Annotated in this window: 69 protein-coding genes and 1 pseudogene; 38 read left to right on the top strand and 32 right to left on the bottom strand. The window is 69.4% G+C overall.

Annotated features, from left to right (window positions below):
- Positions 1–15 precede the first annotated feature (15 nt).
- On the bottom strand, positions 16–912 hold the full coding sequence (bla, locus tag ACFVM3_RS14955; protein ID WP_378438991.1) for a class A beta-lactamase: 897 nt from the start codon (positions 910–912) through the stop codon (positions 16–18).
- A gap of 101 nt (positions 913–1013) precedes the next feature.
- Here bla and ACFVM3_RS14950 point away from each other — a divergent pair, with 101 nt between their 5' ends.
- The 9 genes from ACFVM3_RS14950 to ACFVM3_RS14910 all read left to right on the top strand — a co-directional run bounded on the left by ACFVM3_RS14950 (position 1014) and on the right by ACFVM3_RS14910 (position 18112).
- Entirely contained in the window at positions 1014–1895 is an 882-nt protein-coding gene (locus ACFVM3_RS14950; RefSeq protein WP_378438989.1) for a LysR family transcriptional regulator, read from the top strand.
- A complete protein-coding gene (locus ACFVM3_RS14945; protein WP_378438987.1) occupies positions 1892–2794 on the top strand; it encodes a serine hydrolase in 903 nt (300 codons plus the stop codon). The genes ACFVM3_RS14950 and ACFVM3_RS14945 overlap by 4 nt, the downstream gene beginning before the upstream one ends.
- Before the next feature lie 17 nt (positions 2795–2811).
- The gene (ppk2, locus tag ACFVM3_RS14940) at positions 2812–3819 is read left to right on the top strand and encodes a polyphosphate kinase 2 (RefSeq protein ID WP_378438985.1); all 1008 of its coding nucleotides are present in this window, start codon (positions 2812–2814) and stop codon (positions 3817–3819) included.
- A gap of 197 nt (positions 3820–4016) precedes the next feature.
- Positions 4017–5786 (top strand): alpha/beta hydrolase, encoded by a 1770-nt coding sequence (locus ACFVM3_RS14935; RefSeq protein ID WP_378438983.1) that lies wholly within the window; start codon positions 4017–4019, stop codon positions 5784–5786.
- 463 nt (positions 5787–6249) lie between these two features.
- Positions 6250–7167 carry a helix-turn-helix domain-containing protein gene (locus tag ACFVM3_RS14930; protein ID WP_378438981.1) on the top strand — a complete coding sequence of 306 codons (918 nt, stop codon included), beginning with the start codon at positions 6250–6252 and terminating at the stop codon, positions 7165–7167.
- 230 nt (positions 7168–7397) lie between these two features.
- Entirely contained in the window at positions 7398–9158 is a 1761-nt protein-coding gene (locus tag ACFVM3_RS14925; protein ID WP_378438979.1) for a fatty acyl-AMP ligase, read from the top strand.
- Complete coding sequence (locus tag ACFVM3_RS14920) at positions 9155–15559, top strand: SDR family NAD(P)-dependent oxidoreductase (RefSeq protein ID WP_378438977.1); 6405 nt, start codon at positions 9155–9157, stop codon at positions 15557–15559. Before ACFVM3_RS14925 ends, ACFVM3_RS14920 begins: the two co-directional genes overlap by 4 nt.
- Positions 15556–17121: an acyl-CoA carboxylase subunit beta gene (locus ACFVM3_RS14915; RefSeq protein WP_378438975.1), complete on the top strand. Its 1566-nt coding sequence runs from the start codon at positions 15556–15558 to the stop codon at positions 17119–17121. The genes ACFVM3_RS14920 and ACFVM3_RS14915 overlap by 4 nt, the downstream gene beginning before the upstream one ends.
- A gap of 13 nt (positions 17122–17134) precedes the next feature.
- Positions 17135–18112 (top strand): alpha/beta hydrolase, encoded by a 978-nt coding sequence (locus tag ACFVM3_RS14910; RefSeq protein ID WP_378438973.1) that lies wholly within the window; start codon positions 17135–17137, stop codon positions 18110–18112.
- 195 nt (positions 18113–18307) lie between these two features.
- On the opposite strand, the gene ACFVM3_RS14905 is transcribed toward ACFVM3_RS14910, so the two are convergent.
- The 5 genes from ACFVM3_RS14905 to ACFVM3_RS14885 are packed head-to-tail and all read right to left on the bottom strand — an operon-like array spanning position 18308 to position 22286.
- Positions 18308–19267, bottom strand: coding sequence for a pyridoxal-phosphate dependent enzyme (locus tag ACFVM3_RS14905; protein WP_378438971.1), 960 nt, complete (start codon positions 19265–19267; stop codon positions 18308–18310).
- Entirely contained in the window at positions 19264–19908 is a 645-nt protein-coding gene (locus ACFVM3_RS14900) for a transcriptional regulator (protein ID WP_378438969.1), read from the bottom strand. Before ACFVM3_RS14900 ends, ACFVM3_RS14905 begins: the two co-directional genes overlap by 4 nt.
- On the bottom strand, positions 19901–20254 hold the full coding sequence (locus ACFVM3_RS14895; protein WP_378438967.1) for a RidA family protein: 354 nt from the start codon (positions 20252–20254) through the stop codon (positions 19901–19903). The genes ACFVM3_RS14900 and ACFVM3_RS14895 overlap by 8 nt, the downstream gene beginning before the upstream one ends.
- 59 nt (positions 20255–20313) lie before the next feature.
- Complete coding sequence (locus tag ACFVM3_RS14890) at positions 20314–21882, bottom strand: multicopper oxidase family protein (protein WP_378438966.1); 1569 nt, start codon at positions 21880–21882, stop codon at positions 20314–20316.
- Positions 21879–22286 (bottom strand): hypothetical protein, encoded by a 408-nt coding sequence (locus tag ACFVM3_RS14885; protein ID WP_378438964.1) that lies wholly within the window; start codon positions 22284–22286, stop codon positions 21879–21881. The genes ACFVM3_RS14890 and ACFVM3_RS14885 overlap by 4 nt, the downstream gene beginning before the upstream one ends.
- An 80-nt stretch (positions 22287–22366) precedes the next feature.
- Here ACFVM3_RS14885 and ACFVM3_RS14880 point away from each other — a divergent pair, with 80 nt between their 5' ends.
- On the top strand, positions 22367–23263 hold the full coding sequence (locus ACFVM3_RS14880; protein WP_378438962.1) for a LysR family transcriptional regulator: 897 nt from the start codon (positions 22367–22369) through the stop codon (positions 23261–23263).
- A 21-nt stretch (positions 23264–23284) separates the two neighbouring features.
- Here ACFVM3_RS14880 and ACFVM3_RS14875 read toward each other — a convergent pair whose 3' ends face one another.
- The 3 genes from ACFVM3_RS14875 to ACFVM3_RS14865 all read right to left on the bottom strand — a co-directional run bounded on the left by ACFVM3_RS14875 (position 23285) and on the right by ACFVM3_RS14865 (position 26328).
- Positions 23285–24379, bottom strand: coding sequence for a S1 family peptidase (locus ACFVM3_RS14875; RefSeq protein ID WP_378438960.1), 1095 nt, complete (start codon positions 24377–24379; stop codon positions 23285–23287).
- 219 nt (positions 24380–24598) lie between these two features.
- Complete coding sequence (locus tag ACFVM3_RS14870) at positions 24599–25747, bottom strand: GDSL-type esterase/lipase family protein (RefSeq protein ID WP_378438958.1); 1149 nt, start codon at positions 25745–25747, stop codon at positions 24599–24601.
- An 8-nt stretch (positions 25748–25755) separates the two neighbouring features.
- Positions 25756–26328, bottom strand: a complete 573-nt coding sequence (locus ACFVM3_RS14865; RefSeq protein ID WP_378438956.1) for a TetR/AcrR family transcriptional regulator — start codon at positions 26326–26328, stop codon at positions 25756–25758.
- 120 nt (positions 26329–26448) lie between these two features.
- Here ACFVM3_RS14865 and ACFVM3_RS14860 point away from each other — a divergent pair, with 120 nt between their 5' ends.
- Complete coding sequence (locus ACFVM3_RS14860) at positions 26449–27534, top strand: hypothetical protein (protein ID WP_378438954.1); 1086 nt, start codon at positions 26449–26451, stop codon at positions 27532–27534.
- Here the strand turns inward: ACFVM3_RS14860 and ACFVM3_RS14855 are convergent.
- Together ACFVM3_RS14855 and ACFVM3_RS14850 are read right to left on the bottom strand one after the other, a co-directional pair.
- Entirely contained in the window at positions 27514–27951 is a 438-nt protein-coding gene (locus tag ACFVM3_RS14855) for a Dabb family protein (protein ID WP_378438952.1), read from the bottom strand. The genes ACFVM3_RS14860 and ACFVM3_RS14855 overlap by 21 nt on opposite strands.
- Positions 27948–29120 carry an MFS transporter gene (locus tag ACFVM3_RS14850; protein WP_378438950.1) on the bottom strand — a complete coding sequence of 391 codons (1173 nt, stop codon included), beginning with the start codon at positions 29118–29120 and terminating at the stop codon, positions 27948–27950. Before ACFVM3_RS14850 ends, ACFVM3_RS14855 begins: the two co-directional genes overlap by 4 nt.
- Positions 29121–29201: 81 nt before the next feature.
- On the opposite strand from ACFVM3_RS14850, the gene ACFVM3_RS14845 reads away from it, so the two are divergent.
- The 3 genes from ACFVM3_RS14845 (at position 29202) to ACFVM3_RS14835 (ending at position 33200) form a co-directional block, all read left to right on the top strand.
- The gene (locus ACFVM3_RS14845; protein ID WP_378438948.1) at positions 29202–30545 is read left to right on the top strand and encodes an FAD-binding protein; all 1344 of its coding nucleotides are present in this window, start codon (positions 29202–29204) and stop codon (positions 30543–30545) included.
- Between the two features lie 28 nt (positions 30546–30573).
- Positions 30574–31320, top strand: coding sequence for an EI24 domain-containing protein (locus ACFVM3_RS14840; protein ID WP_378438946.1), 747 nt, complete (start codon positions 30574–30576; stop codon positions 31318–31320).
- Positions 31321–31406: 86 nt separating this feature from the next.
- A complete protein-coding gene (locus ACFVM3_RS14835) occupies positions 31407–33200 on the top strand; it encodes a collagen binding domain-containing protein (RefSeq protein WP_378438944.1) in 1794 nt (597 codons plus the stop codon).
- A 321-nt stretch (positions 33201–33521) separates the two neighbouring features.
- Here ACFVM3_RS14835 and ACFVM3_RS14830 read toward each other — a convergent pair whose 3' ends face one another.
- Positions 33522–36506 carry a family 16 glycoside hydrolase gene (locus tag ACFVM3_RS14830; protein ID WP_378438942.1) on the bottom strand — a complete coding sequence of 995 codons (2985 nt, stop codon included), beginning with the start codon at positions 36504–36506 and terminating at the stop codon, positions 33522–33524.
- 153 nt (positions 36507–36659) lie between these two features.
- Between ACFVM3_RS14830 and ACFVM3_RS14825 the strand changes: the two genes are divergently transcribed.
- Genes ACFVM3_RS14825 through ACFVM3_RS14800 form a run of 6 tightly spaced genes read left to right on the top strand, consistent with a single transcriptional unit; the run spans position 36660 to position 44816 of the window.
- Positions 36660–37973 (top strand): hypothetical protein, encoded by a 1314-nt coding sequence (locus ACFVM3_RS14825; RefSeq protein WP_378438940.1) that lies wholly within the window; start codon positions 36660–36662, stop codon positions 37971–37973.
- Positions 37970–39022, top strand: coding sequence for a hypothetical protein (locus ACFVM3_RS14820; RefSeq protein WP_378438938.1), 1053 nt, complete (start codon positions 37970–37972; stop codon positions 39020–39022). Before ACFVM3_RS14825 ends, ACFVM3_RS14820 begins: the two co-directional genes overlap by 4 nt.
- The gene (locus ACFVM3_RS14815; RefSeq protein WP_378438936.1) at positions 39009–42041 is read left to right on the top strand and encodes a hypothetical protein; all 3033 of its coding nucleotides are present in this window, start codon (positions 39009–39011) and stop codon (positions 42039–42041) included. The genes ACFVM3_RS14820 and ACFVM3_RS14815 overlap by 14 nt, the downstream gene beginning before the upstream one ends.
- A 58-nt stretch (positions 42042–42099) precedes the next feature.
- Complete coding sequence (locus ACFVM3_RS14810; protein ID WP_378438934.1) at positions 42100–42627, top strand: hypothetical protein; 528 nt, start codon at positions 42100–42102, stop codon at positions 42625–42627.
- 8 nt (positions 42628–42635) lie between these two features.
- Positions 42636–43481, top strand: coding sequence for a DUF3592 domain-containing protein (locus ACFVM3_RS14805; RefSeq protein ID WP_378438932.1), 846 nt, complete (start codon positions 42636–42638; stop codon positions 43479–43481).
- A gap of 21 nt (positions 43482–43502) precedes the next feature.
- Entirely contained in the window at positions 43503–44816 is a 1314-nt protein-coding gene (locus ACFVM3_RS14800) for an MFS transporter (protein ID WP_378438930.1), read from the top strand.
- Here ACFVM3_RS14800 and ACFVM3_RS14795 read toward each other — a convergent pair.
- Positions 44809–45624, bottom strand: a complete 816-nt coding sequence (locus ACFVM3_RS14795) for a hydrolase (protein ID WP_378438928.1) — start codon at positions 45622–45624, stop codon at positions 44809–44811. The two genes, ACFVM3_RS14800 and ACFVM3_RS14795, sit on opposite strands and share 8 nt — an antisense overlap.
- Before the next feature lie 83 nt (positions 45625–45707).
- On the bottom strand, positions 45708–46304 hold the full coding sequence (locus ACFVM3_RS14790; protein WP_378438927.1) for a DUF6801 domain-containing protein: 597 nt from the start codon (positions 46302–46304) through the stop codon (positions 45708–45710).
- 376 nt (positions 46305–46680) lie between these two features.
- Here ACFVM3_RS14790 and ACFVM3_RS14785 point away from each other — a divergent pair, with 376 nt between their 5' ends.
- Positions 46681–47466, top strand: coding sequence for an adenylate/guanylate cyclase domain-containing protein (locus ACFVM3_RS14785; protein ID WP_378438926.1), 786 nt, complete (start codon positions 46681–46683; stop codon positions 47464–47466).
- Here ACFVM3_RS14785 and ACFVM3_RS14780 read toward each other — a convergent pair.
- Both ACFVM3_RS14780 and ACFVM3_RS14775 read right to left on the bottom strand, forming a co-directional pair.
- Complete coding sequence (locus tag ACFVM3_RS14780; RefSeq protein ID WP_378438924.1) at positions 47463–48851, bottom strand: Gfo/Idh/MocA family protein; 1389 nt, start codon at positions 48849–48851, stop codon at positions 47463–47465. The two genes, ACFVM3_RS14785 and ACFVM3_RS14780, sit on opposite strands and share 4 nt — an antisense overlap.
- 174 nt (positions 48852–49025) lie before the next feature.
- Complete coding sequence (locus tag ACFVM3_RS14775) at positions 49026–49721, bottom strand: nitroreductase family protein (protein WP_378438922.1); 696 nt, start codon at positions 49719–49721, stop codon at positions 49026–49028.
- A gap of 280 nt (positions 49722–50001) precedes the next feature.
- On the opposite strand from ACFVM3_RS14775, the gene ACFVM3_RS14770 reads away from it, so the two are divergent.
- Entirely contained in the window at positions 50002–50721 is a 720-nt protein-coding gene (locus ACFVM3_RS14770; RefSeq protein ID WP_378438920.1) for a S1 family peptidase, read from the top strand.
- Between the two features lie 365 nt (positions 50722–51086).
- On the opposite strand, the gene ACFVM3_RS14765 is transcribed toward ACFVM3_RS14770, so the two are convergent.
- On the bottom strand, positions 51087–51854 hold the full coding sequence (locus ACFVM3_RS14765; RefSeq protein ID WP_378438918.1) for a twin-arginine translocation pathway signal protein: 768 nt from the start codon (positions 51852–51854) through the stop codon (positions 51087–51089).
- A gap of 194 nt (positions 51855–52048) precedes the next feature.
- On the bottom strand, positions 52049–52612 hold the full coding sequence (locus ACFVM3_RS14760; RefSeq protein WP_378438916.1) for a CGNR zinc finger domain-containing protein: 564 nt from the start codon (positions 52610–52612) through the stop codon (positions 52049–52051).
- Between the two features lie 64 nt (positions 52613–52676).
- On the opposite strand from ACFVM3_RS14760, the gene ACFVM3_RS14755 reads away from it, so the two are divergent.
- The 6 genes from ACFVM3_RS14755 to ACFVM3_RS14730 all read left to right on the top strand — a co-directional run bounded on the left by ACFVM3_RS14755 (position 52677) and on the right by ACFVM3_RS14730 (position 60525).
- Positions 52677–53315, top strand: a complete 639-nt coding sequence (locus ACFVM3_RS14755) for a haloacid dehalogenase type II (RefSeq protein WP_378438914.1) — start codon at positions 52677–52679, stop codon at positions 53313–53315.
- Between the two features lie 72 nt (positions 53316–53387).
- Complete coding sequence (locus tag ACFVM3_RS14750; protein WP_378438913.1) at positions 53388–53885, top strand: hypothetical protein; 498 nt, start codon at positions 53388–53390, stop codon at positions 53883–53885.
- On the top strand, positions 53885–55264 hold the full coding sequence (locus tag ACFVM3_RS14745) for a hypothetical protein (protein ID WP_378438911.1): 1380 nt from the start codon (positions 53885–53887) through the stop codon (positions 55262–55264). The genes ACFVM3_RS14750 and ACFVM3_RS14745 overlap by 1 nt, the downstream gene beginning before the upstream one ends.
- Complete coding sequence (locus tag ACFVM3_RS14740) at positions 55261–56631, top strand: VWA domain-containing protein (RefSeq protein WP_378438909.1); 1371 nt, start codon at positions 55261–55263, stop codon at positions 56629–56631. The genes ACFVM3_RS14745 and ACFVM3_RS14740 overlap by 4 nt, the downstream gene beginning before the upstream one ends.
- Positions 56632–56650: 19 nt before the next feature.
- Complete coding sequence (locus ACFVM3_RS14735; RefSeq protein WP_378438907.1) at positions 56651–57763, top strand: AAA family ATPase; 1113 nt, start codon at positions 56651–56653, stop codon at positions 57761–57763.
- Positions 57760–60525, top strand: a complete 2766-nt coding sequence (locus ACFVM3_RS14730) for a DUF5682 family protein (RefSeq protein ID WP_378438905.1) — start codon at positions 57760–57762, stop codon at positions 60523–60525. Before ACFVM3_RS14735 ends, ACFVM3_RS14730 begins: the two co-directional genes overlap by 4 nt.
- A 43-nt stretch (positions 60526–60568) precedes the next feature.
- On the opposite strand, the gene ACFVM3_RS14725 is transcribed toward ACFVM3_RS14730, so the two are convergent.
- Positions 60569–61687 (bottom strand): hypothetical protein, encoded by a 1119-nt coding sequence (locus ACFVM3_RS14725; RefSeq protein WP_378438903.1) that lies wholly within the window; start codon positions 61685–61687, stop codon positions 60569–60571.
- A 179-nt stretch (positions 61688–61866) separates the two neighbouring features.
- Positions 61867–62475, bottom strand: a complete 609-nt coding sequence (locus tag ACFVM3_RS14720; RefSeq protein ID WP_378438901.1) for a TIGR03086 family metal-binding protein — start codon at positions 62473–62475, stop codon at positions 61867–61869.
- Between the two features lie 70 nt (positions 62476–62545).
- Here ACFVM3_RS14720 and ACFVM3_RS14715 point away from each other — a divergent pair, with 70 nt between their 5' ends.
- Positions 62546–62974, top strand: coding sequence for a MarR family winged helix-turn-helix transcriptional regulator (locus ACFVM3_RS14715; protein ID WP_378438899.1), 429 nt, complete (start codon positions 62546–62548; stop codon positions 62972–62974).
- A gap of 6 nt (positions 62975–62980) precedes the next feature.
- On the opposite strand, the gene ACFVM3_RS14710 is transcribed toward ACFVM3_RS14715, so the two are convergent.
- Positions 62981–63598 carry a hypothetical protein gene (locus tag ACFVM3_RS14710; protein ID WP_378438897.1) on the bottom strand — a complete coding sequence of 206 codons (618 nt, stop codon included), beginning with the start codon at positions 63596–63598 and terminating at the stop codon, positions 62981–62983.
- Between the two features lie 82 nt (positions 63599–63680).
- Here ACFVM3_RS14710 and ACFVM3_RS14705 point away from each other — a divergent pair, with 82 nt between their 5' ends.
- Positions 63681–66677 (top strand): DEAD/DEAH box helicase, encoded by a 2997-nt coding sequence (locus ACFVM3_RS14705; protein ID WP_378438895.1) that lies wholly within the window; start codon positions 63681–63683, stop codon positions 66675–66677.
- A complete protein-coding gene (locus ACFVM3_RS14700; RefSeq protein WP_378438893.1) occupies positions 66670–67374 on the top strand; it encodes a hypothetical protein in 705 nt (234 codons plus the stop codon). The genes ACFVM3_RS14705 and ACFVM3_RS14700 overlap by 8 nt, the downstream gene beginning before the upstream one ends.
- Here the strand turns inward: ACFVM3_RS14700 and ACFVM3_RS14695 are convergent.
- On the bottom strand, positions 67362–68360 hold the full coding sequence (locus tag ACFVM3_RS14695) for an enoyl-CoA hydratase/isomerase family protein (protein ID WP_378438891.1): 999 nt from the start codon (positions 68358–68360) through the stop codon (positions 67362–67364). The two genes, ACFVM3_RS14700 and ACFVM3_RS14695, sit on opposite strands and share 13 nt — an antisense overlap.
- An 85-nt stretch (positions 68361–68445) precedes the next feature.
- Here ACFVM3_RS14695 and ACFVM3_RS14690 point away from each other — a divergent pair, with 85 nt between their 5' ends.
- Positions 68446–70101: a DUF885 domain-containing protein gene (locus tag ACFVM3_RS14690; protein ID WP_378438889.1), complete on the top strand. Its 1656-nt coding sequence runs from the start codon at positions 68446–68448 to the stop codon at positions 70099–70101.
- A gap of 22 nt (positions 70102–70123) precedes the next feature.
- Here ACFVM3_RS14690 and ACFVM3_RS14685 read toward each other — a convergent pair whose 3' ends face one another.
- Both ACFVM3_RS14685 and ACFVM3_RS14680 read right to left on the bottom strand, forming a co-directional pair.
- The gene (locus ACFVM3_RS14685) at positions 70124–72646 is read right to left on the bottom strand and encodes a LamG-like jellyroll fold domain-containing protein (RefSeq protein WP_378438888.1); all 2523 of its coding nucleotides are present in this window, start codon (positions 72644–72646) and stop codon (positions 70124–70126) included.
- A 212-nt stretch (positions 72647–72858) separates the two neighbouring features.
- Entirely contained in the window at positions 72859–73368 is a 510-nt protein-coding gene (locus tag ACFVM3_RS14680) for an HAD domain-containing protein (RefSeq protein ID WP_378438886.1), read from the bottom strand.
- Positions 73369–73452: 84 nt separating this feature from the next.
- On the opposite strand from ACFVM3_RS14680, the gene ACFVM3_RS14675 reads away from it, so the two are divergent.
- Positions 73453–75036, top strand: a complete 1584-nt coding sequence (locus ACFVM3_RS14675) for an FAD-binding oxidoreductase (protein WP_378438884.1) — start codon at positions 73453–73455, stop codon at positions 75034–75036.
- Here the strand turns inward: ACFVM3_RS14675 and ACFVM3_RS14670 are convergent.
- Entirely contained in the window at positions 75011–75934 is a 924-nt protein-coding gene (locus tag ACFVM3_RS14670; protein ID WP_378438882.1) for a LysR family transcriptional regulator, read from the bottom strand. The genes ACFVM3_RS14675 and ACFVM3_RS14670 overlap by 26 nt on opposite strands.
- Before the next feature lie 120 nt (positions 75935–76054).
- Between ACFVM3_RS14670 and ACFVM3_RS14665 the strand changes: the two genes are divergently transcribed.
- Complete coding sequence (locus ACFVM3_RS14665) at positions 76055–77437, top strand: M20 family metallopeptidase (RefSeq protein ID WP_378438880.1); 1383 nt, start codon at positions 76055–76057, stop codon at positions 77435–77437.
- Entirely contained in the window at positions 77434–78711 is a 1278-nt protein-coding gene (locus ACFVM3_RS14660; protein ID WP_378438878.1) for an MFS transporter, read from the top strand. Before ACFVM3_RS14665 ends, ACFVM3_RS14660 begins: the two co-directional genes overlap by 4 nt.
- 226 nt (positions 78712–78937) lie before the next feature.
- Here ACFVM3_RS14660 and ACFVM3_RS14655 read toward each other — a convergent pair.
- The 3 genes and pseudogenes from ACFVM3_RS14655 to ACFVM3_RS14645 form a co-directional block, all read right to left on the bottom strand.
- Positions 78938–80173 (bottom strand): annotated as a pseudogene (locus ACFVM3_RS14655) (DUF222 domain-containing protein); the annotation flags it as partial.
- A gap of 248 nt (positions 80174–80421) precedes the next feature.
- Positions 80422–82005 (bottom strand): AMP-binding protein, encoded by a 1584-nt coding sequence (locus ACFVM3_RS14650; RefSeq protein ID WP_378438876.1) that lies wholly within the window; start codon positions 82003–82005, stop codon positions 80422–80424.
- 80 nt (positions 82006–82085) lie between these two features.
- Positions 82086–82646, bottom strand: coding sequence for a TetR/AcrR family transcriptional regulator (locus tag ACFVM3_RS14645; RefSeq protein ID WP_378438874.1), 561 nt, complete (start codon positions 82644–82646; stop codon positions 82086–82088).
- A 126-nt stretch (positions 82647–82772) separates the two neighbouring features.
- Between ACFVM3_RS14645 and ACFVM3_RS14640 the strand changes: the two genes are divergently transcribed.
- From ACFVM3_RS14640 to ACFVM3_RS14630, 3 genes are all read left to right on the top strand, one after another.
- Entirely contained in the window at positions 82773–83477 is a 705-nt protein-coding gene (locus ACFVM3_RS14640) for an alpha/beta fold hydrolase (RefSeq protein WP_378438872.1), read from the top strand.
- Between the two features lie 63 nt (positions 83478–83540).
- Positions 83541–84185: a flavodoxin family protein gene (locus tag ACFVM3_RS14635; protein ID WP_378438870.1), complete on the top strand. Its 645-nt coding sequence runs from the start codon at positions 83541–83543 to the stop codon at positions 84183–84185.
- Positions 84186–85205 (top strand): LacI family DNA-binding transcriptional regulator, encoded by a 1020-nt coding sequence (locus ACFVM3_RS14630; RefSeq protein WP_378438868.1) that lies wholly within the window; start codon positions 84186–84188, stop codon positions 85203–85205. It abuts the gene before it with no gap.
- On the opposite strand, the gene ACFVM3_RS14625 is transcribed toward ACFVM3_RS14630, so the two are convergent.
- From ACFVM3_RS14625 to ACFVM3_RS14610, 4 genes are read right to left on the bottom strand one after another with little or no spacing between them, the layout of a single operon-like run.
- Positions 85202–86503, bottom strand: coding sequence for a serine/threonine-protein kinase (locus tag ACFVM3_RS14625; protein ID WP_378438866.1), 1302 nt, complete (start codon positions 86501–86503; stop codon positions 85202–85204). The genes ACFVM3_RS14630 and ACFVM3_RS14625 overlap by 4 nt on opposite strands.
- 16 nt (positions 86504–86519) lie before the next feature.
- On the bottom strand, positions 86520–87152 hold the full coding sequence (locus ACFVM3_RS14620; protein ID WP_378438864.1) for an SGNH/GDSL hydrolase family protein: 633 nt from the start codon (positions 87150–87152) through the stop codon (positions 86520–86522).
- Complete coding sequence (locus tag ACFVM3_RS14615) at positions 87149–87910, bottom strand: sugar phosphate isomerase/epimerase family protein (protein WP_378438862.1); 762 nt, start codon at positions 87908–87910, stop codon at positions 87149–87151. Before ACFVM3_RS14615 ends, ACFVM3_RS14620 begins: the two co-directional genes overlap by 4 nt.
- Positions 87907–88944 (bottom strand): LacI family DNA-binding transcriptional regulator, encoded by a 1038-nt coding sequence (locus ACFVM3_RS14610; protein ID WP_378438860.1) that lies wholly within the window; start codon positions 88942–88944, stop codon positions 87907–87909. Before ACFVM3_RS14610 ends, ACFVM3_RS14615 begins: the two co-directional genes overlap by 4 nt.
- Positions 88945–89065: the final 121 nt, after the last annotated feature.

Below are 89065 nucleotides of genomic sequence, written 5' to 3'. Positions count from 1 at the left end.
GTCCCGGCGGGCCGCTCAGGGAAGGGCTTTCACGGCGGCCGCGGTGGCGTCGGCCAGGAGTTTGTTGTCGATCTTGGCGTCCTTCTCGGACCGGTCGGTCAGAACCGAGATGACGATCGGCGCGCGGCCCGGCGGCCACACGACCCCGATGTCGTTGCGGGTGCCGTAGGACGCTGTTCCGGTCTTGTCGGCGACCGGCCAGCCGGGCACCCCGGCGCGGATGTTCTGGTCGCCGGTGGTGCTGGCCCGCATCATGTCGACCAGGATCTTGCGTTTGTCCTCGGGGAGCGCGTCGCCGAGGGCGAAGGCGCGCAGGCTCACGGCGAGCGCGCGCGGGGTGCTGGTGTCCCGGGTGTCGCCGGGCGCGGTGTCGTTGAGTTCCGGTTCGATCCGGTCGGCGTGGCTCGTCGTGTCGCCGATCCCGCGCAGGACCGCGTTGAGCCCTTCGGGGCCGCCGAGTTCGCGGAAGAGCAGGTTCCCGCCGGTGTTGTCGCTGTACCGGAGGGTCGCGTCCATGACGGCGCGCAGCGGCATGCCCGTCGCCACGTGTTTCTCCGTGACCGGCGAGTTCACGACCAGGTCCTTGCGTTCGTAGGTCACCGTGCGGTCCAGGTCGGCGACCGGCGTCCGCTGCAGGACGCCGCCGGCGCTGAACACCTTGTGCGTCGAGGCGTAGGCGAAGCGTTCGTCGGCGCGGAAGGCGACTTCGCGGCCGGTCGCGGTGTCTACCGCGTACACCCCGAGCCGGGCGCGGTAGGTGCGTTCGAGCTGTTCGAAGTCGGTTCGCCCGGTCGCCGCGGCAGGCGAGGAGGTGGCGGCCGGCGGCTGCGCGGGCGTGGGTGTGGAACACGCGGCGAGTGACGCGACCGAGAGCGCCAGCAGGGCGGCCCAGCGGCGAGAAGTGACGGACACGGTGGTTCCTTTCAAGATCGTTCGATGTCCGCAGTCTGTCCACCGCCGGTCATGCTGTCCAAGACACGAACGCCCTCTTTCATGCGTGATCGGCATAGTATGTGGTCGTGGACCTGATCGGGAGCTGCCGGGCGTTCGTGAGCGTGAGCGAGGCCGGGACCTTCACCGCGGGGGCCGCGATCGCGCGCATCCCTCAGCCGGTGGCGAGCCGCCGGATCGCGGCGCTGGAACGGCATTTCGGCGAGCGGCTGTTCGACCGCTCCACCCGCCGCGCCGTGCTCACCCCGTTCGGCCGGGACATGCTGCCGTCGGCGAAACGGCTGGTGGCGCTGGCCGACGCCATGGAGCACGACGCGCAGCGCGCCAAACTGCGGCCGATGCGGCTGGCGATGCCGGACACCTGCACCGTCCGCGAGCTCGCCGAACTCGACGCGGCGGCGCGAGCGCTGGACGTCTTCCTGGAGTTCCGGCAGGCGCCGCCGGGGGAGCGGGCGGAACTCGTGCGCACACAGGAGGTCCGCGCGGCGCTCACCGCCGTTCCCGCCGAAGAGGGCACGTGGACGGTGCCGCTCGGGCTGGCGGGCGGGGGAAGGTCGCGGGCGGGCGCACTCCATCTGGAAACGCTGCGGGTCGGCCGGTCCGGCAGACCGCCCCGCCGGGTCTGGATCCAGCCCGAGGACGACGTGCCCCATATCCGGGACCGGCTCTTCCGGATCCGTGACTCGGTGGGCTTGCGGCCCGCGCAGGTGTCCGTCGCCGACGCGCTCACCGCGGCCGCCGCGGCGGTGTTCGGTTCGGACGATCTCCTGCTGTGCTCGACGGCCCAGGCCACCGAATTCGGCCTGAACTGGCGGCCGATCGGGGAGGCTCGGCTCTCGCGCGGGTTCGAGATCACGGCGGGGCCCGGCGAGGACGCGCAGCGGCTCCGGGCACGATTGTGGCCGGACATCGCCCGGTGTCTCGGCGCGGAGGAGACGACATGAACACCGAAACGCTGCTCCTCGGGCTGCGCGCCGAACTGGACGACGGCGGCCTGCGCGGGTCGTTCCTCGTGCGCGATCTGCGGACCGGATACGAGATCGGCATCGACCCGGATCTGGAGTTCCCGAGCGCCTCGCTGGTGAAGATCCCGCTCGCCGCGGCGACCCTGGAGCGGATCCGCCGGGGCGAACTGGACGGGGCCACGCCGGTCGAGGTCGAGCCGGGGCGGGCCACCGCGCCCGGGCCGACCGGGCTGACACGGTTCCGGCATCCGGCCAGGGTGGCGATCGACGACCTGCTCTACCTGGCGATGGCCATCAGCGACGAGACCGCCGCCGACGCGCTCTTCGCGCTGACACCGCCCGCCGTGGTCACCAGGATGACGCGCGAATGGGGCGTTTCCGGGATCACCGCGCGGCATCCGGCCGCGGACCTCAGCGACACGCCCGCCGAACGTTTCGCCCCGGCCGACGTCCACCTCGCGCACGCGCTCGCGATCAACGCGGGCACCGCCGGGCAAGGTCATCCTGTTCCGCAGCTCGACGTCACGCGCGCGAGTTCCGGCTCGGCCAGGGCGTTCGTCAATCTGCTCGAAGCGCTGTGGAAACCGTCCAAAGTGGACGAAAAGGTGGCGGCGCGGGTCCGTGAACTCATGGGGCTGAACCTGTTGCGTCAGCGGCTGAGCCCCGATTTCGTCTCCGACGCCACGAAATGGTCGTCGAAGACCGGCACGGTGCTGAACCTGCGGCACGAGGTCGGGGTGGTGGAACACGCCGACGGCGGGATTTACGCGATCGCCGTGCTGACCGGGTCCCGGGTGCCCGCCGCGATCCAGCCGGAGGCCGAAGTGCTGATGGCCCGCGTGGCGAGGGCGCTGCGGGACCACCTGCGCGAAGGGTGACGTCACGTTCTCCGCGTTTGCGTGCCATCCGGTCTGGGTATCAGCGGGCCGTGCTCGACCACTCGTATTTCCCCGAACTGACGGACCAGCGACTCGTCGTCGACTACGACGATGCCGACGACCCGGTCCTGCTCCGCGCCGACGGATCGCCGATCGACACCTGGCGGGAGAACTATCCCTACACGACGCGAATGTCGCGTGAGGAATACGACGTCGTGAAACGGTCGCTGCAGATCGAACTGCTGAAACTGCAGTACTGGATCAAGGACACCGGCGGCCGCATGGTGATCCTGTTCGAAGGGCGCGACGCGGCAGGCAAGGGTGGCACCATCAAACGGTTCACCGAACACCTCAACCCCCGGGGCGCGAGAGTGGTGGCGCTGAACAAGCCCACCGAGCGCGAGCAGGGTGAGTGGTACTTCCAGCGCTACGTGAACCATCTGCCCACCGAGGGCGAGATCGTGCTGTTCGACCGATCCTGGTACAACCGCGCCGGCGTCGAACGGGTGATGGGCTACTGCACGGACGAACAGTACGAGCGGTTCATGCGGCAGGCACCGACGTTCGAGCAGATGCTCGTCGACGACGGGATCATCCTCGTCAAGCTCTGGTTCTCGGTGTCGAAGTCCGAGCAGCGCACCCGGTTCCTCATCCGGCAGGTCGACCCGGTGCGGCAATGGAAACTGAGCCCCAACGACATCAAGTCGCTCGACCGCTGGGACGCCTATACCGAAGCGAAGGTCGCGATGTTCCGGTCCACCGACACGGAGATCGCGCCGTGGACGGTGGTCAAGAGCAACGACAAGAAACGCGCGCGGGTCGAGGCGATGCGCAGCGTCCTCGCTCGCGTGGACTACGCGGACAAGGACGAGGACGCCGTCGGCGAGCCGGATCTGAAAGTGGTCGGTGCCGCGGCGACCCTGCTGGAAGAGGGCGAGGACGAGGCATCGCTCAGCCCGACTCCGATCGCGCCGTCGCCCGACCCAGACCATGGCCCTGGGCTGCACCCGGAAGAGAACTCGTGACTCGCGAGATACGGCTCTGAACACGTGAGTTACGCCGGAGCCGCGCGATGTCGAGATCCTGCCATGTCGGGTATCCGCCATCTTCCGGCCGTGTGGGAAAGCTGATCACCCGTCTTTACTTCACGTACGGACGTCGGGGGCTCCTGTCGAAAGGGATCATGGTGATCAGTAGGACGAGAAAGACGCGGAGGGGCACGGTGGCGGTGGTCGCCGGTGCGTTCCTGGCCTCCGGCCTGGTGCCGGCTCCGGCGGCGGGTGCGGCTCCCGCGGTCAAGGCCGAGCCGGACACCGCGGTGCTCGCCGGCGCGCTGACCAAGCAGGCCGTGGCCTGGGGCGAGTGCTCGTTCCCGTCGGTCGCGCCGGCGACGGAAGCGGAACTGAAGAAGGTCAAGGGCCTTGCCTGCGCCACCGTCCAGGTGCCGCGTGACTGGCACAACCCGCAAGACGGCAACACCATCGGCGTCCGCGTCTCCAAGACGGCGACCGCCTACCCCGGCACCGGCAGGCAGGGCATCGCACTGGTCAACCCCGGCGGGCCCGGCGGCGAAGGTCTCCCGTGGGGCGCCGCGATGGCGATGCGCAGCCCCGTGCTGGCCTCGCAGTACGACTTCGTCGGCTTCGACCCCCGCGGTGTCGGCCAGAGCACCCCGCTGACCTGTAGCTACACCGTCCCGGACAGCACGGATCAGAACGTGATCAGCCGGGCGAAGGTCGAGGGCTGCCTGAAGAACCCGCTGACGAAGTTCATCACCACCGAGCAGACCGCGTACGACATGGACTTCATCCGGGTGCTGCTCGGGGAGAAGAAGACCAGTTACATCGGTTACTCGTACGGCACGTGGCTCGGCACCTGGTACGCCACCACGTTCCCGTCCAAGGCGCATCGGTTCCTGCTCGACTCGTCGACCGACGCGAGCCGCTCGACGCTGGAGAAGACCTGGGACCTCCAGCCGCGCAGCCGTGACCGCCAGTTCCAGGAGGCGCTGCTGCCCTACGTCGCGCGCAACGACGCCAAGTACAAGGCGGGCACCGACCCGCTCGAGATCCGCCGCAACTGGGAGAAGGCGGGCGGCACCCGGGAATTCGCGGGCATGCTCTACGCCGCGTGGTTCATCATCCCGGCGATGTACGACACCAGTCAGTACCCGTCCGCGGCCTCGATGGTGGCCGCGCTGGCGAAGGGACCGGCGCCTGCCGGGACCGACGCGGAGAAGTTGGAGCAGGTCGTCGCGAAGGCGCTCGCCACTCCAGGGCTGACCGACGCGAACAAGGCGTTCCTGAACAAGGCCAAGGGCAACGCGCTGGAGGCCATCGCGAAGAAGGACTCGGTCGAGCGCAAGGCCTCCTACCAGGGCGGCGCCGAGGTCGAGACCTGGGACGCCGCGTTCGAGGCGATCCGCTGCCAGGACGGCCAGTGGAACCAGAACCTGCACTACTGGAATTACTGGCAGGCCGACCTGACCGTGAACGCGCCGTTCATCGCGCCGATCATGGCCCTCTCCGGCGCGCCGCTGTGCGCGTTCTGGCCGACCACCAACGCCAAGCCCGCGCCGGACGCCAAGACGTTCCCGAAGCTGCTGATCGCGCAGACCGAACTCGACGCGGCCACGCCCTACGAGGGCGCACTCGCCACCGCGAACGCACTGCCGGGCGCCAAGATGATCAGCGTCGACAACGAAGGCAGCCACGGGATCTTCCCGTACAACACCGACTGCGTCGACGACCCGATCGTCGCCTACTTCCAGACCGGGTTCACGCCCAAGAAGAAGTTCACCGGCTGCCAGGGCCTGCCGCTGCCGGGTGAGGACAAGACGGCGGAGGTCGGCGGCCACCTCGGGCACGACGGGAAGATCAAGATCAAGATGATCACGCCCCAGGTGCGCAAGGCGAACGAGATCGTCCGTGAGCTGCTGGAAGGCACCGCGACGCCGGAAGCGGACGAGAAGGGCATGCCCGCCAACGCGTAGGCGCTGTCCCGTAAGTGGGGTCGTGAGTGATAGGGATGGTTCTAGCCGTCTTATCACTCACGACCCCCGTCATGAGATCGCTCAAACCGCGCTAATCGGGCGCCATCGTCGCGGAGAGGTCTCTTGTGGGCAGAGGGCTCGGCGGTGGTGTCCCGCGGGTGGTCGTGCGGCCGGCGCGTGTCGCGAAAGCCACTTTCGCGACGTCTAGTGTCCCGAAAGTGGCTTTCGGGACACCTGGGTGCGGAGACCGTCAACAGGACTTATAGGACACCGCCTGGTCCCAGACGAGAGGATCCCGCGGTCCGCGGGAGCCTTTGGCATGATCCGTGACGCTTTCGTTATCGGTTCAGGCGCACGATCAGACGCCTTTCCCCCTCAAGACCTGTGAGCGGAAACAGCCGGTCCGCCAGGCGTGACATCGATGTCACGTCGATCGATCCCGGGGTGGGGGAGGAGAAGCGTCATGCTCGCCGAGTCGCGAGGCCTGTCGATGGAGGCCGAGCAGCTGTACCGGGCCCTGCTGGACGGGCGCCCGATCACGCCCGGCGCCGAGCTGGCGGAGCTGGAGCGGTTCGGCCTGGTCCGGGCGGGCGCGTCCGGGGTCGAGGTGTGCCCACCGCGGGCGGCGCTGTCGGCGTTCGCGGCGCAGCACGAGGCCGCGGCGATCCGCGCGCGGGAAGCGGCCGAAGTGCTCGGCGCCGCCTACTCGCTGCGGACGGGCCGGGACGCGGACTTCGTCGAGGTCCTGCGCAGCCGGGACGAGGTGATCGCCACCTTCGAAGCCATGCAGACCCAAGCGGGTGTCGACATCGTCGCGCTGGACCCGGGGTCGTACATGAGCCCGAAGGCCGAAGTGAGCACGGTGCAGCCTGGTTCGATGGCGCGCGGCATCGCGTACCGCGTCGTCTACGACTCGTCCGTGCTGCAGCACGACGACGGATTCGCCCAGGTGCAGTCGAGTATCGCCCTCGGGGAGCAGGCGAGGGTGTTCCCAGGGCTGCCGTTGAAACTGGTGATCGCCGACAGCAACCGGGCGCTGATCGCCGTCCCGAATTCCGACGCGGGTGACGTCCTCGCCCTGCTGATCCATCCGTCGATGCTGCTGAGCGCGCTGATCGAGTTGTTCGCGTCGTTCTGGCGGATGGCCGTGCCGGTGCGGGCGGGTGGTCCGGACGACGCGGCGGCGGCGCAGGAACCGACCGTCGCCACGCGCCGCCTGCTCGCGTTGCTGAGCGGAGGCCTGACCGACGAGGCGATCGCGCGCGAGCTCGGCATCAGTGAGCGGACGGTGCTCCGCCGGATCAGCCGGTTGCAGGAACTGCTCGGCGCGCGGACCCGGTTCCAGCTGGGAGCGCAGGCGTCCCGGCAGGGCTGGCTCTGAAGCGCGGACATTTCGTCCCCAAGTGACAAGCGGAGGGCACCCTTTCTCACGCCCCCGTGAGCACGTCCGCGCTTTCGACCGCGTTCCATCATCCTTTCATTGACACTCTTCCCGCGACGTCCATACAGTTCCGGGCAGATAAAGAACGGTCTCCGGAATGGAATCCGCTTTCGGCAACGGCGCCGTTCCGAATTCACCCGCTCCTGTACGAGTCGTCACAACGAGGGGCCATGGAAACCATTTCGGAATCGGTCGTCGCCGCCCACGCGCCGGACGACGCACGCGGCGGGGAGTCGTTCGCGACGCTGTTGAGGTACTGGGCGTGGCGGCTCGGCGACGACGTCGCGGTGACCTACCTCGACCATCGTGCCGGGGCGGAGGGCCGGGCGATCACCCTGTCCTGGCGCGAACTCGACGACCGGGTCGACGCCCTCGCCACCCGGCTGACCGGGTTCACCGGCCAGGGGGACCGGGCCGCGATCCTGGCCCGGCAGTCCGTCGACTACGTCGTCGCCTTCCTCGGCGCGATCCGCGCCGGGCTGGTGGCGGTCCCGTTGTTCTCCCCGGACCTTCCAGGGCACGCGGGCAGGCTGGCCGCCGTGCTCGCCGACTGCGCGCCGAGGGTCGTGCTCACGACCACCGACGGACTCGACGCCGCCGCCGGTTTCCTCGCCTCGACGGATTTCGAGCGGCCCGCCGTGCTCGCCGTCGACACCACAGCTCCGGTCGCGGCCGGTGATCGCTCCTGGCCGCGACCGGAACCGGACGGAGTGGCCTATCTGCAGTACACGTCCGGTTCCACGCGGACGCCGGCGGGCGTGATGCTGACCCACCGCAACGCGCTCACCAACGCCCGTCAGGCTTGCGACGCCTACGCGATCGAAACCGGGACGACGTCCACCGTCAGCTGGCTGCCGCTCTTCCACGACATGGGCCTGATCCTCGGGATCGGCGCGCCGCTGGCGGCGGGCGCGGCGTCGGTGCTGATGGATCCGCACGCCTTCCTGGAACGTCCGTCACGGTGGCTGCGCGCGCTCTCGGCCAGCCCCGGTGCGATCAGCGCGGCACCGAATTTCGCTTATGCCTACGCCGCTTCCCGGGTCACCGAGGCCGAGAAGAGCTACCTCGAACTGAGCCGGGTCGTCTCGCTGATCAACGGCAGCGAGCCGGTTCTTCCTTCGACCATCGCGAAATTCCACGGGGCCTTCGAGGAATGCGGGCTGCGCCCGGAGGTGCACCGGTCCTCCTACGGGCTGGCCGAGGCCACGGTGCTCGTCTCCGTCACCGAGGCGGGCAAGGCGCCGCGGCAGGTCGCCTTCGACCGCGACAGCCTCGCCGCCGGGCTGGCCGCGCCGGCGCTCCCCGGCGCGGCGTCCACCACCCTCGTCTCGTGCGGATTCCCAGTGGGACAACGGGTCCGCATCGCCGATCCGGTCACCGGCGCGCTGGTCGAACCGGGCAGGGTGGGGGAGATCCAGGTCAACGGGCCGAACGTCGGCGTGGGTTACTGGGGACGGCCCACCGCTTCCGATGGCGTCTTCGGCCTTCCCCCGATCGACCCGGACTCCGGCGCGGGCTGGCTCGCGACCGGGGACCTCGGCGTGCGGTACGAGGGCGAGCTGTTCATGACGGGCAGGCTCAAGGACCTCGTCATCGTCGACGGCCGCAACCACTACCCGCAGGACATCGAACAGACCGTGGAGTCGCATCCCGCGGTCCGGCCGCATTCCGCCGCTGCATTCGCGATAGAGCACGAAGACGGCGAAGCGGCGGTCGTGCTGGTTGAGCGTGCCAAGGAGAGCGAGGCCGACCTCGCCGTGGCGGCCACGGAGATCCGGAGGGTGGTCTCGGCCGTGCACGGGCTGCGGCCGCACGACGTCGTCTTCCTCGCGCCGGGCGAAGTGCCGCGCACCTCCAGCGGCAAGATCAGCCGCGCCCGGTGCCGGAAGTCCTATCTGGACGGTTCGCTGACCGCGCGGCGGCTCGGGTGACCGCGGAGATCCGGGCCTGGCTCATCGCGCGGGTGGCGGAGCGGACCGGGGCACCCGCGGACCACGTCGATCCGGACCGGCCGCTGCACGAGAGCGGGCTTTCCTCGCGGGAGTCGATGGAACTCGCGGCGGAGCTGGGCCGGTACCTCGGCCGCCCGTTGCCGCCGACCCTGGTGTGGCAGTACCCGACGATCGCCACCCTCGCCGATCGTCTGTCCACAGTGGAAGATTCGGCGATCGTGAGCGGTGAAGGACGTGAAGAGGAACCGATCGCGATCGTCGGTGTCGGCTGTCGCCTGCCCGGCGGCGCGGATTCCCCGGAGCGCTACTGGCGGCTCCTGGACGCCGGACGCGACGGCATCCGCGAGGTTCCCGAGGATCGCTGGGATGTCCCCGCGCGTGGCGGGTTCCTCGGCGACATCGCCGGTTTCGACGCCGAGTTCTTCGGTATCACGCCGGGCGAGGCCGAAGCGATGGATCCCCAGCAGCGCATGCTGCTCGAAGTGACGTGGGCGGCCCTGGAGCACGCCGGGATCCCGCCGTCCACGCTGCGGGGGAGCCGGACCGGGGTGTTCGTCGGGCTTTCGGCGGGTGAGTACGGCCACCTGACGATGGCCGATCCCGCCACCGTCGACATCTGGTCCGCCACCGGCGCCGCGACGAGTATCGCCGCCAACCGGCTGTCGTACTTCTTCGACCTGCGCGGGCCGAGTCTCACCGTCGACACCGCGTGCTCGTCGTCGCTGGTCGCGGTGCACCAAGCGGCGCAGAGCCTGCGCCGCGGCGAATGCGGGACGGCACTCGCCGCCGGGGTGAACCTGCTGCTCTCACCGGCGGTCACCGCGTCCTTCCAGCGGGCCGGGGTGCTGGCTCCGGACGGGTACTGCAAACCGTTCGACGCCGCCGCCGACGGCATCGCCCGCGGCGAGGGCTGTGGCGTGATCGTGCTCCGGCCGCTGAAGGCCGCCCGCCGCGCGGGCGACCGGGTGCTCGCGGTGATCCGCGGCAGCGCGGTCAACTCCGACGGCCGGTCCAACGGTCTCGTCGCGCCCAGTCCCGGCGCGCAGGCGGACCTGTTGCGGGACGCGTACGCGGCGGCCGGGGTTGATCCGTCCACTGTGGACTATGTGGAGGCGCACGGGACCGGGACCGAGGTGGGGGACCCGATCGAGGCGGGTGCGCTCGGAGAAGTGCTCGGAGCCGGACGCGAACCCGTCCGCCCGCTCCTGATCGGCTCGGTGAAGGGAAATCTGGGCCATCTGGAGGGCGCGGCCGGAATGGCCGGGCTGATCAAGGTCGTTCTCGCGATGGTCCACCGGCGGCTGCCGCCGACCCCGCATCATCACGAACCCGGCCCTCATGTCGATCTCGCCGGTCTCGGCCTCCGGGTGGTGGACGCCGGGACGACCTGGCCGCGCTACTCCGACGTCGTGCGTGCCGGGGTTTCCGCGTTCGGTTTCGGTGGCACCAACGCCCACGTCGTTCTCGAAGAATGGCCTGCCGCGTCGTTCGCCGCCCGCGGGACGGAGACCGGGCGGCCGCGGATCTTCGCGCTGTCCGCGCGATCGGCGGAGGTGCTCCGGGCGCGGGCCGCCGATCTGGCGGACTGGCTCGAAGACCCCGCCCACCGGTCGATCGCGCTGGACACGGTCGCCGCGACACTGGCCCGGAGTCGTGATCACCTGCCCATCCGCGGCGCGGTCATCGCGGAGGGACGCGACCGGGCGGCTGCCGCCTTGAGGGAGATGGCCGCCGGACGCGCGAGCGCCGACGTCGTCCTCGGCGAGGCCGGGCCTGTGCCGGGGGTCGTGTTCGTGTTCTCCGGCTACGGCTCCCAGTGGCCGGGGATGGGCCGTGCCCTGCTGCGCACCGAGCCCGCGTTCCGGGCCGAGGTGGAGGCACTCGATCCGGTGTTCCTGGCCGAAGCGGGGTTCACCCTGAGCGGCGTGTTCTCCGGCGCGCGCGACCTGCCGGATCTCGCGGCGACGCAACTCGCGTTGTTCGGGATGCAGCTGGCCCTCGCCGCGCTCTGGCGCGCGCACGGCGTCGTGCCTGCCGCGGTGCTCGGGCATTCGATGGGTGAGGTCGCGGCCGCCGTCGTCGCGGGGGCGCTGGACGTCGCCGACGGCCTGCGCGTGATGGCCACCCGCGCCCGGTTGCTCGCCGAGGTCGACGCGTCCGGCGACGGCGCGATGGCGGTGGTCGAACTGTCCCCGGCCGAACTCGCCGACCTGGAAGCGGATTTCCCAGGGATCACCGTCGCGGTGTACGCCTCGCCGGTCCAGTGCACCGTCAGCGGCGCCGCCGGACAGGTCGAGGCGCTGGTCTCGCACGTCGAGAGCCTCGGCAGGCTGGCGAAGCGGTTGCCGGTCGGGGGCGCGGGCCATTCGCAAGCCGTCGACGCCGTTCTCGGCCGGTTTCGCGCCGAACTCGGCGACCTTTCTCCGCGACCGGTGGAGATTCCCTGCTACAGCAGCGTTCTCGACGATCCACAAAGGTCAGTGGTGTTCGACGTCGAGTACTGGGCGGCGAATCTGCGCCGTCCTGTCCGCTTCAGCCAGGCACTGGCGGCGGCGACCGCCGACGGCTACGGCGTGTTCGTCGAGATCTCGCCGCATCCGGTGGCACTGGCCGCGATCGAGCAGAGCACCGGCGCGCTCGCGTTTCCGACGGCGAGCCGCAAGGGCGACGAGCGAGTGGCGTTCCTGACCACGCTCGCCCGACTCCACACCCTCGGGCTGCCCGTCGTGCTGGACGACGGCGGCCCCCGGCCGCTTCCCGTCGAACTGCCGGGTCCGCGCTGGCGGCACCGGCGGTTCTGGCCACGACGCCCGGCGACCAGGACCCCTGGCGCACATCCGTTGCTGGGTGTCCACATCGAACAGCCGACCGGCGGTGGGCACCTGTGGCACGCGGACATCGGGACCGAGGCGCTGCCGTGGCTGGCCGACCACGCGGCGATGGGTGTCCCGCTGTTCCCCGCCGCCGGATTCCTGGAACTCGCGCTCGCGGCGGCGAAAACGGTCCAGCGGCCCGGTGGGCGGCTGCGCATCGGCGGTCTCGAACTGCACCGGGTGCTCCCGCTCGCCGCGCACACCGAGGTGACGACCAGCCTGAACACCGGAAGCGTGGACGTCTACGCGCGGTCCGCGGACGGCGGCTGGGTGCGGCACGCCACCGCCCGCGTCCGCGAGGGGAACACCGCGGTGGTGCCGTTCGGCGCGGTCGGCGCCGACGCCCGGCCGATCGACCTCTATCAGGTGCTGGCTGGGGCGGGGCAGAGCTACGGTCCCGCTTTCCGTGGGCTGCGCGACGTTCTGGCCGCGCCGGGCCGGGCTTCGGCGTCGATCACCCTGCCCGCCGACGATGCGGCGTACGTCCTGCACCCGGTGATCGCCGATGCCTGCCTGCACGCGCTGGCCGCCGCGGCCGGGGACACGCTGCGCGAGGCCGACGGCGTGTTCCTGCCGCTGACCTTGGGCGAGGTCGTCCTCGCCGGTGATCCGCGCCGCGGTGTCCGGGTCGACGCGGTCCTCGATTCGCTCGATCCGGCGGGCGACGGCCTGGTCGGCGGAGTCCAGCTGGTCGACGCCGACGACGTCGTCCTGGTCGAGTTCCGCGAGGTCTACTGCCGCCGGTTCCAGCGTTCGGCGCTCCCGGTGCCCATGGCGGACCTGCTGTTCGAAACGGTCTGGCGGGAGGCCGGCCTGCCGGTGGCCGCGCAGGGCCCGCGTCGCTGGGTAGTGCTGCACGATGACGCGACGTGGATGACGGAGTTGCGCGAGCGGCTCACCGAAGCCGGGGACGAACTGGTGACGGTCCGGCCAGGGGACCGGAAGGCGCTCGCGGAAGTCCTGAGATCCCGCGAGGTGGCGGGAGTCCTCGTATGGTCCGTTACTTCGGGGCCGGATCCGATGAGCGCGGCGCGGAGGGTCACCGAGTTGTCCGGTGTCCTCGCCGAACTGGTCGAGACCGCGCCGCGGTTGTGGCTCGTCAGCGTGGATGCCTGGGCCGCCGAACCCGGTGAGCGCGGTGATCCAGGCCAGGCCTGGCTGCGTGGGCTGGTCCGCGTCCTCGCTTTCGAACACCCGGAACTGCGGGCGAGCCAGGTGGACTTCGACGCGGAACCGGACCCCGTCAGGCTGGTGGCGGAGATCCGCGCGGACGCGCCGGACGACGAGATCGCCTGGCGCGAGGGCGTCCGGTACACCAGGCTGCTGGCCCGGCCGAAGCTCGGCGAACCTCGCCACGAAACCGTGGTGCGCGACGGCGCTTACGTGATCACCGGTGGTCTCGGCGGGCTCGGCCTGGTCGCGGCGGACTGGCTGGCGGCGCGCGGCGCGACCAGGCTCGTCCTCTCCGGCCGGGGTGGTGCGAGCCCCGCGGTCGAACCGCTTCTGGCGGACCTGCGCGAGCAGGGCGTCGACGTCCGCGTGGTGACCGGTGACATCGCGGAGCCGGGAACGGCCGAATCGCTGGTGGCGACCGCGACCGAAGGCGGTATGCCGTTGCGCGGAGTACTGCACGCGGCCGGTGTGCTGTCCGACGGGGCCGCCGTCACCCTCGACCACGACGCCGTCGAGGCTGTCTGGCGCGCGAAAGCGCTGGGGGCATGGCGAATGCACGAGGCGACGGCCGGACACGAACTCGACTGGTGGCTGACGTATTCGTCGGCCGCGGCGTTGTTCGGATCGCCGGGACAGACCGCTTACGCCACCGCGAACGCGTGGGTGGACGCGCTTGTCGCGTGGCGCCGCGCCGCGGGATTGCCGGCGGCGACCATCGGCTGGGGAGCCTGGGGCGAGGCCGGAGCGGCCGTCGGCAACCGCAACCCCGTGCTCGAACCGCTCGGCACGGAGGAGGCGCTGGCGGCGATGGAGGCCGTGCTGCGCCGTGACCGCGCGTCGACCGGGATCGCCAGGGTCGACGCCGGGACCGTGCTCGCCCTGTTCCCCCGGCTGGCCGGACGGCCGTTCTTCGAGATCCTGGTACCGGGGGAGGAACCGGCGGCCGGATCGTCCACTTGGGACGGACTGGACGCGCTGCGGGCGGTCCTCCCGGAAGCCGCCCGCGAGATGCTCGCCGAGTACCTCGCGGGGCTCGTCGCCGGGATGCTCGGCCTCGCCGCGGACGAGATCGACCGGCGGACGCCGCTCACCCGGCTCGGCCTGGATTCGCTCTCCGCCCTGCGCGCCAAGGGAGTCGTGGAACGCGACTTCGGCCTGACACTGCCGATCCCGCTGCTGCTACGGGGTGCGGGCCTCGCCGAAGTCGCCGACCATCTCGCCGATCAGGCGGGGTTCGGTGAGACAGGCGCTCGGCCAGCCGCGTCGGTCACGGCCGTCGGCCCGCGGGATCCGGCCGAACGCTGGATCGCCCGGCACTGGCAGGCGGAACTCGGCGGCGCGGTGCCCGGCGTCCACGAAGACTTCTTCGCCGCCGGTGGCGATGCCGAAGCGGCCGACCGGCTGCGGACCGTGTTCGCCGGGCAGTTGGGAGCCGTCCCCGAACGGCTCTTCGCCACACCGACCATCGCCGCGATGGCCGACCTGCTGCGCGACGAGATCGAAGGACGCGGAGGCTGTCCTGTCCGGCCGCTGCGCGAAGGCGGTGCGGATCCGGTGTTCCTGTTCCATCCGGCGGGCGGCCCGACGAGCGTCTACGAGGGGCTCGTCCGGCTGCTGCCCGAGGGAAGAGCCGTCTACGGGCTCGAACGGATCGACGAAGAGGACACCGTCGAAGACAAGGCCGAGTGCTATGTCGAGCTGATCCGGGAGATCCAGCCCCGGGGTCCGTACCGGCTGGGCGGATGGTCGTTCGGCGGCTGCCTCGCCTACGAGACCGCGCGGCGGCTGACCGCGGCCGGGGAGCGGATCGATCTCGTGTTCCTGATCGACAGCATCCTGCCGCTGCCCGCGCCGGGGAAGCAGGCCGACGAGATCCTGCTGGACCGGTTCGACCGGTTCGCCGAGCATATCGAGCGGACCTACGGCGTCCCGCTGGACATCCCGCGTGAAGACCTCGCCCGGCTCGGCGACGACGAACAGATCCGGCTGGTGATCGGGAGGCTGGCCGCTCAAGTGCCCGAGCTGGGGCACGGCGTGCTGCGGCACCAGTACGAGTCCTATGTGGACGCACGGGTCGCCGAACGCTACGAGCCGGAACCCTATGCCGGGCGGGTACTGTTGCTGCGCGCGCAGGAGCCGCATCCGCTGACCACCACCCTCGATCCGCGCTACCTGCGCACCGACGACGCTCTGGGCTGGGACGTCTTCTGCCCGGATCTGGAGGTCGTGCGGGTGCCGGGCGATCACCTGTCGATGATCGACCCGCCGCACGTCGAAGTGGTCGCCTCGGCACTCTCGGCCCGGCTCGGGGCCCCGAGGACGGCGAGATCATGACCGACACGACGGCGTTCCGGATCGCCGATCTCGCCGCCCGCCGGGAAGAGCTCCGGACCGCCGAGAAGCGGGCCGTCGACCGGCAGCACGCCAAGGGGAAGCTGACCGCGCGCGAACGGGTCGAGGAGCTGCTGGACCCGGGTTCCTTCGTCGAACTCGACCAGTTCGCCCGGCACCGGTGCACCGAATTCGGGATGGACGCCCACCGGCCCTACGGCGACGGAGTGGTGACCGGGCACGGCACCGTCGACGGCAGGCAGATCTGCGTGTTCTCACAGGATTTCACCGTGTTCGGCGGCAGCATGGGCGAGGTCTTCGGCGAGAAGGTCCTCAAGGTGATGGACCTGGCGATGACGCTGGGCTGTCCCGTGGTCGGGATCAACGACTCCGGCGGCGCGCGGATCCAGGAAGGTGTCGTCTCGCTCGCCTACTACGCCGAACTCGGCAGGCGCAACACACTGGCGTCCGGCGTCATCCCGCAGATCTCGCTGATCATGGGCCCGTGCGCGGGCGGGGCGGTCTACTCGCCGGCGATCACCGACTTCACCGTGATGGTCGACGAGACCGCGCAGATGTTCGTCACCGGGCCGGACGTCGTGCACGCCGTCAGCGGTGAACGGGTCACCGCCCAGCGGCTCGGCGGCGCCGCGGTGAACAGCGAGGTGTCCGGGAACGCCCACCACCGGGCCACCGACGAACACGATGCCATCGACTGGGTGCGGACCCTGCTCGGCTACCTGCCCTCCAACAACCTCGACACCGCCCCGGAATACGTCGACGAGACCGCGCCCGAACCCACCACCACCGACCTCGAACTCGACCGGCTGGTGCCCGATTCGCTGAACCGGGCGTACGACATGGCCGAGGTGATCACCCGGCTCGTCGACGACGGCGACTTCCTGGAGGTGCACAGCGGCTTCGCGCCGAACATGATCTGCGCGTTCGGCCGGATCCGGGGCCGCACGGTCGGTGTCGTGGCGAACCAGCCGCGCCATCGTGCGGGCGTGATCGACATCGACGCCTCGGAGAAGGCCGCGCGGTTCGTCCGGTTCTGCGACGCCTTCTCCGTCCCGATCCTCACCCTCGCCGACGTTCCCGGCTATCTCCCCGGCGAGGCGCAGGAACGGCACGGGATCATCCGGCGCGGCGCCAAGCTGATCTACGCCTACGCCGAGGCGACCGTGCCGAAGGTGACCGTGGTGATCCGCAAGGCCTACGGCGGCGGTTACGCGGTGATGGGGTCGAAACATCTCGGCGCCGACGTCAACCTGGCCTGGCCCACCGCGGAGATCGCGGTGATGGGAGCCGAAGGCGCGGTGCGGGTGCTGCACCGGCACGAGCTGGCCGCGCTGCCCCCGGAACAGCGGACGGCCGAACAGCGACGGCTCACCGAGGCGTACCGCGAACGGCATTCGAATCCGTACCTGGCGGCCGAACGCGGCTACGTCGATCAGGTCATCACGCCGTCGCAGACCCGCCTTCAGGTGGCGAGGGCACTGCACGCGCTGCGGACCAAACGGCAGACGCTCCCGGCCAAGAAGCACGGAAACATCCCGTTGTGAGCAAGGAGAAACGATGAAGCGATCCCGGCGGTGGGGCCTGCTGGCGCTGGCCATGGTCGCCCTGCTCGGAAGCCCGGTCCCCGCGAGCGCGGCGCCCGCGCCGGTCACCGCCGACAACGGCGCGAAGGTCGTCGAGGAGACCTGGCTGGACGCGCGCACCGTCGACCTCAAGATCAGTTCGCCCTCGCTCGGCACCACCGGCATGGTCCGCCTGCTGGTCCCGACGGGCTGGGCAGCACAACCTACGCGGACCTGGCCGACGCTGTTCCTGCTGCACGGCTGCTGCGAACCGGTCGACTACCGCTCTTGGGACCAGTTCACCGACGTCAAGGCGTTCACCGCGGACAAGGACGCCCTCGTCGTCATGCCGACCGGCGGGCCGGCCGGCATGTACACGAAATGGTGGAACTTCGGGCTGAAGAGCACTCCGGACTGGGACACCTTCCACACGCTGGAGGTGCGGCAGATCGTCGAACGCGGCTACCGGGCGGGTACGCGCCGGGCGATCGCCGGGCTGTCGATCGGTGGCTACGGCGCGCTCGCGTACTCGTACAAGCACAAGGGCATGTTCGCCGCGGCGGCGTCCTACAGTGGTGTGCCGAACACCCTCAACCAGGGAGCTCCGCTGTTCATCCAGGGGATCCTGGCCCGTGCGGGGATCTTCAACTACCTCGAACTCTGGGGCGACAGCTGGGGGATGCGGCCGCTCTGGACGGCGAACAACCCGTACGACAACGTCGACGGCCTGCGGGGTACGGCGCTGTACATCTCCTGCGGGAACGGGAAGACCGGCCCGCTCGACCCGCCGGGGCAGTCCGACATCTTCGAACCGCAGGCGCTGGCCTCCTCGGTGAGTTTCACGGATCGGTTGAAGGCCAAGGGGATTCCGGCGACCGTCGACTACTACGGCGACGGCACGCACAGCTGGCCGTACTGGCAACGGGCGCTGCGGAACTCCTGGCCGGTGCTGGCGGGCGGGCTCGGCCTGTGATGTGACCGAACGCGGAACACGCGTGATCAGACCCGTATCTCGCGTGTTTGAAGGCGTAACTCGCGTGCTCAGAGGCCGCACATCGAGTCGCGCCTCCAAACACGCGTGATACGCCTTCAAGCACGCGAGTTCCGCGCCAGCACACCCGCAGGTCGTTCACGGGGCACCGCATCGAGAGGACCAAATGCGGTGAGGTTAGCCGGCGATAAGTTCGGCGAAGCGTTCGGGGCTCACGTTCCCGCCGCTGACGATCACCCCGACCCGTCCCGAAGCGGGCACCTGGCCGCTGAGCAGCGCCGCGAGCCCGGTCGCCCCGCTCGGCTCGATGACGAGTTTCAGCCGTTCGAACGCGAAGCGCATCGCTTCCCGGACCTGGTCGTCGGTGACCAGCGCGATATCGTCGACGAGCCGCCGGTTGATCGAGAAGGTCAGTTCGCCGGGGATCTCGGCGGCCTGGCCGTCGGCGATGGTCCGCGGCACCGGGATCGACACGCGTTCCCCGGCCTCCAGCGAGCGTTTGGTGTCGTCGCCCGCGGCGGGTTCGACGCCGACGACCCGGATCCCGGGACGCACGGCCTTCGCGGCGGTCGAGCTGCCCGCGATCAGGCCACCGCCGCCGACCGGGACGACGAGTGTGTCCAGCGATTCGGTGTCCTCCAGCAGTTCCAGCGCCGCGGTGCCCTGGCCGGCGATCACGTGCGGGTGCTCGTACGGCGGGATGAGCGCGAGACCGCGGTCGGCCGCCAGTGCCTCGCCGATCGCGACGCGGTCGCCGGTGTACCGGTCGTAGGTGACGATTTCGGCGCCGTAGCCCGCGGTGGCGTCCTTTTTGGACTGCGGGGTGTCCTCCGGGATCAGGATGACCGCGCTGCTCCCGAGTTCCCGCGCGGCGAGCGCGACGGCCTGGGCGTGGTTCCCCGAGGAATAGGCTGCGATGCCCTTGGCCAGCTGTTCCGGCGACAGTCGTGAAGCGGCGTTGTACGCGCCACGGAACTTGAAAGCCCCGACGCGCTGAAGGTTTTCGCACTTGATGAACACCTCGGCGCCGACGAGGTCGTCGAGGGTCCGGGAACGCACGACCGGGGTCCGGTGCGCGACGCCCGCCAGGCGGGCGGCGGCGTCACGGATGTCGTCGATGGTCACGGGGGCGGTCATGATGCTCCTTGATCACGGATTTCGGCGAGATAGTTGTAAGCGGAGGCGCGGGAGATCCCGATGCGGGCCGCGACCTGGGGCACGGCCCGCCGTACGGCGAAGACACCGCGCGCGTGCAGGCTGCGGAACAGGTCGAGGCGTTCTTCACGGCTGAGCGCGGTCCAGGGCTTGTTCAGCCGGAGTTGATGCTCGTCGACGATCGCGTCCACCACCGCGTCGACGTCGTCGCCGAAGGTGGTGGTCGGCGTTTCGGCGGTGGTGCCGACGTCGGCGAGTTCGCCGACCAGGGTCTTGAGCTGCCCCAGCGCGGTGACGTCCAGGTTCACGCACAAGGCGCCGAACACCGAGCCACCGCTGTCGCGCAGCAACATGGTCGACGACTTCACGAGCTTCCCGGACGCCGTCCTGGTGACGTAGTTCAGCTGGTCTTCGGCGTCGTCGCCGCGGGCGAGCAGGCCCATGCCGATCTCGCTCATCGATCCGCCCACGGTGCGGTCGGTGACCGAACCGGCGATCGCGACCACCGACTTCTCCGGACGGCGGAAGTCGTGCACCACGACCTCGCAGAACGAGCCGAGCGTCGCCGCGATGCCGTCGGCGACCGGGGCGAGCGCGTCGAGGATCGCGTCCTGGTCAGACATCGCGTACTCGGGCCAAGGCTTCGACCTCGACGACGCCGCCGTAGGGCAGCGACGCGACTCCGACGCAGGTCCGGGCGGGCCGGGGCTCGGCGAAGAACTCTTCGTAGACCCGGTTGAGGCCGTCGCGGTCGGCGATGTCGGTCAGGTAGACGACGACCTTCACCACGTCGGCCCTCGTCGCGCCCACCGAACGCAGCGCGGCGTCGAGATTGGCGAAGGCCCGCGGGCATTCGGCGTCGAATCCGCCGGGCACCAGTGCGCCGGTCTCGGTCACGCCGAGCCGTCCGGACACGGAGACCAGGTCGCCGCTGCGGAAGGCCGGAGGGTACGGATGCTCGTTGGTCACGAGACTGACTGTATAAGGGCTGGACGGAAAGTCCAACAGAATAAGAAGTGACCTTCCGCTCAGACCACCTCGAAGTTCGCCATCATCGCCATGTCCTCGTGTTCGGCGTTGTGGCAATGGAAGACGTAGCGGCCGCGATAGCCGTCGAACCGCGCGATGACCTCGACCGATTCGCCGGGGGCCAGGTCCACGGTGTCCTTGACGCCCCCGTCGAACGGCCCCGGCGGACGCCCGCCGCGCGAAAGGATCCGGAAGCCCACCAGGTGCAGGTGCACCGGATGGTGGATATCGGCGACGAACCGCCAGATCTCCGTGTCGCCGAGGCGCGGGCTCGCCGACATCACGTCCGGTGAGAACGGTTCCCCGCCGATCACCCAGCCCGCGCGGCCGTGGACGGCGCCCGCACGGAACGAGAAGTCCCGTGTGGTGGTCGCCTGTTCGCGGGTGAGCGGCGGGATTTCGCCGAGTTTCGCCGGAACGCGGCTGTCGTCCGCCGCGCGGCGCGCGACGACGAACCGCATGATCCGGGCGGTCGAGCCGATGCCGAGCCGGTTCACGAGGGTGACCTCGGTGCCGATCGGATACCGGCCGAAGTCGACGACGAGGTCGTACCGTTCCGCCGGCGCGATGGGGAGATGGTCGTGTTCGCGCGGCGCGTCCAAGAGGCCTTGGTCGGCGCCGATCTGCACGAAACCGCCTCCGCCGGGCGGCGGCGGGTCCAGCGCCAGGTCGTAGCGCCGGGCGTTGGAGCCGTTGAGGACACGCAGGCGGTACTTGACGGCCGCCACCTCGTGCACCGGCCAAGGCGCGCCGTTGACCAGGATGACGTCACCGAAAACGCCTTCCACGTAAGCACTTTCGACGCCCGGCGTGGTCCGCAGCGTCCGGTCGAGTGAGGGGTAGGCGAAGGCGCCGTGCTCGTCGAAGGACCGGTCGGCGATCATCAGCGGCAGCTCACGGTCCCCGGACGGAAGCCCCAGCGAGTCTTCCTCGTCGTCGCGGATCAGGTGGAACCCGGCCAGGCCCCGGTACACGGCCGGACCGGTGAAATCCATGCGATGGTCGTGGTACCAGAGGGTCGCGGCCCGTTGCCGCAGCGGGAAGACGTAGTCGCGTTCCCCGTTCGAGATCCGGGCGCGGGTGTCGACCATGCCGTGCCCGGTGTGCGCGGTGCTCCAGCCGGACCGCGGCAGGACGAGATCGGTCGGATAGCCGTCGGAATCGGCAGGGGTGTGCCCGCCGTGCAGATGGACCACGGTCGGCACGGGAAGTTCGTTGCGGTGGCGCGCCACCACCGTCCGGTCCCGCCGCGACTCGATCGTCGGACCGGGGAAGATCCCGTCGTAGCCCCAGATCGGCGTCCGGACGCCGGGCAGGATCTCGGCCGTCGCCGCCCGCTGGGTGATCGTGTAGTGGTCGGCGTCGGCGGTCCTTTGTGGACGCAGGACCGGCGGGATCGGCAGCGGTACCCGGAAAGGCTCCGGCAACGGGAGTCCGCTGCGCAGCAACTCGCCGGTCCCCGGAGCGCCCTGGGCGAGCAGGCGGGGAGCCGCGATCCCCGCCGCGACGAGCACGCCGGCCCCGCCGGCGAGCCCGAGGAAGGTCCTGCGGGGCAGCCGCCTGCTCATCGGTCGACCCGCCAGGTCTGCGGCCGCCAGACGGCGATGGTCGTCAGCACCGTCGCGGTGACGAGGGCGACGCCGAGCGGGACGTGCAGATCGAGCGCGCCCTTCATCCCGGCGAGGTACTGCCCGGTCTCGCCCAGCGCGAGCAGCAGGCTGATCCAGAACAGCCAGCGCGGTCCGCGGACCAGCCACAGGACCAGTGCCGCCAGGATCTGCGCGTACGCCAGGTACGACACGGCGTCGGCGCCCCAGCGGTGCAGCCAGAGCATGTCGTAGTCGCCGCCGAGGTAGCCGCCGGCGAACACCGGCTGGCCGATGATCGCGACGGCGTGGGCGCTCACCAGCACCCGGTTCACCACCAGTGTCCCGTTCGCCTTCCGGCTCGGGCCGGTCAGGGTTTCACTCACGTGACCGAACGTAAAAGGCAACGCCTTATGCTGTCCAAGACAAGATTGGTTATCTGCTCATAACAGGCGAGGTATCAGCAGTGGATCTTCTGGCGCTCCGGTACTTCCAGACGGTCGCCCGGCTCGAACACGTCGGCCGCGCCGCCGAAAAGCTGCGTGTCGCACAACCCTCGCTCAGCCGGACCTTGGCCAGGCTGGAGAGCGACCTCGGCGTACCACTGTTCGACCGGCACGGCCGCCGGATCCGGCTCAACCGGTTCGGTACCGCGTTCCTCCGCCGCGTCGACCGGGCGCTGGCCGAACTCGACGACGCCCGGCAGGAACTCGACGACGCCGCCGGGCTGGAACGCGGCACCGTCGCCGTCGCGGCCGAAAGCCTGCTCGTCCTCACCGAACCGCTTCGCACGTTCGTCCCCGGCCATCCCCTGGTGGATGTGCGTCTTTCCCAGGCGCCGGCGGAGGGGATGGCGGAGAAGCTGAAAGCCGGCGACGTCGACCTGTGCGTCACGTCGCAACCGTTGACGGGCAACGACATCCGCAGCCGTGTGCTGCTCGACGAAGCGGTGATGCTCTGCGTGCCCGCCGGGCACAGGCTCGCCGAACGCGGCAGTGTCAGCCTGGCGGATCTCGAGGGCGAGCCGTTCCTCACCACTCGACCCGGCTACTGGCAACGCGCGCTCGTCGATCGTCTTTTCGCGAAGGCCGGGCTCGAACTGCACGTCGTTTGCGAGGGAGACGAGGCCGCGGTGCTCTTTCAGCTGATCGACGCGGGTCTGGGCATCGCGTTGGTGCCCTCTCTGGGGCTGCGCGCCGTCACCGGTTCGGCCGTGGTCTGGCTCGACGTCGACGATCCCGAATGCCGCCGCGTGCTCAGCGTCGCGTGGCGCGAGGACACATACCTTTCCGTTGCCGCCCAACGGTTTCGCGACCACCTGGTCGACCACTTCCCCGCACAGGCCGGGCCCCGGCCGCGGTGACCGGGGCCCGGCGCGGCGTGGTTACGGGTTGAGCGTGACGCTGTACGCGCTCATCGCCTCGCCGATGGGCTGGAAGTACGAGCTTCCGCCGCCCTTGCCCGAAGTGATGCCGAGGCCGACGCTGCCGGAGAAGAGGCAGCCGCCCGAGTCGCCGGGGTTGACCAGCGCGTTGGTCTGGATCAGCTGGTGCACCGAGCCTTCGGCGTAGTTGACCGTGACGTTCAGCCGCTGCACCGAACCCGAGGTGAGCCGCGTGGTGCTGCCGCTCTTGCTGATCCGCTGCCCGACGGTGGCCGTCCCGGCGGAGGCGATCCGCTGGGTGGAGCCGTTCCACAGGGTGACCGCGCCGGGCGCGCTGCCGGTGGTGTTGCGGATCAGGCCGTAGTCGTTGGTCGGGAAGCTGGCGCCCTGCGACGGTCCGACGTTCCACTGCGAGACCGCGCGGGTGCAGTGACCGGCGTCGAGGATGTAGTTCTGGCCGCCGCGGTTGGTGTTGAACCCGGCCGAGCACCGGGTGCCGCCGCCGGTGATGGCCTCACCGTTGTAGATCGCGGTGTGCATCTCGCCGGTGGTCCGCTCCACGCGGACACGGTCGCCGAGCGCTTCGGCGGCCTTCACGAGGGCTTCGGTGCCCTTCGCCGCGTCGGAGATGGTCAAGACCACCTGGTTGGCTTTCGGATCGAGGCCGATCGACGTGTGCGTGACCGACGGCAACGCCTGCAGGGCGTTCTGCGCCCCCGCCAGCGCGGCGCTGGAGTGCTTGACCACCCTGGCCTGCGCCCCGGTCGCGGTCACCTGCTCCGCGGCGGCCTGGTCGAGCACGTTCACCACCGGCCTGGCGGCGTCGTCGAGGTACCCGTCGGCCGCGCGGGAGCCGAGCGACGCGGTGACCTTCTGCAGCTTCTCGACGCTCGCCGTCTGCGTCCGGAGGAACTCGACGGCGGCGGCCTGGCTGATCCCGGCTTCGGCGGCGAGGGACGTCACCGCCTCGTGCTGCACCGTGGGGGAGTAGCCCGCGATGGTGGTGGCGGTGGCCGTGGACGGGGCGAGGAAGCCGATGACCGCGGCCGCGGCCACCAGTGTCGTGGCGGTACGGGCTAAGGGGTTTGTGCGCATACCGGTGACTCACTTTCGCGAGGGGACATCCAGCGCGAGGGGTGGTGCACTGGACACAGTGGGTAGCCGGGTGCGGCCAAGGCGACCCGGCGCCGGTGATCCGGTGCCGATCATGGTGATCCGCCGCACCGGTGGCGGATACCGACTTTCGTTGGACAGGAAGAAAAATAGGTACCCGCCGTTCGGTCTACCGACGGATACGCGCACAGCAAACGGTGATCACGCGAGTGCGGCGTCGAGGGCCAGCCGGGCGAAACGCTCCCCGATGAGCCGGTGCGTGGCCGCGTCCGGGTGGAGGGCGTCGGGCAGCGGCCGCTCGGCATGGTCCGCCTCGCCGTACAGTTCGAGGCCGTCGACGTAGCGCAGGTTCGGATCGGCCGCGCTCCGTTCCTTGACGATGCGGGCGAGTTCGTCGCGGATCACGGTGAGCGTCAGCTTCCCCGAGGCGGTCTCCGCGGGATCGCCGGTGGCCCTGAACCGCACTTTCCCTTCGCGCAGGGCGTCCGGGTCGAACTCGCCCGGCCCGGGTGTGTGTTCGTGGATGGGGCAGTGGATCGGCGAGACGACCAGCAAGGGCGCGGTGGGATGGCCTTCCCTGATCGTGTCGAGGAAACCGTGCACCGCCGGGCCGAACGCGCGCAGCCGCATCAGGTCGGCGTTGACGACGTTGATCCCGATCTTGACGCTGACGATGTCGGCGACCGTGTCCCGCATCGCGCGGGCGGTGAACGGGTCGAGCAGCGCGCTGCCGCTGAAGCCCAGATTGACCAGCTCCACCCCGGCGAGGGCCGCGGCCGTGGCGGGCCACGTCCCGGTCGGGGTCGTCGCGTTGGAACCGTGACTGATGGAGCTGCCGTGGTGCAACCAGGTCGGGCGGCCGCTCGACTGTGCACTGTGGACCGAAGCGTCGGTGCGCAGGCCGACCAGCAGGGTTGTTTCGTTGTGCGGCAGCCAGATTTCGACGGTCTTCTCATGGCCGGGCAGGCCGTCGAACCGCAGGGTGCGCACAGGGCCTGGCTCGTGCCTTGCGGTACCGGTGGCCAGGTCGACGCTGATCGTGTCGCCGTCGGCCACGCTCGCCCGCGCCGAGAACTCGCCGTCGACGAACAGTTCGTAGACGCCGTCGGGACGGGGCGGTGTGCCGACGAAGACCCGTTTGGTGGCCACGACGTCGAGTTCGACGAGGGACGCCGCGGTGCGGAAGACCAGCCGCACGCCGGACGGCTGCGACTCGGCCATGGTCAGCTGACCGTCGGGGATCTGCTGCCTGGCCCGCGCGGGCAGCCGGTGGGGGAGCACGCCGCGTTCGGTGGATTCGAGGTCGAGCGCGCCGCGGACGAGGTCGGCGGTGATCGGGGTCGTGAGCATTCTTCCGTTCATTTCGTTCGGGGCCAGGCGCGCAGCAGGACGTCGAGCGCGTCGAGGATTTCGGTCCAGCTCTCCTGTGAGCCGGGGGTGCTGTGGCTGAAACCGCCGGCGGCCTCCAGGCCGACGAAACCGCTGAACACACTGCCCAGCAGCCGGACCGCGTGTGTCTGATGCGGTTCGGCGAGGTCGTAGCCGTGCAGGATCGCCCGCGTCATGGCGGCGTGGCGGACGCCGGCGCTGGTGGCCGCCGTGTCCGGCGCGAGCCGGAACCTCGCGGCGGTGAACCGGCCCGGGTGTTCGAGGGCGTAGTCGCGGTGGACGTTCGCCAACGCGACCAGCGCCTCCTTGCCCGCCAGCCCCGCCACCGCGGTGGCGGCGAGATCGGCGAGTTCGGTCAAGGCCAGCAGGGCGATCTCGGTCTTCAGTTCGTGGGCGTTCCGCACGTGCGAATACAGGCTCGCCGTCTTGACGCCGCACCGTTTCGCGAGCTCGGTCGGGGTCACGTGCTCGAAACCGATCTCGTCGGCCAGCTCCGCGCCCGCCCGGATCACCCGTTCCGTCGTCAGTCCCGCTCTCGCCATGACGGTCACTCTACCATAGTCCATTTGGGATTTGCCTAATGAGATTAGGCAACCGAAACCTGGGTTCGGTAGCGCCGGGCTCGATGAAGGCTGGGCTCAGGACGAACGGAGGTGGACGTGATGAACACGGTGGACCCCGCCAAGGCCCGGCACGACCGGATCGAGCGGTGGCGGGGAGATCGCCGGCCGCTCGTGGGCGCGACCCTGGCTTCGCTGGTCACGCTGGTCCGCGGATTCCTGACCGGGATCATCAGCGGGACGACCTTGTGCGCGGTCATCGTCGGCGTCGTCATCGAGTACGTCCCGCTGATCATCACGGGCCTCGGGCTTCCCGTCGTCTACGGGATCCTGCTCTACCTCGCCGGGGCACCGCGACGCGCCCGTGAGGCGAAGATCGTCCCGGTGATCGCGCTCGCCAAAATCGAAAGCCTCCGTGCCGGGGGCACCGAGACGGGGGACATCCCGGTCGACTTCGACCTCACCGTCGCCCCCGACGGTCTGGCCACGTTCCGGCTGAAGATCACCCATGGCGTCAACCTGGTCGACATCCCGGACTACCGGCCGGGTGACGTCCTCGTGGTCCGGTACCCGCCGGACCGGCAGTGGAAGGCGGAGGTCGTGGACCGGCCGCCGCCGTCTTGGGAACTCCGTGCCGCGGAAGTCACGATCGAATCCGCTCCGGAGTCCAGCCTGGTGCGGGAACCGCCGGAGGGCTGCGGGTTCGCGGCGCTCGCCGTCCTCGGCTTCCTGCTCGGCGCGGCGCTCGTGCTGTTCCTGTTCCGGGCGGAGCTGTTCGCGCCGGAAACGCCTGCCCGGCCGGAAGAAACCCAGTCCAGCGTGACCACGTCCTCCTCGGGATCCGCGACCGTCGACGTCGACAGATCCCTGCTGGGCGAAGGGGAGTTGCGCCGGGCGATCGACTCACTGGCGCAGACCGCGGACGTCTCGCGGGTGATCACCGTGGTCGTCGAGGACCGGCGGCTGACCGTGGTCTTCGCGCCGACGGGCGCCCAGGTGCCGCGGTTCGACCTCCGAGCGCTGGAGGCCGACCGCGTCCCTGCGCTGGTGCGGCGGGCCAAGGAGACCATCGACGTCGGGGAACCGCGGACGTGGCAGGTCACGACCGTCCCGTTCGGCACCGCCATGAGCACCCGGGTGATCGTGACCGGCCCCGACGGCAGTGGCTCACTCGCGGACGGTGGCTGAAGCCGTTCCGTGCTTGCCGGGCGCTGCGCTACCGGAGTATTCGCCGAGGTCGGTGATCAGCGCGGTCAGCTCGGCGTCGTTGTCGTAGCGGCGCTGGTGCAGTTCGGCGATCTTCGCGCCCATCTCCGGATCCGGGTCGTCGGTGATGTCGAAGGACGCGAACCGGTCGACCAGCGGCAGCCCGACCCGATCGGTGTTCCGGTGCGCCGGGTGCATGAGGTACTCCCAGTACCCGTCGAGATCTTCGATCGCGAAGACGGCGCCCCATTCGTAGTCACCGCCGAAATCGCGGCCGACGACGAAGGACTTCACCGCCGGGATGACCCGGCCCTGGTTGCGGAGGCTTTCCAACGCTTCCTCGACCTGCTCCGGGGAGGCGTCGGGGCGCAGGGTGAAACGGTTGCCGTGGTAGATCATCGTGTTTCCTTTCCGTTGTCGCGATTCGAGAGGAGAGCGGCGAGGGCCGCTCCGGCGCCCAGGGCGACACCGGTCCAGGTGAACGCGCCGGCGATGCCGACGCCCTGGACGAGTGGCTGGACGACGAGCGGGGACAGGAACTGGCCAAGGAAGATCCCGGCGACCAGACCGCTGAGCACGCGTCCGCGCTGTGCGGGATGGGCGAACTCCGCCAGGCGCAGGTTGAGGTTCGGGACGACGAAGCCGACGCCGAATCCGCCGACGAGCAGTCCGGCCAAGACCTGGGCGACGGTGCCCGCCGTGCCGATCACCAGCCAGCCCGCGCCCATGAGCGCGACGCTCGCCGTGGTGATCGCCGTGGGGCTCAGGCGTTCACGCAGACGGGGGAAGGCCAGTGCACCGGCGACGCTGGTCAAGGTGCTTCCGGCGACCACGGCCCCGACGACCGCGGGACCGCTGCCGAACCCCTCAAGCAGGAAGGGCAACTGCGTCGGTGCCATGTAGAAGACCAGCGTCACCACCAACGCGAGGACGTAGACGCCGATCACGCGCGCGGGCAATCGGGTCCGCTCGCTCCCGCTGACCGCGGGATTGCTCCGGACCGGTTCGCGCAGGGACGTGATCGCGAAGATCGCCACGACCGCCGAGACCGAATAGATCCAGAACGGCGCCCGCCAGTTCACGGTGGCCAGCACTCCCGCCAGGGGGAGGAAGACGACACCGCCGAGACTCGCGAAAGCCTGCTGTAACCCGAGGAACGAGGCACGGCGCTCGCCGGAGAACCAGTCGGTGATCAGGGTGCTGACCGCGGTCATGATCCCGCCGACGGCGAAGCCGAGCCCCACCCGGGTGATCAGCAGCAGAACGAGGTCGTCGACGAAGAATCCGGCCGTCCCGGAGAGCGCGTAGAGCCCGAGGCCCGCCAAGAGCAGCGGGCGGCGTCCGGCGCGGTCGGCGACGATCCCGGACAGGGGCGCGCTGATCGCGATCGCGAGGGAGGTCACGGTCAGCGTCAGCCGCACGAGAAGATCGGAGCCGGGTGTACCGGAGAAGGCCTCCCGCATCGCGGGCAGGCTGGGCGCGATGATCGCCGCGGCCATGATGGTCAGCGGCGCCGCGGCCAGTACCGTGCCGCGGGCTCGCCGCGTCGGCGCCAACGTGTTCGTCACGCCACCAACCTCCCAGCGGGACCGCCGGGTTCGCGTCGGTGAAAATCGCCTATGTCCGCCCGTTCTCGGTAGCGTGCGGACATGACCGACGAGATCCTGCCCGCCATCGCCGGAGAGATCCTCACCGGGGAAGCCGCCCTGTCCGTGGCGGGGAAGGACTGGGGGAATCTGATCCACACCAGGCCGGGGCTGGTCGTGAGGCCGGCCTCGGTGACCGACGTGGCGGTCGTGCTCAGGTTCGCCGCCGCGCGCGGCCTGCCGGTCGCCGCCCGGGGAGCGGGGCATTCGCCGTACGGGCAGGGGCAGGTCGAGGGCGGGATCGTGCTGGACATGACTTCGCTGCCGCCGCGCAGGGTCGTCACCGGCGATCTGGTGTCGGTGGACGCGGGCGCCCGCTGGCGGGAGGTGCTGGAGACGACCTTGCCGCACGGGCTGGCACCTCCGGTACTCACCGACTATCTCGAGCTGACCGTCGCAGGCACCCTGGTGGTCGGCGGGATCGGCGGTGCCACCCACCACCACGGCACGCAAACCGACGGCGTGGTGGAACTGGAGGTCGTCACCGGCGCCGGAGAGGTGATCACCTGCTCACGCGAGCGCGGCGAGGACCTGTTCGACGCGGTCCTCGGCGGGCTGGGGCAATGCGGGGTGATCACCCGCGCGACCTTGCGGCTGACCCCGGCCCCGGCGCGCGCCCGGCGGTGGAAGCTCTACTACGACTCGCTCCCGGCGTTCTTGGCGGACCAGCGCGCTGTCGTCCGTGACGGTCGTTTCGACTACGTGGAGGGCCAGCTGATCCCCGTCGGCGACGGCTGGCGGTACATGCTGGAGGCGGTGGCCTACTACTCGCCGCCCGCCGAGCCGGACGAGGCCGCGTTGCTGGGCTCGCTCGCCTTCGTCGAGTCCGAAGACGAGGACACGGTGTACTTCGACTTCCTGAACAGGATGGCCGACGGGGAGGCGGCCCTGCGGGCGGAAGGAAGCTGGTTCCATCCGCATCCGTGGCTGAACGTGTTCCTCACGGACGACACGGTCGAGCGGTTCGTCGCCGAAACCCTCGCCGCCACCGGCGAACCCGAACTGGGTGCGACGGGACTGGTCCTGCTGTACCCAGTGCGGAACGACCGGTTGAAGACTCCGCTGTTCGCCGCGCCGCCGGGGGAGATCTCGTGGCTGTTCTCGCCGCTGCGCGTCGGCTCGCCCCGCGATCCGCTGCACAACGCGCGCCTGCTGGAGCTCAATGTGGACCTCTACCGGAAGGCGCGCGACCTGGGCGGGAAGGCCTATCCGTCGAACGCGCTGCCGATGTCCACAGAGGACTGGCGCGCGCATTTCGGCGAGGCTTGGCCGAAACTCGCCGGCGCCAAGGCCCGGTACGCGCCGGGGAACCTGCTCAACCCCGGCCAGTGCCTGCGGGTGCCTTGAGGTCCACGGCCACTGGTAGAAATGTCCGATGCGGGATTTCTTCAAGGGTTTCCGGATGTTCGGGCAAGGCCTGGGCATCCTTCTGCGGTCGCCGAGACTGCTGCTGATCGGCGCGCTGCCCGCGTTGCTGACCACGCTGTTGCTGATCGGCGGTGTCGTCGCGCTGGCGTTCTGGATCGATGATCTCTCGCTGCTGCTCACCCCGTTCGCCGACGACTGGTCGCCGGGCTGGCAGACGACGATCCGGGTGGCGGCCGGTGTCGCGGTGTTCGGGGTCGCGCTGGCCATCGCCATGATCGGGTTCACGGCGATCACCCTCGCCGTCGGCGGTCCGTTCTACGAGCACATCGCGGAGAAGGTCGAGGACGATCTCGGTGGCGTGCCCGGCGCGGTGGACGTCTCGGGGTGGCGGTTGCTGGTGATGGGCCTGAAGGACGGCATCGCTCTCGTGCTCCGCTCGCTGCTGTTCACGATCCCGCTGCTGTTCGCGGGCTTCATCCCCGTGGTGGGGCAAACGGTCGTGCCGGTCCTGCTGGCCTTGGTGACGGCGTGGTTCCTGGCGCTGGAGCTGATCGCCGTGCCGTTCTACCGGCGGGGGATGGGTTTGAAGGAGCGCCGGCCGCTGCTGCGCCGTCACCGCGCGCTCGCCCTCGGGCTGGGGCTTCCCGTGTCGCTGCTGTGCCTGATCCCGTTCGCCGCGCTGATCGTGATGCCGATGGGGTTCGTCGGCGGCGTGCTCGTCGCCCGTGAGGTCCTCGCGGCAGAGGCGGCCTGAGACTCCCCTGCCGTGTCTGTGTCAGATGACGCAGACACGGCGGCTCCCCGGCACCATCGTTGGCGTGACACTGAGGGGAGCTTCCGATGAAGAGAGCGCTGTTCCTGGCCGCCGCCATACCGATCGCGGCGCTGCTGACGACCGGTCCGGCCGTCGCCGTCGAAGGAGTCGTGTCCGGGGTGGTCAAAGCCGCGGATTCCGGAGAGCCGATCGCCGGAGCCTGCGTGACGCTGTTCGATCTCGACCTGAAGGAGACAGGCTCGGGGTGCGCGGGCACGGACGGCCGCTACGAGATCCCCGGCGTTGTTCCCGGCAAGTACAAGGCACGCGCGACCGCCGCCGGATACCCCGAGCTTTGGGCCTACAACAAGGGAAGCGCGCTCGCCGCTGAAGTACTGGACCTGCCGCACGGACTGGACTTCGGGCTGCGGCAGGGCACGGCCACCGTCCGCGGGCAGATCACCGACCAGGGGAAGCCCGCCGCGGGGGCGTCGGTGAGCCTCACCGATCAGAACCAGCGCTGGTGGTCGACGGTCCTCACCGCGGCGGACGGCACGTACTCGTTCACCGGCGTGAAAGCGGACACCTACACGATGGTGGTCACCTACGGCGATCGCACGCAATGGCTCCGCCAGAAGGCGAGCTTCCCGGAGGCGGAGACCTTCGCCGTCACCGATGACCAGGTCGCCGTCGTCGACGAGGCCATCGCACCGTACGGGAAGCTCCGGGTGATCGCGACGGACGAGAAGACCGGCGCGCCCGTCGCGGGTGCGTGCTCGCAGATCGAACAGGGGCATCCGCCGCAGCTGCGGAAATGCGCCGGCGCGGACGGCGTCATGCTCTACGAGGACATGCCGCCGTTCGGCTATTACACGCTGAGCGTCTGGGGGCCCGATGGTTCCTACCAACCGGTGAACTGGGCGCGTGTCGACCTGGCTCCCGGGGAGACCACCGAATTCCGGGCGTCGATGAAACCCGCCGCTTCGATCGTGACCACCGTGCGGGACGCGAAGACCAAGGCACCGCTGGCCCGGGTCTGCGTCGACACCTACACCCTTCCGGTCGTCGGTGTCCTCGACGCCGACTATCTGTACTACTGCAGTGACGAGAACGGGAAGCTGGTGATCGGGCCGATCGAGCCCGGCGCGTACAAGCTGCTGGTCAAGTCGCTGGACGAGCGTTACGGCATGCAGTGGGCCGGCGCGGACGGCGGCACCGGCGACATCGGGCAGGCCCGCACGGTCACCGCCGAACTCGGCAAGGTGGTCACGACGGCGGACATCAAGATGGATCCCGCCGGGACGATCACCGGCAAGGTCACCGATCGCGCCACGGCGGCCGCGGTGGGCGGCGTCTGCGTCTACCCGTACGCGGTCGATCCCCGGATCGGCTTCCGCTTCGACGTGAACTGCAGCCGGAGTGACGGCACCTACACGATCAAGGGCCTCGGACCGTACAAGTGGCCGCTGGAGTTCGCCTCGTCCCGGGGCGACTACGCGTGGCAGTGGTCGGGAGGCGCCGCGGACCGGTTCGCCGCCCGCCCGGTGCGGGTGCGGCCCGGCGCGACGGTGACCGAGAACGCCGCGCTCGTGCCGAACGGCTCGGTCACGGGGCGGATCCTCGGCGCGGACGGCAAGCCCACCTTCGGGTACGTGTACACCTACAACGCGCGCACCGGAGACATCGTCGACTGGACCACGCCGGACTCGAACGGGCAGTACACCGTCAACGGCCTCACCACGGGGAAGGTCAAGATCAGGTACTACACCGACACCGAGTGCTGGCACCGCGACGCGGCAGATTTCGCTTCCGCCACACCGATTCCGGTCACCGCCGGGCAGATCACCGGCGGCGTGGACCTCGGCCCCTGCCGCCGCTGAGCCGGGTTGGTCGTGAGGGATTCGAGTCGTTCCAACGACCCGAATCACTCACGAGGTCCAGCAGACGTTGTCACGTGACTGACCGGACGACACGCGTGATGGGACGGACGACACGACGCGCGACCGGGCGCCGCCGCGTGTCATCCATCCCAACACGTGTGTTGTCCGTTCAGTCACGCGAGACCGCCGTCCGCGCACCGGCAGTACGTACCTAAGACAGCCTTGGTCCTGATGACCGTTGCCCGCCTAGGTACATGAAGGACCCCTTCCTGTACCTAGGCGCAAGGAAGGGGTCCTTCATGTACTCGGGAGGGGCGCCGCCTAGCCGATGGGCTCGATCCAGATGTTGCGGAACCTCGGGTTCTCACCGGGATCCCCGTGGTCCTGCAGCCGGATGGCGCCCGGTGCCGCGCTCTCCGGGATGCTGTCGCCCGTGCCGCCGTCGATCGCCACGTCGTTGTGGACCACGACACCGTTCCAGACCACGGTCACACGGGCGTTGTCGGTCTTGTTCCCGGCACCGTCGAACCGTGCGGCGCGGAAGGTGACGTCGTAGGTCTGCCAGGTTCCGGGAGCCGTCGCCATGTTCCGGTCAGGTGCCTTCTTCGAGTAGATCGCGCCCGCTTCGTTGTTGGCGAGCGTGGTGTCCCCGAAGGACTCGAGCACCTGTAGTTCGTAGCGTTCCTGGAGGTAGACGCCGCTGTTGCCCCTGGCCTGTCCGGTGACCTCTGGCGGATAGTTCGGCTCGTTCCACTCCACGTGCAGCCGGAAATCGCCGAACTGCTGTTTCGTGCGGATGTCCCCGCCGTACGACTCCATCGCGCCGCCCGTGACCGGCCAGGTCGCGGCGCCGCCCGCGCGTTTCTCCCACGCGTTCAGATCGGTGCCCTTGAACAGCTGGATACGCTGCGACTCGGTCAGGGTGAGACTGTCGAGGTTGACGTTGCCCGCGTCGCCCGTGTCGTAGCGATACGAGATGGTGTTCGACCCGGCCTTCAGGTTCAGCGTCTCGGGTTGCGTGTTCCAGGTGTCCCAGTTGCCGGTACTGGCGAGCCGGATCTGTTTCACCTTCGTCCCGTTGACGTAGACGGTCACCGATTTGGTCCCTGGCGCCGGATCCGGGCCGTTCGAGTAGCGCAGCGCCGCGTTGTAGGCGCCGGACTTCGGCGCGTTCACGGTGAACGTCGTGGCGGCGCCCTGGTTCCAGTAGCCGTCGACGAATCCGGTGCCCGTGTAGCCGGCGTGGTTCGTGTTCGTCCCGGCGCCACCGCTCAGCGCGGCCCGCTCGGCCTCGTAGGTCGTGCTCGCCGCCGGGCCGCCGACCAGTGAATTGAGCGTGTACCAGGCCTCGGTGCTCCACAGCGCCGCACCGGACTCCGCCGCGAACGGACGCGGCGACCGCACGTGGACCACGTGCCCGGCCTTCAGTCCCGCCATCTGCAGCGTGACCTTCTTGCGGTCGGGCGAGAGGCTCGCGGACGTGACGGACAGGGTCTGCTCGTCGACCTTCGGCCCGCCGTACGCGGGAGTGGGCTGGTAGCGCCACTGCTGAGCCTGGTACTTCGCCGCGAGGTTCTGCGCGGTCTCGGCCGACAGCGGCTGGGTGTACTCCAGTTCGAATCCGCCCGCGACGGCCCGCATGGCGCGGATATCGAAAGCGTTCGTACCGTTGGGCGTCACCTTCTGGAGGCCGTAGGCGAGTTTGCCGGGCTGTCCCCAGTTGCCGCCGCCGTCGATCCCGCCGGTGTAGATCGCGCCGTCGGGGCCGAGGCTGATCCGGCTCACGCCCGATTCGAGTCCTTGCGTGAGGCGGAAAACGGCGCCCTGGTACTCGCCGTTGACCTTCTCCAGGAAGGCCCGCTGAAGCCCGCCGTAGGTCACGTCGCCGTACACCATCTGCCCGGCGAACGGACCCTGCGACAGCATGACCATATTGCTCGGTGAGTTCGCGATCTCGTTGTGCGGCAACCACAAAACGGGTGCGGTGACGGGCTTCGAGTCGAACGGGCCCGGGGGATTGGTGTAGTGGTTGAAGAACCGGTCCTGCTTGACCCGGACGAGCTTGTTCGCCGGCAGCCAGCCGCCCTGATTGTCCGTGACGAAGACGTCGCCTTCCGGTCCCCAGCCGATGCCGTGCGGCGTACGCAGCCCGCCGGCGATGTAGGAAACCTTGCCGGTGGCCTTTTCGACCTTGATCGTCGTGCCGCGGTTCGGCGCGGGCTGCGGGTCGGTGGTGGCGCCGCCGTAGTTGATGGACACGGAAAGGTTGGCGTAGAAGAAGCCGTCCTTGTACAGCAGGCCGAACGCGAACTCGTGGAAGTTGCCGCCGAACGGCCACGTGGCCACGGTGCGGTAGTCGTCGGTCACGCCGTCGCCGGTGGTGTCGTTCAGTTCGACGAGCCGCGTCTTCTCCGACACGTACAGCTTGCCGTCGACGTACTTGACGCCCATGGGTTCCTTCAGCCCGCTGGCGACGCGCTGGGTGCGGACCTTGCTCGGGTCGGTGTTCCCGCTGACGTTGCTCAGCAGGTGGACCTCACCGAGGGTCTTGTCGGACCCGCCCCACGTGGCGATCGCGAGCCGTCCGTCCGGCAGCCAGTCCATGCCGGTGACCTGAGGCTGGAAACCGTCGGGACGCAGGTTCGTCAGCGTGAAACCGGGGTGGACGCCGTTCAGCGGCAGGCCGTCACCGGGCGAATCCGCGGCGCCCTCGCATTCCTTGCGCCCCGGCGAGGTCACCCGGACGACGTCGGCGTCGGTGCTGAGCATCGAATTCGGCACGAGCGCGAAATCCGCCGCGCCGGGTGGCCGCCATTCGAGGGTGACCTGCTGGTCGTGGAGATTGTCGAAATGGTCGATCCGCAGCGCGTGATACCCGGTGCTCAACTGGACCGAACCGGTCGCCGGGGTCGCCCCGTGCAGGCCGTCGTGGTTGATCACCGTCTGGCCGTCGATCCGGAGCCGGGAGCCGTCGTCGCTGGTGAGGCGGAATTCGTACTGCCCGGCCGACGCGATGTTGATGTTGCCGATGACCTCGGAGACGAACTGCTCGTTGAGCCCGAAGTCGGCGGTGGAGGTCCAGTTGATCGTCGGCATCAGCTTGTCGACGTTGGGGGTCTGGCCGGATTTGATCGCGCAGAGCTTGGTGAGCTCGCGTTGCAGGTCGTACGTGCGGAGCGTGACACCGGGTTGCTGGGGTGGGATGGCCGCTTCTGCCGGGGCTGTCACCAGCCCGGACACTGCCGTGACCAGCGCCAGCGAGGCGACGATGGTCCGGTTGAAGCGCTTGCGGACGGACGGAAGCATCGTTGCTCCTCGGGTCGGCGGCGGAGCACCTCTGTGACGACGCTGAACCTAAGAGGACTTTCGGTTGAAGTCAACGAAAGTATGTACAGAACGGACGAAAGTTAGTCCGAACGGTCTCTCGGATAGAGTTGCGGCCGGACGTCGGGAGGGCGATTGACGAGGGGATCGAGCGAGTCCAGGCTGCGGTCGGCCGTTCTCACCCAGGCCTGGGAACGCATCGACGGTGTCGAGGTCCTGTCGTCGCCCGACGGCGGTCCGCTGACCCGGACGATCAAGAAGATCATCGACCCGCTGGTCGTCCGCACTGCGGCGCGTCCCCGGCTTGGCCGTCCCGTACTGGACCAGGTCACGGCGGCCGAATTGACGGAAGTGCTGCTGGCCGACGCCGACAGGCTGCGCGCGACCGCATCGTGGTTCACCCACCTCAAACGGCAGCGCCGTGCCCTGCGCATCACGGCGGGCAACGTCCAGGACGTGTGTTTCCCGCTCGCCTATGAATTGGCGACGGGTTTCGGCTCGCCCGGTCCGGACGCGGCGGAGACGGCCGCGGCGGCGTTGCGGGATCTGCACGGTGAGCGCGGCGCGGTGGGCGTCGATCAGCTCACCTCCTACCTCTCGGATCCGCGGCACTCGGCCGAGCTGACCGCGGAACTGCAGGGCCGCTGGGACGCCGAAACCGCCGTACCGCAGGACATCACCGCGCTCCGGGCGTTCGTCGACGGCCTTTCCGACTCGGCGTGGCGAGCGCTCGCCGATTCGGTCGACGGGCACGCACTCGGGCTCATGCTGCGACAGCCGGGCGGGTCCCGAGGATTGAGCGAAGTCGTCCAGGAAATTTCCGGGCTGCACGCACCGGATCTCGGTCTGCAGCGCGGCGATCGCACCGCCGTCCCGCCGCTGAACCGGAGCGACGAAATCGGTCCCGAACTCCTGGAACGCAGTGTCGAGCGAAGGGTGCGCGCGACCCTGCGCCGCCTTCCTCAGGGCGAGCGGGTCTCCGTGGAAGACCTTGTCGACGACGAACTCACCCGGGTCGCCGCCGGATTCGGGCTCGGCCTGCCCGCGCTGGCCGCGTGTTTCGCGCTCGGCGTCGTCCTCGCGCCCGCGCTCCGGCCACTCGACGGCGCGGCGCCCGCCGGTGTTCCCGAATTCGCGCGGCAGCTGAACGCGCAGGTCGCCAGGGAGGGTTACGTCCTGCACGCCCGCCGCGCCCTGGCCGGGGCCACGCCGCTCACGCCGCGGCCCGACGCCGAACTCCTGCGCGATCTTCGCGAGTTCGCCAAGCACTTCCTTGGCAGGCTGTGGGTCCGGCTGCACGGTTTCGACGTCCGCGGCGACCTGCCCGCCGACGCCGCCGACGTCCGCGACCTGGTCACCGGGGTGATCCGGTCGACCTCCCTGGACCTGCGGACGAAGGTGCGGCGCGTGCTCATGGCCCGCCTGCCGGAGCTGGAGGCCGTGTCGTGACGCATCCGGTGCACACTCCCGTGATCGCGGCCGACGGTGCGCTCATCCGCTTCGCCCTGGCCGATCTGCTCACCGGCCGGACGACGACGATGCGCGTCGAATTCACCGACGCCGGGGCCGCCGAACCCTGGCTGACCCGGCTCGCGGGCGCGGAGGCGACTCTCGCCGCGCTCGGCCAGGGCCACGCGGAGCTTCCTGCCCGGCCGGAACTCGGCAGGCTCGCTTTGCTGCTGTGGCTGCGTCGCTGGTGGCCCGCCGGACCTTCACTCGGGATTCTTTCGTTGGATCCGGCGTTGCTGGACCTCGAAACGGCGGTCGCGACGGCCGACGTCGAGGACCTGGCCGAAGGGCTCCTCGACGGTTTCGAAGCCTCCCCGGCCGAGCTGTTCGACGCGGCGATCGCGGACGGCGCTCTCCTGGCCGCCGCGGTCCCGGTCGCCGACGAAGCCCGGGAATTCTGCACTCGCCTCGCGGCTTGGTTCGACGGCCAGGACGACGTCGTGCGCGCCGAAGCAGCGGCCGAAGTGTCGGCACGGCTGGAAACGGCGACACCCGGCCAACGCGAGTACGCGCTGGCCGCGGGCCTCGATCCGCTCGCGCCAGGCGAAGGGGTACTGGCGAGCGGGCGGGCGAGCGTCGACTGGGCGCGGGTGCCACCGGGGATCCTGGACGCCGGCGAGGACACGGTGACCTGGCGGATCGTCGCCGCCGCGGCTGCTACAAGGCTCGAAGTCGTCGTCGCGGGCGCGTTCGCCGACGCGGCCATCTCCGCGTTCGCGAGTCATGCGGGCGAGCCGTTCGCGGAGGTGCCGCTGGAGCTGGGCGCCGGGCGGTTCTCCGGTACGGCGGAGCTGGACGAGACCGCGACCCGGCTTGCGATCCTCCACAGTGGACAGATCACTGTCGACGTCGGCGTTGCGGGAGAAGGCGTCGCCGGGACCACTGCGGAAGACCGGGCGGAGGTGGTCGCGCTCGTGCGGGCCCGCCCTCCGGAGACCGGGACGCTCGCCGAACGGGCGGCGGCCGCTTCCGCCGATGAGGAGTTCTGACGTGCTCGTCGGCATGCCACCGCCCCGGAACGGACCGGACCGGCCGCTTCCGCCAGAACTGGGCCCTGCCACCTCGCATGGCTACAACTGTCGTTGTGTAGCACGGCATTTCGGCCTCGATCCGGCTCCGTACGGCGAACTGCCCGCGTGTTCCCTGTCCGAACGCCAGTACCGGAAGCTGCTCATCGAAGCGGTCGAACTCCAGGACAAGGCCAAACGGCTCGCCGTCACGCGGGACGTCGCCGGCGCGCACCGGACGTACGGCAAGATGCGGGAGATCGCGCAGCGGCTCGACCGGACGGATCTGGACCTCGCCGCGGTCAGTGATCTGGCCACCGTCTGCTATTCCGCGGGCGACCTGCGCAACGCGAGACAATGCGCCGAAGCCGTGCTCCAGGCCTTCAAGGTCAGTACCACCGCCATCGTCCACTATGGACAGTACGTCGAACTCCGGATGATCGAGGGCTCCCGAGAGGTCGCCGAGCGCGTGCTCATCTCCTTGTGCACGGAGGAAGGCGACGTCGTCAAGGCGCGGGAGCTGATCGCCGGGCAACGCCGCCGGGCGGCACTGCGCAAGGAAGAGGGACCGGAGCAGTACCCGCCCGAGTTGCTCGACGTGTACGGCGCCGACGAGCTGGAACTGCGGATCTTCGACGTGCGCGTCCAGATCGCCGCCGGGGACATGGCGGGCGCGCGGTCAGCGATCGAGGAGATCCTGACGGCGTTGGACGCCATCGCGGAGATCGACGAGATCCGCGGGCAAGTGGAGGCACTGCGGGCGATGGCGCGAGCCGAGCGTGCCCGCGTCCGCCAGGCGGGTGGCGAAGACGCCGACGCGCGCACGGATCTGCTGCGGCTGAGCGCTCAGCACGAAGGCCGTCCCTTGGCCGCCAGGGCGAGTATCGAGCTGGCGGCCGACCGGGCCTTCGGCGGAGACCTTCCCGGAGCGGTCGCCGTGATCGTCGCCGCCCGCGACGAACTCGCGGCCGCGGGCCTGAACGGCGACGTCGCGGAGGCGAGCCACGCGCTCGGCACACTGTTGCTGTTCGCGGGTGATGTCGCACAGGCCAGGGACCAGTTCGAGCACGCCGGAAAGATCTGGACGGCCAACGCCGACGTTCCGGGTCTGCGGCGCCTCGACGTGGCGCTGGCCCGCTGCGCGATGGCCGAGGGCGACTGGGCGACGGCGAGGGACCACGTGACCCGCGCCCGGGAGTCGGCGCGGACGTCGGGGGACTGGTCGGACCGCCTGCACACGGATTTCGTGGCGGCCACGATCGGTTTCGCCCACGGCGAAGAGCTCCCGGCTGTGCTGGATCTCCTGCTCCCGCTTGCCCTCGCGGCGGCGGAGTACCGGTTCGAGTTCACCTCGCCGCAGGCGCGCATTGCCTGGGCTCGCGACGTCGCCGGTCCGGCGACGGAACTGCTGATGGCGCTGCTGGCCCAGCTCCAGGAGCCGCGGCTGGCGGCGGAACTGATCGAGCGCACCTGCGCAGTCGGGGCGTACACGGGCGTGGAGGGGCGCTCGCTGGACCTCACCGGCGCGCTGCCCGCCCTCGAAGCGGGCCCGGTGGCCGAAGGACTTCCCTTGGCGGCACTGGGTTCCGTGACGTCGTCGCTTCCGCTGCGGCTCGCCCCGCCGCCCGCGCTGCGCTGGTCGCCCTCGTCGCCCATGGAGCTGGACCCGTGGCTCCGCCTCGCCGCCGAGCGGTATCAGTTGTCTCGTCCGGTCGCCGAAACCGTCGAGACCTGGCCGTCAGCGAAGCCCGGACGCGAGACGTTCCTCCTGCGCTACGCCGATGCCGGCCACACCTTCCTCACCTGGCGGACCACCGAGGACCTCGACACCGTCCACACCCATCCGATCGAGTTCGCCCTGGTCGGGACCGCTCGCCAGCTCTTGGACGCCGCGTCGCCCACACCGCGCGAAGGCGAGAGCGTGGCCGACGCCGTCCGTCGCTCACTGAGCGAAGACGCTTTCGGTAGCTTCGCCGGTGAACAGCGCCTGGCTCGCGTTCTCGCCCTCAACCTCCTGCCCGCGGACCTGGTCGAGAGGCTGCGGCGCGCCGAAACCCGCCCGCTCCTGCGGATCCAGCCGTCCCCGAGCCTCGCCGGTGTCCCATGGGGGCTGCTCGCCCTGCCCGACAGGCGGGCCGATCACGTACTCGAGATCGACGAGATCGGCCTCTGTTTCGACAGCGACGAGCGCGTTCTCGACGTCGCCGACGTCTCGCTGCTCGCCCCGGCCGCGATCCCGCGCCGTCCGCCCGCCGCCGATGGCCCGCCGGTCTATCTGCTCGATCCGCGTATCCCCGGGCAGAGTGCGTTCGGTGAGCTGGGTTCCGTGCTCGGCAAGCAGGATCCGGCGTCGCCGCTGATCCGCCACCTCGACGAGCGGCTCGCCGAGGGGCCGGTCCTTCCCGCCGCCGCCCGCGGGCTCGATCTGGTCCGCCGCACCGACACCGACCGCCGTCTGCTCGCCGAACTGCTGGCGGGACCCTGTTCCCGGTTGGTGTACGTCGGGCACGTCAGCCGCGTCCGCGACGAATACGGCGCGCAAACCGCGCTCCATCTGTCCTGTTCCGCCGAACTTCCCGGCACGGCCGCGCCGATCGGCGCGCACCGACCGTTCACCGCCGCCGATCTCGCGTTGTCCGAAATGGACACCATGCCCGCGCGGGTCGCGCTGATCGGCTGCGCCAGCGCGAGCGATTTCGGCCTGGCCGAACCGTTCGGCGTGCTGCTCGCCGCCGTCGCGGCCGGCGCGGGACTGGTCGCCGCCACGGTCTGGGCGCTCCCGACTTCGGCCGCGGTGCCCGGTTCGGACCCGATGTCCGAACTCGTCATCGCCGTCGACACCGCGCTCGCGGGGGAGGATCCGGTCACCGAGCTGTGCGCCTGGCAGCGGTCCCGGCTCGTTCGCTGGCGCGAGAAGCCCGAGCCGGCGGCATCGCCGGTCTTCTGGGCGCCGCTGACCTGCCTCGACGCGACCGACGACGGGAAAACCTGGGTTCGGTAGCGGGACGGTCCGCCGAAGCTGTGTCCAGCACGAACGACACGGCGAAAGGCGGCACCCGATGTTCAAGAAAATCCGCGACAAGATCAACGACGCGACACAGCAGGGCATGGCGCGGGGCGAGCAGGACTTCCACCGCCACGCGGAGCAGTTCCGGCAGGCCGCCGCCGCGCAGGGCCACGACATCACCCCGCGGCTGCCGACTCCGCAGCTGGCCGCGCAGGCCTTCCGGAGCCTCAACGCCGACCCGGACATGGCCGCGTTCATGGCGCTGCCGATGGACGAGCAACTACGTCAGCAGCAGGAACTCCAGGCCTACGGCACCGAACTCAGGCGGCTCTACGACACTTGCGAGCCCGCCACCCTGGTGGTCCGCGAGCTGGAGCCGACCGGCCGGAAGATCGCCGGGCAGGCGCAGTACACCGCGACCCTCGAGGTCACCCGTACCGACGGCACGACCTACCGGACGGTGACGCAGCTGATCGCGCCGCTGGCGACGATCCAGCAGTACGCGCCGGGCACCCGCCACGAAGCCCGCGTCGACCCCGCCGACCCGGCGAAGGTCGCCGTGTTCGGGCCGATCGCGTAGGCGGAGCGATGTTCGGGACCTTCGAGTTCGGCCTGCCGGGAGATCCCCGGCAGGCCCGCCGTCCCGGCCTGCGGCTCTGGCTGCTCGGCGTGCCGACGACGCTCGCCTGGGCGGCGGCGGGCTGGTCGGGCGCCCTCGGGCTGCTGGACGGCTTCCGGTTGATGTCGCTGAACCGCGTCGACGCGTGGGGGGCCGACGCGGGCCCGGCGGTTTCGCTCGTCCTGTTCTTCAGCGTCTCGATCACGGTGGCCTCGTCGCTCGGGTTCGCGATGCTGTGGGGCGGCGGGATATCACTGCGCGGGATGGGCGTCGGCTTCCGGGCGAGCAGCCTCGCCGCGTCCCTCGGCATCGCGCTGGGCAGCGGCGTCGCGATCCCGTCCTGGACGCCGCCCGAGTCGGTGGGGAAGCGGCTGCCGTCCGAACCGTGGACCGAGGTGGACTGGATCGTCTATTACGAGCCGTACCTCGTTCCGGCGGTGGCCGGGGTGACCGCGCTGGTCATGATCATGGTGCTGGGACGGGCTTTCGTCACCAGGGCCGAGGCCGACGACCGTGCGCAGGCACTCGCTCAGACCGGCAGGCAGGTGGTCGGGCAGATCCTCGGCGTCGAGTTCACGAACGTCTGGGTGATGGGGAACCCGAGGTTCACCGTGCAGGTCCGGTTCCCCACGGACGGCGGCGAACGGACCGTCGTCACGACGATGATCACCTCGCCGATGCAGGCCCCTGCCCGAGGTTCGACGGTGAAGGTCACCTACGACCCGCTGAACCCCGACTCGGTCCAGGTGGACCCGGATCCGGCCGATCGGGCCGACGGCGGAAACTTCGGTGCGTTCCTGCCACCGTTGTTCTGATCGCCCTCTACACTCCCGCGGATGGATGAACAGACGGCAGAGGTGTCCACCGCGCCAGCGGTGCGCAAGGCGATGATCCGGCTGGTCCCGTTACTCGGGCTGCTCTATCTGCTCAACTATCTCGACCGGGTCAACGTCGGGTTCGCGGCGCTCACCATGAACGCCGACCTCGGCATCAGCTCGGCCGCCTACGGGCTCGGCGCGGGACTGTTCTTCGTCGGGTACTTCTTCTTCGAAGTGCCCAGCAACGTGATCCTGCACAAGGTCGGCGCCCGGATCTGGATCGCGCGGATCATGGTCACCTGGGGCATCGTCGCCTCGGCCACCGCGTTCATCCAGGGCGAGATCAGCTTCTACATCGTCCGGGTGCTGCTCGGGATCGCCGAGGCCGGGTTCTTCCCCGGCATCATCCTGTACCTGACCTACTGGTTCCCGCGTAAGCAGCGAGCCAAGATCGTCGCGCTGTTCTTCCTCGCGGTACCGCTGTCCTCGGTCATCGGCAGCCCGGTCTCCTCCCTGCTCATCAAGCACGGTGACGGCGTCCTTGGCTTCGACGCCGGCTGGCGGTTCATGTTCTTCGCCGAAGGGGTGCCGTCGATCCTGCTCGGGGTGGCGGTGTTCTTCCTGCTGCCGAGCAAGCCGAAGGACGCGAAGTGGCTGACCCCCGGCGAACGCACGGCGTTGCAGTCGGCCATCGACGCGGAAGACATCCGTGAGGTCGGCAAGGAGGTGAGCACCCGATCGGCGCTGACCGATCCGCGGGTGCTCGCGCTGAGCGCCGTCTACTTCGGCATCATCTTCGGCCTCTACGTGCTCGCGTTCTTCCTGCCACAGGTGATCAAGGGCTTCCAGGAACAGTTCCAGACCAACTACAGCATCGTGGAGATCGGGCTGATCACGGCGATCCCGTACGCCGTGGCCGCCGTCGCCATGGTGCTGTGGGCACGGCATTCCGACCGCACCGGCGAACGGGCGGGGCATGTCGCCATCGCCGCGTTCGTCGGCGCGGTCGCGATCGCCGGCGCGCTGTATCTCGGCTCGCCGCTGTGGGTGATGATCGCGGTGACCCTCTGCGCGGTCGGCGTGTTCACCGCGATCCCGGTGTTCTGGCAGTTGCCGAACGCCTTCCTGTCCGGCGTCGGCGCCGCCGCCGGGATCGGCCTGATCAACTCCTTCGGTAACTTGTCAGGCTTCGTCGGCCCCTATCTCACCGGCTGGTTGCAGGGGTTGACCGGGAGCTTCCGTGCCGGGATGTGGGCCGTGGCCTTCTTCATGGCGATGGCGGGCGTCATCGCCATGACCTTCCGCGGCAAGGACAAACGCGCGATCAAGTGAGGTGGTCGAAGTCGCCGTTCACCCACCGGATATGGGTTTCGGCGCTTCGGCGCACCACGGCCTTGGCGTCACGGTCGATGGTGTCACCGCCGAGGGTGTAGAGGCGGTCGTAGGAGAACTCGTCGAGCCGGTCGACGACACGGCGGACCACGGCGCCCGACAACGGGATGTGCTTGGGGAAGTTGCGCTGGAACGACACCCAGTTCGGCGCGAGCCCGCCCGAGATCGTGTCCCCGGCCAGGATGCTGCCGTCCGGCGTCCTGGCCACGGCGCTGCCGCGCATGTGGCCGCCGAGCCGTACGAGTTCGAGGCCAGGCAACGGTTCCACCTGTTCGTCCCAGAACTCGAACGCCGGATCGGGGGCGGGCAGCCATTCGCGGTTGCGTTCGTTGACCAGCACCGGAACCCCGCCCAGGGCGCGGCTCCAGCCGAGCTGGGCGCCGAACATATGCGGGTGGCTGGTGGCGATCACGGCGACGTCGCCGAGCCCGCGCATGACGTCGAGCACCTCGGTGTCCAACCAGGACGGCGGATCCCAGAGCAGGGTGCCCGCCGGGGTCACCGCGATGAACGACCAGTGCCCGATCGCGAAGTTCGGTTCTCGTTTGATGCTGTGCAGGCCGCGCCCGTGATCGCGGTGCAAGGTCTTGTGCGGCACGGAGATCAGTTCCTCGTGCGTCCACCAGCGTCCGGTGTGCGCGCCGAGGTCACCGGCTTCCTCGATGCCGACCTCGCCGCGGTCGAGAACGCACCGGGGAGGTTCGGGAGTGGCGGGATGTTCGATACCGCACCTGTCGCAGATCCACATGATCGACAGCTTGCGACCTCCAGTGCGCTGGAGGTCAAGACGCGTCTTTCCCCCGGCTCGGCGAGCCGGGGGAAAGACGGGGTTCAGCTGATGGTCGTCTTGCCGAGGACGGCGTCCTGGTCGGGCGGGTCGAGCGCGAGCTGCACGTCGAACTCGCCTAGCGAGCTGTCGGTGACGATATGCGAGGTCGCCGCGGCGTCCACGCTGCTGGTCGCCTCACCGGCGGGGGTGCCCGCGGGAATGGTGAAGTCGACCTTGCCCTGTGCGGTGAACTTCAGCGGCCCTTCGGCCGGTACCTCGGTGTCCGGGATCGGCAGCTCGATCGGGATCGAGATCTTCTGCTCGCCGAGCGCGATGTTCACCTTCGAGCTGATCGTGCCGGAGAGCTTCTTGGCACCGACGAGCCGGAGCCCGTCGCCCGCGGCCTGACCGGCGTCGACGTCGAGGGTGAACGGCACCGAAACCGGCTCCCCGGCTTTCGCGGCCGCCGGGATTTCCGCCTTCACGACCACCGCGACCTTCTGGTCGCCGATGATGGGGAAGCCGCCCTTGTACGTGAGATTCTTTTCGACGGCGGCAGCGGTTCCCGCCGCGGCGAGCATGACCGTCCCGGCGACCGCGGCCGCGATCCCGGCCGCGCAGAACCGCCGAACACCCTTCCGTACGAGGGTTTTCGTCATGTCGGGTCCTTTCGTCGTTGAATGGGCTCGAAACCGAATGTAGGTGGAAAGTCACCAACGAGGAAAGGAAAAGATCTCTCGCGTTTTCTTTACGCTTCGATCTTGTCACGCGTAGGTGGAATGGCGAGTTCGGGAATTGTCATGCGGAGGAGTAAAGGGGAAATGGCGTCCGCATTCTTGTCACCTCGGTGACAGGTGCGACGGCCCGGGGGTGCGCGGGCTAGGCCGTGTCCTGCAAGTCGTGTTCGCGGTCTCCTCGCCCAGGTGCTCCCTGACGGCACGGGCGGACCGGTGCGAGGCTGACCCGCCCGCACCGTCAGGAACCACCTGGATCACGAAGCCCATCGAACAGACTCGCAGGACACGGCCTAGTGTCTTGATCGTGACCGAACGACCCGAGCCGTGGCACCGCCGGACCCGCAGGTTCCTGCGCGCGACGGATCAGCGCGGCGAGCTGGTGCGCGGGGCCCGGTTCCTCCGCGGCCTGGTCCCGGGTGACCCGCTGGCGCGGTCGACAGGCCGCTCGTCCGACCGGCTCGCCCGGCTGTTCGCCGAGGCGGGCGCGGACCGGCCCAGCGCCACCCGCGAGCTGGGGCTGGCCGCCGTGCAGGCCTGGCAGGCCGTCCGCCGGTCCGGCGGGCACCCGGTGTCCGCGGACGGGATCACGGTGCTGTTCACCGACCTGGTCGGCTTCTCGACGTGGGCACTGCAGGCGGGGGACGAACGCGTGCTCGAGCTGCTGCGTTCGGTCGGCGAGGTGACCGAATCGGTCGTCACCGGGCATCGCGGCACCATCGTGAAGGGACTCGGCGACGGCGTGATGGCCGTGTTCGCCGACCCTGGCGAGGCGGTGAACGCCGCTTACGAGACGTGCTCCGCCGTGAGCGTGATCAAGGCCGAGGGCTATCTCCCGCACCTGCGCGCGGGGCTTCACCGAGGGAATCCGCGGCGGGTCGGGGACGACTACCTCGGCGTCGACGTGAACATCGCCGCCCGCGTCATGGCCGCCGCCGACGGCGACGAGGTGCTGGCCAGCGGCAGTGTCGTCGACGAGCTGGACCCCGGCGCGGTCATCGTGCGACCGCGCCGGAGTTTCCGCGCGAAGGGGACCCCGAAGGACCTCCGTGTCTACCGGGTCGTGCCTCGCTACTCGAACTCCTAGCCGGGCATCTCCGACGGCTGCGAGTCCAGCCCGGCCCTGGGCTTCGTCCATCCGCCACGCGTGAAGTCGGGTACCGCGACCGGTTTCCCGCCGCGGGCCAGGGAAACCACGCTCAACGGCACGGGGGAGCACCAGGCCGCCGAGTCGTAGACGTCGATGTCCGGCACCAGCCCGGCCCGCATCTGCTGCACGATCCGCCACTGCAGCACGTAGTCCATGCCGCCGTGCCCGCCGAGGTTCGGGTCGTCCTTGAGTTTCTTCCACAGCCAGTGGTCGTGGCGGTCGCGGTACGGCCCGAAGTCCTTCCACGCGTGGCCGCTGTGGTCGGGCTCGACGTAGATCCGGGCCGGGTAGTCCTCCACGATGCCGCGGCTGCCGGCGAGGCTGTTGATGCGGCTGTACGGACGCGGTGAGCTGACGTCGTGCTCGGCGCGGATGATCCGGCCCTGTTCGGTTTCGATCAGGCAGGTCACCAGGTCGCCGTTGATGTAGGTCTCTTTCCACGACGGGTGACCCGGCGGCATGTGGCGTTTCCGGTAGTCGGCGAGCCCCTTCGGCTCGGTCGCCGTGGCGCGCAGTGTGGCGAACCGGTCGCCGCGGTTGACGTCCATGCAGGCGGCGATCGGCGCGAGACCGTGCATCGGGTAGAAACTAGCGGTGCTGCGGGTGTGCCACTTCCGGCGCCACGCGTCGGTGTAATACGTGTCGGAGAACAGCAGCGCGCGCAGATCGTGCAGGTAGCCGCCGTGCCCGTTGGTGACCTCGCCGAAGACGCCTTCGTGCGCCATCTTGAGGATGGCCAGCTCGTTGCGGCCGTAACTGCAGTTCTCGGCAAGGAAGAGGTGCTTGCGGGTCTGCTCGCTGGTGTTGACGAGGTCCCACAACTGGTCGAGCTCGGTCGCGATGGGGAGTTCGACGCCGACGTGCTTGCCGGACAGCAGCGCGGCCTTGCCCTGCGGGTAATGGAACTCCCACGGGGTGGCGATGTAGACGAGGTCGATGTCGTCGCGGGAGAGCATCTTCTGGTAGGCGTCGGCGGACCCGCCGTACTCGGCCGGGCGCGGACGCCCGGCGGCGGCGAGTTTGTCCGCGGCGGCCTTCGCGCGCTCGGCGCGGATGTCGCAGACCGCGGTGACCACTGCGCCCGGGACGGCACTCCACCCGCCGATCATGGACATACCGCGATTGCCGAGACCGATCAGCGCGACGCGGACGGTCTGGTGCCGCTCGAACGGGACCCCGATCATGCTGCGCTGACCAGGGCGGCGGGGCGCACTTACCGCCTCGTCCGCGGCGGTCGCGCTCGTCGGGATCGCGGCGAGCGCCCCGGCTGCGAGCGCGCCGCCGAACAGTGTCCGGCGGGAGACTGAGGGCAGGTCGGCCATGAAGAACACTCCTTCGTGTCGCCTTCGGTGCCCAGACCTTGTCCAATCGCCGCCGGATATGTCAAGAGATGCGCCAAAGTGCGCAGCAAACTGCACTTTTGCGCAATTAGTGTGCTTGTTTGTCGGTGTTTCGTGCAGCCCGGGTGCGCGTACGCACCCGGGCCGCGCGGGCGGTCACCGGCGGATCAGCACCTGGTCGATCGACTTGCGCACCAGGTTCGGCACCACGCAGTCGCCCGCCGGATAGCCGACCGGGATGACGGCGAACGCCTTCTCGTTCTGCGGCCGCTCCAGCAGTTCGCCGAGGAAGCGCATCGGCGACGGCGTATGCGTCAACGCGGCGAGCCCGGACAGATGCAACGCCGTGAGCAGCATGCCGACCGCGATGCCCACCGACTCGTCGACGTAGTAATGCTTGTGCTTGGTGCCGTCCTCGTCGAGGAAGTAGCGCTGCTGGAAGACCACGATGAGGTACGGGGCGTCGGTGAGGTGGGTCTTGACGGCGTCGGTGCCCAGCGGGCGCAGGGCGGACAGCCACTCCTCCCCGAGCCTGCCCTCGTACGAAACGCGTTCTTCCTCTTCGGCGGCCTCACGGATCCGTTGTTTGGTCTCGGCGTCCTTGATGAGCACGAACGTCCATGGCTGCTGGTGAGCGCCGCTGGGCGCCGTCGCCGCCACCGCGATGGCGTCCACCACCACCTGTTCGGGCACGGGGTCCGTCGAGAACATCCGCACGGTGCGGCGGGTGTCCATGCGGCGGCGCAGATCGGCGGCGGTGGCCAGCGATTCTTCCGCGGGCACACGCGCCGGACGGTAGGGCACCGGCTCGAAGGGGTCACCGTAGGTCGGGGTCCACTGTGCTGTGGTCATGATGGCGATTCTGGCGGCGGATCCGGTTTTCGGGAAGCCCCGGAGCGAGGTTATGTCCCTGGAGTTATGCCGCCGTCTGTCTCAAGTGGACGGACGCCGGTCGTCGTAACGGGTGGGTGTTTCCGGTACCTAGAGCGCCGCTCAGTGGTCGTCGCGGCGTAGAGATAGGTATCCACTGCACGACTTTCGTCGGTGTCAGGTTTCTCTTGCCGCGCACCAGAATCAGCACACCCGTCCCCATCGCGCGGCCGAACCCGTGCCGCAGAAATGAGTCGGAACCATGCGACTGCGCTCCTTTGCCCTGATCGCCGGCACCGCCTTCGCGGCACTGCTCGGTGTCACCGCTCCCGTGGCGTCTGCCGCGGAACCGTCCTCCGACGTCCAGCCGATGATCATCGGCGGCCAGAACGCGACGAGCGGCCCGTGGGCGGCCAGGCTCTTCGCCAACGGCAGGCAGACCTGTACTTCGACGATCATCGCTCCGCAGTACATCCTGACCGCGAAGCACTGCGTGGCGAGCAGTGGCACGTTCACCTTCCGGATCGGCAGCCTCGACCAGCAGAGCGGCGGCACCATGGCCACCGGCTCCACCGTCACCCGGCACCCGAGCGCCGACCTCGCGATCGTGCGGCTCACCGCGCCGGTGAACGCGACGTACTCACCGCTGGGCACCACCGCCAACGTCTCCGTCGGGCAGACCGTCCAGGTCTACGGCTGGGGCGCGACCAGCCAGTGCGGCTCGGAGATCAACTGTCAGTCCCGCTACCTGAAGGTTGCCAACGTCTCGGTCACGTCGGTCTCCTGCCGTGACTACCACGGCGGCATCGCGGTGTGCGCGCGTCGCGGCGACGGCATCACCGCCGGTGGGGACTCCGGTGGCCCGATGTTCGCCTCCGGCCGTCAGGTCGGCGTCGCCTCGACGAGTGACCGGCAGACCACGACCGCGTACACGAACATCACGCGGTACCGGCCCTGGATCCAGCAGATCGCCGGCGTCTGACGGCTCGTAGCAGTCTCGTAGCAGTGAGGCCCTCCCCGGCGCTTGCCGGGGAGGGTCCTGTGCTTCGCTCTAAGCGGTGTCCTGTAAGTCCTGTTGGCGGTCTTGGCGCCCAGATGTCGCGAAAGCCACTTTCGGGACATCAGGCGTCGCGAAAGTGGCTTTCGCGACACGCTCCGGCAGCACAGGGCCACTTGCGGGACGCCACCACCGACCTGACTGTCCACAAAGGTCTCTCGCCGCGAAGGTGGTGCCCGATTGGTTCGGTTTGAGTGGTTTTATACACATGCGCGTCAAACGGACATCCGGTCGACCAAAAGCGTCCTTTGTGGACATTTATGGGAGGCGCGGACTTACGGGACAGCGCTCTAGTCGGGTCGGCCGACCTGGGTGTTCGACAGGTCGAGACCGATCGCGAAGTCCGCCGTGTAGCCGCTTCCGGTCTGTTGCGGACGCAGCAGCATCTGGGCCCCGCCGTTGCGGTAGATCGAGTCCCGGCTGTTGGTCGTGTCGGCCGGTCCTTTCCGCCGGTACGGTTCGGTCCGCAGATAGGCCGCGCCGAACTCGGGGGTGAAATAGAGTTGCGAAGTGAACTCGTACGGCCGGCCGTTGGTGCCGGTGGTGCGGATTTTGAGGTGGATATGGAGCGTGCGTCCCGTATACCACCCCGGCAGAATGGTGGTGAACCGGGCCGCTCCCGTTTGGTCGGTGTTCTGGTAACCGCGCAGGAAACGGCGGCCTCGGCTGCCCTGGGACGGAATGTCGGAGTACAGCCCGAACGCGTCGCACTGCCAGAGGTCGACCATGGCGCCAGGTAGTGGCGTGCACTGCTGCTGGCGGATTTGCTGAACGGTGAAATTGAGCGCCAGCGCGGTGCCGGGAACCAGCTGCCCGGTGGACGGCTCAGTGCGGATATCGGAGCGGTTGAGTCGTTCGTCGACGAAGTACGGGCCCTCCATTTGTTCCGGCTTGACCACGCAGTCCAGCGTGCAGACATCGGGCGCGCCCGGACTGGAGGTGGTGGCGCTCGCGGTGGTGGATCCGGCGACGGCGAGTGTCGCGCCGGCGGCGCCGAGGAGAATCAACGCCTGCCGCCTGCCGAGAACTCGGCCTACTGGCTCATCATCGTCATGCATGGGGTTCCTTTTCGCCAAATGATGGGAGTAAGGGAACTGAACGCGACAAGGATCGGCAACAAGGTGTCGCGCGCGTCTGATTTTCCAACAGGACTCGGCCGCTGTCGAGAAAGTTCACTCGCGTGCATCATACTTCGGAGCGGGCACTGTTCTTTGATGGGCCGAATTCGTGAACCGCTGTTACGGCATTTCGCCTACGGCGCCTCGAAAAATCCAGTTTGAGAAAGCTTTCGTGCCCGATGATTCGCGACGTTGACGCGGTTTCCGCATAATCCCGGCATGCAATAGCGGCGCCGTCCGGGGCGTGTCGTGTCGATGAACGCACCTCGGCAGGTGGGTGCGCCACAGGCGCGGAACCGTTCCACGCCGAGAGTCTGGACGACGCCGAGTATTCCGACGCCACAGACCAGGGCCAGAGAGTCCGCGACTTTCGCGCCGGGCCGGACCGAAACGGCCCATCGTGCACCCTCGGGCAGGAGGGTGACGTCACCGATCGAAGAGGTGAGCGCGGTGGCGCCGGTGATGAGGCGTGCCTGGTCCGGGTGGTCGATCAGCTCTCGCACAGTGACGCGTAGGCGGTGAACGGCGCGCAGATCGCCGGGTCGGGAGGGTTCGGGCAATGCGTGAAGCTCGGTGAAGGCGGCCAGAGACGTCAGGTCGGGCAGCTTGTCTTCGCCGTGCCAGACCTCCGGTGCGGTGTTGACCAGCTCGGTAGCGACGCCCGCGGCCCGGACGTAATCGTCTAACGCTACTTGCATCCCTTACCGACCTCTCGTACGTTCGCGGTTAACCGCTACTTTAACCCTTACCGGGAGGTTGTCCGTGGAGATCGACGCCTTGGTGTTCGACATACTCGGCACGCTCGTCGACGAACCGGCCGGGATCCGCGAGGCGGTCCGGCAAGCGGTGCCGGATGCCGATACGGACGATCTGGTCGACCAGTGGCTGGGCCACGTCGAGATCGAGCAGCGGCGCATCGTCGCGGGCGAGCGGCAGTACGCCCCGAGCGACGTTCTCGATCGCGAAGCGGCCCAGCTGGTCACCAAGACGGACGTGGTGCCGAACCTTCCGCCCTGGTCCGACACCGTCGAAGGGCTGTCGAGGCTTGCCGAGCGGTACCCGATCATCGGCCTCTCCAACGCCAGCCGGACGAGCCTGCTCCGGATCAACGCCCATGCGGGTCTCCGGTGGCATCAAGCGCTTTCCGCCGAGGAGGCGCAGACCTACAAGCCCGACCCGGCTGTCTACGAACTGGCCGTCAAGGCCTCAGGTGCACCGCCGGAGCGGCTGCTGATGGTCGCGGCCCACGCGTGGGATCTGAGGGGAGCGCAGAGTGTCGGCCTTCGGACCGCCTACGTCGCCAGGCCCGTCGGCGACCCGCCGTCGGCGGCGGACCGGTTCGACTTCCATGCCGACGGCCTCGTCGATCTGGCGGCTCAGCTGGCGAAAAGCCGGTTGTGATCAAAACTGTCGGTGCCTCCCGCTAGGTTCGTCCCAGTCCCCATCGAGGCACCCCCGCAAGGAGAAGATGCGTTGTCAGACTGGGAAAGAGCAAGCACGGCCAGGGTGCTGTCACCCGCTCGCCCGCGCAAGCTCGCGAAGGTCCCGTTCGTCGAACTGGCCGACGGACGGGTGCAGGGAGTGGTGTCCAGCGGATCGGACATCGGCCGGGTGTACGTCTCGTCCGTCGCGGCGAGCACGTACGAGTTTGCCTGCAGTACCAACAACAATCGGCCCTGCGGCGGGGCTCGGGGCATGTTCTGCAACCATATTCTCGCCCTCATCAACGAATCCACCCTTCAGTACGGTGCCGAGCGGGTCGCGCGGTACCTGCGCGTCGAGGTTCCGGAGCCCACCGCACAGGCCATTTCGCAGACCATGAGCGCGACGCGGCCGTCGCAGGGTGACAACACCGCCGCCGCTTCCGTGTTCAGCCAGTTCTTGCGGCACTTGGCCTACCTCGAATTCGAGCCGTCGACGGCGCCGGTGCCGGAGCTGCAGTGGTTCCCGCCGACGAGGGCGGTGGTCTGATGCGCGTCGATCTGCTCACCGATCCCATCACCGGTCTCGACGAGGCGCTGGCGGTCGTCGATGCCTTCGACGACGTGCTCGTCACCGGCTTGCTTCGTCCCCAGAAGGTCACCGGCTTGATCGAGTTGGCCGATGCCGTCGCGGGGTCGCCCTTGGCGGCACGGGTCGCGGAGGCGGCGGAGAAGACCGCGGCCGGTGCCGCGGGGGAGGAGCACTTCCTTTCCCTTGCGGCGGCACGGATCGCGGTGTTCGGCTCCGTGCACGACGCGGTACTCGCACGCCTTGTCGAAGCGACCGGGCGGCCGCTGGGCGAGGACTCAGCCGGGCAGCCCGCCGAGCCGGAACCGCCCAATCTGCTGGTCGCCGCGCGGTCCTGGCTGTCCGATCTGGCCCGCGCGGGCTGGCAGGGTATCGACCACGACCTGATCTCGGCTTCGGCGCAGGTGATCTCCGCGTTGCTCGCGGAGCCGAGCCTGCGTCGGCTGGCCGTCCTGCTCGACGGTTTCGCCGCGGAACTCGCGGCGTCCTGTCCTGGTGCGGCGTTGGAGCGGATCCCCACCCGGCGCTGGGGCGACCTGTGGTCGCGCGGAATGCTGCTGACCCTGCGCGGAGCGGCCGCGACGCCGGCGATCGGCACGGTCACCGGCCGCCTGCTACCGCTCGGGGTCGATCTGCTGGAACATGCGACGGCCGCGCAGGCTCAGGTCCACGCGGTCTTCGAACCCGAAGACGGCACCGCTCCGCGGCTCGTGCGCGCGAACGTGACCGCGCCGAAGCCGGACACGATCATCGGCGCCGGGATCTGGCAGTTGCTGCGCCCGCATCTTTCCTTGCTCGCCGCGATCAGCGAGGGCCGCTCGATGGAGCTCGCCGACATGCCGGTCACCGCGGAGGGTGACCTGCTCTGGCGCGACGAGCATGCCCGTCTCGGAGAGCCCGCGGACGCGTTCTCCACGGCGCGCGTAGCTCTGCCGAAGGCCGTCACGCCGACGGTCGCGCCACTGGATCGGCACCCGGTGCGGCTAGCTGTTCCTGTCTTCCTCGAGGGCTACGACGTCGAGGGCGAAGAGGACACGCTCACGTTCACCTTCGCCGGGAATCGGCTCTCCGTCGAGACCGATCGCATCCCGGCCGCCGGTCCGCTGACCCCGAAGGCGGTCGCGGGTTCCAGCGCGTGCATCGGCCTGATCCGGTGGGACGGCGGATTCCGGCTCCAGCCGCTCGCCGTCGAGACCACCGTGCGCAAGAAGACCACCGCCGTGCACGCCGGAGCCTGGGCGGGCGGCACCACGGACAAGGCCGGGGTGAAAGCCGAGAAGGCGGCCACCGACGCCGCGGCCGTACTGCGCGAACGCGCCGGAAGGCTGTTGCGGAAATGACCGAACCCGAGGACAACCGCCGCCAGGTCCTGTACTGGCGGCTGCTCGCCCGGCTCTTCGACAGCGAGGAGCAGGCCGCGCTCGAATCGGCGAGCGTGGCCGTGGTCGAGGACATCGGCCTGCCGTCCGCGCTGCTGGATCCGAACGTCGCGGTCGACTCGGTCGTCCAGCGTCATCCGGAGCTGGCGGCCGAGTTCGACGGGCTGATGGCCCCTGAGGCCGAGGACAGCCGGGACAAGGTCGCGGAAGTGCGGCGCGCGGCTCTCGTGTCGAAGGTGCTGCTCAACGTCTTCGCGCCGGCGCCGCCCACGGTGACGGCAGGGCAGCTGTCCCGCTGGCAGGCCGACGCGGGCTGGCTGGAGCGAGCGCTGGGCTGCCGTCCGGGCGAGTTGCGCGGAGGTCGTCGCGGCGGCGCCCCGACCGGCCTCGGCGGCACCGGCGGTGGCGGCGCGCCCGATTTGAGCACCCTGCTCCCGGCGATCGGCCCGGAGCTCGGCGGCATCGAGGCGGACCTCGTCAAACGGATGCAGCTGCGTGAGGTCCTCGCCGACCCGGCGCTCGCGGCGAAGCTGAGCCCGAGTATGTCTCTCATCGAACAGTTGTTGCGGGACAAGGACAACCTGTCCGGAGTGGCGTTGGCCAACGCCAAATCGCTCATCCGCCGCTACGTCGACGAGATCGCGGAGGTCCTGCGGACCCAGGTCGAGAAGGCATCGACGGGCAAGGTGGACCGCTCGGTCCCGCCGAAACGCGTGTTCCGCAACCTCGACCTCGATCGCACCATCTGGAAGAACCTCACCAACTGGAGCCCCGACGAGGAGCGCCTCTACGTCGATCGCCTCTACTACAAGCAGACCGCGAAGAAGACCACACCGCAGCGGCTCATCGCGGTCGTCGACCAGTCGGGCTCCATGGTGGACTCGATGGTCAACTGCGCGGTGCTGGCCTCGATCTTCGCCGGACTGCCCAAAGTGGACGTTCACCTGATCGCCTACGACACGCAGGCGCTCGACCTCACACCCTGGGTGCACGATCCCTTCGAAACGCTGCTGCGCACCAACCTTGGCGGCGGCAACGACGGCATGGTCGCGATGGCGCTGACCCAGCCGAAGATCGCCGAACCCGCGAATACCGTGGTGGTGTGGATCTCCGACTTCTACGAGACTCGCGTCGAGCAGCTCTTCGAGAGCATGGCCGCGATCCACCGGTCCGGGGCGAAGTTCATCCCGGTCGGTTCGGTCACCAGCGCCGGCCGGGGCAGCGTGAACCCCTGGTTCCGCGAGCGCTTCAAGGATCTCGGCACGCCGGTGATCTCCGGCCACATCACCAAGCTCGTCCACGAACTCAAGACTTTCCTCACCTTCTGAACCTCCCGAAAGGCAAGACATGTCCGACCTGTTGCGCGCCCCCGCCGAGATCAAGTACGCCGAAGAGCTGGACTGGCTGGAGTCGGTCGACGACAACCCCAAACCGTTCGCCTGGCGCCTGTCCCCGAAGATGCTGCGCCTGTTCATCCTCGGTTCCGAGCGCGCCGACGGCCTCGGCCGCGAGATCGCGCAGAAATGGTTCGGCGACCGGAACATCGTCGAGCGGGCCATCGTCACGCTCGCTTCGGACCGCGGGCTCCTGCTGATCGGCGACCCCGGCACCGGCAAGAGCTGGCTCGCCGAACTGCTGGCCGCGGCCATCTCCCGTAACTCCACGCTCGTCGTGCAGGGCACCGCAGGCACCACCGAGGACCACATCAAGTACTCGTGGAACGTCTCGATGGTCATCGCCAAGGGCCAGTCCCGCGAGTCGATGATCCCGTCGCCGATCATGACCGCGATGGAGGCCGGCTCGATCGGCCGTTTCGAGGAGCTGACCCGCTCAACCAGCGACGTACAGGACGCGCTGATCTCGATCCTGTCGGAGAAGTACATCTCGGTACCGGAACTGGACAGCGACGGCATCGTCTTCGCCAAACCCGGTTTCTCCGTGATCGCCACCGCCAACAGCCGGGACCGCGGTGTCAACGACCTGTCGTCCGCGCTGAAGCGACGTTTCAACTTCGTTCGCATCCCGGTGGTGACCAACAAGAAGAGCGAGGCGGAGATTGTCCGCTTCCGCACCGAGGAACTCCTGCGCCGCCACCAGATCGAGCTGGACGTTCCGCCCACGCTGCTCGACGTGCTGCTGCGCAGCTTCGGCGACCTGCGTGCCGCGGCGGCGTCGGCGGGCAGCGACGACGAGAAGCTGGAGTCCGCGTTGTCCACGGCCGAGCAGATCGGTGTGCTCGAAGACGCGGTGCTGCACAGCAACTTCTTCGGTGAACGCGAGCTGACCGCCCGCACGCTGGCGTCCTCACTGGTCGGTTCGCTCGCCCGTCGCGAGCCGGAGGACCTGGCGATCCTCAACAAGTACCTGCACGGTGTCGTCGAGCCGCGCAGCAAGGACGAGGGCGGGGACTGGCCCGAGTTCCTCGACGGCGGCCGCGACGCGATCGCCTCCCTCTCGTGAGCGGCGCCTTCGAGGCGTTGCGCGGCCAGTTGCAGGAGGCCGCGGCCGCCTTCGCCGACGGGCCCGGCGCACTGGAGGGCATCCTGCTCGGGCTTGTCGACGACGTCGACCGAGCGGTACGCGAGCCTTTGGAGATCTTCCCGGTCTGCCACCATTCCCCGGCTTCGGCCGTGGCGATGGCACGGCGGCTGCGGGAGAAACAGCCGAAGGTGGTGTACCTCGAACTGTGCGAAGACATGGCGCCGTTGCTGACCGAGCTGCGCAACTGCCGTCTCCCGGTGGCGGTTCAGGCCTTCGCGACGGAAGTGAAGGGATTCCCCGCGGAGTGGGCGCCCCTGTCCGTGGTCGCGCCGATCACCGAGGCTTCGGCCGAGTACCAGGCGATCGCGTACGCCCTCGACACCCCGGGCGTCGAGCTCGTCCTCGTCGACCGGTCGGCGGACCACGTCTTCCAATGGGACGAACGGGAGCCGTCCCCGGAACCGGACACGCCGCCCGCCGAGGAAGAGGCGGCGCTGCACGGTGACGCGGTCGGCGTCGAGATCGGTGATCTCCGGCCCCGGTTCGCCGAACTCGAGGAACACCTGCTGCGGCACGGGCGGGTGCGGCACTGGTCGGAGTGGTGGCACCAGTACGTCGAGCTGCCGCTCGGCGACAGCGACCACGACACCTACCGCCAGGTCATGTTCCTGATCGGCAGCCTGTTCCGTCGTCTCGCACCGGGCGACACCCGGCGTGTCCGGGTGGACGAAGACCGCGAGCGCTACATGTGGACCCGGATGCGCGAGCATCTCTCCGCCTCGGGCGCGGATCCCGCGGACTGTCTCTACATCTGCGGTGCCTTCCACGCGGCCAGCCGGGTCGCGGAGTTCGGCGTCGAGGGTACGGACGGCTTCGTGATCAGCCCGCGCAGCGAGAGCACGTGGCAGTACGGTCTGATCCCGTCGAGCCACGCCTCGATCGAGGCGCAGTTCGGGCTCGCCGGGGGATCGGTGTCGATCGCCGCGACCGAGTGGGCGAAGAACCTGAAGCGCACCAAGGTGAAGCAGTTCCAGCTGGAAGGACAGGTAGGAGGGCCGAAGCGGAAGAAGGCCGCGGAGCTGCCCGCACCGACGCCGGATCCGGTGGCAGTGGATCCATCGGACCAGCTTTCGGGCTTCCTGCAACGACCTCCGGTGCTCGATCGGCTGGACGAGGCCGAACTGCTGGGGTGGTCGGTCGAGATCGTCCGCGCGGCGCGCCGCAACGGTTACCTGGCCTCGACCGCCGATGCCATCGCGGTGTTCGAGACTTCGATCCTGCTTGCGGGTCTGCGCGACCGGGCCAAGCCGACGCCGTACGACTTCCAGGACGCGGCGGTCACCTGTATCGAAAAGGACGTCGTGCCCGGCAGGCGCGACGTGCGCCGCCTCGTCGAGATCATGATGGGCGGGGACCGGATCGGCCAGGTCGGCTATGACGCGTTGCCGCCGCTGGCGCGCGACGTGCACGACCGGCTCGAACCCCTGAACCTCAAGCTACAGCAACGAGGTGTGCAACGGGCGCTGCTCGACATCGCGTCGAGGCCGGAGCTGGAGCCCTGCTCCGATCTGCTGTGGATGCTGCGCTACCTGATGCCGCGCGGTGCGGCGCGGCCGATCATGGGGGAGCGGCGGCTCGGCGAACGGCCGATCCAGGAGTCGTGGGATCTGGCGCTGGGCACCCACCAGCGGGCCCTCATCGAGCTGGGCTACGAAGGCGTCAGCGTCGAACAGGTGCTGGAGCAACGGCTTCGGCGAGCGGCCTACCACCCGCGGGCCACCGCCGCGAAGGTACTCGGCGCGGTCGAGGACGCGACGCTCTACTTGCGCAGCGCCCGGCTGGCGGGGGACTTGGGCACGCGTGCCCTTGAGGTGCTGGCCACCGAACGCACCGTCGACGGCGCTCCGGAAGTGCTGCGGCGGGTGCGGAGGCTGCTGGCGCACTACCGGACCAGTGAGCCGGTGCTGCCCCGGTGGATCGAGGACTTCGTCCGGACGGGGTACGCGCACTACTGCACGCTGCTCCCGGCGGCCTTCGCCGACGAGGAGGCCGGTGTCGAGCAGGTCGCCGCGATGCTGGGCTTCCTGTTCAGCCTGGAGGCGCTCGCGTTGTCCCTGGGATGCGACCGTACGCAACTGGAGCTGGCGATCGCCGGATCGCATCCGGAAGAGCCGTCGAAGGTGGCGCTGTTGTGGGCGGCGCAGGTCCAACTCGGCCGCCTCTCGCGCGCGGAACTGCGGGAGCGCTGCGCCGGACTGCTGGCGAACCCGATGGTGCTGCCCGCTTATCCGCGCTACCTGAGCGGTTTCGTCCACGCGTTGGAACCGGCGCCGGGATTGGCCGACTTCGTCGTCGAGGCGGTGTCGAACGCTTTCGCCGAGCTGCCGGACAGGCTGCTGCTGCCGTGGTTGCCGACGTTGATCACCACATTGCGATCCCGGGGCGCGGAGCTGGTGCCGTTGCTCGTGCGTGAGGCGGGGCGGATCTTCCCCGGCAGCCTCGCGGCGCTCGACGCCTGGGTCCCGCCGTGGGAAACCCAGCCGGAATCCCTTGCGGTGACGAGGAAGACCGGGGGAAGCGGCCTCGCGCTGCTGGCGGCGCATCCGGCGACCTGCGACGCCGTGGCGGGCCTGCTGGGCTGCGAGGAGCCGTGGGGGAGCACCGCGCCCGCCGGCTTGGCGCTGCTCGAACGGTATCCGGACTCCGCCGCCGCGCTGGAGGAGGTGCTCACCGGCCGGTGAACCCGAGGGGCGGTCGCCGGACGTCCGGCGACCGCCCGATCCGTCAGTCGGCGGCCAGCGTGACTCTCGGCCGGTGATCTGCCGGCTGGCGGGGGATGTCGCCGCGATGTGGCAAGGGATCCTCGGTGATCGCGTACCAGGCGCGGAGGTTGGCGGGCTTCCGCCAGTGCTCGGTGGTCTCGGCGACCTGATCGTGGACATAGAGGGCATGACTGCATGTCTCATGCCAAGAACTGACGAGTTGGTCCGGCGTCCGCCGGCCACGGAAGATCTCCGCGTAGATCGTGAGCAGGCAAGAGAGTGAATGCCGGGATGCCGCGAGCCATGCTTGTCCGGTCGCGTCGAGCCGATCCGGGGTGGTGCCCTCGCAGACGGAACACTCGCAGACCCAGAAATGGTGGATGTCCGGTGTCCCGGCGAAGACACGCTCACAGGTCTCGAGCCGGTGGTAACTGAGGAGTCGTGTCACGAAGGCCGATACGCCGGGCGGTCGTGGCGAACGGCGGGCCGTTGCCGGGTAGAGATGGCGAAGTGAACTGCTCGTGCCCACGGCCGCGGTATGAGCGCCATGGCAGAGCGCGCCGACGGCGGAAACGTCGCATCGCAACAGGAGAACAGGAACACTCGCGGTGGCCAAAATTCGGAGAAATCCCGTGAGCAGGTAGTGGATTCCGAAGGGATCGTGGTCGTGTTCGAAGACGAACGCGACCGGCACCCCGTATTTGTCGATCTCCCTTATGAGCGCTTCACGGACCGCCGGACTGGAGAACCATTTCGTGGCCAGGGGAAGTACGGCGACGACCGGCCCGGATTCCCTTGCGGCGGCTTGGAGGATCGTTCTCAGGCCCGGCCAATCACGTGGTGCGAGGTAGCCGGAATCGGTGAGCGGTACCAAACCGAGTTCTCGCTGGCGGCGGACCCAGGCGGGATGGGTTCCACGGCGGGCGCCGACCCGGCGCCTGCCCGAGTATCGATCGGCGTCGCACAGGATCGGGCCGTGGAATCCTTGATCGCGCAGGCGCAGAACGGTGGACTCGGGAGAGCCGCCGGTGAGGACGACACCCGCGTGGGCCTTCTCGGCGATATCGAGAATCGAATCCACCTTGGTCGATCGGCACTGGATCAACAGGCGCCCCCGGAGCGCGTCCAGCGAATGATCCATCCCTTCACGGTGAGCTACCTCGACCGGCGTGTCACCGGTCCTCACACCGATGCCGGTCGCTGTCGCACTGACAGAGCAGGAACCACTTACCCAAGGCGAGAAATGAGGTTCCTGTGGGTGGATCGGAGGGGCAGGCGCGAAGCTCCCTCACCGGCAGTGTCCGGCCGTCGCGGGTGCGATCAGGCCGCGGTCGCCGTACCCGGCCATGACGGCGAACGGCCGAGCAGGGCGACGATCGTGTCCAGGTCGGATGCCCCTTTCTCGTCGACGGCCGGGCCGAAGGCGGCGCCCGGAGCCTTCCGGTTCTTCCCGTCCGGGATCGCCTCGGCGAACCGCAGGCCGGCGTCGAGTACCTCCCGCTGGAACTCGAGCGGCAGGCCGAGGGTTTTGGCCACGTCCCAGGAGTGCACCAGGTAGTCGACGAAATGGAAGCCCAGCGCCTGTTCCGCGGTGAAGGTGAGCTCGGTGGAGAACTCGGGAAGGGCGAACCTCCGGTCGGCGAGGTCGTGGGGGACGAAGGCGTTGAGGACCCGGTTCACCGAAGCGCGGTAGGTGGCGATGGGGTCGTCGCCCAGCGGGAGCAGCCGCCAATGGTCGAGGTGGCTCTCGCCCTCGGCCGCGGCGGCGAAACCGTGGTGCTGGGTGGTCATATGCGCCAGCAGGCCATGCAAGGTCCAGGCGCTGCACGGGGTCGGCTTGGTCAGATCCGCGGGGGTGATCTTGCTGACGAGGTCGAGGCTGGTCCGGGTCACGAGGGCGTCGAGGATGCGAAGCTCATCGATAGGCATGCGCATATCATCTACATGTGCGTACGAGTTAGTCAACAGGTTTCGCGGGCCAGGTCGGTATGGTCTGCGCATGGCGGAGCAGGGGAGGCCGGATCTGGCGGCGATGCTCGGCGGGCTGATGCGACGGCTGATGAACGCCGAGACGCCGGTGCTGGCCGAGCACGGGTTGACCATGTGGGGCTACGTGGTGCTGAGCGCGCTCGACGACGGACCCGTCCGCACGCAGGCCGCGCTCGCGAAGGCGATCGGCGCGGACAAGACCCGGATCATCGGCACCCTCGACAACCTCCAAGACGACGGGCTGATCACCCGCGAGCCGGACCCCAAAGACCGCCGGGTCCGGCTGCTGGGGATCACCGAAGCCGGCCGCGCCGCGCGAAAGTCGGCCCAGTCGAAGATCCAGGAGCAGGAAGAACGGCTGCTCGGACGGCTTCCCGCCGTCGACCGGGCGGCGTTCCTTCGCGCCGCGCGTCTGCTGTCCGAAGCCGAGTGGCCGTGACGGGGTTCACCCGAGTACGTCGGTGACCATGCCCGGCGGGTAGTCCGACGGCGACCGGCGCCACCACGCGCCGAAGGCCTGAGCCAGCCGCCGTGGCACTTCGACCTGCGCGCCGCCGCCGTGGAAATCGATCGTGACCAGCACACCGCCGATTTCCGAGGTGTCCCAGGGGATTCGCCGGATCAGCTTCGCGTAGTCGGCACTGGCGGACACGAACGTGACCACATTCGCCGCCCCGAGCCGGCGGGCCTCATCGAGTACGGCGTCTTCGAGCACTCCCGGCGGCCAGTCGCCGAGCTTGAGTTTCCGGTCGTAGTAGGCGATCGGCTCGCCGGCGCGCAGGATCCCGTAGCCGCCGCTGAGGATCAGCAGCCGTCCGGACGCGGCGGCCTCGCCGAGGGCACCACCGACGTTCCGGTAGAAGTTCCCGGTGTAGCGGAGCCACGCCGGTCGCAGCCCGCCGCCGTCGACCTTGGACCGCGCCAGGACCTCGGCCCGCGCGCGAAGCATCGGCTCGGGCCAAAGCGCGGACCCCGCGGAGGCGTCGCCACCTCGGTTCTTGGCCTTCGAGGGGCCGAGGACGATCAGGCTCTCGCCCGGCTCGATCGCGTTCAGAACGGTCACCCGCGAACCCTAAAGCGCCTCGCTGACCGGACGCTGATCGGTCCCGGGCATGCTGGAGGGACCAGACCGCGGAAGGAGGACCATGTCAGCATTCGTCGTGCACGGCCTGTGGTCCCGGGGCCGCGGGATCGTGCTCTGGGGCGAGCACGGCGACCGCCCGGCGACGACGTCGATGCGGCCGTCGAGCTCGGCCCGGCCGCATCCGTTCGCCGCCTCGGTCGCGGATCTGACCGCCCTGCACCCCGGTAAACCGGCGTCGGCCGTTCTTTTGCTTCCGTCGCGTCGCGGCGGCCCGGTCGCCTCGCCCGAGCTGGGCGCCCGTGGCCGTCCACAGCAGGAACTGACGCTGGAACCCTGGTCGGTGCCCGCGCTCCTGATCGACCCCTCGGAGCTGGAAGACCTGGCCGAGACGGTCAGCTACGGCACCTCGGTCCGCCATCTCCGTGCCGTCGTCCGGCTGGCGGACGATCTGGTGCGCCGCGGCCGCGTGCTGCCCACGCTCGTGCGGAACGAGATCGTGGCGCGGGCACGCTGGCGGCCCGTGGCCAGGGGCGGTGACGCGGTCGCGGTCCGGGCGCTGATCGCGGCCACCCCGCCGGTCGGCCGCGCCGAACATCCCGGGCCGGATCCGGCGGCGCTCGTCACCGACGCGCTCCACACCCTGGTCGACGCGGCGGTCCGCGATCGCCTCGCCGCCGCCGGACACGCCACGGAAAGCGATGGCCGCGAGGGCCCGTTCGGGTCGTGGCTCCACGCGCTGAAGAGCGCCGACGACCGGATCGGCCAGGCGCCGGGGCGGATGGGGATCGTCGCCGAGGGCATCGCCGCCTGGGACGCGGTCGGCGACACCGACCTGACCGAGGGCACGGTCTGCCTCCGGCTCGACGAGGTCCCCACGCTGCACGGGCCGGCCGACGACCCGGACGACCAGACCGGCGACGGGACCAAATGGCAGCTGCGGTTCCTCCTGCGCTCCACGGCCGATCCCAGCCTCCTGCTCCCGGCGGAAGACGTCTGGTCCGGTAAGGCCGGCGCGAAGTTCACCGACCCCGAGGGCCTGTTCGCCGCCGAACTGGAGCGCGCCGCCGGTGTGCTGCCGCTGCTCGGTCCCGCGGTCGACGCCGAGAAGCCCGGCATCTACGACCTCACCGTCGCCGAAACCGTGGAGTTCCTCGACGGCGGCGCGGAACGGCTGGTGGCGGCCGGCTTCGACGTCCAGCTCCCGGCGAGCTGGGGTGGCAGGCGCAAGCTGGCGCTCAAGCTGTCCGTCCGCGGCGCTCCGGTCGACCAGGCCGCCGTGCACCGGCTCGGCCGTCACCAGCTCGCCTCCTACCGCTGGGCGCTCGCCGTCGGAGAGGACGCGCTGACCGACGAAGAGCTCGCCGGGCTCGCGGCCGCGAAGTCGTCACTGGTCCGGCTGCGCGGCCGCTGGGTGAGCGTGGACCCCGAACTGCTGCGCGCCGGGCTCGAATACCTCCACCGCGACCCGGACCGCGAGAAACCGCCGCTGCCCACCCAGGCGGACCTGCTGGCCCTGCTCCACGGCGGTTTCGAAACGCCGCTGCCGGTCACCGAGGTCACCACCGACGGCTGGATCGACGACTTCCTCGCGGGCCGCGTCCAGCGCACGATCGAGCCGGTCGAGCCGCCGCCGACGTTCCTGGCGACCCTGCGGCCTTACCAGAGCCGCGGTGTCGCGTGGCTCTCGTTCATGGCGTCGATCGGGCTCGGGGCGTGTCTCGCCGACGACATGGGGCTGGGCAAGACCGTCCAGCTCCTCGCGCTCGAAGCGATCGAGCGGGCTCAGGACGACAGGCGGCCGACACTTCTGGTCTGCCCGATGTCGCTGCTCGGGACATGGCAACGGGAAGCGGCCAAGTTCGCACCGGAACTGCGCGTTCACCTCCATCACGGTGCCGATCGCGGCCGCGTCCGGACCGAGGGTGTGGACCTGGTCGTCACCACCTACTCGACCGCCGCCCGCGACGTCGACGAGCTCGCGGCCATCCGGTGGCACCGGCTCGTGCTCGACGAGGCGCAGGCGGTCAAGAACCAGAACACCGGGCCCGCGCAGGCCTTGCGGCGGATCCCCGCCGGGCACCGGATCGCGCTGACCGGGACGCCGGTGGAGAACCGGCTCGCCGATCTGTGGTCGCTTTCGGATCTGCTCAACCCCGGCGTACTCGGTGGCAGGCAGGAGTTCCGCGAGCGGTTCGAGGTGCCCATCGAGCGCCGGGGCGATCTTCCCGCGGCCACCGAGCTGCGCCGGCTGACCCGGCCGTTCCTGTTGCGGCGCCTCAAAACCGATCCCACCGTACTCGCCGACCTTCCCGAGAAGATCGAGATACTCCAGGAGTACCGCCTCACCCGCGAACAGGTGACCCTGTACCGCGCCACCGTGGACGAGATGATGACCAAGATCGCCGACAGCGCCGGGGTCAAACGGCGCGGCAACATCCTCGCCGCGATCACCAAGCTCAAGCAGATCTGCAACCACCCCGCGCATCTGTTGCACGACGGCTCGCCGATCGGGCACCGTTCCGGCAAGGTCAACCGGCTCGAAGAGCTCCTGGCGGAGATCCTGGACGCCGGTGATCGCGCGTTGTGCTTCACCCAGTTCGCCGAATTCGGGCACGTGCTCGTACCGCATCTTTCGCACCGGCTGAACGCGAAGATCGCCTTCCTGCACGGTGGCCTGTCGCAGCGGCGCCGCGACTCGATCGTCGAGCACTTCCAGTCCGGCGAGGGCCCGCCGATCCTGCTCGCGTCACTGAAGACCGGGGGAGCGGGGCTGACACTCACCGCGGCAACCCATGTCCTGCATCTCGACCGGTGGTGGAATCCGGCGGTGGAAGAACAAGCCACCGACCGTGCCTTCCGTATCGGCCAGCGGCGCAGCGTCCAGGTGCGGAAGTTCGTCTGCCCAGGGACCATCGAGGAGCGGATCGACGCCGTCATCACCAAGAAGGAAGCGCTGGCCGATCTCGTCGTCACCGACGGGGAGGACTGGCTCACGGAGCTGTCCACCGATTCATTGCGCGAGGTCTTCGCGCTCGGGCGGGAGGCCGGCGATGACTGACGGATTCCGCCGCGCACTCGACGAACTGGGCGTCCACAAAGGACTGGTGCCAGCCTGCCGGGTCGACACGCTCACGATCGGGCCCGGCGCCGCGGTCGCCCGTGTCCGGGTGACCCGGCAGCGGTTCTACGAGGTCCGCATCGGCCTGCCGACGTTCGGCAAACAGGTGTGGACGGCGGTCATCGCCGCCGTCGCCGCGGACGAGAGCGCGAAGACGGCCTTGCTCGACGGCCGGATCCCGGACGACATCGATCGCTTCTTCGCCGCTGAGCAGGTGCCCCTGTTCCCCGAAGCGGCGTGGGAACTGTCGCTGGACTGCACGTGCCCCGGCACTCGCGTTCCTTGTGATCACCTCGTCGCCGGGCTGATCGCGCTCGAAGACGAGGCGGACCCGTTCGCGATCTTCACGCTCCGCGGCCGCGACCGTACGGCCTTGCTCGACGAGATCGGGCGGCAGGCGGGCACCCGGGTGAGCGCCCAGACGGCAGAGGCCGAGACGCCCGGCCTCGACGAGGTGATGGACGACTTCTTCGGCTGGGGCCCGGCCGGTGACGTCACGAACATGCGACGGCCTCGGGCCGGGGACCCGTTGGGACTACTCGATGAGGTCCCGCCGCTCAAGGCCACAGTGGACGGAACCTCGGTCACCGCCCTGCTGCGACCGCTCTACCGGGCGATCACCGATCAGGCGAAGTAGGCGTCGACGACCTCGTCGTCCACTTCGGACAGTGTGGCGGGGGACCACTTCGGGGAGCGGTCCTTGTCGATGATCTGTGCCCGGATCCCCTCGGCGAACTCGGCGGTGGAGAACGCGTGCGTCGAGATCCGGAGCTCCTGCGCCAGCGCGGTTTCCAGATCGGGCATCGCGGCGGCCGACCGGAGCGCACGCAAGGTCACCTTGAGCGCGGTCGGCGACTTCGCCTCGATCTCCTTGGCCGCGGTGGCCGCGACGTCACCCTCGGCGTGGAGCCTGGCCAGGATCTCCTCGACGGTGTCCGCCGCGTAGCATCGGTCGATCCAGGTGGCGTCGGCGGCCAGCGTGCTCGGCGGCGCGGGTTCGGCGATCAGCGCCAGCGCGTCGTCCGGGGAACGGGCGGCCAGCGCGTCGAGCAGGTCCGGGATCCGTTCGCTGGGGACGAAATGGTCGGCGAGTCCACAGTGGATCGCGTCGGGACCCGAGATCGCCCCGGCGGTGAGTGCGATATGCGTACCGAGTTCGCCGGGTGTGCGGGACAACAGATAGGTGCCGCCGACGTCCGGGACGAAGCCGATCCCGGTCTCGGGCATGCCGACCCGGGAGCGTTCGGTGACGATCCGGTGGCTGCCGTGCGCGGAGACGCCGACGCCGCCACCCATGACGAGCCCGTCCATCAGCGCGAGGTAGGGCTTCGGATAGCGCGAGATCACGGTGTTGAGGTGATACTCGTCGGCCCAGAACCGCAGGGACGCGGTGCCTCCGCCGCGGGCGTCCTCGTAGATGGCGCGGATGTCGCCGCCCGCGCACAGCCCGCGATCGCCGGCGCCGTCGATCAGCACGGCGCGGACACCCGGGTCGGTGCGCCACGTTTCGAGGTGGTCGAGCATGGCGAGGACCATGCCGTGGTTCAGCGAGTTCAGCGCACGCGGCCGGTTCAGCGTGATCCGGCCGATTCCGCTCTCGACGAGGAACTGGACGTCATTCACGAAGCCACCCTAAAAGTAGGACGTCCGACCATGTGGAGCTTGTGGCGCACGCCTCAGCGCGCGGGAATTCTGGTAATCATCGGATATGAGCGAACAGCCGACGGCGGCGGAGCTTGCCGACGAACTCCTCGACGTCCTCGCGACCGAGATGCCCTTGATGGCGACTTTCGACAACATCCCGGGACACGACCACGAGTTGCGGGACGTCTCGGAGGCCGGTGACGACCGGCTGAGGGAGCGGGCCGTCCGCATCGCCGGGCACGCCGCCCGCTCCACGGATCCGGACCGGATCACCCTCGGTGTCGTCGCCCATCACGCGGAATCGCTGCTGACCAGGCTTGATTCGCGGAAGACCGAGTACACCCTCGCCGATCAGATGGCGGCCGAGGGGACCGGTGTGCTGTCCTGGCTTCCGCAGTTAGAGCCGTCGGGGGAGCAGGCGGAAGAGGACTATCTGGCCAGGCTGGCGGCGTTTCCGGAGTTCTTCGGGGCGCTGGCCGATCGTCATCGCGCCGGGATCGCGGCGGGCCGGACCCCGGTGGAACGGGCGGTGCGCGGCGCGATCGACCACGTCGACCGGTTCCTGGCCACCGAACCCAATCCACTGCTCGTCCCACCGCTGACCGGTGACCGCGCGGAACGACGGCAGCGGCTGTTCACCGAGCAGGTGCGCCCGGCGCTCGTCGCCTACCGCGAAGTGCTCGCCCGCGAGATCGCCGGACGCGGCCGTCCCGACGACCGGCCAGGCCTCTGCTGGCTGGACGGTGGCAAGGAAAGCTACGCGGGCCTGGTCAGGACGCACACCACCACCGGGATCTCGCCGGAGGAACTGCACCGGACCGGCCTCGAACTCGGCCGGGAGCTGGACGAGGAGTACCGGCGGCTCGGTGCGGCCGTGTTCGGCGAGGACGACCCCGTCGCGGTCCGGCGGCGGATGCGCACCGATCCGTCGCTGTGCTGGCGGGACGCGGACGAGATGATCGCGACAGCCACGGAAGCGGTCGCGCGGGCCACGGCCGCCGCTCCCGGCTGGTTCCGCCGGGTGCCGTCGGCCGAATGCGTCGTGCGTGCCGTGCCGGAAGCCGACGGGCCTTCCGCCGCGCAGGCGTACTACATGCCCCCGTCGGCTGACGGCGGCCGTCCCGGCGTCTACTCCACCAACACCTACCGGGTGACCGAACGGTTCCGGTTCATCGCCGAGTCGGTCGCTTTCCACGAAGCTGTTCCAGGACACCATTTCCAGGCTTGCGTGTCCTACGAACTGGAAGACGTGCCGCGGCTGCGCAAGCTCGTCCCGCTCTCGGCGTTCGACGAGGGCTGGGCGCTCTACACCGAGCGGCTCGCCGACGAGATGGGTCTGTATTCCGACGACGTCATGCGGCTGGGCATGGTCGCCGAGGACTCGTTGCGTGCGGCGCGGCTCGTCGTCGACACCGGGCTGCACGCGTTGGGCTGGACCCGGCAGCAATGCGTGGACTACCTCGCCGAGCATTGCGTGCTGAGCGACGTCGAGGTGCAGTCCGAGACCGACCGGTACATCGAATGGCCCGGTCAGGCCCTGTCGTACATGACGGGCAGGCTGGAAATCCAGCGACTGCGAGCTTTCGCCGAGGAGCAACAGGGCGAAGCCTTCGACATCCGGGATCTCCACGACGTCGTGCTGAGGAACGGGCAGGTGCCGCTGCCCGTGCTCGGCGACATCGTGCGGGAGTGGGTGGCCGGCACGCGGCGCCGGGAGTGACCCCGGCGCCGCGTGTCCGGGCTCAGTCGCGCTTCGCGAGCGTCGCGACTTCGGCGTCGGTCAGCGGCCGGTCGTAGAGCCGGACGTCGTCCACCGCGCCGCGCAGGAAGTCGACCTGCTGACCGCCGTACTGCCCGCGGCCGATCACCGTGTGCCCGGTGCTCGGCGCGGCGGAGCAGGCGTTCTGCGCGGCGACCTTCTTACCGTCGACGTAGAGCGACAACGTGCCCGCCTTGACGTCGCGGACGCCGGTCAGGTGATACCAGCGGCCGACCTCCGGCTTCTCCGGCGACAGGGCACGGAGGCCGACGAAGCTCATCGCCCACCGCTGGTCCTGTCCGGAGTACTGCAGGAAGAACGCGCTGTCGCGGCCGGTGTCCTGGCTGACGACGGTCTGGAACGCGCCGCTCGCCTCGTCCAGCTTGGCCCACGCCGAAACCGAGTAGCTGCCGGCCGTGTTCACGAGGTTCGCCCCGGTGTCGGCCTGCCCGTTGCCCGCGAAGGCCAGCGCGCCGCCCTGGACACCGCCCGCCCACTGCGCGTTCGTCAGCGTGGCGTGCGCGGTGCCGACCGAGTCCTTGGCGCTGGATCCGGTGCCCTCGTCGAACTTGTAGGCGTGCACTCCGTCGATCCCCGGAGTGCCGGGACCCGGGTCGGGCGCGCCCGAGCCGCTGCCGTCGGCGTTGCGGATGATCGCCTGGTTGACCGCCCGCACCTGGGCGAAGTCCATCTTCTTCACCTGCCTGTCGTAGGTGAAGAAGCCGTTGACCTCGTGTTCGACGTCGGTGATCTGCGTGTAGATCGAGCCGCTGATTCCGCAGCTCTGCGCGGACGCGAGCACCTCGCGCTGATTCTGGACGTAGCGGCTGTTCAGCGTCGCCTGGTCCTTCACCATCTCGTAGGCGTGGCCTTCGCCGAACCACATGTGGTTCTCGACTTCGAGGCCGTAGCCGCCGTGTTCGCCGTCGATCGAGATCCGCTTGGCGTCGGGCATCGGCTTGGCGGGGCCGGGATAGGCGTGCCAGTCGATGACGTCACCCTTGCCGGAGTCGCCGAGCGAGTCACAGCAGTTGACGCCGCTGTGCGCGTTGACCAGCCGCGTCGGATCCTGGGCTTTGACGTCGTCCGCGATCTTGCCGGTGGTCTCGCGCGACCACTCGCCCCAGCCTTCGTTGAACGGCACGTAGCCGACGATCGAGGTCCAGTTCTTCTTCTGCTCCACCAATTCCTTCAGTTCGACCTGGAACTGCCGCTGCGCGTCGGCGGGCGGACGTCCGCCGGTGCGCATCGACGGCATGTCCTGCCAGACGAGTAGGCCCAGTTTGTCGGCGTGGTGGTACCAGCGGTCGGGTTCGGTCTTGATGTGCTTGCGGACCGTGTTGAAGCCGAGGACCTTGTGCTGTTCGAGGTCGAAGCGCAGCGCCTGGTCGGTCGGCGCGGTGTAGATGCCGTCCGGCCAGTATCCCTGGTCCAAAGTGGACTGCAGGAAGAGGATCTTCCCGTTGAGGGTGAACCGGAGTTTGCCGTCGGCGCCCTTGGCGGTGCCGAATTCGCGCATGCCGAAGTAGGACGACACCTTGTCGACGGTGCGGCGGCCGTCCTTCAGTTCGACGTCGAGGTCGTAGAGGAACGGCGAATCCGGCGACCAGAGCTTCGCGTTGGGCACCGGCAGGGAGAGCGTCCCGGCCGCGGACGCCTTGGTGCGGCTGACGACCTTCCTGCCGTCGCGGACCACGGCCTCGGCGGTGAGCCCGGAGTTCCCGCCGGTGTCCACGGTGAGCTTGAGCGTGGAGGACTTGAGGTCGGGCACCATGCCGAGCGTGCCGATATGCTTCGCCGCGACCGGTTCCATCCAGACCGTCTGCCAGATACCCGAGGCGCCCTCGTAGAAGATGCCGCGATCGGGGACCAGCCGCTGCTTGCCGACGGGCTGCCAGGTCGCGTCGGCGCGGTCCTCGACGCCGACGATGATCTCCTGCTCTCCGTGGGGTTTCAGCGCCGAGGTCACGTCCGCGGAGAACGCGCCGTAGCCGCCTTGGTGCGCGGCCACCTCCTTGCCGTTGACGTAGACCTTCGCCTGGTAGTCGACGGCGCCGAAGTTGATCCGGAGTGTGTTGTCCCTGCCGACGTTCCAGTGCCGGGGCACGGTGAACGTCCGCCGGTACCACATGTAGTCCTCGTGCCGCTGGATCCCGGAAAGCGCCGATTCGGTGGGGTAGGGGACCAGGATCCTCTCGGCGAGCTTCTCGCCGAAGGGCGGGGCCTCGCCTGGCGCGGCGCCGGCGAACTCCCAGACCCCGTTGAGGTTCTGCCAGTTCTCGCGCACCAGTTGCGGCCGGGGGTACTCGGGCAACGCGTTGGTGGGCGACACCTGGTTCGTCCACGGGGTGGTCAGGCGTGGCTTGCCCATCTTCCAGCCGCTCTCCGCGGCCGTCGCGGCCCCCGACGTCAACGCCAGCGCGGAGGCCACCGCGACCGCGGCCGCCAGTGTTTTCCGGAAACGTCTCGTCTTGCGGGGACGGTGTGGTGACAACGTTGGCAACATCTGCTCGACACCCTTCTCCGGGGGCGGCCCGCCTCGGCGGAGGTGCGCCTCCCACTGGACCTGTGCAGGCGTGAAACCACGACCCCGTGGCCGGGGGAACCGGTGTGAGCCGGGCCACGGCTGGTCGTCAGGATGTTTTTACATCGTTGATACAACGTTGTAAAGCGTCGAAGGCCTCGAATCGGTCCTGGGCGGGAGAGCTGTCCGGTGTGTCAGGAGCGGTGGATTTCCCGCAGCCACTCGCCGAGTTCGCGGTAGTCGGCGCCGGTCAGGCCGTGCCGGGGATCGACGCGGTGCAGCAGGGCCGGCCCGGCGTGGTGGCCGGACACCCAAGCGCGATCGATCTCGGAGATCTCGTCGTCGACCCAGGCGAACGGGCGGTTCTGGGCGTGTTCCAACAGAGGTCGGGTCTTCCAGTGCAGGCCGATGCGAGCGTCGGTCTCGTCGGTGCCGGAGGGCCCGGGCCAGTCCACCACCGGCAAGCGGGGCAGGCTGAGTCTCGGTGCGAGAGCGTCGTTGGCGTCGTGCATCCATGTCGTGGCCCAGACGAGTTCTCCGGGGAGTGCCTTCAGTCGTGGTCCATGCGAGGGATCAAGCCTGCCGAGAAGCGGATTTTCGTCATCCCGTGGCGGGGGGCCGAACAACGGGTAGCGGGAAGGTTCCAGCCCGAACGGAATGAGCGGGCCATCCACGTCGAGGTAGATCAGGGGATCTGGTGCCACGGCGGCACACGCTATCGGTGTTCATTGACACGATAACTGACCGATAAGTAACTTACTGGGCAGTCAGATCGAACGGAGGCGACGATGCCGACCGAAGAGCGGTCTTGGTGGGGCTGGGGCACCGTCGACGGCGAACTGTCGCGAGAGGAGTCCGACGCGCTGGTCGCCCGCACCGCGGGTGTGCTGCCCGGTCACGACTTCACCGACCACGCCCCGCCCGACCCGGCGGAGCTCGGCGTCCCGGCATCGCGGATCCACCTGCCCGCGACGCTCGCCCCGCTGTGCAGTGACGTACCGGTCGACCGGCTGTCCCACGCCCGCGGCAAGGCGTTCCGCGACGTCGTCCGCAATCTGCTCGGGCAGGTCGACCACGTCCCGGATCTGGTCGCCTGCCCGCGTACGGAACAGGACGTCGTCGACCTCCTCGACTGGTGCGCCGCTTCCGGTACCGCGCTGATTCCTTACGGCGGCGGCAGTTCCGTGGTCGGCGGGATCGAGCCGCGATTCGACGGTCCGGCGATTTCGATGGATCTGGCGGGACTCGGCGAGGTACTCGAAGTGGACACGGTCAGCCGTGCGGCGCGGATCCAGGCCGGGATCTTCGGGCCGGCACTGGAAGACCGTCTTCGCCCGCTGGGGCTGACCCTGCGGCATTTCCCGCAGTCGTTCGCCCATTCGACGCTCGGCGGGTGGCTCGCGACCCGTGCTGGCGGCCATTTCGCCACGCTCGCGACGCATATCGACGATCTCACCGAAGCGCTGCGCGTCGTCACGCCCGCCGGGATCAGCGAATCGCGACGCCTGCCGGGATCGGGCGCCGGTCCTTCGCCGGACCGGATGTTCCTCGGCTCCGAAGGCACGCTCGGCGTGATCACCGAAGCCTGGATGCGTCTGCAGGACCGGCCGGTGTGGCAGGTGACCGCGTCCGTGGCTTTCGAACGGCAGGAGGACGCGGTCGCCGCCACCCGCGCGATCGCGCAGTCCGGGCTGTACCCGTCGAACTGCCGCCTCCTCGACCCGGCGGAGGCTCTCATCAACGCGGGCGCGAGTGTGGGCGGCGGTCTGCTGCTGGTCGCGTTCGAATCCGCCGATCACCCCGTCGATGTCTGGCTCGACCGCGCGCTCGAACTGACCGCCGGCCACGGCGGTGTCATGAAAGCCAGGCGCAGCAAGGATTCCGCCGGTCAGGACAGCGCTTCGACGTGGCGGTCGTCCTTCCTGCGGATGCCCTATCAACGCGACGCGCTCGCCCGCCGGTCGCTGATCGTGGAGACCTTCGAGACCGCGTGCACTTGGGACGATCTCCCGGAGTTCCACGACGCGATCACCTCGGCGGCGCGCACCGCGATCGACGAGGTGTGCGGCGGCGCCGGTGTCGTCACGTGCCGGTTCAGCCACGTGTACCCCGACGGTCCCGCGCCCTACTACGGGATCTACGCCGCCGGGCGCTGGGGGAGCACGGTCGCCCAGTGGGACGAGATCAAGTCGGCGGTTTCCGAGGCGATCGCGGGCCACGGCGGCACGATCACCCATCACCACGCCGTCGGCCGCGATCACCGGCCCTGGTACGACCGGCAGCGTCCGGACCCGTTCGCCACCGCGTTCGCCGCAGCCAAAGCCGCGCTCGACCCGGCCGGGATCCTCAATCCCGGGGTGCTGATCGGCTGACCGGCGGGTGGACGAACGACGTCAGCAGCGCGGTGAACCGCATGGCGGCCAAGGACAACGTCCGTCCGGCCATGGTCTGCACCTGGGCTTCGCGTTTGCGGAACACGGCGTTGTCGAGCAGGACGTAGGCGACGCCTTCGGTGGCCGCGTCCTGGTCGATGTCACCCAGACCGCCGACGAGCGCGATCCCGCCGCCGCACCGGACGAACTCGTACTTCGGGCTCAGTTCGTTGCACTCCAGCACCGGATGGGTGGTGAGATTCTCGATCCGGGCGGCGATCTCGAACAGGTCGCGCAGACTCTGGCCCGGCGCCGGGAGCGCGAGCGGGTGACGGCACAGTTCGGCGAGTTCGACGGAGTCGTGGCTGGTCAGCGGATGATCGAGCGGGACGATCGCGTACACCGGGACGACGACCGCACTCTCGACCCGCACCCCGTGCTGAGGCCCGGTCGCGAACGTGACGGCGACGTCGGCCGCGCCTTCGAGCACCCGTCGAGTCGCTTCTTCCCTGGTGACGACGTCGATGTGGAACGTGACGTCGTGCTCGCGCCGGAAGGCGGCGATCGCCTGCGGGACCACGCGGCGGGCGAACCCCTCGGAGCAGGCGATCGTCAGGGACCGGGCGTGCAAGCCGCGGCCGGTACGGAGTTCGTCGACGAGAACGGCCGATTCGGCCTCGCTGCGCCGGACGTGGTCGAGCAGCCGGGTCCCGGCCTCGGTCGGCACCATGCCGCGCGGATGCCGGACGAACAACGGCACGCCGAGACCCGCTTCCAGTTTGGCGATCTGGCGGCTGATCGCCGACGGCGCCACCGTCAGTTCCGTCGCCGCCTCGGACACCGAACCGGTGCGGGCGACTTCGAGGAAGTACGTCAACGCGATCGGCAGTAGTCGCATCAGATCTCCGCGGGTTTGCCTCAATGAGAACGCGGAGCACGGTAAACGGCAATGGTCCGGATGCGCAAACCGACTTACGCTCCTTTGCGACACTTGACGAGCGAATCGGGAGACAACGCGGTGATCCCTGCGGAACTGGTCGCGAAGGCCCACGAGCACGTCGATTCGGGAGCGTTCTTCGCCGAACTCGCCGAGCTCGTCCGATATCCGACCGTGAGTGACCATCCGAGCGGTCGCGTTGCCATCAAGGCATACCTCGACGAGGTTCTGGCCCCGGCGCTCACCGCGCTCGGCTGTTCCGTGGGGATCCATCCCAATCCGGACCCCGGCGGCGGCCCGTTCCTGATCGGTACCCGGATCGAATCGCCGCGGCTGCCGACACTCCTGTGCTACGGCCACGCTGACGTCGTCGATGGGCACGAAGGCCGCTGGAGCGGTGGCCGGGATCCGTGGACGCTGACCGCCGACGGCGAACGCTGGTACGGCCGCGGTTCGGCGGACAACAAGGGACAGCACCTGATCAACCTGACCGCGCTCAGGCTGCTCCTCGCCGAGACGGGTTCGCTCGGGTTCAACCTCAAGTTCCTGTTCGAGACAGGGGAAGAGATCGGCTCGCCGGGGCTGGACGAGTTCGTCTCGGCGCACCGGGAGGCGCTGAGCGCCGACGTCCTCATCGCCTCCGACGGTCCGCGCCTGGACGCGGCGACGCCGACACTGTTCCTCGGCGCGCGGGGCAGTGTCCGGATCGCCCTCGACGTCGACCTCCGCCCCGACGCCTACCACTCGGGGAACTGGGGCGGCGTGCTGCGCAACCCAGCCACCACCCTCGCCGGGGCGATCGCCTGTCTCGTCGACGGACACGGCCGCGTCCAGGTGCCGGAGCTCCTGCCGCCCGAGCTCCCGGACAGCGTCCGCACGGCGCTCGCCGAACTCGAGATCGGGAACAAGCCGGGAGATCCGGCGCTGGACGCGGGCTGGGGCGATACCGGGTTGACCGCGGCCGAGCGGCTGTACGGCTGGAACACCCTCGAAGTCCTCTCGCTCGGCGCCGCGGACATCGGCAGGCCGGTCAACGCCATTCCCGGCCGCGCGCGGGCGATGCTGCAACTGCGCTACGTCGCGGGCACCGACGTCGACGGAGTGGGCGAGGCGATCACGAAACACCTTGCCGCACAGGGATTTTCCATGGTCGACGTGACCGCCGAGGGCAGTTTCCGCGCCAGCCGCACCCCGGTCGACGACCCGTGGGTCGGCTGGGCGAAGAGCGTCCTCGACGAGGTTTCCGATCGGCGAGTGGCGATTCTGCCGAGTTTCGGCGGGGGACTGCCGAACCACGTGTTCACCGACCTCCTCGGACTTCCGACGCTGTGGCTGCCGCACTCCTATCCCGGATGTCTGCAACACGCGCCCGACGAACACCTGCTCGCGCCGATCGCCCGCGAGGGGATCGTTCTCGCCGCGGCGCTGTTCCACGCGCTCGGACAGCGCGGCGGGGAGGCATGATGAGCGAGCGGACGGTGGCCAGGGCGCGCACTCCGTCGTCCACCCGGCGCGCGATCGCCGCCGCGACCATCGGCAACGCGCTCGAATGGTTCGACCTCGGCGTCTACGCGCTGATGGCGGCCTATATCGGCAAAACCTTCTTCCCCGGCGGGAACGCGGCCGTCCAGCTCGTGCAGGCGTACGCGGTCTTCGGCATCACGTTCCTGGTGCGTCCGCTCGGCGGTCTCGTGCTCGGCGCCTACGCCGACCGGTTCGGCCGCAAGAAGGCGCTGGTGCTCACCATCTGGCTGATGGTCGCCGGGACGTTCTTGCTGGCGGTGATGCCGAGCTACGCGACGATCGGCTTCCTCGCGCCGGTCGGCGTGATCGTCGCGCGGTTGATCCAGGGCTTCGCCGCGGGCGGGGAATTCGGGGCGGCCACGTCGTTCCTGATCGAACAGGACGATCGCCGCAAAGGCTTCCTCGGCAGTTTTCAGTTCGCCAGCCAGGGTTTCGCGACCCTGATGTCCGCCGGGTTCGCCGCCGGCCTGACCGCTTCGCTGAGCGCCGACGCGATGACGTCCTGGGGCTGGCGGATCCCGTTCGTCTTCGGGTTGCTCGTCGGCCCGGTCGGCTACTACATCCGGCGCCATGTCGACGAACCCGAGGCCACGAAGGAGAATCAGCCGAAGTCCACGCCGGTCCGGACGTTGTTCCGCTTCCAGTGGGGCGGGCTGCTGATCGCCGGGGGTGCGCTGGTCGTCTCGACTTCGCTGAACTTCATCCTTCAGTCGCTGCCGACGTTCGCGATCAAGAATCTCGGCCTGGACGACTCGCTTTCGTTCGTGGCACTGATGATCACCGCCGCCATCCTGACCGTCGTGACACCGATCGTCGGGCTGCTCACCGACCGGCACGGCCGCATCAGGATCATGATCGGTGCCGCGGCGGTGATCGGGGCAGGCGTGGTGCCGCTGTACCTGTGGGTCACCACGTCGCCGTCGTTCCTGACCCTCACGATCACGATGACGATCCTGGGGCTGCTGAAGGCCATCTACTTCGGGGCGCTTCCGTCGGTGATGGCGGACGTGTTCCCGGCGCACACCAGGGCGACGGGACTTTCGTTCGCCTACAACGCCACCGTCGGGATCTTCGGCGGGTTCACGCCGACCATCGCGACCGCGATGATCGCGGCCACCGGTTCACCTGTTTCGCCTGGTTACTACCTTTTGGCGACCGCGTCGTTGAGTATTGTCGCGCTGGTCGCGGCGAATCGGCGGCGCGGGATTCGCTGAAGTCAGCGTTGAGTCCAGAGTGGACGGACGATGGGACCTTGTTCGAGGGTTCGGCGAGGGCGGTGTGCTGCCTCGGGCCCAGTCCGGACGGCCTGCGATGAGGTGACAGCAGTGCCGTCGGTTTCTTGACACGTGGGCATGCCGAAGGGCCCGTCGCCGGTATGTGGTCGGCGGGCTCTTCGGGGTCAGCGGTGGTTGCGGCGGGGTGTTTGTAGTGGGTCGAGGTATTGGGGTGGGGTGTTTGTAGTGGGTCGAGGTATTGGGGTGGGGTGAATTCGGGTCGTCCGTTGGTCATGCGGATCTGCCAGCCGGATTGTCCGTGGATGACCATGTGGTGGTAGCGGCAGAGTAGGCAGAGGTTGTCGAGGTCGGTGTCACCCAGCTGGCCCCACGGCAAAATATGGTGGGCCTCACAATGCTTCGGTCGTCGATGGCATCCGGGGAAGGCGCAGCCGTGGTCGCGGAGGTTCAGGGCGCGCCGTTGTGCAGGGGTGACGCTGCGGGCGGCTCGGCCGATGTCGAGGGGTTCGCTTTCGGAGCCAAGGACAGCGGGAATGATCTTCGCGTCACACGCAAGCATCCGCGCGTGCCGTGCGGTGATCTGCGAAACCTCGTCCACGCAGGCCGCTCCGAGTCCGGAGGTCAGGGTTTCCAGGGGGATGGTGACCACAATGGTGGTGCGATCTCCGGACAGGGTGGGGGCCTTGTCGTTGGTCATCGCGTAGTGGATGGCGTCGAAGAGCGCGTCGCCATTGCGCTCGCCTGGCGTGCGCGGGTCGCGGTTGCCGTCCTCATCTATGGGTCTTCGCTGTCCCCAGGTTTCGAACAACGCGTTCGCGCGCGCCCCGAATTCGGGGTCCAGTAAGCCATTGAGTCGCCACCAGCCATCGTCGCGTTTGCGCAGATACACCTCGCGTGAGGGTGGTTTGAGGTCGTCGTCTTTCGGCTCGTTCCCATCGGGATCCAGGTGCGCCAGGAGTTCGGCGCCGACGTTGGTGATCTCCTGTGGCCCGGCGTGGCGGGCCAGGGTCACCAGGATCTGTTCGGCGCCGGTCCGGTCGTCGTCTGTGGCGTCGGCGGGGATTTTCTTCAGCACGGCGAGGATGGGGTCGAGTTGCTGATGCCCGAGGTCGCCCTCCGCGGCCGCGGCTCCGGCGAGCGGCGCGGACGCGGGTGCGGGAGTGCCATCCAGATTTCGGCTCTCGTTCAGCGCCAGCGCTCGCGAGACGGTGTCGCTGGCTTCTTTGGGGCTGATGCGGGCGGTTTCGGCGAACCAGCCCGCCGTCGATCCGTGTCCGAAGAGTTCCATCGGGCCGCGCGATTCGATCTCGACCAGGTACTGGCCGACCTCCGCCAAAGCCTGTCGTGCCACCGACAACCGCTCGACCACACCGTGCGCGAGCTCGCGCGCACCGGCGCGCCACAGCTCCTGCGGCGGTTCGAGGATGCGTTGGTTGGACACCCCACAAGAATATCAGCAATCGAACAAGTGTGCTAATATGAAAGGCGCTCCATAAACGGTTTCGCATTCTGGTGATTTGGACAAGGCGGCCTGGGCGTGTCAGGAATTATTGGGATGTAAGGAAAGTGGCGGGTGGCGAAGTTCGTTTCGCAACGTCCGGCCCTTTGGTAAGGAAGGGCCCTTCGCTACCTTGTCGACCGCCTTCCTTGTCCCACGATAACTCGCGGGAGATCCGATGTGGACAGAGCTCACAGCTCCCGGAGCAGATACCGCTGCAGCTTCCCGCTCGCATTGCGCGGCAACGCCTCGATGAACCGCACGCGCCGCGGATACTTGTACGGCGCAGCGGTCGCTTTGGCGTGGGCCTGCAGTGCCCGCACGAGATCCGCGCCCGGCTCGATACCGGGCCGGGGGACGACGAACGCCGTCACGACCGAACCGCGATCGGGATCCGGTGTGCCGATCACGGCGCATTCGTCCACATCCGGATGGGTGAGCAGGACCTCCTCGACCTCGGGGGCGGCGATGTTGTACCCCGACGAGATGATCATGTCGTCGCTGCGCGCGACGAACCGGAAGTAGCCGTCGGCGTCGCGAACATAGGTGTCGCCGGTGAAGTTCCAGCCGCCGCGGACGTAGTCCTGCTGGCGCGGATCTTCGAGGTAGCGGCAACCGGTGGGCCCTCGCACCGCGAGGAAACCGGGAGTTCCGTCGGGAACGGGGGAACCGTCGACATCGAGGACGGCCGCCTGGTAGCCGGGTACGACTTTGCCGGTGGCGCCGGGACGCGCGTCGCCGTCGGCGGCGGAGATGAACACGTGCAGCATTTCGGTGCTGCCGAGCCCGTCGATGAGCGGCCGCCCGACGGTCTCGCGGTACTGCTCGGCCACGGCGGCGGGAAGCGACTCGCCCGCGGAGACGGCCCGGCGTACTCCGGCGAGCAGTCGTCCGTCGCCGGCGTTCAGGATCGCCCGGTACGCGGTCGGGGCGGTGAAGAGGACGCTGACGCTCTTTTCGGCGACGATGGTGGCGAGTTCCGCCGGAGTGGCGCGCTCGACGAGCAGCGTCGCCGCGCCAGCCCGGAGAGGGAAGACCAGAAGACCGCCGAGGCCGAAGGTGAAGGCCAGGGGCGGCGTACCGCAGAAAAGGTCGTCGGACGTCGGGCGCACGATGTGGCGGGAGAACGTGTCGGCGATCGCGAGCACGTCTCGATGGAAGTGCATCGTCGCCTTCGGGGATCCCGTCGTGCCGGAGGTGAAGGCCAGCAGGGCGACGTCGTCGGCCGCGGTCGGGACGTCGGCGAACGTCGCCGGATACCGGTCCGCCCGGGCAGCGAGTTCCGTTCCGTAGGACACGACGGGGAGATCGGGCGGGAGTTCGTCCAGTAGCCGTTCGTCGCAGATCGCGACCGCGGGTTTCGCGCGGCCGACGATCTTGTCGAGTTCGGTGCGCCGCAGCATCGGCATGGTCGTGACGGCCACCGCGCCCGCCTTGAGCACGGCCAGCCACGCCGTCGCGAGCCAGGGCGTGTTGGTGCCCCGCAAGAGCACGCGGTCGCCGGGAACCACGCCGAAATCGGTGACCAGGACGTGGGCGACGCGGTTCGCGCGGGCCAGGACTTCGCCGTAGGTCCACGTTTCGGTGGGGGAGAGCAGACACGGCCTGTCGTGGCCGAGTCGCGCGGCGGTGTCGTCGAGCAGGGCGGTCGCGGCGTTCAGCCTGTCGGCGTACCGGAGTTCCGGAAGGTCGAAGACGAACTCCGGCCACTGGTCTGCGGGCGGCAGCCGGTCACGGCAGAACGGGTCGACGTGCGCACTGGGAGAAAGCCTCATCGTCGCCGCTCCTCGGTCCGGCCGTGCCCCCTCCCGCGAAGGTAGCACTTGTTACGACCGTCGAGAAGACGCGATGAAGCTCAGGGGACGAGGTCGGCCACGGCCCGGTGCAAAGTGGCGCGCACGGTTTCGGCGTCGTCGAGGTTTCCGCCGTGAAGCGCGCCGTCGCGGAGGAGGACGAGAGTGCGGGCGGCGTGCTCGGGATCGGCATGACCCGCCTCGCGCGCCAAGTCGCGAAGCGCGCCGAAGAACCAGTTCCGGTGGTCGTCGATGACTTGGCGGACCTGGTGCGCGGGGTCGGGATATTCGGCCGCGGCGTTGAGGAACTGGCAGCCGCGGAAGTCGTCGTCGAGTGTCCGGTCGCCGATGATGCCCAGTGCGGCGAGCAGTGCTTCGCGCGCGGATTTCCCTTGCGTCGCCGCGTCGACGCCCGCGCGGATCCGGTCGCTCGTGGCGCTCAGGTAGGCGGCGACGAGGTCGTCCTTGGTGGGGTAGTGGCGGTAGAACGTCGCCCTGGTCACGGCCGCTTCGGAGACCAGGCGCTCCACACCGACGGCATGGATGCCCTCGGCGTAGAAGAGCCGTGACGCTGTCTCGAGCAGCCGGAGCTTCGGGTGGACGTCCCGGTCGACAGTCGGCATCTTTCAACCTTAGAGAAAGAACGGTCATTCCACCAGGTCGCCTTCGTCACGTTGCGGAAGGGCTCTCGGGCGAGCATTGTTCAGGCAGAAAGACCGATCGTTCTCCCTGAGTCTGAAGGAGTCATCATGAGCAACCAGAAGCCCACCATCGTCCTGGTCCACGGCGCTTTCGCCGACTCGTCGAGCTGGAACGGCGTCGTCCCGAAGCTGCGTGAGCAGGGCTATCGCGTGCTGGCCGCTTCGAACCCGCTGCGTGGCATCGAGTCCGACGCGGACTACGTCGCCGACGTCGTCAACGGCGTGGACGGCCCGGTCGTGCTGGCCGGGCACTCCTACGGCGGCGTGGTGATCAGCCGCGCGGCCGCCACCGCGCCGAACGTCAAGGCGCTCGTCTACATCGCCGCCTTCCAGCCGGAAGCGGGGGAGAGCGTGTTCGAGCTGTCCGGCCGGTTCGAGGGCGGCAAGCTCGGCCCGGACACCACGAACGTCCTGGCCGCGCAAGGCGAGCTGTCGATCAAGCCCGAGAACTTCTCGGACGTGTTCGCGGCCGACGTCCCGGTGGAGACCGCGGACGTCATGGCGGTCACCCAGCGTCCGGTCACCGAGCGCGCGCTCGCCACGCCGTTCGACGGCGAGCCGGCGTGGAAGAACCTGCCGTCGTGGGCGCTGATCGCCGAGCAGGACCACGCGATCCCCGCTGCCGCGCAGGTGTTCATGGCCGAGCGTGCCGGTTCGGAAGTCACCAGGGCCGACGCTTCGCACGCTGTCTCGGTCTCGCGGCCGGACGTCGTCGCGGAGGTCCTCCTCGCGGCGGCTGCCAAGGTCGCTTGACAGGCGAAACCCTCCCCGGAGAGACTGCTAAAACGTTTTGGCAGCCTCTCCGGGGAGAACCGCATGAAGGTCTTGGTGCTCGATTCAAGCCCGCGTCGTGAAGGCAATTCCTGGGCGCTCGCGCAGGCGCTGGCCAAGGGAGCGGACGAAGCCGGGCATACGGTCGGCTTCGTCCGCCTCTCCGACTTCGTCGAGTCGCCGCTGGGCGACTGCCGCGAATGCCGGTTGAGCGACCGGTCCTGCGGTATCGGGGACGGCTACGAGCGCCTGCTGTTCGATCACGTGCTCCCGGCGGACGCGATCGTCTACGCGACACCGTTGCACTGGTACGGCATGACCGGACGGCTGAAGTCCTTCTTCGACCGGTTGTTCTGTTACACCTCCGGCAGTTCGCCGCATACCGAGGAGGTCGTGCCGGGGTTGATGCACAAACGCGCCGCGGTGCTGATCTCGTGCGAGGAGAACTACCGCGGCGCGACGCTCGGCCTCGAGGCCCAGTTCCAGGAACTCACCCGATACCTGCGTCAGGATCTCGCCGGGATCGTGGTCGGCGTCGGCAACAGCCGGGGTGAGGTGGAGTGCGATCCCGCGCGGCCCCTGGAGGCGGCGGCGGACCTCGGCCGTAGGCTGGGCGACGCCCACGTCACCGACTATCGGCTGGACACCGACCGGCCGAACCGTGTTTGGGGACCGCCCGTGGAGGCCTGAGTGTCGCCGACCATCCGTGACGTCGCCGCCGCCGCGGGGGTTTCGATCACCACCGTTTCCCATGTGCTCAGTGGGCAAGGGCGGATCTCCGAGGAGACCCGGCAGCGTGTCGCGAGGGCGGCCGCCGAACTCGGTTACCAAGCCAGCGTGCACGCGCAGCAGCTGGTCACCCGGCGCAGCCGCACCCTGGCGATCCAGCTCGCGAACTCGGTCGACGCGAGCAGCGCCTGCGCGCTCGTGCCCAATTCGGACTACTTCCTCGAAGTCCTCAACGGCGCGGCCGAGGCCGCGTCGAAACGGTCGTACGCCCTGCTGCTGACCCCGATGGACGCCGACCTCGACCGGCTGAACGCCTTCGCCGTCGACGGCGCGATCCTGGTTGATCCCCGCGGGGACGAGCCTTTTTTCGCGACCGGATGGTGCCAGGACCGGCCGCTGGTGACCGTCGGACGTCCGATGGCGGCGCCGTGCCCGGTGCCGGTCGTCGTCGACAACGACCTCGTCGCGGCCGCTCGGCTGATGCTGGACCACTTGGCGGACAACGGTTACGAGCGGCCGTCGATGATCACCACCGACACGGCCCGCTCCTACGCGGCCGATCTGGTCGCGGGGTATACCGGCTGGATGGCGGACCGGGGGCTGGCGCCGGTGGTGGCCGAGATCGACGAGCCGCCGACCACCGAAGGCACGGCGGAGGCGCTGGGCAGGCTGCTCGACCGGCACGTGTGCCCGGACGCCGTGTTCACGACGTCGGAGAACCTGGCCCTCGGCGTCCTCCACGAGGCCCGCCGCCGACGGCTCGCGGTACCCGGCGAGCTCGGGATCTGCAGTGCGGTGGACAGCGGTTCGCTCCAGCTTGTTTCGCCGCGGGTGACCGGGATGTTCGTGCATCCGCGCGAGGTCGGCGGGCGCGCGGCCACGGCGCTGATGGACCTCGTCGAGGGAAAGGCGTCCGGCGGCGAGCCGCGCCGGATCGAAGTCCCCGTGCGGCTGAACGCGCGGGAATCGACCGCTCGCTAAGAACTCCGGCACGCCGCGACCGGCACGGCCCCGCCGTCGTCCTCGGTGGTCGCGATGAACCCGAAGGTGGTCGTCCCGCCGGCGGGCAGTACCGCGTTCCAGTCTAGTTCGGACACTCGTACGCGGTCGCCGTCCTGTGCCAGGGAACCGTTCCACAGGTTGGCGATGCGGGTGCCGGGCGGCAGCGTCCAGCTGACCTCCCAGCCGGTGAGCCGGGTGTCCTGGGCGTTCCGGACGGACACGCGGATCTCCGAGCCGCCGGGCCAGCGGTTGGCGATCTCGTACCGCGCTTCGCACACCGGTTCGGCGGCCGAAGGCAACGGCGCCGCCACCGGAGCGGCGGCATCGGGCGGGTCGCCGTCGAACAGCAGGACCCCCGCCAGCACACCGCCCGCCACGACCACCCCGCCCGCGATGGCGAACGGCAACCGCGAACGGCGGGCGGGCGCGGGAAGCCGTTTGGTGCCGGACAGGATCACCGGGCGGCCGTCGGCGACGGCGGCGAGCATCCGCTCGGCCTCGGCCATGTCCGGCCGTTCCCGCGGATCGCGCCGGAGCAGGCGCAGCAGGACGTCGGTGAGCGGGCCGGTGGACCTCGGCGGGGTGATCTCGCCGCGGGCGACCCGTTTGAGGAGCGCGATCTGATTGCCGTCGGTGCCGAACGGCGGCGCGCCCTCCAGCACGGTGTAGAGCGTGGAGCCGAGCGAGAACACGTCCGACGGGTAGCCGGGTTCCTCACCGTCGGCGACCTCGGGGGAGAGGTACGCCGGGGTGCCGACGACGAGACCGTCGCCGGTCATCGTCCCTTCGCCCGTGGCGTGGGACAGGCCGAAGTCGGCGATCTTCGCCTGCCCGTCCTCGGTGATCAGGATGTTGTTGGGCGTGACGTCCCGGTGCAGGATGCCGTCCTCGTGGGCGGCGGCCAGCGCGGAGGCGATCTGCGCGCCGAGTTCCGCGACGCGGCCCGCGGGGAGCGTGCCGTGGTCCGCGAGGAGTTCCGTCAGCGGCCGCGACGAGAGGAACTCCATGATCAGATACGGGGTTCCGTCCTGTTCGACGACGTCGTAGACGGTGACGGCGTGTGGATGCTTGAGCCGCGCGGCGACCCGGGCCTCTCGCATCGCGCGCACGATCGACCGGAACGGCGCGTCGCCCGGCGCCGTGTCCGGCAGCAACTGCTTGACCGCGACCGTGCGGTCGAGCCGCTCGTCCCGCGCTTGCCACACCACGCCCATCGAGCCCCGGCCGACCTGGTGCTCCAGCCGGTAACGACCGGCGATGATGGCGTTCCGGTTCACGGGACAACTGTATCCGCTAAGGGAGCCGAGCCTCCTCGACCGGCGCACCGGCCGTCGCGAGCCAGGCTTCGGCGAGCAGCCGATGACCCAGCGGGCTGGGGTGGACGCCGTCCGGGGCCAGCGTCGCCGCTCCGTGCTCGGCCGCCGCGCGCGGCATGAACAGGTCCGCGCGCACCAGTCGCGCGCCGAACTCGGTCGCCACGTCGATCGCCGCCTCGACGCGGGGCGCCAGATCGGCGATCCACTCCTGTTGTTCCGGCTCCACCGGCAGCAGGAACGGCGTGATCACGTACAACTCGGCCGGGAGGTGCTCCCGCGCACCGGCGAGCAACCGGGAGTAGGCGGCCCGGAACTTCCCGATCGGGCTGGACAGGCCGCGATCGAAGGTCCGCCAGGTGTCGTTGATGCCGATCTTCACCGTCAGCACCGTGGGCCGCGCCGCGAGGACGTCGGTGGCCCACCGGGCTTCGAGGTCGTAGATCCGGTTGCCGTTGATCCCCCGGTTGACGACTTCCGGACCGTCGCCGAGGAGATCCGCGATCTGCCGGACGTAGCCCCTGCCCAGCGACGCGGGGTCGGTGCGGTCACGGCTGGAGTCGGTGATGGAGTCGCCGGCGAAGAGCAGCCTGTCGGCCTCGGTGAACCTCACGCGCCCGCCTCGATCAGCTTCCGCAGTGCATCGGCCTCGCCGGGAAGCAGGTCCGGATCGTTGTCCGGGACGAACTCCAGCAGTGCGTCGAGCGGCCGTCCGGCCTTGGCGAGCAGGCCGAACGCCCGCGTCCACAGGTCCGCCCGGAAGGTCAGCGGATGCCGCTCGTTGCTGGGCCACCACGAGAAGACGTGCACCGCGCGCACGTGGTCGAGCACCAGTCGCAGGCCGGCCAGCGCCTGGTCGTCCGGCAGGTCCTGCGGCGGTTGCCAGTAGGTGCCGAGATTGTCGCGGCCGACCTCTTCGAGCAGCCGGACGGTCGATTCCGCGGTGTCGGTCAGCGTCCCGCCGTGGAACTCCAGCGCGACCTCCAGACCGTGTTCGTTCGCGACGTCGGCGGCCTCGCGGAGACCGGCGACGACCTGCTCGCGTTCGTCGGGGTCGACGTCGGCGGAGCCCGCTTTGCCCGCCCACACCCGGATCCGCGAGGCACCGAGCCGGACCGCGGTGGCCGCGATCTCGCCGAACTTCCCGGCCTCCACCGGGGTGGCGCGGAAGTAGGAACCATAGGAGTCGCACGTCAGCCCGTGCCGTGCCATGGCCTCGAAGGCGCGCTCGACCGCCCAGTCGTCACCGGGGCGCACATGGACGTCGGCGCCCCACTCGATCACTTGCAGTCCCGCCTTTTCGGCGCGGCTGGCGACTTCGTCGGCGTCCAGCCGCCGCAGTGTCACCGAACACAGTCCCGGGCGGATCATTTTCCCTCCAACGGTCGAGTACTTTCGCGCAGCACGACCTCCCCGGTGATCGGCTTGACCCGGGGAGCGGCCGCGCGGGCGTCGAGGATGAAGTCGAGTGCCTGTTCCCCCATGCGCTCGATCGGCACGCGCACGGTGGACAGCGAAGGCCTGATGTCCCGCAAGGTGATGATGTCGTCGAACCCGGCGATCGCGATCTGCGCGGGGACCAGCAGACCACGGTCACGACAGGCGGCCATCGCTCCGACGGCCATCACGTCGTTGACCGCGAAAACGCAGCCGCGGAAGCCGTTCTCGATCGCTCGCACCATCGCCGCGTAGCCACCGTCACGGGTGAACTCCGCGCGCAGCACGTGGTTCTCGGGCAGCGCGATCCCGTGCCGGGCGAGTCCGTCACGGAAGCCGAGGACACGGTCCCGCGACGTCAGCAGGCCGGGCGGCCCGGCGAGCACGAGGTAGTCCCGATGCCCGAGCGCGGCGAGGTTCTCCGCCAGATCCGCCGCTCCGGCCCGGTTCTCCAGCATGACGGTGTCGAACGGCAGTTTCCGCTGACCGATCACCACGACCTGGCCGTCGGCGGCCTCGAACGCCTTGAGTTCCTTGGTCAGATTCCGTTGCAGGGCATCGCCTTCGTTCCGCGACCCGGCGAGGATGACCGCTCGCGCCCGTTGCCCGCGCAACGTGGTGACGTACTCGAGTTCCTTTTCCGGATGGTTCTCGGTGCTCGCGATGGTCACCGTGAGCCCGTGTCGTGCCGCCACGCGCATCACGCCCGACGCGATCGAGGAGAAGTACGGGTCGACGATGTCGTGCACCAGTAGCCCGACGACGTTGCCGCGGCCGCGGGCCATCGCCTGCGCGGGCACGTTCGCCGTGTACTGCAAGCGTTCCGCGGCCCGCAGCACCGATTCGCGCAGGGCACCGCTGACCTGTCTGGTCCCGCCGTTGAGCGCCCTCGACGCCGTCGCGAGCGACACTCCGGCCTCGCGGGCGACGTCGGCCAGGGTGGCCGAACCCGCGGCGCGCTGCGCCATGGTTCCTCCTCGGTGGTGCGGTGGGGGCACCCCCGCCGGGGCGGCCCCCCGCCGGGGCCCCGCGTTGAAAAAGGGGCCCCCGGGCCGACGTCCCCGGGGGGGGGCGGGCCGGTGGGGGTGG

Origin of the sequence: Amycolatopsis sp. NPDC057786, assembly GCF_042797905.1 — a bacterium.
Taxonomy (GTDB): Bacteria; Actinomycetota; Actinomycetes; order Mycobacteriales; family Pseudonocardiaceae; genus Amycolatopsis.
This window is presented reverse-complemented; position numbering and strand designations above follow the sequence as displayed.

What these genes read in the sequence shown, in the direction of transcription:
- ACFVM3_RS14835 (WP_378438944.1), top strand. Translation starts at nt 31,407, where the DNA reads ATGAAGAGAGCGCTGTTCCTGGCCGCCGCCATACCGATCGCGGCGCTG.
- ACFVM3_RS14700 (WP_378438893.1), top strand. Translation starts at nt 66,670, where the DNA reads ATGACTGACGGATTCCGCCGCGCACTCGACGAACTGGGCGTCCACAAA.
- ACFVM3_RS14720 (WP_378438901.1), bottom strand. Translation starts at nt 62,475, where the DNA reads ATGCCTATCGATGAGCTTCGCATCCTCGACGCCCTCGTGACCCGGACC.
- ACFVM3_RS14760 (WP_378438916.1), bottom strand. Translation starts at nt 52,612, where the DNA reads ATGCAAGTAGCGTTAGACGATTACGTCCGGGCCGCGGGCGTCGCTACC.
- ACFVM3_RS14910 (WP_378438973.1), top strand. Translation starts at nt 17,135, where the DNA reads ATGAAGCGATCCCGGCGGTGGGGCCTGCTGGCGCTGGCCATGGTCGCC.
- ACFVM3_RS14905 (WP_378438971.1), bottom strand. Translation starts at nt 19,267, where the DNA reads ATGACCGCCCCCGTGACCATCGACGACATCCGTGACGCCGCCGCCCGC.
- ACFVM3_RS14805 (WP_378438932.1), top strand. Translation starts at nt 42,636, where the DNA reads ATGTTCGGGACCTTCGAGTTCGGCCTGCCGGGAGATCCCCGGCAGGCC.
- ACFVM3_RS14635 (WP_378438870.1), top strand. Translation starts at nt 83,541, where the DNA reads ATGAAGGTCTTGGTGCTCGATTCAAGCCCGCGTCGTGAAGGCAATTCC.
- ACFVM3_RS14740 (WP_378438909.1), top strand. Translation starts at nt 55,261, where the DNA reads ATGACCGAACCCGAGGACAACCGCCGCCAGGTCCTGTACTGGCGGCTG.
- ACFVM3_RS14735 (WP_378438907.1), top strand. Translation starts at nt 56,651, where the DNA reads ATGTCCGACCTGTTGCGCGCCCCCGCCGAGATCAAGTACGCCGAAGAG.
- ACFVM3_RS14650 (WP_378438876.1), bottom strand. Translation starts at nt 82,005, where the DNA reads ATGAGGCTTTCTCCCAGTGCGCACGTCGACCCGTTCTGCCGTGACCGG.
- ACFVM3_RS14875 (WP_378438960.1), bottom strand. Translation starts at nt 24,379, where the DNA reads ATGCGCACAAACCCCTTAGCCCGTACCGCCACGACACTGGTGGCCGCG.
- ACFVM3_RS14670 (WP_378438882.1), bottom strand. Translation starts at nt 75,934, where the DNA reads ATGCGACTACTGCCGATCGCGTTGACGTACTTCCTCGAAGTCGCCCGC.
- ACFVM3_RS14675 (WP_378438884.1), top strand. Translation starts at nt 73,453, where the DNA reads ATGCCGACCGAAGAGCGGTCTTGGTGGGGCTGGGGCACCGTCGACGGC.
- ACFVM3_RS14790 (WP_378438927.1), bottom strand. Translation starts at nt 46,304, where the DNA reads ATGACGAAAACCCTCGTACGGAAGGGTGTTCGGCGGTTCTGCGCGGCC.
- ACFVM3_RS14725 (WP_378438903.1), bottom strand. Translation starts at nt 61,687, where the DNA reads ATGGATCATTCGCTGGACGCGCTCCGGGGGCGCCTGTTGATCCAGTGC.
- ACFVM3_RS14770 (WP_378438920.1), top strand. Translation starts at nt 50,002, where the DNA reads ATGCGACTGCGCTCCTTTGCCCTGATCGCCGGCACCGCCTTCGCGGCA.
- ACFVM3_RS14615 (WP_378438862.1), bottom strand. Translation starts at nt 87,910, where the DNA reads ATGATCCGCCCGGGACTGTGTTCGGTGACACTGCGGCGGCTGGACGCC.
- ACFVM3_RS14915 (WP_378438975.1), top strand. Translation starts at nt 15,556, where the DNA reads ATGACCGACACGACGGCGTTCCGGATCGCCGATCTCGCCGCCCGCCGG.
- ACFVM3_RS14840 (WP_378438946.1), top strand. Translation starts at nt 30,574, where the DNA reads ATGCGGGATTTCTTCAAGGGTTTCCGGATGTTCGGGCAAGGCCTGGGC.
- ACFVM3_RS14830 (WP_378438942.1), bottom strand. Translation starts at nt 36,506, where the DNA reads ATGCTTCCGTCCGTCCGCAAGCGCTTCAACCGGACCATCGTCGCCTCG.
- ACFVM3_RS14855 (WP_378438952.1), bottom strand. Translation starts at nt 27,951, where the DNA reads ATGATCTACCACGGCAACCGTTTCACCCTGCGCCCCGACGCCTCCCCG.
- ACFVM3_RS14930 (WP_378438981.1), top strand. Translation starts at nt 6,250, where the DNA reads ATGCTCGCCGAGTCGCGAGGCCTGTCGATGGAGGCCGAGCAGCTGTAC.
- ACFVM3_RS14810 (WP_378438934.1), top strand. Translation starts at nt 42,100, where the DNA reads ATGTTCAAGAAAATCCGCGACAAGATCAACGACGCGACACAGCAGGGC.
- ACFVM3_RS14715 (WP_378438899.1), top strand. Translation starts at nt 62,546, where the DNA reads ATGGCGGAGCAGGGGAGGCCGGATCTGGCGGCGATGCTCGGCGGGCTG.
- ACFVM3_RS14685 (WP_378438888.1), bottom strand. Translation starts at nt 72,646, where the DNA reads ATGTTGCCAACGTTGTCACCACACCGTCCCCGCAAGACGAGACGTTTC.
- ACFVM3_RS14775 (WP_378438922.1), bottom strand. Translation starts at nt 49,721, where the DNA reads ATGACCACAGCACAGTGGACCCCGACCTACGGTGACCCCTTCGAGCCG.
- ACFVM3_RS14925 (WP_378438979.1), top strand. Translation starts at nt 7,398, where the DNA reads ATGGAAACCATTTCGGAATCGGTCGTCGCCGCCCACGCGCCGGACGAC.
- ACFVM3_RS14765 (WP_378438918.1), bottom strand. Translation starts at nt 51,854, where the DNA reads ATGCATGACGATGATGAGCCAGTAGGCCGAGTTCTCGGCAGGCGGCAG.
- ACFVM3_RS14815 (WP_378438936.1), top strand. Translation starts at nt 39,009, where the DNA reads ATGAGGAGTTCTGACGTGCTCGTCGGCATGCCACCGCCCCGGAACGGA.
- ACFVM3_RS14795 (WP_378438928.1), bottom strand. Translation starts at nt 45,624, where the DNA reads ATGTGGATCTGCGACAGGTGCGGTATCGAACATCCCGCCACTCCCGAA.
- ACFVM3_RS14865 (WP_378438956.1), bottom strand. Translation starts at nt 26,328, where the DNA reads ATGGCGAGAGCGGGACTGACGACGGAACGGGTGATCCGGGCGGGCGCG.
- ACFVM3_RS14860 (WP_378438954.1), top strand. Translation starts at nt 26,449, where the DNA reads ATGAACACGGTGGACCCCGCCAAGGCCCGGCACGACCGGATCGAGCGG.
- ACFVM3_RS14610 (WP_378438860.1), bottom strand. Translation starts at nt 88,944, where the DNA reads ATGGCGCAGCGCGCCGCGGGTTCGGCCACCCTGGCCGACGTCGCCCGC.
- ACFVM3_RS14745 (WP_378438911.1), top strand. Translation starts at nt 53,885, where the DNA reads ATGCGCGTCGATCTGCTCACCGATCCCATCACCGGTCTCGACGAGGCG.
- ACFVM3_RS14640 (WP_378438872.1), top strand. Translation starts at nt 82,773, where the DNA reads ATGAGCAACCAGAAGCCCACCATCGTCCTGGTCCACGGCGCTTTCGCC.
- ACFVM3_RS14890 (WP_378438966.1), bottom strand. Translation starts at nt 21,882, where the DNA reads ATGAGCAGGCGGCTGCCCCGCAGGACCTTCCTCGGGCTCGCCGGCGGG.
- ACFVM3_RS14645 (WP_378438874.1), bottom strand. Translation starts at nt 82,646, where the DNA reads ATGCCGACTGTCGACCGGGACGTCCACCCGAAGCTCCGGCTGCTCGAG.
- ACFVM3_RS14870 (WP_378438958.1), bottom strand. Translation starts at nt 25,747, where the DNA reads ATGCTCACGACCCCGATCACCGCCGACCTCGTCCGCGGCGCGCTCGAC.
- ACFVM3_RS14845 (WP_378438948.1), top strand. Translation starts at nt 29,202, where the DNA reads ATGACCGACGAGATCCTGCCCGCCATCGCCGGAGAGATCCTCACCGGG.
- ACFVM3_RS14690 (WP_378438889.1), top strand. Translation starts at nt 68,446, where the DNA reads ATGAGCGAACAGCCGACGGCGGCGGAGCTTGCCGACGAACTCCTCGAC.
- ACFVM3_RS14800 (WP_378438930.1), top strand. Translation starts at nt 43,503, where the DNA reads ATGGATGAACAGACGGCAGAGGTGTCCACCGCGCCAGCGGTGCGCAAG.
- ACFVM3_RS14945 (WP_378438987.1), top strand. Translation starts at nt 1,892, where the DNA reads ATGAACACCGAAACGCTGCTCCTCGGGCTGCGCGCCGAACTGGACGAC.
- ACFVM3_RS14780 (WP_378438924.1), bottom strand. Translation starts at nt 48,851, where the DNA reads ATGGCCGACCTGCCCTCAGTCTCCCGCCGGACACTGTTCGGCGGCGCG.
- ACFVM3_RS14900 (WP_378438969.1), bottom strand. Translation starts at nt 19,908, where the DNA reads ATGTCTGACCAGGACGCGATCCTCGACGCGCTCGCCCCGGTCGCCGAC.
- ACFVM3_RS14660 (WP_378438878.1), top strand. Translation starts at nt 77,434, where the DNA reads ATGATGAGCGAGCGGACGGTGGCCAGGGCGCGCACTCCGTCGTCCACC.
- ACFVM3_RS14705 (WP_378438895.1), top strand. Translation starts at nt 63,681, where the DNA reads ATGTCAGCATTCGTCGTGCACGGCCTGTGGTCCCGGGGCCGCGGGATC.